Source organism: Ferrovibrio sp. (genome assembly GCF_017994015.1).
Lineage (GTDB): Bacteria > Pseudomonadota > Alphaproteobacteria > Ferrovibrionales > Ferrovibrionaceae > Ferrovibrio.
In genome coordinates, this window is the sequence record NZ_JAGOLP010000001.1 from 1 (window position 1) to 110851 (window position 110851).

General features: G+C 63.6%; 116 protein-coding genes (1 of these 116 cut by a window edge). 40 read left to right on the forward strand and 76 right to left on the reverse strand.

What is annotated here, in order from left to right; all coding sequences use genetic code 11:
* Positions 1–82: 82 nt before the first annotated feature.
* From KBB36_RS00005 to KBB36_RS00015, 3 genes are all read right to left on the reverse strand, one after another.
* Positions 83–583, reverse strand: a complete 501-nt coding sequence (locus KBB36_RS00005) for an RT0821/Lpp0805 family surface protein (protein WP_290975221.1) — start codon at positions 581–583, stop codon at positions 83–85.
* 126 nt (positions 584–709) lie between these two features.
* On the reverse strand, positions 710–1969 hold the full coding sequence (locus tag KBB36_RS00010) for a glucosaminidase domain-containing protein (protein ID WP_290975222.1): 1260 nt from the start codon (positions 1967–1969) through the stop codon (positions 710–712).
* A gap of 180 nt (positions 1970–2149) precedes the next feature.
* Positions 2150–2710, reverse strand: coding sequence for a NifU family protein (locus tag KBB36_RS00015; protein WP_290975224.1), 561 nt, complete (start codon positions 2708–2710; stop codon positions 2150–2152).
* Positions 2711–2957: 247 nt separating this feature from the next.
* Between KBB36_RS00015 and KBB36_RS00020 the strand changes: the two genes are divergently transcribed.
* Entirely contained in the window at positions 2958–4277 is a 1320-nt protein-coding gene (locus KBB36_RS00020) for an adenylate/guanylate cyclase domain-containing protein (protein ID WP_290975226.1), read from the forward strand.
* A gap of 3 nt (positions 4278–4280) precedes the next feature.
* Here the strand turns inward: KBB36_RS00020 and KBB36_RS00025 are convergent, their stop codons facing one another.
* From KBB36_RS00025 to murJ, 4 genes are all read right to left on the reverse strand, one after another.
* Positions 4281–4775 carry a universal stress protein gene (locus KBB36_RS00025; protein ID WP_290975228.1) on the reverse strand — a complete coding sequence of 165 codons (495 nt, stop codon included), beginning with the start codon at positions 4773–4775 and terminating at the stop codon, positions 4281–4283.
* A 44-nt stretch (positions 4776–4819) separates the two neighbouring features.
* A complete protein-coding gene (locus KBB36_RS00030; protein ID WP_290975230.1) occupies positions 4820–5746 on the reverse strand; it encodes a DUF2333 family protein in 927 nt (308 codons plus the stop codon).
* 48 nt (positions 5747–5794) lie between these two features.
* Positions 5795–6802 (reverse strand): tryptophan--tRNA ligase, encoded by a 1008-nt coding sequence (gene trpS / locus KBB36_RS00035; protein ID WP_290975232.1) that lies wholly within the window; start codon positions 6800–6802, stop codon positions 5795–5797.
* A 137-nt stretch (positions 6803–6939) separates the two neighbouring features.
* A complete protein-coding gene (murJ, locus tag KBB36_RS00040) occupies positions 6940–8481 on the reverse strand; it encodes a murein biosynthesis integral membrane protein MurJ (RefSeq protein WP_290975234.1) in 1542 nt (513 codons plus the stop codon).
* 145 nt (positions 8482–8626) lie between these two features.
* On the opposite strand from murJ, the gene KBB36_RS00045 reads away from it, so the two are divergent.
* On the forward strand, positions 8627–9205 hold the full coding sequence (locus tag KBB36_RS00045) for a redoxin domain-containing protein (RefSeq protein ID WP_290975236.1): 579 nt from the start codon (positions 8627–8629) through the stop codon (positions 9203–9205).
* An 8-nt stretch (positions 9206–9213) separates the two neighbouring features.
* Here KBB36_RS00045 and KBB36_RS00050 read toward each other — a convergent pair whose 3' ends face one another.
* Positions 9214–9999, reverse strand: coding sequence for a class III extradiol ring-cleavage dioxygenase (locus tag KBB36_RS00050; protein ID WP_290975238.1), 786 nt, complete (start codon positions 9997–9999; stop codon positions 9214–9216).
* 354 nt (positions 10000–10353) lie between these two features.
* On the reverse strand, positions 10354–10536 hold the full coding sequence (locus KBB36_RS00055; RefSeq protein WP_290975240.1) for an RSP_7527 family protein: 183 nt from the start codon (positions 10534–10536) through the stop codon (positions 10354–10356).
* Positions 10537–10654: 118 nt separating this feature from the next.
* Between KBB36_RS00055 and KBB36_RS00060 the strand changes: the two genes are divergently transcribed.
* Positions 10655–11569 carry a LysR family transcriptional regulator gene (locus KBB36_RS00060; protein ID WP_290975242.1) on the forward strand — a complete coding sequence of 305 codons (915 nt, stop codon included), beginning with the start codon at positions 10655–10657 and terminating at the stop codon, positions 11567–11569.
* On the opposite strand, the gene KBB36_RS00065 is transcribed toward KBB36_RS00060, so the two are convergent.
* The 3 genes from KBB36_RS00065 to KBB36_RS00075 are packed head-to-tail and all read right to left on the reverse strand — an operon-like array spanning position 11561 to position 13394.
* Positions 11561–12601 carry a low specificity L-threonine aldolase gene (locus KBB36_RS00065; RefSeq protein WP_290975244.1) on the reverse strand — a complete coding sequence of 347 codons (1041 nt, stop codon included), beginning with the start codon at positions 12599–12601 and terminating at the stop codon, positions 11561–11563. The genes KBB36_RS00060 and KBB36_RS00065 overlap by 9 nt on opposite strands.
* Before the next feature lie 11 nt (positions 12602–12612).
* Positions 12613–13032: a M67 family metallopeptidase gene (locus tag KBB36_RS00070; protein ID WP_290975246.1), complete on the reverse strand. Its 420-nt coding sequence runs from the start codon at positions 13030–13032 to the stop codon at positions 12613–12615.
* Entirely contained in the window at positions 13032–13394 is a 363-nt protein-coding gene (locus KBB36_RS00075; RefSeq protein ID WP_290975248.1) for a hypothetical protein, read from the reverse strand. The genes KBB36_RS00070 and KBB36_RS00075 overlap by 1 nt, the downstream gene beginning before the upstream one ends.
* A 3-nt stretch (positions 13395–13397) precedes the next feature.
* Between KBB36_RS00075 and KBB36_RS00080 the strand changes: the two genes are divergently transcribed.
* Entirely contained in the window at positions 13398–14417 is a 1020-nt protein-coding gene (locus tag KBB36_RS00080; RefSeq protein ID WP_290975250.1) for an RluA family pseudouridine synthase, read from the forward strand.
* Here the strand turns inward: KBB36_RS00080 and KBB36_RS00085 are convergent.
* The gene (locus tag KBB36_RS00085) at positions 14404–15381 is read right to left on the reverse strand and encodes a dienelactone hydrolase family protein (RefSeq protein ID WP_290975252.1); all 978 of its coding nucleotides are present in this window, start codon (positions 15379–15381) and stop codon (positions 14404–14406) included. The two genes, KBB36_RS00080 and KBB36_RS00085, sit on opposite strands and share 14 nt — an antisense overlap.
* A gap of 81 nt (positions 15382–15462) precedes the next feature.
* Between KBB36_RS00085 and KBB36_RS00090 the strand changes: the two genes are divergently transcribed.
* Positions 15463–15951 (forward strand): PAS domain-containing protein, encoded by a 489-nt coding sequence (locus tag KBB36_RS00090; RefSeq protein WP_290975253.1) that lies wholly within the window; start codon positions 15463–15465, stop codon positions 15949–15951.
* 181 nt (positions 15952–16132) lie between these two features.
* On the forward strand, positions 16133–17029 hold the full coding sequence (gene rpoH, locus KBB36_RS00095) for an RNA polymerase sigma factor RpoH (RefSeq protein ID WP_290975255.1): 897 nt from the start codon (positions 16133–16135) through the stop codon (positions 17027–17029).
* On the opposite strand, the gene KBB36_RS00100 is transcribed toward rpoH, so the two are convergent.
* From KBB36_RS00100 to mutM, 6 genes are all read right to left on the reverse strand, one after another.
* Positions 17030–17632, reverse strand: coding sequence for a GAF domain-containing protein (locus KBB36_RS00100; RefSeq protein ID WP_290975257.1), 603 nt, complete (start codon positions 17630–17632; stop codon positions 17030–17032). It lies immediately after the preceding gene.
* Positions 17633–17828: 196 nt separating this feature from the next.
* Entirely contained in the window at positions 17829–19124 is a 1296-nt protein-coding gene (locus KBB36_RS00105) for an adenylosuccinate synthase (protein WP_290975259.1), read from the reverse strand.
* A 10-nt stretch (positions 19125–19134) separates the two neighbouring features.
* Complete coding sequence (locus KBB36_RS00110) at positions 19135–20313, reverse strand: ATP phosphoribosyltransferase regulatory subunit (protein WP_290975261.1); 1179 nt, start codon at positions 20311–20313, stop codon at positions 19135–19137.
* Between the two features lie 12 nt (positions 20314–20325).
* Positions 20326–21102, reverse strand: coding sequence for an enoyl-CoA hydratase (locus tag KBB36_RS00115; RefSeq protein WP_290975263.1), 777 nt, complete (start codon positions 21100–21102; stop codon positions 20326–20328).
* A 24-nt stretch (positions 21103–21126) separates the two neighbouring features.
* On the reverse strand, positions 21127–21402 hold the full coding sequence (locus tag KBB36_RS00120; protein ID WP_290975265.1) for a hypothetical protein: 276 nt from the start codon (positions 21400–21402) through the stop codon (positions 21127–21129).
* A gap of 218 nt (positions 21403–21620) precedes the next feature.
* On the reverse strand, positions 21621–22445 hold the full coding sequence (gene mutM, locus KBB36_RS00125; RefSeq protein ID WP_290975267.1) for a bifunctional DNA-formamidopyrimidine glycosylase/DNA-(apurinic or apyrimidinic site) lyase: 825 nt from the start codon (positions 22443–22445) through the stop codon (positions 21621–21623).
* 50 nt (positions 22446–22495) lie between these two features.
* On the opposite strand from mutM, the gene ubiE reads away from it, so the two are divergent.
* The gene (ubiE, locus tag KBB36_RS00130; RefSeq protein ID WP_290975269.1) at positions 22496–23266 is read left to right on the forward strand and encodes a bifunctional demethylmenaquinone methyltransferase/2-methoxy-6-polyprenyl-1,4-benzoquinol methylase UbiE; all 771 of its coding nucleotides are present in this window, start codon (positions 22496–22498) and stop codon (positions 23264–23266) included.
* Positions 23266–24783: a 2-polyprenylphenol 6-hydroxylase gene (ubiB, locus tag KBB36_RS00135; RefSeq protein ID WP_290975271.1), complete on the forward strand. Its 1518-nt coding sequence runs from the start codon at positions 23266–23268 to the stop codon at positions 24781–24783. Before ubiE ends, ubiB begins: the two co-directional genes overlap by 1 nt.
* 55 nt (positions 24784–24838) lie before the next feature.
* Here the strand turns inward: ubiB and KBB36_RS00140 are convergent, their stop codons facing one another.
* The 3 genes from KBB36_RS00140 to KBB36_RS00150 form a co-directional block, all read right to left on the reverse strand.
* Positions 24839–26077: a porin gene (locus KBB36_RS00140; protein WP_290975273.1), complete on the reverse strand. Its 1239-nt coding sequence runs from the start codon at positions 26075–26077 to the stop codon at positions 24839–24841.
* Positions 26078–26318: 241 nt separating this feature from the next.
* Positions 26319–27542: a porin gene (locus KBB36_RS00145; RefSeq protein ID WP_290975275.1), complete on the reverse strand. Its 1224-nt coding sequence runs from the start codon at positions 27540–27542 to the stop codon at positions 26319–26321.
* A gap of 274 nt (positions 27543–27816) precedes the next feature.
* Entirely contained in the window at positions 27817–28731 is a 915-nt protein-coding gene (locus tag KBB36_RS00150) for a methyltransferase domain-containing protein (RefSeq protein ID WP_290975277.1), read from the reverse strand.
* Between the two features lie 139 nt (positions 28732–28870).
* Between KBB36_RS00150 and KBB36_RS00155 the strand changes: the two genes are divergently transcribed.
* From KBB36_RS00155 to holA, 4 genes are all read left to right on the forward strand, one after another.
* Positions 28871–29431 (forward strand): DUF3576 domain-containing protein, encoded by a 561-nt coding sequence (locus KBB36_RS00155; protein WP_290975279.1) that lies wholly within the window; start codon positions 28871–28873, stop codon positions 29429–29431.
* Positions 29432–29464: 33 nt separating this feature from the next.
* Positions 29465–32026, forward strand: coding sequence for a leucine--tRNA ligase (gene leuS, locus KBB36_RS00160; RefSeq protein WP_290975281.1), 2562 nt, complete (start codon positions 29465–29467; stop codon positions 32024–32026).
* Positions 32027–32317: 291 nt separating this feature from the next.
* Positions 32318–32854: a hypothetical protein gene (locus tag KBB36_RS00165; RefSeq protein ID WP_290975284.1), complete on the forward strand. Its 537-nt coding sequence runs from the start codon at positions 32318–32320 to the stop codon at positions 32852–32854.
* Between the two features lie 4 nt (positions 32855–32858).
* Positions 32859–33884 carry a DNA polymerase III subunit delta gene (gene holA / locus KBB36_RS00170; RefSeq protein WP_290975286.1) on the forward strand — a complete coding sequence of 342 codons (1026 nt, stop codon included), beginning with the start codon at positions 32859–32861 and terminating at the stop codon, positions 33882–33884.
* Positions 33885–34041: 157 nt separating this feature from the next.
* On the opposite strand, the gene mutS is transcribed toward holA, so the two are convergent.
* Entirely contained in the window at positions 34042–36708 is a 2667-nt protein-coding gene (gene mutS, locus KBB36_RS00175) for a DNA mismatch repair protein MutS (RefSeq protein ID WP_290975288.1), read from the reverse strand.
* A 111-nt stretch (positions 36709–36819) separates the two neighbouring features.
* Here mutS and KBB36_RS00180 point away from each other — a divergent pair, with 111 nt between their 5' ends.
* Positions 36820–39096 (forward strand): NADP-dependent malic enzyme, encoded by a 2277-nt coding sequence (locus tag KBB36_RS00180; RefSeq protein WP_290975290.1) that lies wholly within the window; start codon positions 36820–36822, stop codon positions 39094–39096.
* A gap of 72 nt (positions 39097–39168) precedes the next feature.
* Here KBB36_RS00180 and KBB36_RS00185 read toward each other — a convergent pair whose 3' ends face one another.
* Both KBB36_RS00185 and KBB36_RS00190 read right to left on the reverse strand, forming a co-directional pair.
* The gene (locus KBB36_RS00185) at positions 39169–40371 is read right to left on the reverse strand and encodes a M20 aminoacylase family protein (RefSeq protein ID WP_290975292.1); all 1203 of its coding nucleotides are present in this window, start codon (positions 40369–40371) and stop codon (positions 39169–39171) included.
* 104 nt (positions 40372–40475) lie between these two features.
* Positions 40476–40847 (reverse strand): DUF4189 domain-containing protein, encoded by a 372-nt coding sequence (locus KBB36_RS00190; RefSeq protein ID WP_290975294.1) that lies wholly within the window; start codon positions 40845–40847, stop codon positions 40476–40478.
* A 222-nt stretch (positions 40848–41069) separates the two neighbouring features.
* Between KBB36_RS00190 and KBB36_RS00195 the strand changes: the two genes are divergently transcribed.
* Positions 41070–42317, forward strand: coding sequence for an MFS transporter (locus KBB36_RS00195; RefSeq protein WP_290975296.1), 1248 nt, complete (start codon positions 41070–41072; stop codon positions 42315–42317).
* A 1-nt stretch (position 42318) separates the two neighbouring features.
* Here the strand turns inward: KBB36_RS00195 and KBB36_RS00200 are convergent, their stop codons facing one another.
* Complete coding sequence (locus tag KBB36_RS00200) at positions 42319–43848, reverse strand: ATP-binding protein (RefSeq protein WP_290975298.1); 1530 nt, start codon at positions 43846–43848, stop codon at positions 42319–42321.
* A 132-nt stretch (positions 43849–43980) separates the two neighbouring features.
* Here KBB36_RS00200 and KBB36_RS00205 point away from each other — a divergent pair, with 132 nt between their 5' ends.
* Entirely contained in the window at positions 43981–45018 is a 1038-nt protein-coding gene (locus KBB36_RS00205; RefSeq protein WP_290975300.1) for a methionine synthase, read from the forward strand.
* Here KBB36_RS00205 and KBB36_RS00210 read toward each other — a convergent pair.
* The gene (locus KBB36_RS00210; protein WP_290975302.1) at positions 45015–46034 is read right to left on the reverse strand and encodes a putative sulfate exporter family transporter; all 1020 of its coding nucleotides are present in this window, start codon (positions 46032–46034) and stop codon (positions 45015–45017) included. The two genes, KBB36_RS00205 and KBB36_RS00210, sit on opposite strands and share 4 nt — an antisense overlap.
* Positions 46035–46100: 66 nt before the next feature.
* Here KBB36_RS00210 and KBB36_RS00215 point away from each other — a divergent pair, with 66 nt between their 5' ends.
* A complete protein-coding gene (locus KBB36_RS00215) occupies positions 46101–47006 on the forward strand; it encodes a LysR family transcriptional regulator (protein ID WP_290975304.1) in 906 nt (301 codons plus the stop codon).
* A gap of 8 nt (positions 47007–47014) precedes the next feature.
* Here the strand turns inward: KBB36_RS00215 and KBB36_RS00220 are convergent, their stop codons facing one another.
* From KBB36_RS00220 to KBB36_RS00230, 3 genes are all read right to left on the reverse strand, one after another.
* On the reverse strand, positions 47015–47266 hold the full coding sequence (locus KBB36_RS00220; protein ID WP_290975306.1) for a LuxR C-terminal-related transcriptional regulator: 252 nt from the start codon (positions 47264–47266) through the stop codon (positions 47015–47017).
* Positions 47267–47401: 135 nt separating this feature from the next.
* Positions 47402–48025, reverse strand: a complete 624-nt coding sequence (locus tag KBB36_RS00225; RefSeq protein WP_290975308.1) for a 2-hydroxychromene-2-carboxylate isomerase — start codon at positions 48023–48025, stop codon at positions 47402–47404.
* A 21-nt stretch (positions 48026–48046) separates the two neighbouring features.
* Positions 48047–49465 (reverse strand): deoxyguanosinetriphosphate triphosphohydrolase, encoded by a 1419-nt coding sequence (locus KBB36_RS00230; protein ID WP_290975310.1) that lies wholly within the window; start codon positions 49463–49465, stop codon positions 48047–48049.
* Positions 49466–49501: 36 nt separating this feature from the next.
* On the opposite strand from KBB36_RS00230, the gene KBB36_RS00235 reads away from it, so the two are divergent.
* The 5 genes from KBB36_RS00235 to KBB36_RS00255 all read left to right on the forward strand — a co-directional run bounded on the left by KBB36_RS00235 (position 49502) and on the right by KBB36_RS00255 (position 55052).
* Entirely contained in the window at positions 49502–51268 is a 1767-nt protein-coding gene (locus KBB36_RS00235; protein WP_290975313.1) for a HAMP domain-containing sensor histidine kinase, read from the forward strand.
* Positions 51269–51334: 66 nt separating this feature from the next.
* Positions 51335–52333, forward strand: coding sequence for a tripartite tricarboxylate transporter substrate-binding protein (locus KBB36_RS00240; RefSeq protein WP_290975315.1), 999 nt, complete (start codon positions 51335–51337; stop codon positions 52331–52333).
* Positions 52334–52349: 16 nt separating this feature from the next.
* Positions 52350–52823: a tripartite tricarboxylate transporter TctB family protein gene (locus KBB36_RS00245; RefSeq protein WP_290975317.1), complete on the forward strand. Its 474-nt coding sequence runs from the start codon at positions 52350–52352 to the stop codon at positions 52821–52823.
* The gene (locus KBB36_RS00250) at positions 52823–54313 is read left to right on the forward strand and encodes a tripartite tricarboxylate transporter permease (protein ID WP_290975319.1); all 1491 of its coding nucleotides are present in this window, start codon (positions 52823–52825) and stop codon (positions 54311–54313) included. The genes KBB36_RS00245 and KBB36_RS00250 overlap by 1 nt, the downstream gene beginning before the upstream one ends.
* 310 nt (positions 54314–54623) lie before the next feature.
* Entirely contained in the window at positions 54624–55052 is a 429-nt protein-coding gene (locus KBB36_RS00255; RefSeq protein ID WP_290975321.1) for a PaaI family thioesterase, read from the forward strand.
* Here KBB36_RS00255 and KBB36_RS00260 read toward each other — a convergent pair.
* Both KBB36_RS00260 and KBB36_RS00265 read right to left on the reverse strand, forming a co-directional pair.
* Positions 55030–56685 carry an alkaline phosphatase D family protein gene (locus KBB36_RS00260; RefSeq protein WP_290975323.1) on the reverse strand — a complete coding sequence of 552 codons (1656 nt, stop codon included), beginning with the start codon at positions 56683–56685 and terminating at the stop codon, positions 55030–55032. The genes KBB36_RS00255 and KBB36_RS00260 overlap by 23 nt on opposite strands.
* A 42-nt stretch (positions 56686–56727) precedes the next feature.
* On the reverse strand, positions 56728–57651 hold the full coding sequence (locus KBB36_RS00265; protein WP_290975325.1) for a hypothetical protein: 924 nt from the start codon (positions 57649–57651) through the stop codon (positions 56728–56730).
* Between the two features lie 188 nt (positions 57652–57839).
* Between KBB36_RS00265 and KBB36_RS00270 the strand changes: the two genes are divergently transcribed.
* Both KBB36_RS00270 and KBB36_RS00275 read left to right on the forward strand, forming a co-directional pair.
* The gene (locus tag KBB36_RS00270) at positions 57840–58265 is read left to right on the forward strand and encodes a hypothetical protein (protein ID WP_290975327.1); all 426 of its coding nucleotides are present in this window, start codon (positions 57840–57842) and stop codon (positions 58263–58265) included.
* A gap of 37 nt (positions 58266–58302) precedes the next feature.
* Positions 58303–58899, forward strand: coding sequence for a nitroreductase family protein (locus KBB36_RS00275; RefSeq protein WP_290975329.1), 597 nt, complete (start codon positions 58303–58305; stop codon positions 58897–58899).
* A gap of 64 nt (positions 58900–58963) precedes the next feature.
* Here the strand turns inward: KBB36_RS00275 and KBB36_RS00280 are convergent, their stop codons facing one another.
* The 23 genes from KBB36_RS00280 to tsaB form a co-directional block, all read right to left on the reverse strand.
* Entirely contained in the window at positions 58964–59365 is a 402-nt protein-coding gene (locus KBB36_RS00280; RefSeq protein ID WP_290975331.1) for a type II toxin-antitoxin system MqsA family antitoxin, read from the reverse strand.
* Between the two features lies 1 nt (position 59366).
* The gene (locus tag KBB36_RS00285) at positions 59367–59663 is read right to left on the reverse strand and encodes a type II toxin-antitoxin system MqsR family toxin (protein ID WP_290975333.1); all 297 of its coding nucleotides are present in this window, start codon (positions 59661–59663) and stop codon (positions 59367–59369) included.
* A 114-nt stretch (positions 59664–59777) separates the two neighbouring features.
* A complete protein-coding gene (gene pnp / locus KBB36_RS00290; protein ID WP_290975335.1) occupies positions 59778–61916 on the reverse strand; it encodes a polyribonucleotide nucleotidyltransferase in 2139 nt (712 codons plus the stop codon).
* A 259-nt stretch (positions 61917–62175) separates the two neighbouring features.
* Positions 62176–62445 carry a 30S ribosomal protein S15 gene (rpsO, locus tag KBB36_RS00295; protein ID WP_290975337.1) on the reverse strand — a complete coding sequence of 90 codons (270 nt, stop codon included), beginning with the start codon at positions 62443–62445 and terminating at the stop codon, positions 62176–62178.
* Positions 62446–62463: 18 nt separating this feature from the next.
* Complete coding sequence (truB, locus tag KBB36_RS00300) at positions 62464–63375, reverse strand: tRNA pseudouridine(55) synthase TruB (RefSeq protein WP_290975339.1); 912 nt, start codon at positions 63373–63375, stop codon at positions 62464–62466.
* A gap of 10 nt (positions 63376–63385) precedes the next feature.
* Positions 63386–63850, reverse strand: coding sequence for a 30S ribosome-binding factor RbfA (gene rbfA / locus KBB36_RS00305; protein WP_290975341.1), 465 nt, complete (start codon positions 63848–63850; stop codon positions 63386–63388).
* A gap of 34 nt (positions 63851–63884) precedes the next feature.
* On the reverse strand, positions 63885–66866 hold the full coding sequence (gene infB, locus KBB36_RS00310) for a translation initiation factor IF-2 (RefSeq protein ID WP_290975343.1): 2982 nt from the start codon (positions 66864–66866) through the stop codon (positions 63885–63887).
* Positions 66867–66951: 85 nt separating this feature from the next.
* The gene (locus KBB36_RS00315) at positions 66952–67401 is read right to left on the reverse strand and encodes a DUF448 domain-containing protein (RefSeq protein ID WP_290975345.1); all 450 of its coding nucleotides are present in this window, start codon (positions 67399–67401) and stop codon (positions 66952–66954) included.
* Positions 67370–68896, reverse strand: coding sequence for a transcription termination factor NusA (gene nusA, locus KBB36_RS00320; protein ID WP_290975347.1), 1527 nt, complete (start codon positions 68894–68896; stop codon positions 67370–67372). The genes KBB36_RS00315 and nusA overlap by 32 nt, the downstream gene beginning before the upstream one ends.
* Positions 68897–68926: 30 nt before the next feature.
* Positions 68927–69502 carry a ribosome maturation factor RimP gene (gene rimP, locus KBB36_RS00325; RefSeq protein WP_290975349.1) on the reverse strand — a complete coding sequence of 192 codons (576 nt, stop codon included), beginning with the start codon at positions 69500–69502 and terminating at the stop codon, positions 68927–68929.
* A 179-nt stretch (positions 69503–69681) separates the two neighbouring features.
* A complete protein-coding gene (locus KBB36_RS00330) occupies positions 69682–70299 on the reverse strand; it encodes a CbtA family protein (protein ID WP_290975351.1) in 618 nt (205 codons plus the stop codon).
* A 21-nt stretch (positions 70300–70320) separates the two neighbouring features.
* Positions 70321–71064 (reverse strand): tRNA (guanosine(46)-N(7))-methyltransferase TrmB, encoded by a 744-nt coding sequence (locus KBB36_RS00335; RefSeq protein WP_290975353.1) that lies wholly within the window; start codon positions 71062–71064, stop codon positions 70321–70323.
* Entirely contained in the window at positions 71061–72278 is a 1218-nt protein-coding gene (gene metK, locus KBB36_RS00340) for a methionine adenosyltransferase (protein ID WP_290975355.1), read from the reverse strand. Before metK ends, KBB36_RS00335 begins: the two co-directional genes overlap by 4 nt.
* A gap of 181 nt (positions 72279–72459) precedes the next feature.
* Positions 72460–72891 carry a helix-turn-helix transcriptional regulator gene (locus tag KBB36_RS00345; RefSeq protein ID WP_290975357.1) on the reverse strand — a complete coding sequence of 144 codons (432 nt, stop codon included), beginning with the start codon at positions 72889–72891 and terminating at the stop codon, positions 72460–72462.
* Positions 72892–73046: 155 nt separating this feature from the next.
* Positions 73047–74606: an apolipoprotein N-acyltransferase gene (lnt, locus tag KBB36_RS00350; protein ID WP_290975359.1), complete on the reverse strand. Its 1560-nt coding sequence runs from the start codon at positions 74604–74606 to the stop codon at positions 73047–73049.
* Between the two features lie 5 nt (positions 74607–74611).
* Entirely contained in the window at positions 74612–75499 is an 888-nt protein-coding gene (locus KBB36_RS00355) for a hemolysin family protein (protein ID WP_290975361.1), read from the reverse strand.
* Positions 75496–76059, reverse strand: coding sequence for an rRNA maturation RNase YbeY (gene ybeY, locus KBB36_RS00360; protein WP_290975363.1), 564 nt, complete (start codon positions 76057–76059; stop codon positions 75496–75498). The genes KBB36_RS00355 and ybeY overlap by 4 nt, the downstream gene beginning before the upstream one ends.
* Positions 76060–76098: 39 nt before the next feature.
* Positions 76099–77295: a PhoH family protein gene (locus KBB36_RS00365; RefSeq protein ID WP_290975365.1), complete on the reverse strand. Its 1197-nt coding sequence runs from the start codon at positions 77293–77295 to the stop codon at positions 76099–76101.
* A gap of 55 nt (positions 77296–77350) precedes the next feature.
* A complete protein-coding gene (gene miaB / locus KBB36_RS00370; RefSeq protein WP_290975367.1) occupies positions 77351–78739 on the reverse strand; it encodes a tRNA (N6-isopentenyl adenosine(37)-C2)-methylthiotransferase MiaB in 1389 nt (462 codons plus the stop codon).
* A gap of 145 nt (positions 78740–78884) precedes the next feature.
* Positions 78885–79763, reverse strand: coding sequence for a 1-acyl-sn-glycerol-3-phosphate acyltransferase (locus KBB36_RS00375; RefSeq protein WP_290975369.1), 879 nt, complete (start codon positions 79761–79763; stop codon positions 78885–78887).
* Between the two features lie 81 nt (positions 79764–79844).
* Entirely contained in the window at positions 79845–80282 is a 438-nt protein-coding gene (locus KBB36_RS00380) for a Fur family transcriptional regulator (protein ID WP_290975371.1), read from the reverse strand.
* 90 nt (positions 80283–80372) lie between these two features.
* Entirely contained in the window at positions 80373–80804 is a 432-nt protein-coding gene (locus KBB36_RS00385) for a MucR family transcriptional regulator (RefSeq protein WP_290975373.1), read from the reverse strand.
* A gap of 77 nt (positions 80805–80881) precedes the next feature.
* Positions 80882–82066 carry a tRNA (adenosine(37)-N6)-threonylcarbamoyltransferase complex dimerization subunit type 1 TsaB gene (tsaB, locus tag KBB36_RS00390; RefSeq protein ID WP_290975974.1) on the reverse strand — a complete coding sequence of 395 codons (1185 nt, stop codon included), beginning with the start codon at positions 82064–82066 and terminating at the stop codon, positions 80882–80884.
* A 53-nt stretch (positions 82067–82119) separates the two neighbouring features.
* On the opposite strand from tsaB, the gene ddpX reads away from it, so the two are divergent.
* Positions 82120–82707 carry a D-alanyl-D-alanine dipeptidase gene (gene ddpX / locus KBB36_RS00395; protein WP_290975976.1) on the forward strand — a complete coding sequence of 196 codons (588 nt, stop codon included), beginning with the start codon at positions 82120–82122 and terminating at the stop codon, positions 82705–82707.
* Here ddpX and KBB36_RS00400 read toward each other — a convergent pair.
* The 6 genes from KBB36_RS00400 to ctrA form a co-directional block, all read right to left on the reverse strand.
* Complete coding sequence (locus tag KBB36_RS00400) at positions 82626–83849, reverse strand: FAD-dependent oxidoreductase (protein WP_290975375.1); 1224 nt, start codon at positions 83847–83849, stop codon at positions 82626–82628. The genes ddpX and KBB36_RS00400 overlap by 82 nt on opposite strands.
* Complete coding sequence (locus KBB36_RS00405) at positions 83846–84787, reverse strand: ornithine cyclodeaminase family protein (protein WP_290975377.1); 942 nt, start codon at positions 84785–84787, stop codon at positions 83846–83848. The genes KBB36_RS00400 and KBB36_RS00405 overlap by 4 nt, the downstream gene beginning before the upstream one ends.
* An 18-nt stretch (positions 84788–84805) precedes the next feature.
* The gene (locus KBB36_RS00410; RefSeq protein ID WP_290975379.1) at positions 84806–85078 is read right to left on the reverse strand and encodes a LapA family protein; all 273 of its coding nucleotides are present in this window, start codon (positions 85076–85078) and stop codon (positions 84806–84808) included.
* Positions 85079–85153: 75 nt separating this feature from the next.
* A complete protein-coding gene (gene ihfB / locus KBB36_RS00415) occupies positions 85154–85498 on the reverse strand; it encodes an integration host factor subunit beta (RefSeq protein ID WP_290975381.1) in 345 nt (114 codons plus the stop codon).
* A gap of 42 nt (positions 85499–85540) precedes the next feature.
* Positions 85541–86470: a signal peptide peptidase SppA gene (gene sppA, locus KBB36_RS00420; protein ID WP_290975383.1), complete on the reverse strand. Its 930-nt coding sequence runs from the start codon at positions 86468–86470 to the stop codon at positions 85541–85543.
* A gap of 218 nt (positions 86471–86688) precedes the next feature.
* Positions 86689–87429: a response regulator transcription factor CtrA gene (gene ctrA, locus KBB36_RS00425; protein WP_290975385.1), complete on the reverse strand. Its 741-nt coding sequence runs from the start codon at positions 87427–87429 to the stop codon at positions 86689–86691.
* A gap of 204 nt (positions 87430–87633) precedes the next feature.
* On the opposite strand from ctrA, the gene fliI reads away from it, so the two are divergent.
* The 6 genes from fliI (at position 87634) to KBB36_RS00455 (ending at position 92086) form a co-directional block, all read left to right on the forward strand.
* Positions 87634–88965, forward strand: a complete 1332-nt coding sequence (gene fliI, locus KBB36_RS00430) for a flagellar protein export ATPase FliI (protein WP_290975387.1) — start codon at positions 87634–87636, stop codon at positions 88963–88965.
* 14 nt (positions 88966–88979) lie between these two features.
* A complete protein-coding gene (locus tag KBB36_RS00435; protein ID WP_290975389.1) occupies positions 88980–89411 on the forward strand; it encodes a flagellar FliJ family protein in 432 nt (143 codons plus the stop codon).
* A 62-nt stretch (positions 89412–89473) separates the two neighbouring features.
* Positions 89474–89950, forward strand: a complete 477-nt coding sequence (locus tag KBB36_RS00440; protein WP_290975391.1) for a nuclear transport factor 2 family protein — start codon at positions 89474–89476, stop codon at positions 89948–89950.
* The gene (locus KBB36_RS00445; RefSeq protein ID WP_290975393.1) at positions 89950–90510 is read left to right on the forward strand and encodes a TetR family transcriptional regulator; all 561 of its coding nucleotides are present in this window, start codon (positions 89950–89952) and stop codon (positions 90508–90510) included. The genes KBB36_RS00440 and KBB36_RS00445 overlap by 1 nt, the downstream gene beginning before the upstream one ends.
* A 47-nt stretch (positions 90511–90557) precedes the next feature.
* A complete protein-coding gene (locus tag KBB36_RS00450) occupies positions 90558–91466 on the forward strand; it encodes a glutathione S-transferase family protein (RefSeq protein WP_290975395.1) in 909 nt (302 codons plus the stop codon).
* A 14-nt stretch (positions 91467–91480) separates the two neighbouring features.
* Complete coding sequence (locus KBB36_RS00455; protein WP_290975397.1) at positions 91481–92086, forward strand: 2-hydroxychromene-2-carboxylate isomerase; 606 nt, start codon at positions 91481–91483, stop codon at positions 92084–92086.
* Here the strand turns inward: KBB36_RS00455 and KBB36_RS00460 are convergent.
* A complete protein-coding gene (locus tag KBB36_RS00460) occupies positions 92083–92721 on the reverse strand; it encodes a LysE family translocator (RefSeq protein ID WP_290975399.1) in 639 nt (212 codons plus the stop codon). The two genes, KBB36_RS00455 and KBB36_RS00460, sit on opposite strands and share 4 nt — an antisense overlap.
* Positions 92722–92791: 70 nt before the next feature.
* Here KBB36_RS00460 and KBB36_RS00465 point away from each other — a divergent pair, with 70 nt between their 5' ends.
* Entirely contained in the window at positions 92792–93304 is a 513-nt protein-coding gene (locus KBB36_RS00465) for a 2'-5' RNA ligase family protein (protein WP_290975401.1), read from the forward strand.
* Positions 93305–93309: 5 nt separating this feature from the next.
* On the opposite strand, the gene KBB36_RS00470 is transcribed toward KBB36_RS00465, so the two are convergent.
* The 4 genes from KBB36_RS00470 to leuC all read right to left on the reverse strand — a co-directional run bounded on the left by KBB36_RS00470 (position 93310) and on the right by leuC (position 97226).
* The gene (locus KBB36_RS00470) at positions 93310–93930 is read right to left on the reverse strand and encodes a glutathione S-transferase family protein (protein ID WP_290975403.1); all 621 of its coding nucleotides are present in this window, start codon (positions 93928–93930) and stop codon (positions 93310–93312) included.
* A gap of 47 nt (positions 93931–93977) precedes the next feature.
* Complete coding sequence (leuB, locus tag KBB36_RS00475; RefSeq protein WP_290975405.1) at positions 93978–95087, reverse strand: 3-isopropylmalate dehydrogenase; 1110 nt, start codon at positions 95085–95087, stop codon at positions 93978–93980.
* A 101-nt stretch (positions 95088–95188) separates the two neighbouring features.
* A complete protein-coding gene (leuD, locus tag KBB36_RS00480; RefSeq protein WP_290975407.1) occupies positions 95189–95818 on the reverse strand; it encodes a 3-isopropylmalate dehydratase small subunit in 630 nt (209 codons plus the stop codon).
* A gap of 13 nt (positions 95819–95831) precedes the next feature.
* Positions 95832–97226 (reverse strand): 3-isopropylmalate dehydratase large subunit, encoded by a 1395-nt coding sequence (leuC, locus tag KBB36_RS00485; protein ID WP_290975409.1) that lies wholly within the window; start codon positions 97224–97226, stop codon positions 95832–95834.
* A 160-nt stretch (positions 97227–97386) separates the two neighbouring features.
* Between leuC and gcvA the strand changes: the two genes are divergently transcribed.
* From gcvA to KBB36_RS00510, 5 genes are read left to right on the forward strand one after another with little or no spacing between them, the layout of a single operon-like run.
* Positions 97387–98328, forward strand: coding sequence for a transcriptional regulator GcvA (gene gcvA / locus KBB36_RS00490; RefSeq protein ID WP_290975411.1), 942 nt, complete (start codon positions 97387–97389; stop codon positions 98326–98328).
* Positions 98325–99071 (forward strand): HAD family hydrolase, encoded by a 747-nt coding sequence (locus tag KBB36_RS00495; protein WP_290975413.1) that lies wholly within the window; start codon positions 98325–98327, stop codon positions 99069–99071. Before gcvA ends, KBB36_RS00495 begins: the two co-directional genes overlap by 4 nt.
* On the forward strand, positions 99068–99700 hold the full coding sequence (nthA, locus tag KBB36_RS00500; protein WP_290975415.1) for a nitrile hydratase subunit alpha: 633 nt from the start codon (positions 99068–99070) through the stop codon (positions 99698–99700). The genes KBB36_RS00495 and nthA overlap by 4 nt, the downstream gene beginning before the upstream one ends.
* Complete coding sequence (gene nthB / locus KBB36_RS00505; RefSeq protein ID WP_290975417.1) at positions 99697–100353, forward strand: nitrile hydratase subunit beta; 657 nt, start codon at positions 99697–99699, stop codon at positions 100351–100353. Before nthA ends, nthB begins: the two co-directional genes overlap by 4 nt.
* Complete coding sequence (locus KBB36_RS00510) at positions 100340–100708, forward strand: nitrile hydratase accessory protein (protein WP_290975419.1); 369 nt, start codon at positions 100340–100342, stop codon at positions 100706–100708. The genes nthB and KBB36_RS00510 overlap by 14 nt, the downstream gene beginning before the upstream one ends.
* Positions 100709–100727: 19 nt before the next feature.
* Here the strand turns inward: KBB36_RS00510 and KBB36_RS00515 are convergent, their stop codons facing one another.
* From KBB36_RS00515 to ffh, 8 genes are all read right to left on the reverse strand, one after another.
* Positions 100728–101135 carry a DoxX family protein gene (locus tag KBB36_RS00515; protein WP_290975421.1) on the reverse strand — a complete coding sequence of 136 codons (408 nt, stop codon included), beginning with the start codon at positions 101133–101135 and terminating at the stop codon, positions 100728–100730.
* 141 nt (positions 101136–101276) lie between these two features.
* On the reverse strand, positions 101277–101918 hold the full coding sequence (locus tag KBB36_RS00520; RefSeq protein ID WP_290975423.1) for a glutathione S-transferase N-terminal domain-containing protein: 642 nt from the start codon (positions 101916–101918) through the stop codon (positions 101277–101279).
* A 60-nt stretch (positions 101919–101978) separates the two neighbouring features.
* The gene (locus KBB36_RS00525; RefSeq protein ID WP_290975425.1) at positions 101979–102581 is read right to left on the reverse strand and encodes a PAS domain-containing protein; all 603 of its coding nucleotides are present in this window, start codon (positions 102579–102581) and stop codon (positions 101979–101981) included.
* Between the two features lie 339 nt (positions 102582–102920).
* Complete coding sequence (gene rplS, locus KBB36_RS00530; protein WP_290975427.1) at positions 102921–103304, reverse strand: 50S ribosomal protein L19; 384 nt, start codon at positions 103302–103304, stop codon at positions 102921–102923.
* 29 nt (positions 103305–103333) lie between these two features.
* Positions 103334–104068, reverse strand: a complete 735-nt coding sequence (gene trmD, locus KBB36_RS00535) for a tRNA (guanosine(37)-N1)-methyltransferase TrmD (RefSeq protein WP_290975979.1) — start codon at positions 104066–104068, stop codon at positions 103334–103336.
* Positions 104069–104070: 2 nt separating this feature from the next.
* The gene (gene rimM, locus KBB36_RS00540; protein ID WP_290975429.1) at positions 104071–104643 is read right to left on the reverse strand and encodes a ribosome maturation factor RimM; all 573 of its coding nucleotides are present in this window, start codon (positions 104641–104643) and stop codon (positions 104071–104073) included.
* 32 nt (positions 104644–104675) lie between these two features.
* Complete coding sequence (gene rpsP / locus KBB36_RS00545) at positions 104676–105047, reverse strand: 30S ribosomal protein S16 (protein WP_290975431.1); 372 nt, start codon at positions 105045–105047, stop codon at positions 104676–104678.
* A 44-nt stretch (positions 105048–105091) separates the two neighbouring features.
* Complete coding sequence (ffh, locus tag KBB36_RS00550) at positions 105092–106477, reverse strand: signal recognition particle protein (RefSeq protein ID WP_290975433.1); 1386 nt, start codon at positions 106475–106477, stop codon at positions 105092–105094.
* Between the two features lie 212 nt (positions 106478–106689).
* Between ffh and KBB36_RS00555 the strand changes: the two genes are divergently transcribed.
* On the forward strand, positions 106690–107106 hold the full coding sequence (locus KBB36_RS00555) for an antitoxin Xre/MbcA/ParS toxin-binding domain-containing protein (protein WP_290975435.1): 417 nt from the start codon (positions 106690–106692) through the stop codon (positions 107104–107106).
* Positions 107103–107555 (forward strand): RES domain-containing protein, encoded by a 453-nt coding sequence (locus tag KBB36_RS00560; protein WP_290975437.1) that lies wholly within the window; start codon positions 107103–107105, stop codon positions 107553–107555. Before KBB36_RS00555 ends, KBB36_RS00560 begins: the two co-directional genes overlap by 4 nt.
* 9 nt (positions 107556–107564) lie before the next feature.
* Here KBB36_RS00560 and KBB36_RS00565 read toward each other — a convergent pair whose 3' ends face one another.
* Together KBB36_RS00565 and KBB36_RS00570 are read right to left on the reverse strand one after the other, a co-directional pair.
* Positions 107565–108422 (reverse strand): DUF3108 domain-containing protein, encoded by an 858-nt coding sequence (locus KBB36_RS00565; RefSeq protein WP_290975439.1) that lies wholly within the window; start codon positions 108420–108422, stop codon positions 107565–107567.
* Between the two features lie 61 nt (positions 108423–108483).
* Positions 108484–108942 (reverse strand): hypothetical protein, encoded by a 459-nt coding sequence (locus KBB36_RS00570; RefSeq protein ID WP_290975441.1) that lies wholly within the window; start codon positions 108940–108942, stop codon positions 108484–108486.
* A gap of 167 nt (positions 108943–109109) precedes the next feature.
* Here KBB36_RS00570 and meaB point away from each other — a divergent pair, with 167 nt between their 5' ends.
* Together meaB and KBB36_RS00580 are read left to right on the forward strand one after the other, a co-directional pair.
* Positions 109110–110129 (forward strand): methylmalonyl Co-A mutase-associated GTPase MeaB, encoded by a 1020-nt coding sequence (meaB, locus tag KBB36_RS00575; protein ID WP_290975442.1) that lies wholly within the window; start codon positions 109110–109112, stop codon positions 110127–110129.
* Positions 110126–110851, forward strand: partial view of a PAS domain-containing sensor histidine kinase gene (locus KBB36_RS00580; RefSeq protein WP_290975444.1) — the beginning only. It continues 1194 nt past the right edge of the window; 726 of the gene's 1920 nt are visible here — the first part of the coding sequence; the start codon lies at positions 110126–110128; its stop codon lies beyond the right edge, outside the window. The genes meaB and KBB36_RS00580 overlap by 4 nt, the downstream gene beginning before the upstream one ends.

A 110851-nucleotide genomic window follows, 5' to 3' on the forward strand; every position in this document is an offset into this window, starting at 1 on the left:
AGCGCGGCCAGGGCGGCAGCGGAATACCTGCGCCCGGGCCGATATGGCCACATCCTGCTCACCCCGGCCAAATCGGCCTGGCCTATTTCACCACACGCCAGCTGCCATCGGGCTGGCGGCAGGCGGTGCCATAAGCCTGTTCGGTCTTGCCGCCCACAGTGACGCTCTGCTGGTATTCGCGGCAATATTCGCCGGCCCCCGAGGTGCCCTCGCGGGTGGGGGTGATGGTGCCGGAATTGCCGCTATCGGGGTTGCGCCAGGAAATCTGCTGGCCAATCGGCGCCGTGCTGGCGCGTGTGCTGGCCTGTTCCATCTGGGCGCGGTCAGCCTTGTCGAGCGAGGAGCCGATCTGGTTGCCGAGATAAGCGCCCGCCAGCGCACCGGCGGCAACACCGACCAACTGGCCGGCACCCTTGCCGAATTGCGCGCCAAGTACGGCGCCACCAATGCCGCCGAGCAGGGTGCCGACATTTTCCTTGTTGGCACCGCCCTGGCCACCGCCTTCGCAAGCTGCGAGCGACAGAGCCAGCACGGCCACCAGGCCGAATCGGCTGGCAGACGAAGAGACAAGACGCGAGATCATGATGCTAAATCCTCCGGCCCAGCCAGGACAGCCGTTTACACGGTACACCAGGCGGGTCACCAAGTTTGACGTTATTAATATATTGTCCGCGATCACGGCACCGCAAGGGATGCCCCGGCCTGGGCCTTAGCCCTTCTGGAAGAAATCCAGGCCGCTGAACATCGGCGCCGGCTCGTCGCCAAGGCGGGCGCTGTCAAAGATTTCCAGGTCGTTGGACCGCATGATCGAGCGCAAGGTGCGGATATAATCGTTGCCGCGCACTGAATAGCGGTGCAGATTCGCTGCCAGGCTGTAGCCATCCAGGCTCTGCTCGCGCTGCCGTAATTTGGCACGCTGCTCGCGGAATTCGCGGTAGCTGCTCTTGGAATTCAGGTTGCGCATATAAGCCGCCACCGATTGATCCAGGCTGGCAAAGCGCAGCACTTCGTATTTTTCGCCATCGGGGCGGTTTTCCGGCACGATGCCGGTGCCCGGATTCCAGGTCCATTGGCCATAGACCGCATTGCCGAGCAGGGCGAAGCGCGAGGTGCCCCAGCCCGATTCCTCAATCGACTGCGCCAGCGCCAGGGCCGGCGGAATGATATCGACGCGCAGCAGCATCTCGTCAATTTCCGGCTCGTCGAGGGCATAACGCTGCGACAGATCGGCCAGCCAGGCTTCGTCACGCGGCCGCAGCGGCAGGCCGGAATCACGCCGTTCGCGCAATTTGAACAGGCGGTCGCGGTCTTCCTGGATACGCTCATTCTCGCGCAGGATATGCGGCAGCATCACCTTGATGAAGGCGCGTTTGCGCTTTTCGGTCAGATTCACATCGGCAATATCAATCGGCAGCCGGGCCAGGAAAATACGCGGCACTTCCAGGCTGGGGCCGCCGCTGCGCGCTTCGGTCAGGTCAAAGCCTTCATTCTCGAAGCGGCGCAGCATGGCATCCACGGTGCGCTCGGCTTCGGCGCGCACCGCGCTGCGATGCGGCGACAGCGCCTTGGCTTCGGCCAGGCGGCGCTGCGCCACTTCCGGCGGCACCATGGGCAGGCTGGCCAGTTGCGGCTCGGCATCGGCGGCCACCTTGTCGGCAGCCTCGGCCTTGTCGGCCGGCTTGTCGGCCTGGCGCGCCACCACACTGGCCGGCAGGCGCCATTCCATCTGCGCCAGATGCGACAGGCGCTGCCAGGCTTCCTGCACGGTCTCGCTGAGCATCACCGGGCGCGCCTCCACCTCGGGGGCGCGCGCCTCCTCAATCTGGCTTGAAAGTACGCCGGCACCAATGCCGCCGGCCAGGCCAACGCCCAGCAGCAAACCGATACCAGCCAGTACCATGCGTACGTCCGAGCCCAGACCCAGCAGGCTACGGTCGTCTGATCGTGAGCGGTCAATATCCGCCATCATGGGCACCTCCACAGTTTCAACTCCGGCATCTGCCCGAAAAATCACGGCAAAACCGAGCCGTGATCGCGGCAAAAACATGGCCGCTCGGGTTCGACGCCAGGCGCCGCCCTTGTGTGCGATTCCCCAACAGGAACCAAAAAATGGCCGTCCGGCAAAAAAAAAATGCCGCCGGCCGCTAACTCAAACGGCCCGGACTTCCGTCACTTCCGGCACGTAATGCCGCAGCATGTTCTCAATGCCATGCTTCAGCGTGGCGGTTGAACTCGGGCAGCCGGCACAGGAACCCTGCATATGCAGAAGCACGACTCCGCGCTGGAAGCCGCGGAAGACGATATCGCCGCCATCCTGCGCCACGGCGGGACGAACCCGCGTTTCGATCAATTCCTTGATCTGCCCCACCACCTCTTGGTCGGCGGGATCATATACTTCATCATCAGCGTCTGCCGCTGCGGCGGCATCGTCCATCACCGGCAGGCCGATGATGAAATGCTCCATGATGGCGCCGAGCACCGGCGCCTTGAGCGCCGACCACTCGATCCAGTCCGCCTTGGTCACGGTGACGAAGTCGAGGCCGAGATAAACCCCGTCGACACCCTGGATGGCAAACAGGCGGGTCGCCAGCGGAGAAACTTTCGCCGCCTCCGCGTCACGGAAGTTGGCCGTACCCACAGCCAGGACATCCCGGCCGGGCAGGAACTTCAGTGTCGCCGGGTTCGGCGTGGTTTCAGTCTGGATGAACATCACCCGCTCCAATCATGTTGCGTCTCCGCCCGGCCGAGGATCAAATACACGATCAAATTTCGGCGCCGAGGCGAAACGTCCCTGGAAATTGGTCAGCGGGTTCGCAAATATCAAGTAGAGAATCGTCGAAGGGCACAGGTCGACGAAATTATCTTTCATAATATCGACCTGTTTACGAAAGATTAAAATGGCATGTGGATAGTTTTCCGGATAACCGGCCCTGTCCTGTCGAGACAAGGGGACGTGAATGTCTGAAGCCCTGGCTGTGACCCGGCTGCAAAGCTGGCCCGATTCGCGCATTGAACTGACCCCGGCGGCGCGCTGGCTGACCGATCATGGCGGCGAGAGCATGCCGATGGAGCAGCTCTTTGCCGGCTTCATCGAAAAACTGATCGAGGAAGGCATCCCGCTGCTGCGGGTAACTTCGGCTTTGCCCTCGATGCATCCGCAGGTGCTGTCGCGCGGCTTCATCTGGCGGCGCGGCGAGCCGGTTGAGGTGGCCAGTGTGGGCCATGACGTGACCACCAGCGAGGAATACCTCAATTCACCGGTCTGGGCGATCCACCAGGGCGCCGCCGCGATCCGCCGCCGGCTCGACATCCCGGATGCGCCGATGGATTTCGGCATCCTGCCCGACCTGCTTGCCATCGGCGCCACTGATTACCTGGCGCTGCCGATGCGCTTCACCCAGGGGCCGGGCTTCGGCAGCCAATCGCCCGACCGGCCGCGCAATGTCAGCTTTGCCAGCTTCACCACCGACCGGCCCGGCGGCTTCAGCCCGGCCGAACTAAGCTATCTGATGGAATTGATGCCGCTGGTGGCGCTGCGGCTGGAGATCGAGGCCAGCCGGCGCATGACCCGCGACCTGCTGATCACCTATCTCGGCCGCGCCCCGGCCAAACGGGTGCTGAAAGGCAATTTCCATCGCGGCCGGGGTTTTGAGGTGGAGGCCGCGATCTGGCTCTCTGATTTACGCGGCTTCACCGCCATGTCTGACCGCCTCGACAACCAGGAGGTTATAACTGTTCTGGATGACTACTTTGAGGCAATGGCCCGCCCGGTGCAGCAGCATGAAGGCGAGGTGCTGAAATTCATCGGCGACGGCCTGCTGGCGATTTTCCGGGTTGACCCGGAAAACACCCCGCCCGGCATCGATCCGCGCGCCCATGCCTGCCAGCGCGCCCTGGAAGCCGCCTGTGGCGCCTTCGGCGCCCTGGCTGAACTGAATGAGACGCGGGTGGCGGCCGGGCAGCAGCCTTTGCGCGCCGGCATCGGGCTGCATCTCGGCCAGGTGATGTTCGGCAATATCGGCGCCAAGGACCGGCTGGATTTCACCGTGATCGGCCGCGCCGTCAACGAAGTCGCCCGGGTCGAGGCCGCCACCAAGATGCTCAGCCGGCCGCTGGTGACATCCGACAGCTTCGCCCGCATGCTGCCCGAAGCCGGCCTCGAATCGCTCGGCTTCCATGCCTTGCGCGGCGTGCGCCAGCCACGCGAACTGCACGGCGTGCCAACAGAACGGCTGGTTTGCGAATACAGCAAGGAGCCGGCTGGCGAGAGCGCCTGAGCCTCAGGTGATGCGGTCGATCTGCTCGTCGGTGAGCGTGCCGGGCACCAGGGTGATCGGGAAACTGAGATTCCCCACCATCTGGCCGGCCAGCGCCGTGACCAGCGGGCCGGGTTCGTTGCCCGGGGCGGCGGCCAGCACCAGCATGCGGATGCCGGGGTCTTCCTCCACCAGCTTCAGCACCTCGTCCTTGGCCTTGCCTTCGCGGATCGAGACTTCCGGCAGCAGGCCGGATTCGAGATTGACCTGCTCGGCCAGTTGCCGCAGCAGGCTCTCGGCGCCCTCATAGGCTTCCTGGCGCATGATCTCAGCCACGCCGGCCCATTGATTAAAATCCACCGGCTCGACCACGCGCAGCAGCACCACGCCGCAATGGATATTGCGGGCGCGGCGCGTGGCATAGCGCAGGGCCACCCGGGATTCGGCCGTATCATCCACCACCACCAGGAATTTCTGGCGGCGCGGCGCGGCGGCGCTGTCTCGCTGGGTTTCACTCATAGGCTACAGCTTGGCATTGCAGCGGGCCAACTGGCAAGCCCGCATTACTTGAGCAGAATATTGGAGACTTCGCGGATTTGCGCCCGGGCGCGCAGGATATGGAAGCCCATTGAAGACAGGTGGTTGGGCAGCAGCAGGCCATCGGTTTTGCCATTCACCACCACCAGCGGCTTGAGCGCGGCGGCGGCGGCCAAGGATTCAAGCATCTGATCCCAGGTGCCGGACAATTCCTTGTCACGCACGATATTGGCGTAATCCTGCTTCAACTCGCGCAGGATCAGGTAATAGGCATAAGCCTGCCCCTTGATCGAATAGAACAGATCATCCGACTGGCCATCATACCACAGCAGGGAGCCCTCGATGATGCGGCGATCCAGCGCCGCCGAGGAGGAACCGAGATCGATGGCGATGCGATCCATGGCCGAAAGCAGATTATCGCTGCGGCGCTCGAAGATGGCCTGGCCCTGGGCCAGACGGGTATTGTATTTCAGCAGCGCGCGCTGCGCCTTCATATATTGCTCTTCCGATTTTGCCGTCGGCAGAAACGACGTGGAAAAATCGAAGAACCACTTGGTGCCGGAATATTGCAGCAGGCCGGCGGCTTCCTGCAGGTCGCTGTCGGTCTGGCTGGAGCCGCGGGTGCGGCCAAGCTGATCCACCAGCTCAAAGCCGAATCGGCCCAAAGCATGGATGATGCCGAGCTGGAAATTCGGCATGTTGTCGAGCATCGAGCCGGGCATGAAGAACGGGTCATTGGCGACCCAGCCATTCTGCTGCACCTCGCGCTCGATCAGCGCCGCCGACATGGCGACGGCGCGGCTGCCGCCGGCTTCCGCCGCCACGCTGGCCTCGTAATCCAGGCGGTCGTCGATCTTGTGCGTCAGCAGCATGCCGACCGGGTAATACAGCCCAAAAATCACAACCAGGGCTGCGGCACCCCAGGTCAGCCATTGCCGCGACGAGACCGTCATGGTCGATTCCTTTCCGAAAACGAACCCGACTTATATTGGGTGCGTGCCCTATGGGCGCAAGAAGCCCACCACATCATACACTTCGCGCAGCACCGGGGCGGAGAGTTCGCGCGCCCGCTCGCCGCCGCGCCTGAGCACGCCGTCGACATAGGCCGGATCGTCCATCAGCCGGCGCATCTCCTGGGTGATCGGCGCCAGATGCGCCACCGCCACCTCGGTCAGACCGCGCTTGAAATCGGCAAAGCCCTTGCCGGCGAATTCCGCCACGGCGGCGTCCAGCGCCACACCCTTGAGCGCGGCATAGATGCCCATCAGGTTGTCGGCCTCGGGCCGGCCGGCCAGTTCCTCAACCGTTTCCGGCAACGGCAGCGGATCGGTCTTGGCGCGCTTGATCTTGTCAGCAATGGCGTCGGCCGTGTCGGTCAGGTTGATGCGCGACTGGTCCGACGGATCGGATTTCGACATTTTCTTCTGGCCGTCGCGCAGGCTCATCACCCGGGTGGCGGTGCCGAAAATCTGCGGCTCGGTGAGCGGGAAAACCTCGCGCCCGTAATCGTGATTGAACTTCTGCGCGATGTCGCGCGCCAGTTCCAGATGCTGCTTCTGGTCCTCGCCCACCGGCACATGGGTGGCCTTGTAGGCCAGGATGTCGGCGGCCATCAGCGCCGGATAGGCAAACAGGCCGAGCGAAACATTCTCGCGGTCCTTGCCGGCTTTTTCCTTGAACTGCGTCATGCGGTTCATCCAGCCCATGCGGGCAACGCAGTTGAACACCCAGGCCAGGGTGGCATGATCCGGATTCTGGCTCTGGTTAAACAGCGTGTTGCGCTCGGCATCGATGCCGGAAGCGATCATGGCGGCGGCCAGTTCGCGGGTCGAACGCACCAGATCGGCCGGATCCTGCCACACCGTGATGGCATGCATGTCGACCATGCAGAAGATGCACTCAAATTCATTCTGCAACGCCACCCAATTGCGGATGGCGCCGAGGTAATTGCCGAGATGCAGGTTGCCTGAGGGCTGGATGCCCGAAAAGATGCGCCGTTGGAAGGCCATGATAAACCCTGAAATGGTGGCGCCGGTGGAACGGCGCCGGTGAGGGAAAACAATCCCGTTCGGGAAAGTGACGCCGGGTTATCGCCGCTCAACCAGCGCCAGTCAATGGGGCCAGTCAATGCCGCTGTCAGGCCGGTCTAACGTCGCCGCAGGCTGCGCCATTCTGCCGGCCGGGTGGCGCCAAAAGCCAGGGCGGCGCCGAGATAGACCAGCATGCCGCCCAGCACCAGCAGCACCAGGGCGGCGATGCGCCAGGCTTCACCCTGGCCATACCAGGGCAGCAGGGCGCGGTTCAGGCCCCACAGCGCCAGCCCCATCGCCAGGGCGGCCAGCAGAATGCGCCAGCCGCGGCGTTTCAGCCTTGCATCCATATACCATTGGCGCCGGCGCAGCAGCAGCCAGCCCAGCAAGGCGGTATTGACCCAGGCCGCCAGCGCCGTGGCCAGCGCCAGGCCGACATGGCCAAGCCAGGGCATCAGCAGCAGCGACAGCGCCAGGTTGATGGCGATGATGCCAAAGGCGATGCGCACCGGCGTGGTGGTATCCTGCCGGGCATGGAAGCCGGGGGTGAGTGTACGATTGAGGATATAGGCCGGCAGGCCAATGGCATAGGCCAGCAAGGCATCGGCGGTGGCGCGTGCGGTGGCGGCATCGAACTCTCCGCGCTCAAACAGCACCGAGATGATCGGATATGGCACCACCAGCAGAGCCACCATCGCCGGCAAAGCCAGCAGCAGGGCAAATTCCTGCGCTCGGTTCTGCTGCGTCAGTGCCGCCTCGGCCTCGCCCTGGGCGATATGGCGCGACAGCATCGGCAGCAAGGCGGTGGAAATCGCCACGCCGACCACGCCCACGGCAAGCTGGTTGATGCGGTCGGCATAGAATAGATACGACACCGCGCCGGCCGGCAGCAGCGAGGCCAGGATGACGCCGATCACCAGATTGACCTGGGTGGCGCCGGCCCCGATCGCCGCCGGCAGCACCAGCTTGAACAGCCGCAGCACCGGCGCAGAACGGCGCGGCAGCCTAAGCCGGAGCGAAAAGCCATCCCGCCCGGCCCAGCAGGCCAGCCACAGGAATTGCACCAGACCGGCAGCAAAAGTGCCCCAGGCCAGCGCCAGGCCGGCATTGCCCAACACCGGGGTTAGCAGCGGCAAAGCCAGCAGCATGGTGAGATTGAGCAGGATCGGTGTGGCGGCAAAGGCGGCGAATTTGCCCAGGCCGTTCAGCACCGCGCCATAGAGCGCCGCCAGGCTGATGAACAGCAGGTAAGGAAAGGTGATCCGGGTATATTCCACGGAAAGCGCAAAGCGCGCCGGCTCGTCCTGGAAACCCGGCGCCAGGCCCAGCATCAGCAGCGGCATGAAAAGCTGCGCCGCCACACTGAACAGCAGCAAAACCAGCAACAGCCAGGCCAAAGCCGCTTCGGCAAAGGCACGCGCCGCCGAACGCCCCCCCCTGGCCAGTATCTCTGAATAAAGCGGCAAAAAGCCGGCGGTGAAGGCGCCTTCGGCAAACAGCGAGCGGAAAAAATTCGGCAGCCTCAGCGCGACAAAAAACGCATCCGCCATGATGCCGGCACCCAGATAGCGCGCAATCATCAGATCGCGGGCAAAGCCGAATACCCGGCTCACCATGGTGAGGCCGCCAACCGTGGCAATGGCGCGATAGAGGCTCATGCCCCGCTTATGGCAGAGGCCGGGCTGAACGGGAAGTCGCGGAGTACAAGGCAACCACCCGCCGAATCCGATTGACGCAGGCGAAATCCGCGATAGCCTCCATATCCAGGGTTGTGCAAAGGCTCAGAATCCAGCGGGGGATGCCATGTCACACCGTTTCCGTCAGCAAACCACTCTTTCAGGCATCGACCGGCGCCTGCTGCTGCAAGCCTTGCCGGCTTCGCTGCTCGGCGCGACATTTATCCGGCCAGCCGCCGCCCGGGATATCGGCCTGCGTTTTGGCGACATTTTCCCCGATGTAATCTACCGCGATCCCAGCGGCGAAAAGCGCAGCATCCATCAATTGTCCGGCACGATCAGCTTTGTCTATCTCTGGGCCTCATGGTGTCCGATCTGTGCTGACGATCTGGTCAATATGGAATGGTATTACAAGAAATATAAGGACAATCCGAAATTCAGCCTGGTGCTGCTGAACCTGCTGGACGCCTATGACAAGGGAGTTGCCTGGGCCGGGCGGCGCTTCACCATGCCGTTTTCCGATTCCGGCATGGCGGCAAAACCGCCTGTGGCAGCGGTGCCGGGCGGCAGCTACGGCTTCCCGAATTTCACGCCGCAATTTTTTATCCTGAACGGCGCATGCGAGATTGTGCATGCCACCGCCAGCCGGCGGAATGGCGGCAACGATGCCTTGCAGGTGCTGGAGCGTGAGCTGAAAATCGCCTGAAAGCCGGCTCAGGCGAAGCGGTAGCTATCCATCGACAGGGCGCCGAATTCCATTGAGCTATGCAGCCGCTCGGCCGGCTGGTCCGGGCTGGCGGCGCCAAGCGCCACAAAGAGCGGCAGGAAATGCTCGTCGGTGGGATGGTTGCGCTGCGCTTCCGGCGCCAGGCGGCGATAGTCCAGCATATCCTGGTCGCGACGCTGGGTTAGGGCTTCATAGACCCAATCGGCAAAGCCGCTGGCCCAGGGCTGCACCGGGGCGGCGGCACCGCGGCGATCCAGTTCGCGCAGGTTATGGGTCAGCGAACCCGAGGCCATCACAAGCACACCCTGCTGGCGCAGCGGTCGCAACGCCTGGCCGAGCGCATAATGATGTGCCGGATCACGCGCCGACTGCACCGAAAGCTGTAGCACCGGGATATCGGCGGCGGGGAAACCGAGCAGCAAGGGTGTCCAGGCGCCATGGTCCAGACCCTGGCCGGCATCGGTGGCTGCCTGAAAGCCGGCGGCCTGGAGCAAGGCGGCGATCTCGGCCGCCAGCGCCGGATCGCCCGGCGCGGGATACTGCAATTGATAAAGCGGCGCCGGAAAACCGTAGAAATCGTGGATGGTCTGCGGCTTTTGTGCAGCGCCCAGGCGCGGCTCGGCGGTTTCCCAATGCGCCGAAACCGCCAGGATGGCGCGCGGCTTTTGCGGCACCGCCTGGCTCAGGCCCAACAGAAAACGATGCGCCGGCGAATCGACCAGGGCCGTGGTGGGGGCGCCATGGCTGATGAACAGGCTGGGCAAAGCAAACATCGGTTTTCCTCGCGGCTGATTAGAGCTTGATGACATCATATTGATGCACTACGCCGAGGTAAATTTGGTCTTCGGGAAGGAGCGCGGCGCAGCGCGTAGTGGGACTACGGGCAAGCCGCGCGACGCACCCGAAGGCCAAATTTACCCGGCCCGCAGGGTTTCGTCTGGAGGCGGCATCCACGTCGTCGAAACGCTTGCAGGTACCGCAAGGTACCTGCTTGCGCGCTTCTCCTAGTGGGCTACCGCCTCCAGACGAAACGTAGTGCATCAATATGATGTCATCACGCTCTAGCTATCAGCTAACGCGCAAGCGGGCTGGCGGCAAGCGCCGCGAGGCAACCGTGGCTTATGGATTTACTCCGGCTGCAAATGGCCGAGATTGCGGAAGCCATGCGCTGTGGCGGTTTCCGGCCTGGCGGCGAACAGGCCGACAAACCAGGCCCGCAGGCCGGCAAGCAGGTCTTGCATCGCCTCGGCGCGCAACTGGCGGGCGCGGGCGACATAACGGTCGTTGGTCTCAAAATAAATCCGGTTCATGGCTGACCTCCTTGTTGGGGTGCCTGTCTGGGGGTGGCAAGACGATTTATACCGCATTGCAACATCGGAAATAATATGGATAATTTTCAGCAATTAATGAACCACAGGACTTAATCCCATGGATAAGCTGGCCGAGATGGAGTGTTTCCTGCGCGTGGTGGATAGCGGCGGCTTTTCCGCTGCCGCCGCCAGCCTGCATATGACGCCTTCGGCGGTATCGAAACAGATCGCCCGGCTGGAAGACCGGCTTGGCGCCCGGCTGCTGCAACGCACCACAAGGCGCATCAGCCTGACCCATGAAGGGCGCGGCTATTACGATCAGGCGCGCGAGATTGTGGCCGATATCGAGGCCATGGAGGCCGGCATCGGCGGCGCCGAGCGCGAGCCGCGCGGCCTGTTGCGGGTGAATGTGGCGCATGGCTTCGGCATGGCGCAGATTGTGCCGCTGATCCCGGATTTCTGCGCCCGCTATGGCCAGGTGGAAGTGCAGCTCAAATTCTCCGACCGCATCGTTGACCTGATGGCCGAAGGCGATGATGTGGGCATCCGCCTGGGCAACCTGCGCGACGAGGGCCTGGTGGCGCGGCGGCTGGGCGCGCATACCCGCATGATCTGCGCCGCACCGGCCTATCTGGCGCGCCATGGTACGCCGCTCACCCCGGCCGATCTGGCCGAGGGCCATCGTGCCGTGCTGAGCACCAATGTGCCGTTGATCAACAATTGGCCGCTCGTGCAGCCGGATGGCAGCGTGCGCATGACCATGCTGCCGGGCGTGGTGTCATCCGATAGCGGCGATGCGCTCTACCGCCTGGTGCTGGCCGGCCTGGGCATCGGCTATACGGCGGATTTTCTGGTGCATCAGGCGATCCGCCAGGGCGAGCTGGTGCCGATCCTGCGGGAATATCTGGCGCCGCAGAGCTGGGCCATCCACGCGGTTTACCCGGCGCGCAAACACCTGGCCGCCAAGGTGCGCCGCTTTGTCGATTTCCTCGCCGAGCGCTTCACGCCGCAGGCGCCCTGGCAGCTAGGCTAGCGTATTGGCAATCTCCAGCAACCGCGCCACCTCGGCCTCGGTCTTGTCGAAGGCGCAGACAAAACGGCACAGCGAGCCATCATCGCTCCAGGGATGAAACAGGATGCCGGCGGCCTGGAAAGCCTGGCGCAATGGCTCGGGCAGCACCACAAACACCTCATTGGCCTGCACCGGATAGGCGATGCTGACCCCGGGCAGGGCGGCCAGGCCATCGGCCAGTTGCAGCGCCCGCGCATTGGCATTCCGCGCCAGCCGCAGCCAGAGATCGTTATCCAGCATGGCGGCAAGCTGCGCCGACAGGAAACGCATCTTGGAAAACAGATGCCCGGCGCGTTTGCGGCGGAACAGGAAACTATCGGCCAGGCCCTTATCCAGCGCCGGCTTGAAGAACACCACCGCCTCGGCCGCCAGCGCGCCATTCTTGGTGGCACCGAAACTGAGCACATCCACGCCGGCACGCCAGGTCAGATCGGCGGCAGACGCATTCAGCGACACGATGGCATTGGCAAAGCGCGCGCCGTCCATATGCACATGCAGGCCATGCTGCTGCGCCAGCCCGGCCAGCGCGGCCACTTCCGCCGGGCTGTAGACCGTGCCGGCCTCGGTGGCCTGGGTCAGGCTGAGCGCGCTGGGCTGCGGATGATGCTGCGTGCCGCGCCAGCCCATGCCAAGCGCACGTTCCAGCGCCTCGCTGTCGATCTTGCCATTGGCGCCCCCGAGCGCCACCAGCTTGGCGCCGCTGGTGAAAGCTTCCGGCGCGTTGCATTCATCCACCTGGATATGGCTTTCCTGGTGGCAATAGATGGCGCCATAGGGCGGGCAGAGCGCGGCCAGCGCCAGGGCATTGGCGGCAGTGCCGGTGGCAACCGGAAACACCCGGCATTCGGTTTCGAACAGGGCCGAAAACCGCGCATCCAGATCATGGCTGATCTGATCCGCACCATAAGAGGCAACATTGCCGCTATTGGCGGCCTGTAGGGCGGCAAAAATCTCCGGCGCGGCACCGGCCACATTGTCGGAACGGAAATCCATGATGCGAAGCCTCAATCGATATGCAGCGCCAGCGGCGAGAAACTCTTGCCATCGGCTTGGGGAAGGAAAGCGGCCGGCGCCGAGGCACCGGCAGTGGTGACAGCGGAAATCAGCCAGATCAGCGCCGGCTCATGGATCATCGCTGCATCGGTGGCGGAAGGTTCGGCCCAGCCATCGGGATGGCTGTGCCAATGGCCCAGCAGATATTCCTGCCCGCCTGTCTCACGCAGCGCGCGGCGCAGGCGGATCTGCGTGCCGGGATCGATCTCGAAGCTTCGCTCTGGCTGCTCGGCCACATTCGGCGCCGGCACAATGCGGGTGACGGCGGCATCCACCCCCACCAGCAGGGCGCAGGCTTCCAGCGGATAGGCCGCCTGGGCCAACGCGGCAAGCTCGGCGGCACAGGCCTGCGGCAACAGCAGCGCTTGCATCAGCGCTCGATCTGGATGGTGAGCTGGCCGATCGGGTTCAGGGTCTGGCCATGCAGGGCAAACAAGCGCTCGGTGCCATCGGCCAGCCGCACGCGCAGGATGATGCGTTCGCCGCTGGCAAAAACATCGGCCACCCGGCTGTTGCGCGGCAGGTTCAGCACCTGCTCGGCCAGCATGGCGGGTGCAGCCGGCGCCGGCACCAGCTTGGCCGCCGTGGTTTCCGCCGCCCGGCGTTGTGGCACGCCGGTCACCATCGCCACGATCACCGCCAGCAACATGGCCACGAACAGCACACTCAAGCCGATGACGAGCGGCTTCAGCCAGCGTAATCTGGGGTCAGTCTCCTGCTCATCAACTGCCATGTCGTGTCTGATCCCATTCCTATCAACACCGGGTCCATCAATGCCGCGCCGCCGGTGCCGCCCGAACGGGCAGGCGCCAGACTCGACCGCTATCTGGCCGAGGCACTGGACTTTTCCCGGTCGCGGCTGAAAGCCCTGATCGAGCAGGGCCATGTCCGGCTGGGCGATGCGACGATAGCCGACCCCTCGCACAAGATCAAACCGGGCGATGTGTATCAACTGCATGCGCCAGAAGCCGCCAGCGCCGAGCCATTGGCGCAGGACATGCCGCTCAATGTGGTGTTCGAGGATGCGCATCTGATCGTGATCGACAAGCCAGCCGGCCTGGTGGTGCATCCGGCACCGGGCAACCCGGACCACACGCTGGTGAATGCCCTGCTGCATCATTGCGGCGACAGCCTGGCCGGCATCGGCGGCGTGAAGCGCCCCGGCATCGTACACCGCATTGACAAGGACACTTCCGGCCTGCTGGTGGCGGCCAAGACCGATGCCGCGCATCATGGCCTGGCGGAGCTGTTTGCCCGCCATGACATCGAGCGCGAATACCAGGCGCTGGTCTGGGGCCTGCCCAATCCGCTGCAAGGCCGCATCGAAGGCGCCATCGGCCGCGACCCGCGCGACCGCAAACGCATGGCGGTGCGCGGCGACAACACCACCGCCCGCAATAGCAAACCAGCCGTGACACATTATGCCGTAGAGCGGACCTTCCGCGATGCTGCGGGCCAGCCCTATGCGGCGCTGATCCGCTGCCGGCTGGAAACCGGCCGCACACATCAGATCCGCGTGCACCTCACCAGCAAGGGCCATGCCCTGGTGGGTGATCCGGTTTATGGCCGGGCGCGCAGCCTGAAAGCATTGAAGCTGGGCGGCGCGGCGCGCGATGCCCTGGCGGGTTTCCAGCGCCAGGCATTGCATGCCGCCAGCTTGGGCTTTGTGCACCCGGTAACCGGCGCTGATTTACGCTTTGAAAGCCCGCTGCCGGCAGATTTCGCCGACTTGCTGGCGGCCCTCACGGCAGGCTGAATGCCTGGCGCATGGCCTGCTTCAGTGCCGCCAGAGCCTCAGCCCGCACCGCCGCATTGGCGCCACCGCTGACTCCGAGTGTGCGGCATTGCGCCAGGGCCTTGGGTGCATCGGCATTTGGCCGGCCATCGGGACCGGCAGTCTTGATGCCGGAGGTCTGCTCCACCCAACTCAGATCCGCCTGCTGGACAAAAAAGCATTTGCTCCAGTTCTCACCATTCGCCTGGCTCCAGGGCGGCGCGCTGCCATCCCAGCCATGCTGGGCACCGGGATAGATCATGGTTTCAAGCTTGGCGCCGGCGGCTTTCAGCGCTGTGGCAATAATCATGCAGTTTTCGGTGCCGACATAGGTATCCGCCGCCCCCATCAGCATCAGGATCGGCGCTCCGGTGGTGCGCGTATCATAATAATGTGTGTCGCAACCCGGATAAAATGGCACATGCAGCGCAAAGCGCGGCCCGTTTCGGGCATGGCGCTCGGCCATCAGGTGCAGCGCAGCACGCAAGGCCACGCTGCCGCCCTTGGAAAAGCCGGCAATGCCAATGCGCGCCGGATCAAGCCGCGGATGCTGTGCCGCCAGTTTCAGCGCATTGAAGGCATCATTGAGCATGTCATTGGTGCTCACCGTGCTCTGATCCGCGACGGTGCTTTTCACCCCGCGCGGGGTGAAACTATCCGGCACAATCGAGGCCACGCCCATGGCGCTGAATTCCCGCGCATAGGCATATTCCCTGGCATCGGTAACGCCGCCACTGCCATGGATCAGCAGCATGGCCGGCAGCCTTGTGCCGGCAGGCGCTTCAGGCAAAAACAATTCGGCAGTCACACTAACCGGGCCGCTGCGCGACGGGCTGGTGAAACTGAGGCTTTCCTTGCTCACCGCCACCTGCGCCTGGGCCGCACCGGCCCAAATCTGCGCCATCAGCAATACCGCGCCACCGGCGACGATATTCCTTATACGCATGGCACCCTCCCGCCGCCATCTCAACCATCCTGGCGGATTATAGCGGAAATATCGGCAATGCTACGGTAGACTAACAAAGCAATGTCAGACGATACCGCTGCCTCCCTGTCCCTGGTCGATCCGCGTCTGCGCCGCCTGCTGGCCTATTGGCTCGACCGGCGCGGCAAACGCGCCATGCCGGCACGTGGCGATATCGATCCGCTGGATTTTGCCTATCTGCTTGGTTCGATCATGCTGGTGGATGTGCTGCCGCAGCCTGGCGGCGATTTCCGGTTCCGCTACCGGGTTTATGGCGTGGATGCCGTGGCGCATAGCGGCATGGACCTGACCGGCCGCTATACCGAGGATTTTCCTGGTGCCGAATTTGCCGCCAAGCTGAAGCAAAGCTATACCAATCTGGTGCAGGGCGGCGTGCCGCGCCGGGTGCAGCGGCGGGAATATAATGATGGCCGCTATTACGAGCTGGAGGGCCTGCTGCTGCCGCTGGGCGATGCGGCGGGCATCAACATGATCCTGGTCGGCATGGCTTTCGGCCCCTGGATGATGGGTATTGCCCCGCCACAGGCCTGATTCCTGCGCCTGAATCGCCCAGGATGTGACGCGGATCAAGGTTTTGGCATTCGGGCAGGCGCAGGCTGGAGGTGCCGCAATTCCGCCGCATTCGCCCGCTCAGATATTGAATATGGCACGACCCGATACCACATCCACGACAACGCCCGGGGACAACCCGGCCGGGGGAGTTGATACCACCATGTCACGCAGCCTTGTTTTACCTTCCATATCCGCCGATGGCGGGCTGACCCGCTATCTGTCCGAAATCCGCCGCTTTCCCATGCTGGCGCCGGAAGAGGAATTCATGCTGGCAAAGGCCTGGCGTGAGCGTGAAGACGTGGAGGCGGCGCATAAGCTGGTGACCAGCCATCTGAGGCTGGTGGCCAAGATCGCCATGGGGTATCGCGGCTATGGCCTGCCGCTGGGCGAGCTGATCGCCGAGGGTAATATCGGCATGATGCAGGCGGTGAAGCGCTATGACCCGGATCGGGGTTTCCGCCTCTCCACTTATGCCATGTGGTGGATTCGCGCCTCGATCCAGGAATATATCCTGCGCTCCTGGTCGCTGGTGAAAATCGGCACCACCGCCGCGCAGAAGAAGCTGTTTTTCAACCTGCGCCGCATCCGCGGCCAGATGAAGGCGATTGATGGCGGCCAGCTTACGCCCGAGCAGGTGGAAGCCATCGCCACCCAGCTGGATGTGGCGCGCGAGGAGGTGATCTCGATGGATCGCCGCCTGGCCGGCCCGGATAGCAGCCTGAATGCGCCGTTGCGTGGCGACGAAGACGGCGATGCGCAATGGCAGGACTGGCTGGTGGATGAAACCCCGAGCCAGGAAACCCGGCTGGCTGAAGGCCAGGAATTTGCCGCCCGCAACAAGTTGCTCGGCAGCGCCATGGCCACGCTCAACGAGCGCGAACGCGATATCCTGGTCCAGCGCCGACTGATTGACGAGCCGGCGACTTTGGAAGACCTGTCAGCGCGCTACAATATCAGCCGCGAACGGGTGCGCCAGATCGAAGTACGGGCCTTCGAAAAGGTGCAGAAGGCGGTGCGCGAAGCCGCGATCCGCGACGGCATCAGCCCAACGCCGTAATCAATGCAGACGGCGCGGCATTTCCCGCGCCGCTGCGCCGAGAGCGGCATCCAGATCGGTTTCCGCCTCATCCATCCAATCGGCCTTTAGCTCGGCTGCCGCGGTGCTATCCGACGCCTGCTGTGCGGCGGCATGGTATTCGCCATGGCGGCGAATGGCGCCGCCCAATGCCTGGGCCAGATGGCGCAGCACATAGATATCACGCTCGCGCCAATCGCCGCTCTGTTCGGCACGCTCGCAGCAGAACATCGCGGTTGGCTGGTTGCTGCTATCCACCAGCAAAAGATCGAGGCGGTTTTGCAGCTTGCTGCCATCACCGGCCAAGGCCGGCGCCGCATCGGTGGCGGTGGCACCCAGACCATCTCTGGCCGCCTTGAGGTAAATCGCCGCCTCGGTTTGCGGGATCACCCGGCCCTGACTGAAGCCACCTTGCGTCGTATCAAACTGGCGCTGGCAGATCATGGCGCCATCCTCGTCAAACAGCCAGATGCCGGCGCGGGCGGCTTGCGCCGCTTCCACCGCATCAAGGCAGATGGCTTCGCACAGATCGTCGATATCCGCCATGCTGAGCTGTTCGTCCTGGGCTTGCTGAGTTCTGAGCATCGCTGCGCAACTTCCTACGGTTAAGCGGGCTGTTGCACGACAATCTAAAGGCCAGGCGACGGAACAAAAGTTAGCATCCGGTTATACGGATTAATTTAGGGTCATACCGGCAATTGCTGCGCGAAAGCCGCGCCGCTGGTTCAGCAGCGGCGGGCAATGCGACGAAATATGCGCGGCGAAACAACGCCGTATCGAATCAATCCTCGAACGGGTCTTTCATCAGGATGGTGTCATCCCGTTCCGGGCTGGTGGAGAGCAAGGCCACCGGCGCACCGATCAGTTCTTCGATGCGGCGGACATACTTCACGGCTTCGCCCGGCAATTGGGTCCAGGATCGTGCGCCGCGCGTCGAATCCTGCCAGCCTTCCATGGTTTCGTAGATCGGCCGCGCCGCCGCCTGCTCGGCCATGCCGGAGGGGAAATAATCCAGCCGCTTGCCATTCAGTTCATAGCCGATGCAGAGCTTCACTTCCTTCAAGCCATCCAGCACATCCAGCTTGGTCAGCGCGATGCCATGGATGCCATTGAGCTTCACGGTCTGGCGCACCAGCACGGCATCGAACCAGCCGCAGCGCCGCTTGCGCCCGGTGACCACGCCGAATTCATGGCCCTTCTCGCCGAGCCATTGACCAATCTCGTCGGTCAGTTCGGTGGGAAACGGGCCTTCGCCAACCCGCGTGGTATAGGCTTTGACGATGCCGAGGATGTAATTCAGCGCACCCGGGCCAAGGCCGGAACCGGCCGAAGCCTGGCCGGCCAGGGTGTTGGACGAGGTGACAAACGGATAAGTGCCGTGATCAACATCCAGCAGCGAGCCTTGCGCACCTTCAAACAGAATCCTTTTGCCGGCGCGGCGCATCTCGTCAAGCTCGGCCCAGGCCGGCACGGCATAGGGCAGCACGCCCAGCGCCACTTCCTCAAGCTGCTTGAGCAATTCGGCACGATCCACCACCGGCGCGCCCAGGCCTTTGCGCAGCGCATTGTGATGCGCCAGCAGGCCGTCCACCTTACGCTCCAGCATCGGCCTGTCAGCTAGGTCGCAAACCCGGATGGCGCGGCGGCCGATCTTGTCCTCATAGGCCGGGCCGATGCCGCGCCGTGTGGTGCCGATCTTCACCCCGGCATCCACCGCATCCTCGCGCAGACCATCCAGTTCGCGATGCAGCGGCAGGATCAGCACGGCGTTATCAGCCAGCTTGAGGGTTTCGGGCGAAATCGCCACGCCCTGGCCGCGCAGCTTCTCGATCTCGGCCAGCAGTGCCCATGGGTCCACCACCACGCCGCTGCCGATCACCGACAATTTGCCTGGCCGCACAATGCCCGAAGGCAGCAGCGACAGCTTGTAGGTGACGCCATCAATCACCAGGGTATGACCGGCATTATGGCCACCCTGAAACCGCACCACGGCATCGGCGCGCAAGGACAACCAGTCAACAATCTTGCCCTTGCCCTCGTCGCCCCACTGGGCGCCCACCACAACTACATTGCTCATCGGAAAATCCTTACGCTGAGACGGCGCAGACGGTCTGACCGTCCCACCAATGGGTGCAATTCGCCTGTTTTGCCGCCTGCTGCGGCTGGTTTTGCTCCGGTTCCAGCGCCGCCCAGGTGCTGTAACCTTCAGCACGCAGCCGCGCCGCCACGGCATGGCTGGTGCCGAATGGCAGATAAAGCAACGGCTTGGCCGGCATCGCCGGCAGGCCGCGCATCACGCTGTCCAGGTAAAGCGTGAAGCCGGTGGCGGTTTCGCCGCCCGGGGTGACATAACGCCCGCCACGCCCCAATTCGCCGCGCACATTGCGGGCAAACAGCGTGTAGCTGATGCCGGTATGATACTCGAACCCGCGGAATTCGCCGGGATCAAGCGTGAGCAGCAAATCCGGCGCTGCCGCAGCCACTTCCGCCACCAGGCGATCCAGATCGGCAACGATGGCGGCGGCGGCATCTGATAGCTGCATCGCCTTGAGACCCTGGATCGCCGCCGGGGCCGGGCCGGCCAGCGCCAGCAGGCGCAGCAGATCAGGCCCGGCCGCGCCGGCAGCGGCCTTCAATTCAGCCGCATCCTTGCGATCCAGCGCACGGCGCGCCGCCTTGGCCTGGCGCGGCTCCAGGCCATGCGCCGCCATGATGGCCGGCGCCAGCAAAGGCTGGGTGATATCCAGCGACAGATGCTTCACGCCGAGCCGGGCCACGGCTTCGGCGGCCAGCAAAGCCACTTCCACATCGGCGGCCAGGGCCGCCGCACCGATCAGTTCAAAACCGGCCTGGGCGAATTGCCGCTCGGGTCGCAATTGTGTGCCGCGCACCCGCAGCACCTGGCCGGCATAGGCCAGCCGCAGCGGGCGCGGCGCCAGTTTCAGCCGGCTGCCGGCAATACGCGCCACTTGCAGGGTGATATCGGTGCGCAGGCCCATCATGCGCTGCGATACCGGGTCCATCACCCGGAACATCTGGCCGGCCAGATCCTGGCCCGAGCCGGCCAGCAAGGTTTCCTCAAACTCGATCAGCGGCGGCTTGACCCGGGCATAGCCTTGCGCGGCAAAACTGCCCAGCAGGCTTTCCGAAGCAAATGCCTCCCAATCGGCGCGCGGCGGCAGCACATCGCGCAGGCCGGCCGGCAGCAGCGCGAGCGACTGTTCTTCCACCATCTCGGCGGCCTTGGCGCGCGTCTTGGGAGCCATCTCTCTGCCGCCTTACCGGTTCTTGAAACTGGGTTTGCGCTTCTCGGCGAAGGCGGCCATGCCTTCTTTCTGGTCCTCGAAAGCAAAGGTGGAATGGAACACCCGGCGCTCAAACCGCACACCCTCGCTGAGCGTGGTTTCATAGGCGCGGTTGACCGCTTCCTTGGCGATCATCACCACCGGGCGCGACAATTCAGCGATTCGGCTGGCCGCCTTGATCGCCTCATCCAGCAATTGCTCCTTCGGCACCACACGGCTGACCAGGCCGGCGCGCTCGGCTTCCGCCGCATCCATCATGCGGCCGGTGAGGCACATTTCCATCGCCTTGGATTTGCCGACAAAGCGGGTCAGGCGCTGGGTGCCGCCGGCGCCCGGGATGGTGCCGAGATTGATCTCAGGCTGGCCGAATTTGGCGTTATCCGCCGCCAGGATAAAATCGCACATCATGGCCAATTCGCAGCCGCCGCCCAGAGCAAAGCCGGCCACTGCAGCGATCACCGGCTTGCGGCAGCGCGTAACCCGCTCCCAGCCGGCGGTGATGAAATCGCTGCTGTAAACGTCGATATAGCTCTTGTCCTTCATCTCCTTGATATCGGCGCCGGCCGCGAAGGCCTTTTCCGACCCGGTGATGACCATGCAGCCGATGCCGTCATCGGCCTCGAACTTATCCACAGCATCCGACAATTCAGCCATCAACTGGGCACAGAGTGCGTTCAGCGCCTGCGGCCGGTTCAGGGTGATCAGGCCCACCGGGCCGCGCGTTTCCACCAGGATCATTTCGTAGCTCATCGTTCTTCCCTTATTTGACTGCTTTTATTGGCGCGGCGTCAGTTCAAAACGCACGGTCAGCGCGCCACCCGGATGACTGATCTCCAGCCGCAGGATTTCCGCCTCGCGCTGGAACCGGGTTTCCGACAGGCTCTGCCAGCCAAGCTGCGGCAGGGTCTGGGCATAAAAAGCCAGCACGGCATTGCGCGTCACATTGCCACGTGCCTCGGCGGTCAGGATACGGCCGGTCGGCTTGTCAAACACCAGCGCCGCAGCGCGGTCTTCCACCAGGCCCGGCATCACCGGCACATCCTCTGCCACCGAGAGGAAAATATCCGCCGCAAAAGCTGTGGAAACGCCGAAAATGGTTGCAAAAAAACCCGCCGGCGCGCCCCCGGACAAAGCGAGGCATACGGCCAGCGCCAGGGCGGAACGGGATGTCCGGCCGGGACACGACATGCGGCGGACCATGCCAGTTCAGCGCCGGTTTGGAAAGAGCCGGCGGGGTGGGGAATCGGCCTGAATCCGCCCTGGCTGGCCTACTTCTGGCAATGGCCGCAGAAGAAGGTGGAGCGGCCGGATTGCACAATGCGCTTGATCGGGCGCTGGCAGGCATGGCAGGGCTGGTCTTCGCGGTCATAGACCCGGAACCGGGTCTGGAAATAGCCCAGTTCGCCATTGGTCTGCACATAATCGCGCAAGGAGGAACCACCGGCCTCAACCGCTTCCAGCAGCACATCCTTGATCGCCGGCACCAGCTTTTCCAGCCGCTTTGGCGCCACCGAACCGGCCAACCGCTCGGGGTGAATCCCAGCACGATAGAGCGCTTCCGAAACATAGATATTGCCTAGGCCGGCCACCACGCGCTGATCCAGCAGGGCCGCCTTCATCGGCGTGCGTTTGCCATGCAGGGCGGCAATCAGCACTGCCGGGGTGAAGGCATCATCCAGCGGTTCCGGCCCGATATTGCCGAGCAGCTTATGGCCGGCCAGGGCCGGGGCTTCGATCAGATCCATCATGCCGAAGCGGCGGGCATCGTTGAAGGTGACCGACCAGCCATCATCGGTGCCGAAGATCACATGGTCATGCGGGCCGATATCATTCGGCCAGCCCTGGCGGATCACCATGCGGCCCGACATGCCGAGATGGATCAGCCAGACCAGGCCACCGGAAAGCCGCAACAGGATGTATTTGGCGCGGCGCTCCAGCGCCTCCACCTGCCGATCCCGGATACGAGCGGCGAAATCGGCCGGCAGCGGAAAACGCAGATCGGGCCGCCGCGCCTCGATGCGGGTGATGCGCCGGTCCTGCAATTTGAGGGCAAGGCCGCGCCGGGTGGTTTCGACTTCGGGCAATTCAGGCATGCGGCTCTGTCTATACCGCGCAGGGCCGGTTTCGGCTATGGTTTGCGGCCATGACCCAGGATCAGCAAAGCGGGCCGCAGAGCAGCGGCGAAACCCATTTCGGCTTCACCCAGGTGCCCGAGGCAGACAAGGTGCGCCTGGTGCGCCAGGTGTTTGAAAGCGTGGCGCCGCGCTACGACCTGATGAACGACCTGATGTCGGCTGGCGTGCACCGCTTGTGGAAAAACGCCATGGTGGAGTGGCTTGATCCGCGCGGCGTCCTCACCGTGCTGGACATGGCCGGCGGCACCGGCGATATCGCCTTCCGCATCCATGACCGTGCGCCGGAGGCGCAAATCCTGGTGGCCGATATCAATGCCGCCATGCTGGGCCAGGGCCGCAGCCGCGCCATCGATCAGGCACGGCTCGACCGCCTGTCCTGGGCCTGCATGAATGCTGAGAGCCTGCCGCTGCCGGATCGTTGCGTGGATGCCTATACCATCGCTTTCGGCATCCGCAATGTCACCCATATCGAGCAGGCCCTGGCCGAAGCCTGGCGCGTACTGAAGCCGGGCGGTCGTTTCCTGTGCCTGGAATTCTCGGCCGTGAGCAATCCTGCCCTGGCCAAATTCTACGATCTTTATTCCTTCCAGCTATTGCCGCGCATCGGCCAGATTGTGGCGCAAGACGGCGATTCGTATCGCTATCTGGTGGAGAGCATCCGGCGCTTCCCCAATCAGGAAAATTTCGCCGAAATGATCCGCGCTGCCGGCTTCGGCCAGGTGAAATACCGCAATCTTTCCGGCGGCATCGCCGCGATGCATTCGGGCTGGCGGCTCTGATGCCGGGCGGTTTGCGCCATCTCGGCCGGTTCTTTGAGATCGGCCGCATCCTGGCGCGGCATGATGCCCTTTTCATGCTGCGCGAGGCGCCTTTGCCGCCGATGCTGAAAGCCGGCATGGCCGTGTTCCAGGGGCTGTTCGGCCGGCGCCTGCCCGACTTGCGGCCGGGTGAAAGACTGGCCAATGCCATGGCCGAATTGGGGCCGAGTTTCATCAAGCTGGGGCAAATCCTGAGCGTGCGGCCTGATCTGGTGGGGCCGGAACTGGCGGAAGATCTTGGCCGGCTGCGCGACAAGCTGCCGCCCTTTGCCTGGAGCGAGGCCAAGGCGAGCATCGAGACCGAATTGGGCGGTCGGCTGGATGACCTGTTTGTTGGCTTCGAGCCTGAGCCGGTGGCAGCGGCCAGCGTGGCGCAGGTGCATTTTGCCGAAGCAGCGGATGGCAGCAAGTTGGCGGTGAAAGTGCTGCGGCCCGGCGTGGAAGCGGCTTTCGCCCGCGACCTGGCCTTATTCGCCTGGCTTGCCGATCTGAGCGAAGACTGCCTGCCCGGCATGCACCGGCTGCGGCCGCGCGCCGTGGTGCAGGCGATTGCCGCCCAGGTGGCGATTGAGATGGATCTGCGCCTGGAAGCCGCTGCGGCTTCTGAAATCGCCGATAATTTCCGCGACGATGCCGACCTGCTGGTGCCGCGCCCGGACTGGAACCGCACCGCGCGCCGGGTGCTGACGCTGCAACGTATTGCCGGCATTCCGATTGAAGACCGTGCCGCCCTGCTGGCTGCCGGCCATGACCTGCCGCGACTGGCCGAGCGCGTGATCCAGGTGTTTCTGCGCCAGGCCCTGCGCGACGGCTATTTCCACGCCGACATGCATCATGGCAACCTGTTTGTTGGCGAGAATGGCCGGCTGGAACTGGTTGATTTTGGCATCATGGGCCGCATCGACATGCCGACCCGTCGCTTCATGGCCGAAATGCTGGGCGCCTTCCTGGCCGGCGACTGGCGCCGCGCCGCCGAAGTGCATATCGAGGCCGGCTATGTGCCGCTTGATCCGGCCAATGGGCGCACCGTGGAGGCTTTTGCCCAGGCCTGCCGTTCCATCGGTGAACCGATCCTGGGCAAGCCGGTGACGGAAATTTCCATCGGCCGCCTGCTGGCGCAGCTGTTCCAGATCACCGAAACCTTCGGCATGCGCACCCAGCCACATCTGCTGCTGCTGCAAAAAACCATGGTGACGGTGGAAGGTGTGGCGCGCAGCCTGGATGAGACTGTGAATTTCTGGGAAGCCTCGCGCCCGGTGGTGCTGGCCTGGGCGGCCGAGCATATGGGGCCGGAAGCGCAAATCCGCGACGCCATACTAAATAGCATGGCCAGCTTGCGCCGCCTGCCCAAGCTGCTGGACCGGCTGGAGGCGGCTGACGAGCCGCGGCCGGTTATTGAGCAAGCCCCAGACCGCAAACTGCATTGGCTGCTCGGCCTCATCGCCGTGCTGCTGGCAGCAAACCTGCTGCTGGATTGAGGCAACAAAAAAGGGGCGGATTGCGCCGCCCCTTTTCGTCAGTTGTGTGGTCAGCTCAGAAGGTCAGGTTGACACCGAGCACGCCGAAATTGGCCTTTGATTCATTGGCCCGCACCGCATTGCCATCGGTGTATTCATAGGTGCCGGCGCCGCCATAAAGCTTGATGCCGGTGGCCAGCATGTAGCTGACGCCAAGCTGCAAAATCTCGGCCTTGTCGTCGGCCAGGCCGGCTTCCTCGCCCTTGGCATGCCAGTAATCGCCACCCACGCCAATCGATCCGGGCTGGCTGCCATTGGTGGTGTAGAGGAAACCAACAATATAGGAGCGGCGGTCGATGGTGCTGGTGACTTCTTCCGACTTGTAGCCGCCGCCAACGCCGACAGTGGAGCCGCCGCCCAGGGCATAGGTGACCTGGGAACCGGCCTGCCAGCCATTCAGCCGCGCCTGACCTGCGGTGCCGGCATTGGTGGCGGTGTTGATGCCAACGCTTTCAATACGGGTGCTGACATAACCGGCCGACAGCGCGACCGTGAAATCACCGAACGATTCGATATAATTGGCGGCCACATTGTAGTGGTTGCGCACCGAGCCATTCACCGTGTTGCTGAAGCCGGCATCGCAATTGGTGATGTTGCCGGCAGCCGCGAACTGGCCACCGCCATTATTGTAATCCTGGCAGCCATCCGGCACGTATGAGACGCCGAGTTGCAGGCCCTTGCCAGCCTTGGAGCCGAAATAGCGGTTCGACGAGGTGTAGATATTGATACCCTCGGCATCGTTGCCGTGATTGGCGAACCACATCGAAGTGGGGCCGGCACGGTTATTGGTCGGCACCACGAAGGGCGCATTTTCCGATGTCGCCGTGGAGATGTTGTCCTGGCCCGGCAATGTAGTGTTGGGCGAGAAATACTGCATCTTGGCCGCCACGCGGTCGGTCGAACCGACCTCGACCTTGCCCATGTCGTTTTCAAACCAGAGATAGCTCTCGTCGATCTGATCGCCGTCGCTGGCGGCTTCCAGCTCGACGCGGCCGCCAACCCGCAGGCCATTATCCAGCACGGCACGGAGGTTGAACCAGATTTCGGCATTCGGGCCGCCAAAGGTGGCGGTTGATTTGTCGGTCTGGGCCGAGCCGGTCACCTTGTCGCGGTCCTGCACCTTGAAGGTGCGGGTCATGTAACCGCCAACAGTGACGCCAAGCGGTTCGGCCTTGACCTGGGCGAAGGCGTTGTCTGCCAGCATCAGGCCGGCGGCGGCAACCAGGGCGGTTTGTAAAAGCAGGGAGGATTTCATCGGGGGCTCCGGATTTACGATACGCAGGGAAGATGGGAAAGCGTGGCGTAAAAGGGAAGCGGGCAGGTCACGGCCCTGTGATCATGAACACGCGAGCAGCAGTTTTGATCCGTGAACTGAAAAAGTGATCAGGCCAATTATCGGCCTCAAAAGGCATTCCGGCCAAAGAAGATACGGCTCTGACAAAAGAAAAGGGGCAGGTTGCCCTGCCCCTTTCCACTAACCGATCCGAAGGATCGAATTAGAACACCAGGTTCACACCCAGCAGACCGAAATTGGCCTTGGTGTCGCCAGCGCCGATCGCGGCAGCGCCGTCTTCCCACTCGTAGGTGCCCGCGCCGCCATACAGCTTGATGCCGGTGGCGAGCTGGTAGCTGACGCCAACCTGGAACAGCTTGGCGGTGTCGTCGGCCTGGCCGACTTCCTCACCCTTGGCCTTCCAGAAGTCGGCGCCGACGCCGATCGAACCCGGAGCAGCGCCGTTGGTCAGGTACATCAGGCCGACAACGTAGACGTTGCGGTCGACAGTGGCCGACACTTCTTCACGCTTCAGACCGCCACCGACGGCAACGGTCGAACCGCCACCGAGAGCATAGGTCAGCTGAGCGCCGGCGTTCCAGCCGGTGACGCGCTTCGGAACCGCAGCGGCAGCAGTGGCAGCAGTCGGCTCGGCGCGGCTGCTGATGTAGCCGGCATAGAGAGCAACGCTGACATCGCCGAACGACTCGAGGTAGTTGGCGGCGAAGGTGTGCTGGTTACGCACCGAACCATTGATGGTCGAGCTGAAACCGTTGTCGCAGTTGGTCACGGTCGCAGCGGCAGCGAACTGGCCACCGGCGTTGTTGTAGTCCTGGCAGCCATCCGGGGTGTACGAATAGCCGAGCTGCAGGCCCTTGCCAGCCTTCGAACCGAAATAGCGGTTCGAGGAGGTGTACAGGTTGATACCTTCAGCGTCGTTGGCCGCATTGGCGAACCACATCGACACGCCACCAGCCTGGTTGCCGGTGCCCGCGATGATGGCCGAGTTTTCCGACACCTGACCAGTGCCCTGGCCCGAGATGGTGGAGTTCGGGGAGAAATACTGCATCTTCGAAGCAACGCGGTCGGTCGAGCCAAGCTCGATGCGGCCCATGTCGTTTTCGAACCAGACATAGCTTTCGTCGATCTGGTCGCCGTCCGAGGCGCCTTCCAGCTCAACGCGGCCGCCGATGCGCAGGCCGTTATCCAGCACGGCGCGCAGGCTGAACCAGATTTCGGCATCCGGACCACCGAAGGTCACCGGGGCCTTGTCGGTCTGGCCCGAACCAGTGACCTTGTCACGGTCCTGGACCTTGAAGGTGCGGGTCATGTAGCCGCCGACGGTCACGCCGAGCGGTTCAGCCTTCACCTGAGCGAACGAGGCATCGGCCAGCATAACGCCAGCAGCAGCCACGAGCGCGGTTTGCAGAAGCAGAGTCTTCTTCATCTCTATTCCTCTCCCACCGGGGTCTAAAGGTTTTCAGAGCTAATAATTAGCAGAGAACAATCAGCCCGGCTGGGCTAACTGATCCTGGGCATGAAGCCACTCCGCCCCCCTCTCTGTCAATAAAAGCGGCACATTGCGCCACCTTTTTGCCGCAAGTGTTGCAGATGCGCCACATTCTATTTCAGAAAACCTGGATTTCCGGTATTTATGGTCAACGTGTTGATCCACAGCACCCGCACAAGGCGTTCAACTGGCGGGCGGCAAAAGCGCCCGATTACCGCGAATCGCCCAGCACAAGCCGAAACGCCCGCCCCGGTTCTGCCACACCCTGTTCCACCCGCAGCGGCGCGTCCAGACTATCGGCGAGCCGGAAACCATGGCTGGCGGCAAGCTCGGCAATGTAACTATCGCTCTGGCGGTATCGGCCCGTGGGCATCAACTGCACAGGAGTTGTGGCCTCGCCGCGTTCGATGGTGGCGAGGATTTCCCCGCCCGGCCGCAGCACCCGGGCCGCCTGGGCAAAAAAACGCTCCAGCCGGCCAATATAAATGAACACATCCGTGGATAGCAGCGCATCATAAACCTGGGCCGGAATCTGCTCCAGGAATTGGTGAATTTCCGCCACGGCCAGCCGGTCGTAAGCTGGTTGCCCGGCAACCTGGCGGCGCTTCGCCTGCTCAATCATGCGCGGCGCCAGATCGATGCCATCCAGCCGGCTGGCATAGGGGCGGAAAAGCGGCCCGTTCAGCCCGGTGCCACAGCCAATATCCAGCAGGGCACGGCTGGCATCCGGCAGCCAGGCTTGTTCAGCCAGACTGCGGATCATCCAGGGGCCACGGTATTTCAGCGCGGCCAGATGGCGGTCAAAAGTATCGGCATGGCCATCAAACACCCAGCGCAGATAATCATCCGGCGCCCGCTCGGTGGTGTTGCCTGCCAGGGAATCGACCAGATGCCGGATGGCGCCGGATTGTGGCGCCAGTTCCAGTGCAGCCCGCAGATGCTGCAAGGCAAGATCGGGTTGACGCTGTTCCAGAAAGCATTGCCCAAGGCCAAGCTGGGCACCGGCATGGCCCTGTGGCATTGCCGCAAGCACAGCGCGATAGAGCTGCATGGCAGCATTGATCTCGCCACCGGCTTGTTTTTGCCAGGCTTCGGCCATGCAGGCGTCGATTTCTTCAGGGCTCATCTGAACTTGTGAACTGGAGCAATAAGGTGGGCTTGTGGGCGATTCTTTTTAACGCTCCGGCGATTGGCGCGGCGGAGGGCGATATGCTAGTCAAAGAGGCACCGATGGCGGCTTTGGCGCCCTGCGGAGGATAGCATTCATGATTCGGTTCCGCCAGTTTCCGACCCACAAGGCCGTGCTGGCCGCGGCTCTTGCCCTTACATTGGGCCTTGGCGCCTGCGGCGGCGGTAGTGGCGATTACGTGCCCTATCCCGAAAAGGGGCCAGATGGCACGGTGAATCCGAACCCGACCGGGGAGCGGCAGACCCTTTTCGGCTCTGGCGGCCTGTTTTCCAGTGGCGGCAGCAAAAAGCCCGAGGAAGGCGGCGGCGCCGGCATTGGCGTCAACAGCTTCCTGTGGCGCGCCTCGCTGGACACCATCTCGTTCATGCCGCTGGCCTCGGCTGATCCGTTTGGCGGCGTGATCATCACCGACTGGTATGCGGCGCAGCAAACCCCGACCGAGCGTTTCAAGGTGACGGTTTACATCCTGGACAAGGCTTTGCGCGCCGACGGCATCCGCGTCAGCGTGTTTCGCCAGGTGCGCCAGGGCGAAAACTGGGCCGACCAGCCTACCGCACCGGAAACCGGCGTGAGCATGGAAAACGCCATCCTGCAACGCGCCCGCGAGTTGCGCGTCGAGTCGGAAGCCCGACGCTAGTTTCAGTTTCACCTGACAAGACGGTTTGAAGTGATGTCGCGTTACAACGCCAAGGTGGTGGAAGCCAAGTGGCAGCAGGAATGGGATGCCCATGGCTCCTTCCGCGCCAAGCCCGACCGCTCGCGCCCGAAATACTATGTGCTGGAGATGTTTCCCTATCCGTCGGGGCGCATCCATATGGGCCATGTGCGCAACTACACGCTGGGCGATGTGGTGGCGCGCTACAAGCGGGCGCGCGGCTTCAATGTGCTGCATCCGATGGGCTGGGATGCCTTTGGCCTGCCGGCCGAGAATGCGGCGCAGGAAAAGAAGGTGCATCCTGCCGCCTGGACCTACGACAATATCGCCAATATGCGCGCCGAGCTGAAGCGCATGGGCCTGTCGCTGGACTGGGATTGCGAATTGGCGACCTGCCATCCGGGTTATTACAAGCACCAGCAGAAACTGTTCCTGGATCTGTTCAAGGCCGGCCTGGCCTATCGCAAGGAAAGCTTCGTCAACTGGGATCCGGTGGACCACACCGTGCTGGCCAACGAGCAGGTGATTGATGGCCGCGGCTGGCGCTCCGGCGCCATTGTTGAACGCCGCAAGCTGAGCCAGTGGTTCTTCAAGATCACGCAATATGCCGATGACCTGCTGGAAGCGCTGAACGATCTCGACCGCTGGCCGGAACGGGTGCGGCTGATGCAGCAGAACTGGATCGGCAAGTCGGAAGGCGCGCGGTTCCATTTTGACCTGGCCGACCGCGCTGACAAGATCGAGGTGTATTCCACCCGGCCCGACACGCTGTATGGCGCCAGCTTTGTCGCCATCTCGGCGGATCATCCGCTGGCCGCTGAAATGGCCGCGAAAGATGCCGGCCTGGCTGCCTTCATCGAGGAATGCCGCCAGACCGGCACGGCGGAAGCCGAATTGGAAAAGGCCGAGAAAAAGGGCTATCGCCTGCCCGTCGAGGCGCTGCATCCGTTTGACCCGGCCTGGCGCCTGCCGGTCTATGTCGCCAACTTCGTGCTGATGGAATACGGCACCGGCGCGATTTTCGGCTGCCCGGCGCATGACCAGCGCGACCTGGATTTTGCCCGCAAATATGGCCTGACGGTGCAGGCTGTGGTGGCGCCCAAGGGCGCAAGCACGCTCGAGGTCGGCACCGAAGCCTTTACCGACACGGATAACACCGTGGCGATCAATTCCGGCTTTCTGGATGGCCTGGGCGTGGCGGAAGCCAAGCGCGCCGCGATTGCCCGACTGGAAGAACTGAAGGCCGGCAGCGGCACCGTGACCTATCGCCTGCGCGACTGGGGCGTCAGCCGCCAGCGCTATTGGGGTTGCCCGATCCCGATGATCCATTGCGACACGTGTGGCGTGGTGCCGGTGCCGGAGGATCAGCTGCCGGTGACGTTGCCCGAGGATGTCAGCTTTGACCGCCCGGGCAATCCGCTGGACCATCACCCGACCTGGAAACATGTGAATTGCCCAAGCTGCGGCAAGCCGGCGCGGCGCGAAACCGATACCTGCGACACCTTTGTGGATAGTTCCTGGTATTTCGCCCGCTTCTGCTCAGCGCGCCATGATGCGCCGATGGATAGCGACGCGGTGGATTACTGGCTGCCGGTGGATCAGTATATCGGCGGCATCGAGCATGCCATCCTGCATCTGCTGTATTCGCGTTTCTTCACCCGGGCCTTGCGCGATACCGGGCATGTGAAGGTGGCCGAGCCGTTTGCCGGCCTGTTCACCCAGGGCATGGTCTGCCACGAGACCTACAAGGACACTTCCGGCGCCTGGCTGTTCCCGACCGATATCCGCAAGGAAGCCGGCCAGGTGGTGCATGCCGTCACCGGCCAGCCGGTGACGGTTGGCCGCGTTGAGAAGATGTCGAAATCGAAGAAGAACGTGATCGACCCCGGCCTGATCATCGAGACCTATGGCGCCGATACCGCACGCTGGTTCATGCTGTCTGACAGCCCGCCGGAGCGCGACCTGGAATGGACCGAAGCCGGCGCCGAGGGCGCCTGGCGCTTCACCCAGCGGCTTTATCGCCTGGTGACCGAGCCGAAGGCGCCGATTGCGGCGGCCGGCGAGAGTTTGCCTGCCGAATGGAGCAGCGAAGCGCTGGAGCTGCGCCGCGCGCTGCACAAGGCCATCATTGCGCTGACCCAGGATCTGGAGCAGTTCCATTTCAACAAGGCCGTGGCGCGCGTGCATGAATTCGCCAACACGCTGGAAGCGCACCGGGCGACCGATGCCAGTTCGGCCGTGGCGCGGCGCGAGGCGCTGGAAAACCTGGCCCGCCTGATCGCGCCGATGGTGCCGCATCTGGCCGAGGAAATCTGGCAGACCCTGGGCAATAGCGGCATGGTGGTGGACCAGCCCTGGCCCGAAGCCGATGCCGATCTGGCGCGCGACGATAACGTGACCATCGCGGTGCAGGTTTCCGGCAAGCTGCGCGCGACCGTGCAGGTGGCCCGCGACATGGACAAGGCGGCGCTGGAAGCCCTGGCGCTGGCCAATGACAACGTGCTGCGCGCCATGGAAGGCAAGCCGGCGCGCAAGGTGATCGTGGTGCCGAACCGGATCGTGAATGTGGTGGTCTAGAGCGCTTCATATTCATTTGGAAGCACCTGCGTTGCGTCTGGAGGCGGTAGCCGCTAGGAGAAGCGCGCAGCAGGTACCTCGCGGTACCTGCGAGCGTTTCGACAGCCCAAGCTCGCGAGCGTCCAGTGGACGCTCGTGTGCGCAGGGCGGATGCCGCCTCCAGACGCAACCCCGGAGGGGCCGGGCGCTTTTGCGTTTTGCGCGTGTCGCCCGGCTTGGCCGTAGTCCCACTACGCCCGGCGCCGGGCTCCTCCGCAAAACGCAAAATCGCCGCGGCGAAGGTGCTTCCAAATGAATATGAAACGCTCTAGGCGAGTCATCCTGGCGCTGACGCTCCTGGCCCTGCTGCCGGGCCTTGCCGGCTGCGGTTTCAAGCCACTGTATGGCCGCCAGGATGGTGACTTGACGGTGTCGGAATTCAGCCGTGTCTCCATCGAGCAGGCCGAGAACCGCACCACGCAACTGGTGCGCAATCACCTGCTCGATATGCTGACGCCGCTCGGCGCGCCGGAAAAACCGCTCTACCGCCTGGAACTGCGTGTGATCGAGAATATCTCCAATGTGCTGGTGACGCGCTCGGATGAAGTGACGCGCAACAATCTGGCCATGCAGATTGCCTATCGGCTGCATGATTATCGCAGCGGCACCATTATCAGCCAAGGCAATGTCAGCAGCCTGGTTTCCTACAATCTGGTGCGCGCCGATTACGCCAATCTGGTCAGCGAACGTGATGCCCGCACCCGCGCCGCGCGCGATGGCGCCGAGCAATTGCGCATCGTGCTAGGCAATTTTTTCAGCCGGCGGCAGAACAGCCAGAAGCCGGGCTGAACCGATGAAACTGAAACCGGGCGAGATTGAAGGCTTCCTGCGCAAGCCGCCCGCTGCCCTGCGCGCGGCGCTGATCTTCGGCCCCGATCAGGGCCTGGTGCATGAACGCGCCAAGGCCTTGGCTGCCACTCTGGTGCCTGATCTCGACCCCACTTTCAACCTGGTCAACCTGAGCGCCGCGCAGCTTGGCGACGATCCGGCACGGCTGAATGACGAAGCCGCCGCGATGTCGCTGATGGGTGGCCGCCGCGTGGTGACGGTGAGTAATGCCGGCGACCGCCTGGGCAAGCTGTTTGCCGAATTCCTCAGTGAATTGCCGGGCGATGCCCTGGTGATCGTGGAAGCCGGCGAACTGGCCGGGCGCTCGTCGCTGCGCAGCGCTTTCGAAGCCGCGCCATTGGCGGTGGCAGTGCCGTGTTATGCCGACGACCCGCATGCCCTGGCCGGCGTGATCCGCAGCATGATCCAGGAAAGCGGCCACAAGGTGGATGACGATGCGCTGGCTTTCCTGCGCGACAATCTCGGCTCCGACCGCCTGGTGACACGCGGCGAGATCAACAAGCTGCTGCTCTACAAAGGCGACGAGGCCGGCCCGATCACCTTGCAGGATGCCGAAGCCTGCATCGGCGACAGTTCGGTGGGCAATCTGGACGATGCCGCCTTTGCCGCCTTTGGCGGCGATATCGCCAAACTGGCCGAAGCCTTGGCGCAAAGCGAAATGGCCGGCGAATCGCCGGTGGCGATCCTGCGCGTGACGCAGAAACATGCCCAGCGCCTGCATCTTGGCATCGCCCGCATGAATAGCGGCGGCGGCGATCCAAAATTCCTTGCCAAGAGCCTGGGCGTGTTCTGGAAACGCGAGGACGCCTTTGTGCGGCAATTAAAGCTGTGGTCGCCGGAACGGCTGATGCGCGCGCTGGAAATCCTGACCGATGCCGAACTTAACGCCAAAAGCACCGGCATCCCCGCAGACGCCGTGACCGGCGACGCCCTGCTGCGCATCGCACGGGCGGCGCGTGTGGCGCGCTGATCAGGATATGGGCTTTCTGCTGGCTGCGGCCAGAATTCAAACCAAAGCCGTCATGGTCGGCGCCGGCCGACCATCCACGCGTGTTTTTGCCGGTCAGTTAAATAAAAAACGTGGATGGTACGCCTTCGCGTACCATGACGATCTTGGCTGGTCCCGGCTACTCGGCCAGCTTGCCCTTTAATTCGAACAACAGGTCGAGCGCCTGGCGCGGGCTGAGGCTATCCAGATCGGCGGCCTTCAAGGCCGCCTCCACATCCGATTCGCGCGGCATCGGTGCTGCCGGCCGGGCCAGATTGAACAGCGGCAGATCATCGGCCAGGCTTTGCGCGGCACGGCCACCCTGCTGCTGTGCTTCCAGATGGCGCAGCACCTCGGCGGCGCGTTCCAGCACCGCGCCGGGCAGGCCGGCCAGCTTGGCGACCTGGATGCCATAGGAACGGTCAGCGGCGCCTTTGCCCACTTCATGCAGGAACACCAGGTCGCCCTGCCATTCACGCACCTTGAGGCTGTGATTCTCAAGCTGGCCGAGTTTGCCGGCAAGCTGGGTCAGTTCATGGTAATGGGTGGCGAACAGGCCGCGGCAGCGGCTTTTTTCATGCAGATATTCCACCACCGCCCAGGCAATCGAGAGGCCGTCAAACGTCGCCGTGCCGCGCCCGATCTCGTCCAGGATCACCAGCGCACGCGGCCCGGCCTGATGCAGGATGGCGGCGGTTTCCACCATCTCCACCATGAAGGTGCTGCGGCCGCGCGCCAGATCGTCGGCGGCGCCGACGCGGCTGAACAGGCGATCCACCACGCCGATATGCGCGCGCCCGGCCGGCACGAAGCTGCCCATCTGCGCCAGCACCGCGATCAGCGCATTCTGGCGCAGGAAGGTGCTTTTGCCGGCCATGTTGGGGCCAGTGAGCAGCCAGAGTTTGCTGCCATCGCCGAGATTGCAGTCATTGGCGACAAAAGCCTCGCCTTCGCCGCGCCGCTGCAAGGCCGCTTCCACAACCGGATGGCGCCCGGCGACAATCTGAAAATCCAGCGAGGCATCCACCAGCGGCCGCACCCAGCGCCGCTGCACAGCCAGTTCCGCCAGCGCCGCCGCCACATCCAAAGCCGCCAGCGCCTCGGCAGCCTGGGCGATGCTTGCCGCCTCAGCCAAAGCCCGCGCTGTCAGTGCTTCGAACACTTCCAGTTCCAGCGCCAGGGCGCGATCACCGGCCTGCGAGATGCGGCTTTCCAGTTCACCCAGTTCCGGCGTGGCATAGCGCACTGCATTGGCCATGGTCTGGCGATGGATGAAGCTTGGCCCCATACGATCCGCATGGCGCGGCGTGATCTCGATATAATACCCGAGCACGTTATTATGCCTGATCTTGAGGCCGGGAATGCCGGTCTCGTTGGCATAACGCTCCTGCAAGGCGGCGATATGGCGCCGGCTTTCATCGCGCAGCAGGCGCAATTCATCCAGATCGGCGCGATAGCCGGCAGCCACAAAGCCGCCATCACGGGCATTCATCGGCAATTCGGCGCCGAGCGCCGTGCGCAAGGCATCCACCAGCGCGCCATGGAACCCTAAGCCCTGGGCCAGCCCGGCCAGTTGCGGCGGCAAGGCGGCTTCACTGCGCAACCGGCGCTGCAAATTGCCGGCCTGATCCAGACCATCGCGCAGCGCCGCCAGATCTCGCGGCCCGCCACGACCGAGCGACAGGCGTGACAAGGCGCGGGCCAGATCCGGCACCTTGCGCAATACCTGGCGCAGATCGTCACGCAACCTTTCGCCATCCAGCAGATAGGCCACGGCATCAAGGCCATGATTGATCGCCGCCGCATCGGTGAGCGGCGCCTGCAACCGCATCGCCAGCAGCCGCGCCCCGGCGCCGGTCAGAGTGAGGTCGATGGTGGCGAGCAGCGAGCCATCGCGGCTGCCGGACAAGGTTTCGACCAGTTCCAGATTGCGGCGCGTGGCGGCATCAATCGCCATCAGGCTGGAGGATGCCTGACGCAAAGGCGGGCGCAGGCTGGGCAGTTTGCCGCGCTGGGTCAGTTCAACATAATCCAGCAAGGCGCCCGCTGCCGCGCATTCCGCACGTGCGAAGGCACCGAAAGCATCCAATGTTGCAACGCCGAAGGCGGCTTTCAGCCGACGCTCGCCATTGCCGGAATCAAAGCGTGCGCCGGGCAAAGGCGTCAGCGCCATCTCAATGCCATCCAGCGCAGCCCGCAAGGCCGGCTGTGCCAGCAGGCTATCCGGCAACAACAACTCACGCGGGCGCAACCGCGCCAGATCGGCTCCCAGGCCGGCAGCATTCGTTTCAGCCAGGCCAAATTCGCCGGTGGAAATATCGATCCAGGCGAGGCCAAGATTGCCGCCATCCTCGCCGCCGCTGCGCGCCAGCGCCGCCAGATAATTATTGGCGCGCGCATCCAGCAGGCTGTCTTCCGTGATGGTGCCGGGCGTGACGGTGCGGATCACATCACGCTTTACCACCGATTTGGAGCCGCGCTTCTTCGCTTCTGCGGGATCTTCCAGCTGTTCACAGACCGCGACGCGGAAACCCTGGCGTATCAGACGGGAGAGGTAAGCTTCGGCGGCATGCACCGGCACACCGCACATGGGTATGTCCTGGCCCTCATGCAGCCCGCGTTTGGTGAGTGCGATATCCAGCGCACGGGCGGCGGTCACTGCATCATCGAAAAACAATTCGTAGAAATCACCCATGCGGTAGAATAGCAACGCATCGGGATTCTGTGCCTTGATCCCCAGATACTGGGCCATCAGCGGCGAGGCAGCCGGACTGACTGGTGTGTCGGGCGAAGTGGGCTTACGCATCGCTGTGGCACATCATCTTTGGCCGGATGGCCCTTTCACGGTTGGCGCGGGTTGCCTAATATGGCGCGTTACAGGAACAATTTTCCAGAGTCTAGGGACGGATAAACCGGGATGAGCGAGAGCAAAACCAACAGCCTCTATGAGGCCGCGCTGGAATTCCACAAAATGGGCCAGCCGGGCAAACTGGAGATCGTGCCGACCAAGCCGATGGCGACGACGCGCGATCTCAGCCTGGCCTATTCGCCCGGCGTGGCGGCGCCCTGCCTTGCCATCGCCGAAAACCCTGACACCGCCTATGATTACACCACCCGCGGCAACATGGTGGCGGTGATCTCAAACGGCACCGCTGTGCTCGGCCTGGGCAATCTCGGCGCGCTGGCCGGCAAGCCGGTGATGGAAGGCAAGTCGGTGCTGTTCAAGCGCTTCGCCGATGTTGACTCGATTGATCTTGAGGTTGACACCGAGGAAGTGGAAGCCTTCGTCAACAGCGTGCGTTATCTCGGCCCCAGCTTCGGCGGCATCAACCTGGAAGACATCAAGGCGCCGGAATGTTTTGTGATCGAGCAGCGCCTGCGCGAGCTGATGGATATTCCGATCTTCCATGACGACCAGCATGGCACCGCGATCATTGCCGCTGCCGGCCTGATCAATGCACTGCATCTTACCGGCCGTGACATAAAGAACGCCAAGATGGTGGTGAATGGCGCCGGCGCCGCCGGCATCGCCTGTGCCGAACTGGTGAAGGCGATGGGCATGTCGCCGGAGAATGTCATCCTGTGCGACACCAAGGGCGTGGTCTATCAGGGCCGCACCGATGGCATGAACCAGTGGAAATCGGCACATGCCGTGAAGACCGATGCGCGCAGCCTGGCTGATGCGGTGAAGGGTTCCGACGTATTCTTCGGCCTGTCGGTGAAGGGCGCGCTGACGCCGGACATGCTGCGCAGCATGTCGGCCAATCCGATCATCTTCGCCATGGCCAATCCCGATCCGGAAATCACCCCGGAGGAAGCCGCTGCGGCACGCGGCGATGCCATCATGGCCACCGGCCGTTCGGATTATCCGAACCAGGTGAACAACGTGCTGGGCTTTCCCTATATCTTCCGCGGCGCGCTGGATGTGCGCGCGCGCACCATCAATGATGAAATGAAAATCGCTGCCGCCGAGGCGATCGCCAAGCTGGCACGCGAGGACGTGCCGGATGAAGTGGCGGCGGCCTATAAGGGCGCGCGGCCGAAATACGGCCCGAACTACATCATCCCCTCGCCGTTTGATCCACGCCTGATCGTGGAGATTCCGCTCGCCGTGGCCAAGGCGGCGGTGAAAAGCGGTGTGGCGCGCAAGCCGATCACCGATTGGGGCGCCTATCGCAACCAGCTCCGCGCCCGCATGAATCCCACCGCCGGCAGCTTGCAGATTTTCTTCGACCAGGTGAGCGCCAATCCGAAGCGCGTGGTGTTTGCCGAGGGCGAAGAGGAAACCGTGATCCGCTCGGCGCTGGCTTTCCGCGATGCCGGCTATGGCACGCCGGTGCTCATCGGCCGCAGCGAGCGCATCGCCGCCACCATGAAGGAAATCGGCCTGAACAATCTGGATGGCATCGAGATCAGCAACGCCCGCGTCTCGACCCATAACGAAGCCTATACCGATTTTCTCTACAAGCGGCACCAGCGGCGCGGCGCGCTGCATCGTGATGTGCAGCGCCTGGTCAATCTGGATCGCAACGTGTTCGGCGCCTGCATGGTGGCGATGGGCCATGCCGATGCCATGGTGACCGGTGTTACCCGCACTTACAGCGTTTCCTATGATGGTGTGCGCTGGGCCATCGATCCGGCGCGCGGCCAGCGTGTGCTTGGCATCTCGATCATCGTGGCGCGGGGCCGCACCGTGTTCATCGCTGATACCTCAGTGACCGAACTGCCCGGCTCAAAGGATCTCAGCCAGATCGCCATCCAGGCTGCCGATGTGGCGCGCAAGATGGGCCATGAGCCGCGCGTCGCCCTGCTGTCGCATTCCAATTTCGGCAATGCGCCCGGCGGCGTGGTGGATGTGGTGCGCCAGGCGGTGATGGAACTGGATCAGTTGCGCGCCGGCGGCCATGAGGTGAATTTTGAGTATGACGGCGAAATGTCGGCCGCCGTGGCACTCAATCCGGATTTGCAGAAAATCTATTCATTCTGCCGCCTGTCCGGCCCAGCCAATGTGCTGATCATGCCCGGCCTGCATTCGGCGCTGATCTCGTCGCAGCTGCTACAGGAACTGGGTGGCGGCACCGTGATCGGCCCGCTGCTGGTGGGCCTGGAAAAGCCGGTGCAGATCGCGCAGATGGGCGCTTCGGTCAGTGATATCGTCAACCTGGCGGCGCTGGCGGCCTATAACGCGCGCTGACGCTGCGGGCACGCCGTCACAAAAAAACGCCCGGGTGACATATCACCCGGGCGTTTTGCATTTCGATCCGCTTCAGCCGCGTGCGGCGCCGAGTTCCTCGGCCACCAGATTGACCCAATAGGCCGCGCCGGTGATCAGCGCCCGGTCGTTGAAATCATAATGCGGCGTATGCACGTAATGGCAGGAGCCATCCTCCACGCTGCCGCCATTGCCAAGCAGGATATAGGCGCCGGGCTTCTTTTCCAGCATGAAGGCAAAATCCTCGGCGCCGGTGAGCCGCTCGGTATCGCCATCCACATTGGCCGCGCCCACCGTGGCCGCTGCCGCGCGCAAGGCGATGCTGGTCTGTTCAGCCGCATTCACCAGCGGCGGATAACGCCGCAGGTAATGGTATTCCACGCTACAGCCATGCGCCGCCGCGATACCCTGGGCGGCTTCGCCCAGGCGGCGCTCCAGCAGGTCGCGGTCGGCCGGCGTGTAGCTGCGTGCGGTGCCGCGCACCGTCACTTCAGCCGGGATCACATTGGGCGAGCCATAGGCGCCGGCGGCGATATGGCCGACGCTGAGCACGGCGGCCTGCTGCGGCGAGACATTGCGGCCGATGATATTCTGCGTGGCGGTGACAAAGCTGGCCGCCGGCTGGGTTGGGTCGGTGCCCATATGCGGCATGGCGCCATGGCCGCCGCTGCCGCGAAACACCACCGTCCATGTGTCGGAAGCTGCCATCATCGAGCCGGGCCGGATGGCAAACTGGCCCAGTGGCAGGCCGGGAATATTATGCATGCCATACACCGCATCGCAGGGAAATTGCTCGAACAGGCCCTGCTCGATCATCACCCGGGCGCCGCCCTCGCCTTCCTCGGCCGGCTGGAAGATAAAATGCAGCGTGCCGTCAAAATCGCGGTGCTGCGACAGGTAGCGCGCCGCGCCCAGCAGCATGGCGGTGTGGCCATCATGGCCGCAGGCATGCATCTTGCCCTGATGCACCGAGGCATAATCGAAAGTGTTGTGTTCCTGTAAATTCAGCGCGTCCATATCGGCACGCAGGCCGATGCTGCGGCCACCTTTATTGCCCTTGCCTTGTAGCGTGCCGACCACGCCGGTCTTGGCCAGGCCGCGCTGCACCGGGATGCCCCATTCGGTCAGCTTGGCGGCCACCACATCGGCGGTGCGTACTTCCTGGAAGGCGGTTTCGGGGTGTTTGTGGATGTCGCGGCGGATGGCGATCAGTTCAGCCTCAAAGGGCTGCATCGCGGCAAGAATATCCTGGGTCATGGCATGTCAAATCCTGGCAAGGGAGGTTGCAGCAAGAACAGCATTGCCGGGATTTCAAAGCAAGCCTGTGGCCGACAGCATGCCGGCCACAGGTCAGGCTCAGCCTAGTCGTCGCACTCGGCCACCACCAGCTTGCAGCCAGCGCCGCAGCTTTCCATGGCATTGGCGGTGGCTGCCGCCTTGCTGCTGCCCCAGCCGGTGCCGAAATGCGATTTCGACGCGGCATAGGCGCCGCATTTATCGAACCGCACCGCCACTTTGCAGCTTTTGTTGCCAGCCTTGCGGCATTCCGCCATCGCCTCGGCAGCGGCTTCGTCACGGCTGGAACCATAGCCGATGCCATAGCCAACCTCGGCCGGATTGGCGCCTTCTTCGTCATCCACTGCAATGGCGCCGGCAGCCAGGGCCGGCATGGCGGATAGCAATGCCGTAGCAAACCATGCCGCGGCCAGCGCAACAGCAAACTTCCTGAACATTCATATTCTCCCGATGGTGTTGGCAACGGATAGTATTACTAGCTGAAGTATATTGTGTTTTGAATGGACCTAATTGCAAAAAAATCGCAGTTTTTCTTGACTATAGCCAAGCTACCCTGCGGCGCATGGGTGCAATCCTAGTACAATCCCGCACTGGACTTTGGCCGCATGGCGCGGCATTTTTCAGCCAGCCCGAGACCATAAAAAAACAGAGCCCCCGCCATGACGCAGCCATTTCACCATGCCAGCCTGAGCCGTGCGCAAAGCATCTGGATTCTGGGCGGCGCCGCCCTCATGTTGTCGCTGGCTATGGGCATGCGCCAGAGCCAGGGCCTGTTCATGCGCCCGATTGGCGAGGATCTGGGCGTCAGCGCCAGCGATTATGCCTTTGCCCTGGCGATCCAGAATATCGTCTGGGGTGTGACACAGCCGTTTACTGGCGCGCTGGTGGATCGGTATGGCACCCGCTGGGCAGCCCTGATCGGCTGCCTGCTCTATGCCGCCGGCTTCACCCTCACCGCCTTTGCCACCGGCCCGGTGCAGATCATGCTGGGCGCCGGTGTGCTGATCGGCGTGGCCCTGTCCTGCACCACATCCGGCATCGCCGCCAAGATCGCCGCCCGCGTGGTGCGGCCGGAACGCCGCAGCCTGGCTTTTGGCCTGGTTTCCGCCGCCGGCTCGATCGGCACTTTTTTCTGCGCCCCGCTGGCCCAGGGCGCCATTGCCGCCTATGGCTGGCAGATCGCCACCTTTGTTTTCATCGGCTTGACCGCCGCCATGCTGCCGGCGGCTTTCCTCGGCAGCCGCGCCGACAAGGTGCCGCTGCCCAGCCAGGGCGCCGTCAGCGAGACCCTGGGCCAGACCCTCGGTGAAGCCCGCCGCCATGGTGGCTATATCGTGATGGCCGCCGCGTTTTTTGTCTGCGGTCTGCAATTGGTGTTCATCACCACCCATCTGCCCACCTACCTGGCCGATTGCGGCATCGACCCGATGGTCGGCGCCCAGGCGCTGGCGGTGATCGGCGCCTTCAACGTGTTCGGTTCCTGGCTGTTCGGCTGGCTCGGCGACCGCTATCCGAAGCGCACCCTGCTGGGCCTGATCTACCTGCTGCGCTCCTTCATCCTGGCGGCCTATTTCATGTTTCCGGCCAGCCAGGCCACCACCTTGCTGTTCGCCGCCGCCATGGGCACGCTGTGGCTGGGCGTGATCCCGCTGGTCAACGGCCTGGTGGCGCAGATTTTCGGCATCCGCTTCCTGGCCACCCTGACCGGCATCGCGTTTTTCAGCCATCAGGTCGGCAGTTTCCTCGGCGCCTGGGCCGGCGGCGTGATCTATGATTCGCTCGGCTCCTACAGCCTGGCCTGGCAGCTTGCCGCCGGCATCGGCGTTGCCGCCGGGCTGATGCAGCTGTTCATGAATGACCGGCCGACGCCACGCATGGCGGCGTTGCAGACCCAGGCGGCGGAATAAGCTATTTCGCCAGGGCGGTCGCCAAAGCCGCCGCCAGTTGCTGCATGCGATAGGGTTTGCCCAGCACTGCCTCAGCACTGGTCACTTCGCGCCCATCGGCCAGCAGCGCACCGGGAAAACCCGAAGTGAACAACACCTTGAGGCCGGGCTGGCGCTGCTGCGCCAGGCGGGCCAGTTCCACACCATTCATGCCGCCAGGCATCACCACATCGGTGAACAGCAGGTCAAACGGCGCGGCTCCGGCTTGCAGCATTGGCCCGGCTTGCAGGATCGTCAGCGCTTCGGCGGCACTGGCGGCACCCACCGCTTCATAACCAAGCTGATCTAGCTGCATCAGCACCAGCTTACGGATCGCCTCGTTATCTTCCACCGCCAGGATGCGGGCGCGGTGCGGCGCGGTGGGTTCGGCCCGGATGGCATCTTCCGGCACAGGCAGGCCGGCGGCACGCGGCAGATACAGCCGGATCGTGGTGCCATGACCCGGTTCGCTATAGGCCTTGATATAGCCGCCGGATTGTTTGACGAAGCCAAACACCATGCTGAGGCCCAGCCCGGTGCCTTTGCCAACCTCCTTGGTGGTGAAAAACGGCTCGAAGATGCGGTCGAGAATCTCCGCCGCCATGCCGGTGCCGGTATCGCTCACCGCCAGCACCACATAATCACCCGGCTGCGCCCCGGGATTGGCCTGGGCAAAATCCGCGTCCAGCGTGGCATTCATGGTTTCAATCAGCAATCGGCCGCCATCCGGCATGGCATCGCGGGCATTCACCACCAGATTGGCCAGTGCTGCTTCCAGATTGACCGGATCGATCAGCACCGGCCATAGCCCGCTGCCGGGCAGGAAACGCAGATCGATATGCTGCTCCAGGGTGCGGCCGAGCAGCCGCGCCATGTCGTCCACCAGGCGGTTCACATCCACCACTTTCGGCGCCAGCGGCTGCTGGCGGGCAAAAGCCAGCAATTGCCGTGTCAGTTCGGCGCCGCGCTGCGCCGCCTGCAACGCCGCCTCGGCGAAACCGGCAACAGTGGCGCCGGCTTCCGGCCGTTTCAGGATCAGATCCAGATGGCCGATCACCACGGCCAGCAGATTGTTGAAATCATGCGCGATGCCGCCGGTAAGCTGGCCCACTGCCTCCAGCCTTTGGGCATGCTGCAATTTACGTTCGGCGGCAAGCTGCTCGGTGATGTCGCGGCCGATGAAGATATGCTGCGCCTCCTGCTCCAGCCACACGCCGGTCCAGTTCAGCGGCACGGCATGGCCATCCTTGTGCATGTAGCGGCAATCGAAGTTGCGCGTGCTGTTATGCAGCCGCGCCGCGCGCATCTCGGCGCGGGTCGGGTCGAGATCGTCGGGATGCACAAAATCGCCGCCAAAATGCCCCACCATCTCGTCGGGCCGACGCCCCAGGATGGTCAGGGCGCTGGGGCTGACGCGCAGGAATTCGCCGGTACGGCTGACCACCAGGATCAGGTCGAGCGAGGTCTCGAACAGGCGCTGATTGATCGCGTCGTCAATATTGCGGTTTGGCATGCCGCTCCGGTTCCTGCATTTTCCATCCCCTGGAGCAGCCATTATAGCCCGCCAGACGGCTTCGTCTGTCGTTTTTTGCTGCTGGCTGGTATGCTGCTGCCGGCAAGCAGAAAAAGAATCGCCGAGGAAACCATGTCCAACACCGAGATGCTGTTCCCCGCCACCATCGCCGGCAGCCTGCCCAAACCCGGCTGGCTGGCCGAGACGCACAAATTGTGGCCGCAATGGCGCGCCGAGGGCGCCGAGCTGGACGCCGCCAAGCGCGATGCCACGCTGGTCTGGCTCAAGCTGCAAGAGGATGCCGGGCTGGATATCATTGGCGATGGCGAGATGAGCCGGCAGCATTTTGTGCATGGCTTTGTGGAGAATGTGGCCGGCATCGACCGCGCCAACAAGGTGGAGATCGGCATCCGCGACAATCGCTACAAGGCGATGGTGCCGCGTGTGGTGGGCAAGCTGGAATTGAAGGAACGCGCCCATCCCTGGGAAGCCGGCTTCCTGCGCGCCCATACCAAGAAGAAGATCAAGTTCACCCTGCCCGGGCCGATGACCATCATGGACACGGTATCCGACCAGTATTATGGCGACCGGGTGAAAACCGCTTTCGCCTTTGCCGAATTGCTGAACCAGGAAGCCCGCGCCTTGCAGGCCGAGGGCGTGGATGTGATCCAGTTTGACGAACCGGCCTTCAATGCCTATACGCGCCAGGCCGCCGATTGGGGCATCGACGCGCTGCACCGGGCGATTGACGGCCTGACCTGCACCACGGCGGTGCATATCTGCTATGGCTATGGCATCCAGGCCAATATCGAATGGAAACGCATGCTGGGCAGTGAATGGCGCCAGTATGAGGATTTTTTCCCCGCCCTGGCCAAGAGCCGCATCGACCAGGTATCGCTGGAATGTATCAATTCGCGTGTGCCGCCCAATCTGATGGCCTTGCTGGAAGGCAAGCAGGTGATGGTGGGCGTGATCGACGTGGCGACAGACACGATCGAAACCCCGGAACAGATTCTGGCCACCATCGAAACGGCCCTGCAATTTGTGCCCAAGGACAAGTTGCTGCCGGCCAGCAATTGTGGCCTGGCGCCGCTTGACCGCGATGTGGCCTATGCCAAATTGCAGGCGCTGGGCGCCGGCGCCCGGCTGGCGCGGGAGAAGTTCGGCTAAGCATATTCCAGCCAGATCAGGCCGAGCACCAGCAGCAGCAGGAACAGGGTTTCGCCAACCAGCAGGGCGATGGCGCGCGGGCCGACCGAGGCGACCGATTTCAGCGTGGTTTTCATGCCCAGGGCGGAAATCGCGATCACCAGGCACCAGCGCGAGGTGCTTTTGGCCGCATCCAGCACCGGCTGCGGGAAGATGCCGGTGGAGGTGAGCAGCACCAGCATGGCAAAGGCGATCAGGAACCACGGCAAGGGCGGCTGGCGCCCGGCGCTGTTTTGCGCCGCGCCGGCCACGGCATCGCGGAACAGCAAGGTGAAGCAGAACACCACCGGCAGCAGCAGGGCCACCCGCAGCAGTTTGGTGAAGGTGGCGATGGTGCCGGTTTCCTGCGAGATCGAGAAGCCGGCGCCCACCACCTGGGCCACATCATGGATGGTGGCGCCGAGGAACACGCCCGCTGCCGTATGATCCAGCGCCAGCAACGGCACCAGCATCGGATACAGGATCATCGCCACGGTGGAGAGCGCGGTGACGCCGATGACGGTGAAGGCCGTGTCGCGTTCGGCATTGGGCCCGCGCGGCAGCACGGCTGAAATCGCCAAAGCCGCCGAGGCGCCGCAAATCGCTACCGCGCCGCCGGTGAGCAGGCCGAAACGCGCCTCCAGGCCAAGCGCGCGGGCCAGCAGGCGGCCGACGACAATGGTGGCCAGCACACTGACCAGCACGGTGAGGATCGGGCGCGGCCCCAGCGCCATGATCTCGCTGAGCGTGATCTGGGTGCCGAGCAAGGCAATGGCGAAACGCAGCAGGCCACGTGCGGCAAATTCGATGCCGGGCACACATTTGCCTTCCTGCGACAGGAAATACAGCGCCATACCGAGCAGCAGGGCAAACAGCATCACCGGCCCGCCATAATGCTCCGACAGGAAAGTGGCGGCAACGCCCACCACGGCGGCGGCCATCACGCCAGGAAAAACTTGCTGCACCCGCTGTACCAGGGCCAACTGCGCCAGACTCATCACCACAACCCCCTACAATTCGGCGGATCGTAGCCAAGCCGGAGCGGCAGCGCTATCGTCTGGCCCATGACGCGGGCGGATTTTGACTGGGACAATCTGCGCTATTTTCTGGCGGTGGCGCGCAGCGGCCGGCTGACGGCGGCGGCACGGGTGCTGGGCCAGGATCACACCACCGTAAGCCGCCGCATCGCGGCGCTGGAAGCCGCCTTCGGCTCGCCGCTCTTTGAGCGCCAGCCGCAGGGCTACCGGCTGACCAAGGCCGGCACACAATTGCTCAGCTTTGCCGAGAATATCGAGCGCACCACAATCCGCGCCGCCAAGGAACTTTCCGGCGCCAGCGCGGCGATTTCAGGTTCGGTGCGGATCGGGGCGCCGGATGGTTTCGGCGGCAGTTTCCTCGGGCCGCGCCTGGGCCGCATTGTGGAACGCCACCCGGATTTGCAGGTGGAACTGATCGCCATGCCGCGTGTGTTCAGCCTGTCGAAGCGCGAAGCCGATATCGCCATCGGGCTGAACTGCCCCAAGGAAGGCCGGCTTTATGCCCGCAAGCTGACCGATTACCGCCTGGTGCTGTATGCCGCGCCAAGCTATGTGGCGGCGCATGGCCTGCCGCAAAGCGTGGCCGAGTTGCAGCAGCATCGCCTGATTGGTTATGCCGATGAATATATCTTCAGCCCGGAGCTGGATTACCTGCCGCTGATCTCCCCCGGCCTGAAGGCGCGTATCCGCTCGTCCAACCTGATCGCGCAACTGCATGCCACCATTGCCGGCGCCGGCATCTGCGTGCTGCCCTGCTTCATGGCGGCGCCCTATCCTGACTTAGTGCATGTGCTGCCGGGCCAGGTGGCGCTGGATCGCACTTTCTGGCTCATCACCCATGCCGACCTGCATGATGTGGCCTGGGTGAAGGCGGCCGGTGATTTCATTGCCGAGATGGTGCAGGCCGAACGCGGCCTGTTCATGCCGGGCTGACGTTCAGATCAAATCAGACCACTGGCGCGGGCGGCCGACAAAGCCTCGCTGCGGCTGCCCACTTTCAGCTTCTGGAACAGCGACTTGTTGTACCATTTCACGGTCTGCACCGAGAGCGCCAGCCGCTCGGCAATCTCGCGGTTGCCCAGGCCATGGCCGATCAGCCGCACAATCTGGATTTCACGGATATGCAGCCGGTGGGCCAGGCTGTCACGCGCCGGATTTTCACGCTCCTGACCGGCTTCTGACGCAGACTGCATCGGCTTCCTCCTGCGGTTATTTATGATTGCCCCAGGAATAACGCGCCGAAGGCTGCCAGGATATGAGGTTTTTCGCACAACCGTGCTGCGAAAAACCTCATAAAACCCGGAGCATACTCAAATCAAATCAATAGCTTATTTTCCAGTACGGCGCGCCAGCGCACGATCGAGAAAATCCAGCCGATCCTGACCCCAGAAAATCTCGCCATCCAGCACATAGGACGGCGCACCAAATACCTGCGCCGCATTGGCCTGTTCGGTGCCTTGGGCATAGGCTTGGCTCACCGCCTCGCTCTCGGCGGCGGCGCGGCAGGCGGCGGCGTCAAAGCCGTTTTCGGCCAGGATCGCATCCAGCGTGGCATCATCGGTGATGTCGCGTTCTTCGGCCCACACGGCGCGCATCACGGCATGGGCCAGGCGGATGGCATTGGCCCCGGCATCCGGGCCGCCGGCATCGCGCAAGCCGATCACCAGCCGCGCCGGCAAGGCTTCCGGCTTGGGGAAAAATTTCGGCTGCAAGGTGAGCGGCACATCCAAAAAATCACGCCAGCGCGCCAGTTCCACCAACCGATAGGCCTGGCGCTGCGGCGCCCGCTTGGCCAGCGGCAGGCCGCCGCTGACCGAAAACACATTGGCCGCATCCATCGGGATGATACGCGCCGTGGCGCCGTGGCGCGTCAGCATGGCTTCCAGCCGACGCGAGCCGAGATAGGCCCAGGGCGAGCCAAGGAAGGTGTAATAGTCAATCGAGATCGTCATCGTGTGCTTTCCTCCGGATTGTTATTGCAGGCCGCGCAGGCGCTGAAATTGTTTCAGGGCATAGGAATCAGTCATGCCGCTGACAAAATCGGTGACATTGAGCAACCAGTCATAACGCCGTTGCGCCTGCGCCGGCTGTTGCGGCATCAGGCGCAGCAAGGCGCGGTCGCGTGGCGCCAGTTGCGCCAGATCGCCGCCGGCCCGCTCCAGCGCATAATGCGCCGCGGCAAAGGCGGAAAGCAGGCTGAGCAGGATTTCGCCGCCCATCACCTCGGTCTGGAAACGCTCGCGGGTCTCAAAGATGCGCTCGCGGGTGAAGCGGGCGATTTCCTCCAGTTGCGGCGCCGCCGGACCATGGCGCAGCAGATCGCCCTTGAAGGCGCCGCGCAGGATATCAGCCTCATGCGCCAGGAAAGCCTCCACCGCCTGGTCGATCAGCGCGCCGATGGCCTTGGCGCGCAGATAGGCGATTTTCCAGGGCTGGTCGCTGATCTCGCCATAACGCGGCGGCAGGGTGGGCAGCAGGCCGATCAGCCGCGTTTCGGCCTCGGCAAAGCTGATGCGGCCGAGCTTGAAGCCATCCTCGATATCCACCACCGAATAACAGATGTCGTCAGCAGCCTCGACCAGATGGGTCAACGGATGGCGGGCAAAACGGCCCGGCGCGATTTCGGCCAGGCCAACCACCGCCGCCATCTCGCCGAACAGCCCGGCCTCGGCCTGGAAAAAACCGAATTTCCGGCGCACCGGATCCGCCACGGGTGAACCGAACGGGTATTTCATGAAGGTGGCCAGCGTGGCGCAGGTCAGCCGCAGGCCGCCGGCATCGCGCCAGTTCTGCAACCGGGTCAGCACCCGGAAACCCTGGGCATTGCCTTCAAAATGCGTCAGGTCGGCAGCCTCAGCGGCATCCAGGCCATCGAGATAGCGTGCCCCCTCGCCATTGCGGAACCAATGCTGCACCGTGGCTTCGCCAAAATGGCCAAAGGGCGGATTGCCGATATCATGGCCCAGGCAGGCAGCGGCCACGATATGGCCGAATTCGGCCGCCGATATCCCGTCCAGCCCGGCGCCTTCGCGTCGCACCACCACTTCGCCAACCTGGGCGCCGAGCGAACGGCCAACCGACGAGACTTCCAGCGAATGGGTCAGCCGGTTACGCACATAATCGCTTTCGGGCAGCGAATGCACCTGGGTCTTGTCCTGCAAGCGGCGGAAAGCCGAGCAGAACACCACGCGGTCCCAATCCTTCTGGAACGGGTTGCGCGCGGGCGTCACCGGCTCGGCGCCACGATGGCCAAGCCGCTGCGCCGACAACAATTTCTGCCATTGCATCATCGCCGCACTGTGCCTTTCCGGCGGCTTTGCGGCAAGGCTTGCCCCGGCCAGCTCTATCGCCTGACACAGCTTGCCCTTGCCGCAACCGGCCCCGCGGCCCATACTCCTGCTGGTGGTCTGCGGAGGGGGAAGCCGGCCGTGGGGAATTTCGGCGCATTAGCCGCCTGTCTCGTCACTTTGCTGATCGCCGCCCTGTGCCTGCTGGTACAGACAAGGCTGCATGAAAAGCGTCCGCACCTGGCCTATTGGGCCGCGGCGCATGCGGCGCTGGCGGTGAATTTTGCCATTTTCGGCTATACCGACTGGGCCAACAACCCGGCTTATGCCGCCTTGGCCGTGCTGATGCAGCAGGCTTTCGCCGTGTTGCTGGCCTTTGGCATCCGGCATCATCTTGGCCTGCCGGCCAATCTCACCGCTGCCTTGTCGCTCACCCTGGCGATCAGTGCCGTGGTGGTGGGCATGATGCTGATTTTCCCGCAAAGCTATTATGCCCTGCCCGGCCTGGCGCTGATCGTGGTGCAGATTTATGGCGGCGCCCTGCTGCTGGTGCATCGCCGCAGTGTGCTCTATGTCGGCCTGGGCATCGTGCTGCTGGTGCGCGCGCTCAACACCCTGGTCTATGTTGGCCTGGCGCAGCAAAATGCCGGCGCGCCGGCGCAGGAATGGCCCTTCATCCTCACCCTGCTGCTTAACCTGGCCACCGGCATCGGCCTGGTGCTGCTGGAATTCGACGACGCGCACCGCGCCATGGCCGCCACCGCGCGCGAAAAGGAAGACACCCTCTCGCTGCTGCAAGCGGTGATCGACACGGTGCAGGCGGTGGTGCATTACAAGGATCGTGATCTGCGCTACCGGCTGGTGAATTTACGCAGCCGCGCCGTGCTGGGCTATGGCGACACCGATATCATCGGCAAGAAGCTGTCTGAAGTGGCACCGCCCGACCTGGCCTTGCCGATCGAGCGTGGCGACCGTGCCGTGCTGTATAACAAGGGCGCCATGATTGACGAGGAATGGCGCTGGCGCGATGCCGATAGCGGCAAGCAGAAAACCTACTGGCTGAGCAAATCGGTGGTGCATGACGGGAGCGGCACCGCGATGGGCGTGGTGACCGCCGCCATCGATATCACCCGGCTGAAGGAAACCGAGCAGCGCCTGATCCAGGAACGCGAGGCGGCCGACCGCGCCAACCAAGCCAAAAGCCAGTTCCTGGCCAATATGAGCCATGAATTGCGCACCCCGCTGAATGCCATCCTGGGCTTTTCGGAAATGCTGGAAGCCGGCTATCTCGGCGAATTATCGCCGCGCCAGCAGGAATACATGAATCACATCCACCGTTCCGGGCATCATTTGCTGACCCTGGTGAATGACATCCTGGATCTATCAAAGATCGATGCCGGCAAGATGCGCTTTTCGCCAGAACGGCTGGCGGTGGACGGGCTGGTGCAGGAAGCGGTGGCGATGGTGGCGCCCACGGCGCAGACCGAGGCAGTGAAGATCACGCATCTGCCCTGTGGCCTGGCCGTGTTTGCCGACCGCCGCGCGCTGATGCAGGTGTTGCTCAACCTGCTGAGCAATGCCGTCAAGTTCAACCGGCCCGGCGGCAGCGTAACCTTGCGCGGCGACCAACGCGACGGCTTTGTGGTGCTGACCGTGGCCGATACCGGACTAGGGATGAGCACCTCTGAAATCGCCCGCGCCTTCGAGCCTTTTCAGCGCGGCGATGCCTACAAGGCGCGCTACAAGGGCGGTTCCGGCCTCGGCCTGGCGATCAGCCGCAATCTGGTGGAGTTGCAGGGCGGCCGTTTCACCCTGGAAAGCAGCCCGGGCAGCGGCACCATTGTGCGGATTTCATTTCCGCTGCTGGATGACAGCACTGCGCTTGCACCCGATGGTGGCCAGGATTAGGCTGGCTGCAACGCGCCGAATCCACATAAATAAAGGATAAATGGCGCTTTCGGGAGGATAACCATAATGCGCAATTCATTGCCAATGCAGGCTACATCGCGCCGCCGCTTTCTCGGCACCTCGCTAGCGCTTGGCGCCGGCAGCATGCTGGCCGGCCTGCCCTTTGGCGCCCAGGCCCAGGTGGACAATCTCAAGCTCTTTGTGCCGGCCAATCCGGGCGGCGGCTGGGACCAGACGGCGCGCAGCATGGAACAGGCGATGAAAGCCGCCGGACTGATCAAGGGCGCACAGGTGACCAATGTGGGCGGCGCCGGCGGCGCGGTTGGCCTGCCGCAATTTGTCAATCAATGGAAAGGCCAGGGCAACGCGCTGATGGTGGCCGGCATGGTGATGGTGGGGGCGCTGATCACCAACAAATCGCCGGTGAGCATGACCCAGACCACGCCGATCGCCCGCCTGACCGGCGAATTCGAAGTGGTGGTGGTGCCGGCCAGTTCACCGCTCAAATCGATGCAGGATCTCGGTGCCGCCTTCAAGGCCGATCCGACCAAGGTTTCCTGGGCCGGCGGCTCGGCCGGCGGCACCGACCATATCCTGGCCGGCATGATCGCCAAGGCGGTGGGCGGCGATGCCAAGAAGGTGGCCTATGTCGCCTATGCCGGCGGCGGCCCGGCCCAGGCGGCTTTGCTTGGCGCCCAGGTCACCTGCGGTATCTCCGGCTATGGCGAATTCGCCGAGCAGATCAAGGCCGGCAAGCTGCGCGCACTTGGTATTTCAGCCGACAAGCGCCAGGCCGGCATCGATATCCCAACCATCAAGGAACAGGGCATCGATGTTGAATTGTTCAACTGGCGTGGGGTTTTTGCGCCGCCCGGCGTGAAGGATGCCGACCGCGCCGCAATGATCGAGCTGGTGAGCAAGATGCGCGCTTCCAAGCCCTGGCAAGAGCAACTGGTGGCGCGTGACTGGACCGACATTTTCCTGGCCGGCGACGATTACCGCAAATATATCGACAGCGAGATCACACGGATCGGCGATATCCTCAAGGAACTGGGCCTCGGCTGAGCCGGGCGCAAGCGCGATGCGCCGGCTGTGGCGGCCTGAAAGCCTGGTGGCGCTGGGGGTGCTGGCGCTGAGCCTGATCGCTTTTGACCAGACAAGGCGCATCCCGGTTTCGCCGGCCTATGCCCAGGTCGGCCCCAATGTGATGGCCTATGTTGCCAGCACATTGCTGCTGGGCCTGGGGCTGGGATTGCTGCTGCAAGCCTGGCGCGGCGATTGGAAAACACCTGAGGAAGAGAACCAGCCCTTGCAGAAACGGCCACTGGGCTGGCTGCTGCTCGGGCTGGTGCTGAATGTCGGCCTGATCCAACCACTCGGCTTCATTCCGGCCTCCACCTTGCTGTTTGGCTGTACTGCGCGCGCCTTCGGCAGCCGCCGCCCCATACGCGACATCCTGATCGGCTTAGGCTTCGCGGCTTTGGCCTATTTCGGCTTCGCCGAGGCGCTGGGCATCAATATCGGCAGCGGCGCCTTCTGGGAGGACTGGTTCTGATGGAAACCCTGACGCTGCTCGGCGACGGCTTCGCGGTGGCCTTGCAGCCGATGAACCTGCTCTGGGCGCTGGTGGGCGTCACGCTCGGCACTGCCGTGGGCGTGCTGCCCGGCCTTGGCCCGGCACTGACCATCGCCCTGCTGCTGCCGATCACCTTCCATGTGCCGGCCACCGCCGCCTTCATCCTGTTCGCCGGCATCTATTACGGCGCCATGTATGGCGGCAGCACCACCTCGATCCTGCTCAACACGCCGGGCGAAAGCGCCACGATTATCACCGCGCTGGAAGGCAACAAGATGGCGCGCAAGGGCCGTGCCGCAGCAGCGCTCGCCACTGCCGCCATCGGCAGTTTTGTGGCCGGCACCATCGGCACGCTGGGCCTCACCTTTCTGGCGCCGCCTTTGGTGGAATTTGCCCTGCGTTTTGGCCCGGCGGATTATTTCGCCCTGATGATTGTGGCCTTTGTGGCAGTTTCCGCCGTGCTCGGCGCTTCCGTGCTGCGCGGCCTGACCAGCCTGGGCCTCGGCCTGCTGCTCGGCCTGATCGGCATCGACCTGCAAACCGGCCAGCCGCGCTTCACCTTCGGCCTGCTCGAACTGCTTGATGGCGTCAATGTCATCGTGGTGGCGGTGGGCCTGTTCGCGGTTGGCGAGACGCTCTACCTCGCCGCCCGCCCGGCGCAGCCCGAGGCGCAGGCCTTGCAGCTCAAGGGCGGCGCCTGGATGACCAAGGAAGACTGGCGCCGGTCCTGGAAACCCTGGCTGCGCGGCTCGGCCATCGGCTTTCCGTTCGGCGCGCTGCCGGCCGGTGGCGCCGAGGTGCCGACTTTCCTGAGCTATTTTGTCGAAAAGAAATTCTCGCGCCATCCGGAAGAATTCGGCCATGGCGCCATCGAGGGTGTGGCCGGGCCGGAAGCCGCCAATAATGCCTCGGCGGCCGGCGTGCTGGTGCCGATGCTGGCGCTCGGCCTGCCCACTTCCGCCACCGCCGCCATCATGCTGTCGGCCTTTACCAGCTATGGCATCAATCCCGGGCCGCTGCTGTTGCAAAGCCAGCCCGAACTGGTCTGGGGCCTGATCGCCTCGCTTTATGTCGGCAATGTCATCCTGCTGGTGCTGAATCTGCCGCTGGTTGGGTTATGGGCCAAGATTCTCACCATCCCGACGCCCTGGCTTTATGGCGGCATCCTGGTTTTCGCCACCATCGGCACCTATGGTATCAGCCAGTCGCCCATCGACCTGATCCTGCTCTATATCATCGGCGGCATCGGCTATCTGATGCGGCGTTTCGATTTTCCCGCCGCGCCCACCATCATCGGCATGATCCTGGGCCCCTTCGCCGAACAGGAATTCCGCCGCGCCATGACAATTTCCGGCGGCGATATGAGCGTGTTTCTGACCCGGCCCTTAAGCGCCAGCCTGCTGATTATTGCGCTGCTGCTGCTGCTCGGCCCGCTGCTGGCCCGGTTCTGGCGGCGTAAACCCGCGTAAAATATGGATTTCCTGAAAATCCAAGTATTTTAGCCACGCTGTTACGATTCGTGATGACCATCACGGCAATAAAGACAGCGGCATCCTATATTCACATCATCAAGAGATTGGCGGGAGCGCCGAAGCGTTCCCCCCCCCTGCCTCAGCCCCGTCCCCCCCGGCTCGCTGAGGTTCCCGGCGCCTCCCGCCAATCGTCTTGACCGAGTTTATTCCTCCCCAACTGGAAAGGGCGGCGCTAGCAGAGACGCCGCCCTTTTTCTTTTCACAGCCCGCGACTTTACAAGCGGCGCCGGGCTGGCCAGAACAGGGCATGACCCGCCGCATCGTCACTGCCCCCATACCCCCCGGCTTCATCCGCGCCGAACCGGTTTCCCGTTTTTTTGGCCGCCTTGGCAAATTCTATATTCGGCGCATCGATGGCGAGCCGCCGGTCTGGGGCATCCATCTGCGGCCCAAGCACGGCAATCGCCACGGCACCGGCCATGGCGGCTTTCTGGCCACGCTGGCCGATACCCATATGGCCGGCTTCATTCATTACAATTTTCCCGATGTGCGCGTGGTCACCACCGATCTTAAGCTGAAATACCTGCGCCCAGCGCGCATGGGCGACTGGCTGGAAGCGCATCAGGCTTCGGTGGAGCGCGAGGGCGATTACGCCACCGTGGTTTGCGATTTGAAAGTGGCCGGGCAGATTGTGGTGCGCGCCACGGCGCGCTTCAAGCTGATGCCGAAAGCGTAAGGCTATCCGCAGTCGCCCGTGCGGTGAGTTTGTGCTCCAGCGCCAGGCCGGTATTCCTTTGCCGGATATCAGCCAGCAGATGCCAGGTCGCCTCGGCGCTATCGGCCGTGATGCGCAGGCTGAGATAACCGCGCCGCGCCGTGTCGCACCACAGCATGTCCGGGCTGGCCTGGCGCATACCGGCGGCAAGCCTTTCCGGCGCCAGCGGCACAAAACTTTCCAGACCCGGCGAACACACCCCCGGCGTGGCGAATTCCGCCACCATGCGGCCATCTGCGCCGCGATGCCCATAAGCCCAGGCATTATGCGTATCGCCGGCCAGCAGCAGCACACGCCGGCCCGCTATTGTTGCCTGATCCAGCAGGCGCTGGCGCGCGGCATGATAACCGGGCCAGGAATCCGGCGTGGTGGTGATGCCCTGCTGCGCCAGCTCGGCGCGACGCTGAAGCGACTGACGCAGATTGGCCGAGGCCGTATCAGGCAAAGCCGTGCCAATATCGGCGGGGAAAAAACGCTGCCCCAGCACCACTTGCTGCGCCACAATCTGCCAGCTTGCGCCGCGTTGCTGCGAAGCCGCCAAGGCGCGGTCGAGCCAGGCTTCCTGCTCCGGCCCGAGCAATTGGCGGCGCGGATCGGCCAGTTGGCCGCGATAACGCGCCAGTGCCTTGGCATAAGCCTCTGACTCCGACGCGGCGGTATAAAGCTCTCGCGGCACCGCCGCCTGGCGATCCCGCCCAACCAGCCTGGTATCAAGCAGGATCAGATCGGCCAGGCCACCCAAAGCCACCTGGCGGTAAAGCTGCGCCGCATCGCGGATCGGCAGCCATTCATAATATGCCTGGCGGGCCGCCGCGCGCCGCGCCGGCCAGGGGCCTTCCTGGTCCGGCTGGTGATTCTGCGCCCCGTCGCGCCAGGCATCATTGGCGAATTCATGGTCATCCCACACCGCCATCATGCTGTGGCGCGCATGCAAAGCCTGTAGATCGGGATCGGCACGGTAGAAGGCATAACGCCGGCGGTAATCCGCCAGCGCCACGATTTCATGTGGCGGCTCGAGTCCTTCGCGCCCCGGCGCGCGCTGCGCCGGACTGGGATAAACCTGATCGCCCAGTTCGTAGATGTAATCACCGAGATGCAGCAGCAGATCAAGATCGTCTCGCGCGGCAGCATGGGCATAAGCGTTGAAATGGCCAAAGCCGATATTGGCGCAGGAAAACACCGGCAGAGTGAGCGGGCGCTGGCCATCTGCCGGTAAAGTGCGGCCGCGGCCCGGCGGCGAGACCGCGCCATCCCCGGCGCGAAAGCGGTAATGCACTGGCATATCCGGCGGCAGCCCTGCAGCTATCGCCTTGACACAATAATCCCGCGCCGGCTCGGCCCAGGCCTCGCCTTCCGCCAGCAGGCGGCTGAACCCGGCATCGGCGGCAACCTGCCAGGTCAATCGCGCCCGGGCACCATCGACCGGCAGGTAACGGGTCCAGAGCAGCAGGCTGGATTGATCGGGATCGCCGCTGGCCACGCCATGGCTGAACCGGCCGGCCTGTGGCGCCATGGCGCAGGCGGCCAGGCCAAGCGGCGCGGCGCCAGCAAGTTGCAGGAAACGGCGGCGCGAAGCGGCAGGAGCGGCAGGCATGGCGCAATGATGCGTCAGGCGCCGGCGGAAGTCTAATCCAGCCTAGCGCAATGCGCCCGGCGCGTTGCCCGGCGGCACCGCGTCACTGGGCGGCACAGCGGCCACCACGGCGCAGGACCAAGCCTGGCCGGAAGCCGATTCGAGCTGGATATTCTCGCCAAAGCGCGTCGCCGCCCAGCCCCGGCCGAGATATTCATAGCGGCCATCGGGCGGCTGGCGCAGCAGCGGCACCGCCGGCTTGCCGGGCTGCTCCAGGAACAGCGTATCCGGCTGGCGACTGAAGGCGCTGGCGGCGCCCAGCACCAGGCGCAGATCATCGGCGCAGCGAAAGGCGATTTCACCCGGCCGGATCGGCCCGAAACGGGGAGAGGGCGGCGGCGGCGCAAAGCCATAGCTGGTGCTGCCGGGCTGGGTTTGCCGGCCGCGCTCGCTCCAATCGCCCAAACCCAAAATGCCCTGGCCCAGCAAACCCTGGCCGATGCCGCCGCGCACGCGCGTGCCGGCCAGCCGTTCCATGGCGCTGCGCGCCTGGGCCAGGGCGGCCTGGATTTCCGGCTCGTCCGGCTCGGTATCAATACCATCCACCTGCTTGCGGCCCGAGGTGAAGCGGCCCTGGCTGAAATTGAGATTGAGGCTGATGCGGCGATAGCCATCGGCAACCCCTGCCTGGCCGGCCACGCGGCGGCTGCGCTCGCCATAATGCATCAGGTCGCCGCGATGGAAATCAAACACCACTGTGGCATCGCCATGTTCGCCATAGCGGCGCCATTCCGTGATCCGCACCGGGCGGCCCTGTTCCAGCATGGCCTCCCAATCGGCGCTTAACTCGCCCTGATTGTAGCGCCCACGCACCACCTGCGCCGGCTCGGCATTCTCGGCTTCCGAATCCTCCGGCACCTGGCTCCAGGCCGGCGCCAGCGGTGCAGCCAGCACCAGGGCAAACAAAATGACCCGAAACGGCACCATACGCAGAAGACTCCTCAACAAAAAATCCGCCAGCCAGCATCCAACCAGAAGAAATAGGCAGGAATAGGGCAGGCAATTTTCGCCGATTTCCACCCGCGGGCAAGTGACGGCAACAACTTAGATGCTGCTATCCTGCCGGCCGGCTGCGGCGATTCGTCCCACGGCTGTTGTAAGGCCATGGGGGTGGCATGGAGACTGAACCGGACGTGCCGGCGGCGCTGACACGGCAAAAGTATGACGGCGCAATCAACATCCGCCGCGATGACGGCCTGCTGCATATCACCATCAGCGGCGACCTGGATTGCCGGGTTGTCTACGAAAGTATCCGCGACGGCCATGCCAGCGGCCTGATCGGCCTCAACATCCCCACCCTGGTGGATATGCGCAACTATACCGGCAGTATCGAATGGCGCGAGATCATGCGCATCGCCGCGCTGGCGCCCTGGGGCGCACCAGCCGGCGAGGCCGCCGGCCGGGTGGCCTATGTTTCGCAGGCGCGGCTTTTTGCCAGCATCGTCAAGGTGGTGGAAATCCTGTTCCAGCGCAGCCGGCATCGCCACTTCAACGAGCCGGACCCCGCCTTGCTCTGGCTGCGCGAAGCGCTATCTGCTTAAATCGCCGTTCTTTTTCCCAACTCCTTCGAGGCAGTAGATGACCGAAGCCAATGGCCGCAAGGCCGACCATCCGATTGATCCGATTTTCCTCAAGCGCTTCTCGCCCCGCGCCTTCACCGGCGAAGCCATCCCGCAGGGTGAATTGCTGACCATCTTCGAAGCCGCGCGCTGGGCGCCTTCGGCCTATAATTCGCAGCCCTGGCGCCTGTTTTATGGCTGCCGGGACACTGCGCAATGGCCGCTTTTCCTCGGCCTGCTCAACGAGCCGAACCAGCTCTGGGCCAAGAATGCCGCCGCCATCGTGGTGCTGGCTTCGAAGCCGAATTTCCTCCAGCCCGGCACCAATAACGAGATGATCTCGAAAACGCCGAGCTATGATACCGGCGCCGCCTGGGCCAATCTGGCGCTGCAATCCGCCATGCTGGGCTGGGTGGCGCATGGCATCATCGGTTTTGACACCGCCCGCGCTGCCACTGAATTGAAGCTGCCGGGAGATTGGCGCGTGGAAGCCGGCGTGGTGATCGGCCGCCTTGGCGACAAGTCGATCCTGCCGGAAGCCCTGGCCGCCCGCGAGGCGCCGAACAGCCGCCGCCCGCTCGCCGAGACCATCTTCGAAGGCGGCTATACCGGCTGATTACGCCGGCCGCTCCAGCTAGTCAAAACCCGCCAAGCCTTGCCTGGCGGGTTTTTTCTGGCCGTTACGCTGCGGTTATTTCCTTGAGCAAATCCGGGTGGCGATCAAGCAATTGCAGCAGCTTGACCAAAGCCAGCGGCGGCTTGGTCTTGCCGGTTTCATACCGCGAGAAGGCGTTCACACCGCCGCCAAAAAGCTCCGCCGCCCTGCGCTGATCGAGCGCCAGCTTTTTACGCACCCGGATAATAAACGCAGGGTCAACAATACTGGCATTCACCTGCTTGTTGAAGGCCAGCATTTCAGCCATCACCCGCTCGGATGTTGCCGCATCGAGAATGCTCTCGGCGCAGGCCGGGCAGAAATCTCCGGTGACGGCGGGAATCGTGGTGGTTTCACCTTTGTAGCTGTAGGGCAGGTCGCGGGTGTCATGCACCAGCGCCGCCGCGCCGCAGACCGGACATTGCATTTCACAGCTCCTTGAACGATACGATCAGCAGGTCGTCGACCAGCGTCAGTTTCAGATAGATATCTGCGGCAGCGCTGCGGGGACGATACACGTCCTGCCAGATGGTGTGGTCGGCATGCGTGGTCATCGACTTGTAGAAATCGTTCATTGTGAGCGCCGCAATGATTGCCAGCATGCCTTGAAAATCAAGGCCCAGCGCCACCGCCCCGCTGCGGGCGGCCTGCGTGGTTCGCACCCGTCCTGCCGCAACCCTCGCATGGATATCGGCAAGACGGTAATGCGGTTTCCGCTTTTCCATGTCCCAAAATAACCCAATTGGTTATATTTGGCAAATAGGTTAATAATGCCATGCCTGGATACAAAAAGGGCCGGGATCGCTCCCGGCCCTTCCTGATTCTGCAAAAGCAGAAAGTTATTCGCCGTCTACGTCGCCTTCGGCGCGCGGCTTGTTGGTCAGGTCTTCGCCAGTGGCCTGGTCAACCACCTTCATGGACAGGCGGACCTTGCCGCGCTCGTCGATGCCGAGCACCTTGACCCGCACTTCCTGGCCTTCCTGCACCACATCGCTGGGCTTGTTGACCCGGCGCGGCGCCATTTCCGAGACATGCACCAGGCCGTCGCGGGCACCGAAGAAGTTCACGAAGGCGCCGAAATCGACGATCTTCACGACCTTGCCCTTGTAGATCACGCCGACTTCCGGCTCGGAAGCGATCGACTTGATCCAGTTGATCGCGGCTTCCGAGGCGGTTTCGTCGGTGGAGGCCACCTTGATCGTGCCATCATCCTCGATGTCGATCTTGCAGCCGGTCTTCTCCACGATCTCGCGGATCACCTTGCCGCCGGAACCGATCACTTCGCGGATCTTGTCCTTCGGGATGGTGAAGGTGGTGATGCGCGGCGCGGTGGCCTTCACGCCGGTACGGTTCTCGGTGATGGCCTTGGCCATCTCGCCGAGGATATGCAGGCGGCCGCCCTTGGCCTGGTCGAGGGCGACCTTCATGATCTCCTCGGTGATGCCGGCGATCTTGATATCCATCTGCAACGAGGTGACGCCCTGATCGGTGCCGGCAACCTTGAAATCCATGTCGCCGAGATGATCTTCGTCGCCCAGGATGTCGGAAAGCACGGCAAAGCGCTCACCTTCCAGGATCAGGCCCATGGCGATGCCCGCCACCGGCGCCTTCATCGGCACGCCGGCATCCATCAGCGCCAGCGAGGTGCCGCAGACGGTGGCCATCGAGGAGGAGCCGTTCGACTCGGTGATTTCCGACACCACGCGGATGGTGTAGGGGAAATCCGCCTTGGCCGGCAGCAGCGGCCGCACGGCGCGCCAGGCCAGCTTGCCATGGCCGATTTCGCGGCGGCCCGGCGAACCCATGCGGCCGGCTTCACCCACCGAATAGGGAGGGAAGTTGTAATGCAGCATGAAGGCTTCGCGGTATTCACCATCCAGCGCATCGATGATCTGCTCGTCCGAGCCGGTGCCCAGCGTGGTGACCACCAGCGCCTGGGTTTCGCCGCGGGTAAATAATGCAGCGCCGTGAGCGCGGGGAAGAATCCCGATTTCGGCCACGATCGGGCGCACGGTCTTGGTATCGCGGCCATCAATACGCAGGCCGGTATCCAGGATGTTGAAACGCACCACCTTGGCTTCCAGGTCCTTGAAGGCGTCGCTCACATCCACCGGATTGGCTTCACCCTCGGCGAACAAAGCCTTGGCCTTCTTCTTCACCTCGCCAACCTTGGCGTAGCGCGCCTGCTTCACCTTCTCTTCATAGGCGACACGCAGCTCGGCTTCGATGCCCGATTCTTCCAGCTTCTTCAGCGCGGCTTCGTAACCGGTGCGCTCAGACAGCGCCATCGGTTCCTTGGCAGCGCGCTCGGCCAGGCCGATGATCGCCTCGATCACCGGCTGGAAATGCGTGTGACCAAACATCACGGCGTTGAGCATGATGTCTTCCGGCAGCTGCTGTGCTTCCGATTCCACCATCAGCACGGCCTTGCCGGTGCCGGCGACCACCAGGTCAAGCTGGCTGTCTGCCATCTGCTTGGTGGTGGGATTGAGCACATACTGACCATCGATATAGCCAACGCGGGCGGCGCCGACCGGGCCCATGAACGGAATGCCGGAAATGGTCAAAGCGGCCGAGGCGCCAACCAGGGCGACGATATCCGGATCGTTCTCCAGATCATGCGACAACACGGTGCAAACCACCTGGGTTTCATTGCGGAAACCATCGGCGAAAAGCGGGCGGATCGGGCGGTCGATGAGGCGGGAAACCAGGGTTTCCTTCTCGCTCGGGCGGCCTTCACGCTTGAAAAAGCCGCCCGGAATCTTGCCGGCGGCGAAGGTCTTTTCCTGGTAATTCACGGTGAGCGGGAAAAAATCCACGCCCGGCTTCGGCGATTTCGCTGCCACGGCGGTGCACAGCACGGTGGTTTCGCCATAAGTCACCAGCACGGCGCCATCGGCCTGACGGGCGATCTTGCCGGTTTCGATGGTGAGCTTGCGCCCACCCCACATCAGTTCAGTCTTGTGGATATTGAACATAGCAGTCTTCCTTGCCTGAAGGCCTGCCCACCCCCCTTGACGGCCTTGGGTGAGAGCCTTGGCGCGGCGGCGACCATCGCCCCGCGCTCGTTTGCCTCAGGCGGGGCCCATCCCCACCCTCGGCCGCCCCGAAAGCCTAAACGGAAAACGCCCGCTGCCGCCCAGATGCTTTACCTGGGTGGAAACGGGCGTCGTCGAAAGGTTCCGAGGCTGGGCCGCCGGAGCGCGCAGTAGCGATAGCGGCGGCGGCCATTCCTGATTACTTGCGCAGACCCAGACGCTGGATCAGGCTGTCGTAGCGCGGGGCTTCGACACGCTTGAGATAGTCCAGCAGGCTGCGGCGCTTGGAAACCATCATCAGCAGGCCGCGACGGGAATGCACATCCTTGCCGTGGCTCTTGAAGTGGCTGGAAAGATTGTTGATACGCTCGGTGAGCAAGGCCACCTGGATTTCCGGCGAACCGGTATCGCCCGGCTTGGTGGCATATTCGGCAACCAGCGCCTTCTTGCGTTCTGCGGTAATGGTCATGACTTCAACTCCTCGACATCATTGGTTGAACAGACGCACGGGCCGCACCTCATCGGCAACGCGCTGGCCGATACCGACGGCTTTGCCATCGGCCTTGACCAGCAGCTCACCTTCTGGGGGAAGCGGTAAGCCCGTGCAGATCACCCGTATGCTCTGGCCGTGCCTGAGGCGTTCGGCTTGAGGGCCGGTCACGACCAGGGCCGGGATGTCGTCCAGCGCGGTCTCGATCGGCAACAGGTATTCTGACGCGGCGTCCTTTTGGCATAGTTCGCCGAGTGAATCCAGTGAAAAAGCCGTTTCGGCGCTGAATCGGCCAACCCGCGTGCGGCGAAGCATCACCACATGGCCGAAACAACCCAGGGCTTCGCCCAGATCACGCGCCAAGGCCCGGATATAGGTTCCCTTGCCGCAGGCCACCTCAAACAGCGCCTGATCCGGCGCCGGCATGTCGAGCAGCTCAAACCGATCAATGCGCACCGGGCGCGGCGCCAGATCAACTACTTCACCCTGGCGCGCCAGGGCATAGGCGCGGCGGCCATCCACCTTCAAGGCTGAAAAGGCCGGCGGGCGCTGCAAAATCTCGCCGCTGAATTGCGGCAGCAGGGCACGGATCGCGGCTTCGGTCGGGCGGTTTTCGGATTGCGCCACCACCTCGCCCTCGGCATCGTCGGTGCTGGTGGCAGCGCCCCATTGCGCCATGAAACGATAAACCTTGGCGGCGCCCATGGCATAGGCCACCGTCTTGGTGGCTTCGCCCAGCGCAATCGGCAACACGCCACTGGCCAGCGGATCAAGCGTGCCGCCATGGCCGGCCTTGGCCGCGCCGGTCAGCCGGCGCACCGCGCCAACCGCCTGGGTTGAGGTCATGCCGAGCGGCTTGTCGAGAATAACCCAACCGCTGATCGGCAGGCCTTTGCGCTGCCGGCTCACAGAAAATATCTCACTGGGCTTCGTCTTCGCCGGCCGGCTTTTCGATATCGGCACGCACCTCGGGGCGATGCAGCACCTGCTCGATCCGCTGTGCGGTATCGAAGCTGTGGTCGAGCTTGAACGACAGGCTGGGAGCATGGCGCAGGTTTAGCGGCTGCGCCACCAGGGTGCGGATATAGGCCTGGGCGCGATTTAGCCCGGCCACCACCTTGGCCGATTCCGGGCCGGCACCGGCCAGCGGGATCACAAAGGCGGTGGCATTCTTGAGGTCGGGACTGACCCGCACCTCGGTGACGGTGACAATCATGCCATCCAGATCGGGATCGCGGAAATGCGCCTGGCGCAGCACATCCGAGAGGACATGGCGGATTTCCTCGCCCACCCGCAGCTGGCGCTGGCTGCGGCCACCGGGCAGCGTATCCTGCTGGCCCCGGCCCTGTTGGCCGGCGCCATGGCCTTTTGCGCGTCGCGTCATGCTTCGCTCCTGCTACCGAACGATAGCACCAGCCCTAGAGCTGGCGCGCCACCGTTTCAAGCTCGAAACACTCGATCATGTCGCCCTGCTTGATGTCGTCGTAATTCTCGAACGACATGCCGCAATCCATACCCTGCTTGACCTCACGGACATCGTCCTTGAAGCGCTTGAGCGTGGAAAGCTGGCCCTCATGCACCACCACATTGTCGCGCAGCAGGCGCACCTTGGCGCCACGCTTGACCATGCCTTCGGTGATCATGCAGCCCGCCACCTTGCCAACCTTGGTGATGTTGAACACTTCGCGGATCTGCGCGTAACCGAGGAAGTTCTCGCGCACTGTCGGCGCCAGCATGCCCGAAAGCAGTGCCTTCAGATCGTCCAGCACGTTGTAGATGATCGAGTAGTAGCGGATATCGACGCCATCGCGCTCGGCCATGTCGCGCGCCTGCTTGGAAGCGCGCACATTGAAGCCGATGATGATGCCGCCCGAGGCACCGGCCAGGGCGATGTCGCTTTCGCTGATGGCGCCCACGGCACCATGCAGCACACGCACCGCCACCTCTTCGGTAGCCAGTTTCTGCGCTGAACCCAGGATCGCTTCCAGCGAGCCCTGCACGTCGGCCTTGATCACCACCGGCAGTTCCTTGGCTTCGCCGGCCTTGATCTTGGAGAACATCTGTTCAAGCGTGCCGCGCGCACCCTGCACGGCGCGGGCATCACGCTGCTTGCGCTGGCGGAATTCGGCCACTTCGCGGGCGCGGGCTTCGTTCTCCACCACCATGAACTCGTCGCCGGCTTCCGGCGTGCCTTGCAGGCCGAGCACTTCCACCGGCACGGACGGGCCGGCTTCAACCACATTCTTGCCCTTGTCGTCGATCAGGGCGCGAACACGGCCATAGGCATTGCCGGCCACGAATACATCGCCGACATGCAGCGTGCCACGCTGCACCAGCACAGTGGCAACCGAACCACGGCCCCGCTCCAGCTTGGCTTCGATCACCACGCCATCGGCGCGACGATCCGGATTGGCCTTGAGATCAAGGATTTCGGCTTGCAGCAGGATCAGCTCTTCAAGCTGATCCAGGTTGGTCTTGGCCTTGGCCGAGACTTCCACCGACTGCACTTCGCCGCCAAGCTGTTCAACCACGATGCCATGTTGCAGCAATTCGCGGCGCACCTTGTCCGGATTGGCCTGCGGCTTGTCGCATTTGTTGATCGCCACCACCACCGGCACTTCGGCGGCCTTGGCATGATGGATCGCTTCCACGGTCTGCGGCATCACGCTGTCATCGGCCGCCACCACCAGCACCACGATATCGGTGGCCTTGGCGCCGCGCGCACGCATCTGCGTGAAGGCTTCATGGCCTGGCGTATCCAGGAAGGTGATCGCCTTGCCGGATTTGAGATGCACCTGATAGGCGCCGATATGCTGGGTGATGCCACCGGCTTCACCGCCGGCCACATCGGTCTGGCGCAGCGCATCCAGCAGCGAGGTCTTGCCGTGATCGACATGGCCCATGATGGTGACCACCGGCGGACGCGGCAGCAGCACCGCATCCTCATCCTTCTCGGCCACCAGGCCGATTTCGATATCGGATTCGGCGACACGCTGGATGCGATGGCCAAATTCGGTGACCAGCAATTCGGCGGTATCGGCGTCGATCACCTGATTCATCGTTGCCATCACGCCCATCTTCATCAGGGCCTTGATCACATCGACGGCACGTTCGGCCATACGGTTGGCCAGTTCCTGCACGGTGATGGTTTCCGGCACCACCACATCGCGCAACACCTTCTGCGGCGCATCCTGCATCTGCTGCATCATGCGCTTTTCGCGCTCGACGCGGCGGCGGAAGGACGCAACCGAGCGCACGCGCTCGTTGTCGTCCAGCGCAGCGGTGATGGTCAGCTTGCCACGGCGGCGGTCATCGCCCGTACGCGCCTTGCTTGGCGCCGGACGCGCCGGTGCAGCCTTGGCGCCAGCACCCACCTTGCGGCGCGCACTGCCCTCTTCTTCTTCTTCGGCATGCGGCGCACGGCCACCCGGCAGCGGCGCTGCGGCGGCAGGGGCGGCGGCGGCATTATCCTTGCTGGCGGCTTCCTTGGCCGGGCTGGTCTTGGCCTGATCGGCAACCAGACGGCGGGCGGCTTCGGCTTCAGCCTTCTTGCGGGCTTCTTCCTCGGCCTTCTTGCGCGCATCTTCCTCGGCAGCGCGGCGCGAGGCAGCCTCGCGTTCGGCAACGGCGCGGGAGAGATGGTCCTGGCGCTTGCGCGCCTCTTCCTCAACCGCGCGGCGCATTTCGGCCACACGGCGCAGATCGTCAATATTGCGGGCGCGCTGCTGCTTCTCTTCTTCGCTCAGCGATTTCAGCACCATGCCGGTGGGGCGCGGCGCCACGGGCGCGCCACGCTGCGGGCCAGCGCGGCCGGAACGCGGATTCTCGCCGGTTGCCGGCGCCGACATGCGCGGGCCGCTGGTTGGCACGGTGCCGGTGGCCGGGGCAGACATGCGCGGCCCGGCAGACATGCGCGGGCCGGTGCTGGGCGCCGGCGCAGCGGCGGCGGCTGGCGCGGGCGTGGCTGCCAGCGCGACTGGCGCAGCAGCCACCGGCGCAGCAGCCGGCATCGCGGCTTCAACCGGTGCCGATTCGGCAGCAACTTCGACCTGCTCAACCTCACCGTCATGCTCGGCGGCCTTGGCAGCTTCATGGGCGGCGATGGTGGCCGCCAGCGACGGCCGGGTCTGCACCAGCGGGCCGGAGCCGACCGGGCGGTTGCCCTGCTGAGGGGCAGCGGCAGCAGGCGCGGAGGCGGCTGCGGCGGGCGCAGCTTCGGCAGGCTTGGCAGCCCCTGGCGGGGTGATGGTGCGCTTCTTGCGCACCTCCACCGTCACCGCCTTGGTCCGGCCATGGCTGAAGCTTTGGCGCACCTGTCCGGTCTCGACCGTCTTCTTCAACTCAAGACGCCTCGACCGACCCGCCAGCTTGTCCTTATCCTGCTCGTTAATATCGCTCATACCTGTTCCGCTTCCGCCGCCGACGACACCTGCCGCCAGCCTTCCGAGTTGGCGCAACGACCGCCATGGCCGCTACGCTTACGCATCACAATTCACTACCCGCCCCGCTCAACTGGGGCTCCCCGCGCAACCTGGCGAGGCACTCCAAATCCCGCGCCAGGCGCCGGCGCAGCGGCGTATCCGCCGCCAGGCCCGGCCCGGCCCGCTCAACCCGCTGCGCCAACAGGGCGCAATGGGCCTGAAACACCGCCAGTGTGCGCGCCGGCAGATCAGCCGGCACCCGCACTGCACGCCGCGCGGCGCGCGCAAACAATTTGCGCTCCGCCGCCGAACCAGCCACCAGCCGGGTCAGCAAACCCGCATCCGGCGCCAGCCATAAACCCCGGCCACCCAACTTGCGGCCCGGATCCGGCATCACCTCGCCCGTCGCATCGATCACAAAGCGGATCAGATGCGTGGGCGCCCTACGCTCGCCGCTGCCAAGGCAGCGGCGCGCCCTGTCCTTACGCCCCTTCGGCGCCGGCTTCATCGGCATACCAATGCTGCCGCGCCGCCATGATGATGGCATTGGCATCGTCATTCGACAGCACGCCGTCACCAACAATCTCCTGCAACTCGTCGCCGGCCAGATCGGCCAGGTCGTCGAGCGTCTTGACGCCCTTCTCGCCGAGCGCAGCCAGCATCGGCGGCGTCAGCCCCTCGATGGCAGCGATCTCGTCGGTAACGCCAAGCGCCTTGCGCTTGTCTTCAAATTCCTCGTTGCGCCTCTCGATATATTCAAGCGCGCGATCGTGCAGTTCCTGCGCCAGATCGCCATCAAAGCCTTCGATTTCCATCAATTCTTCAACCGGCAGATAGGCCAGTTCCTCAACCTTGGCGAAGCCTTCAGTGACCAGCAGCTGGGCAATCACCTCGTCCACATCCAGCGCATCGATGAAGAGCTGGCTGCGCTCGCGGAATTCCTTCTGGCGGCGCTCGCTCTCTTCTTCCTCGGTCAGGATGTCGATGTCGTAGCCGGTGAGCTGCGACGCCAGCCGCACATTCTGGCCGCGACGGCCGATGGCCAGCGAAAGCTGATCGGTCGGCACCACCACTTCAACCCGGTTGGTTTCTTCATCCAGCACCACCTTGGCCACTTCGGCCGGGGCCAGCGCATTGACGATGAAGGTGGCCGGATCGGGCGACCATTTGATGATGTCGATCTTTTCGCCCTGCAATTCGTTCACCACCGCCTGCACGCGGCTGCCGCGCATGCCGACGCAGGCGCCGACCGGATCGATGGAATTGTCATTCGACAACACGGCGATCTTGGCGCGGCTGCCCGGATCGCGCGCCACGGCGCGGATTTCGATGATGCCGTCATAAACTTCCGGCACTTCCTGGGCAAACAGCTTGGCCATGAATTGCGGATGCGAGCGCGACAGGAAAATCTGCGGGCCGCGCGGTTCGCGGCGCACATCGTAGATATAGGCGCGCGCCCGATCGCCCTGGCGGAAGGTCTCGCGCGGCAGCAATTCGTCGCGGCGCACAATCGCCTCGGCGCGGCCGAGATCGATGGTGACATTGCCATATTCAACACGCTTGACCAGGCCGTTGACGATCTCGCCGATGCGATCCTTGTATTCGTCATACTGCCGCTCGCGCTCGGCTTCGCGCACCTTCTGCACGATGACCTGCTTGGCGGTCTGTGCCTGGATGCGGCCAAAATCAATCGGCGGCAGCGGTTCGGCGATCACATCGCCAACCTGGGCATCGGGATTGCGGCGCTGCGCTTCCACCAGGCCGATCTCGATGGCGTCATTCTCCACCTTCTCGACCACCTGCAAATGGCGCTCCAGGCGGATTTCGCCGCTCTTGCGGTCGATATCGGCATGGATGTCATTCTCCAGGCCGTAGCGTGCCCGCGCGGCTTTCTGGATGGCATCTTCCATCGCCATCAGCACCACATCGCGGTCGATGGTTTTTTCACGAGCGACCGCATCGGCCACTTGCAGCAATTCGATGCGGTTATAACTGGTCACGGGTTCCATGGTCGGGTCCTCGAACGCGTCCTAGATCGTTTACGCAATGGCGGTTTCAGTGCCGGCACCGGCACCGGTTTCCGCCAGGGCAGCCTTCAGGCTGGCCCCATGGCGGAGCAATTCATCAGTCAGCACCAGCTTGGCACTGGCGATATCGGCATGTGGCAGCACCCAGCGCTGAACCTGCCCGTCCTTGCCGGCTTCCTCATCTTCCAGCATCACGCCGGCAGCGCCTTCCAGGCCGAGCAAGCGGCCACGGAAACGCTTGCGGCCCTGATGCGGCGCGCCCAGCTCGATACGGGCAACGAAGCCCTTGAAACGCTCAAAATCCACCGGCTTGACCAGCGGGCGATCCAGCCCGGGCGAGGAGACTTCCAGGTTGTAGGCTTCCTTGATCGGGTCTTCGACATCCAGAATAGCCGACACGGCGCGGCTGATCTCGGTGCAATCCTCGATGGTGAAGCCGCCATCATGCGCTGCCCCGCCGCTGTCGCGTTCAGCCATGATCTGCAACACCGGACGCTGACCGCCTTGCAGTCGCACACGCACCAGCAAATAGCCCATTGCGCTGAGCGTGGGCTCGATAAGCTGCTCGATCTTGGCAACCGCGGTCATGCCTCGGGGCTACACTCCATGTAAAGGTCGGATACGGCCTGTCCCCCGGAAACGGAACCGAAGTTCCGAAACGAAAAATGGGCCGTCTGGCCCATTTCCTCATCCTTCTGATCCAACCCAGGACCAGGCCAGCAATGTGGCGCCTTTATACCCGCAAATTCCCAGGATGCAAGGCTTTTCTAGCTGGAAACGGCCTGGCTCATGCGCCGCAGCACCCAGGCAGTGCCCAAGCCCAGCGCCAGCCAGAATAGCAGGTCAAGGCCAAGATCAACCAGCATAAAGCCGGGCGGCAGCATCGAGTCTTCAGCTTCGATGGCGGATTCCGGCGCTAAAACCGGCGGTAGCAGCGCCGGCACCAGGCCAAACCAACGCCAGCGCCGGCCAAAGGCAAGCAGCGCAAGGCCAAACACGGCACCGCCTGCCGCCACCAGCCACCAGAATGAGCGGCCTTCGGGGCTGATTTCACTCAGGCTGGGCGGCGTGCTGAGCGCCGGCAGCAGTGCCAGGGCGACAAAGCCGGCCAGGCCCCACAAGGCCGCCTCACGCCAGCGCACATGGCCCGGCGGCGGCACGCGCTGCACATAAATTGCTGCCAGCAGCATCGAGACCACCACGCCAAAGGCAATGTTGCGCAGGATCAGGGCATCCATCTGCTTGTTGGGCGGCGGCAAATCCAGCCCGGCCAGTTCCAGCGCCGCACGTCGCAGCGGCAATTCAAGGATATGCTGGCCCAGCGTAAGCAGCAGGGCTGCAATCAGGCCACCGGCAATGCCGGCCAGGATGAGCCGCAGTGTCATGGGCGAACCCCGAATATCGGATCAGAGGCGCTGAAACCGAAAATACAGGCAGGCTCGGCCGGCGGCCACTGCTTTTCGCTCATACTTGCTGCTGGGCCAATCCGCCGGTCGCCGGCGCCAATCGGCGGCACACTCGGCCAGCCAGCGGAAGCGCGGCTCGGCCAGGGCATGCAGCAGCATGGCGCGGCCGTAATCCGGCACATCGGTGCCCAGGCGCAACTCACCGCCCGGGCGGATCACACGCGCCAGATCAGCCAGCGTATCCGGGTTGACGATGCGGCGCCATTGATGGCGCTTCTTCGGCCAGGGATCGGGAAACAGCACAAAGGCGCACTCTATGCTGGCTGTGGGCAAAGCCTTGAGCAGCAGGCGCGCATCATCGGTGAACAGCCGGATACGGTGCGCCAGATCCTCGTCACCGGCCTCGGCCTTGTCGGCCACCACACCAACCAGTTTGGCCACGCCGTTGAGAAACGGCTCCACGCCGACGATGCCAACAGCCGGATGCGCCTCAGCCTGGGCCAGCAGATGATCGCCAACGCCAAAGCCGATTTCCAGCCAAGTGGCTACCACCGGCTTGCCGAACTGCACCGGGCTATCGGCGCGCGGCAATTCCAGACGCGGCAGCAGCGCGTCCATGCGCTCGGCGCTCAGCGGCGTCAGCTTGCGGCCACGGCGACGGCCAAAAATGAGACGGCGCGGCATCTCTGCCACGCCGTCCATTTCAGTATCGGCCACCGTTTCCTTGTCGGAAGCGGTCGTCACTTCACGTTGAAAGCCGACTTCAGGTCCTTGACCAGATCGGTCTTTTCCCATGAGAAGCCGCCATCCTTCTCCGGCTTGCGGCCAAAATGGCCGTAGGCCGCAGTGCGGGCATAGATCGGGCGGTTGAGCTTGAGATGCTCGCGGATGCCACGCGGGCTGAGCGACACCAGTTCCTGGAGCACCTTGGAAATCTTGGCCTCGTCAGCCTTGCCGGTGCCGAAGGTGGAAACATAGACCGACAGCGGATGCGCCACGCCGATGGCGTAGGAAAGCTGGATCAGGCAGCGCGAAGCCAGGCCGGCAGCCACCACATTCTTGGCCAAATACCGCGCGGCATAAGCCGCCGAGCGATCCACCTTGGTCGGGTCCTTGCCGGAGAAAGCACCGCCGCCATGCGGCGCGGCGCCACCGTAAGTATCCACGATGATCTTGCGGCCGGTCAGGCCGGCATCGCCATCCGGGCCGCCGATGACAAAACGGCCAGTCGGGTTGACGTAGAACTGATCGTCATCGCACATCCAGCCCTTGGGCAGCGCCTTGAGCACATAGGGACGCACGATCTTCTTGATATCGCCCGATTCCAGTTCACGGCCCTTGGCATCCTTGGCGGCATGCTGGGTCGAAACCACGATGGCGGTGGCGCCGGTCGGCTTGCCATCCTTATACAGCAGCGTGACCTGGCTCTTGGCATCGGGGCCAAGCAGCGGCTCCTTGCCGGAATGGCGCGCATCGGCCATCAGCTTGAGGATGTTATGCGACAGCTGGATCGGCGCCGGCATCAATTCCGGCGTCTCGTCGCAGGCAAAGCCGAACATGATGCCCTGGTCGCCGGCACCTTCATCCTTGTTGCCGGCGGCATCAACGCCCACCGCGATATCGGCCGACTGGCCATGCAGCAGCACGTCAACCTTGGCGGTCTTCCAATGGAAGCCGTCCTGCTCGTAGCCGATCTTCTTCACGGCGGCGCGGGCAACATCCTCGATCCGCTTCTTGTTCACCTTGCCCGATTTCGACACCAGGCTGGCGGGACCACGCACTTCACCCGCCAGCACAATGCGGTTGGTGGTGGTGAGGGTTTCGCAGGCGACGCGGGCATAGGGGTCTTCGCTCAGGAAGAGGTCCAGCACCGCATCAGAAATCTGATCGCAAACCTTGTCCGGATGGCCTTCGGAAACCGATTCGCTGGTGAAGAGATAGGAGGATTTACGCGCCACGTCGGTAGTCTCCAGTCGACCGCGCCAACCCGGTCGGGATTTTTTGTCTCAAGCTGACAGCGCATGGCGCGCGCCGCAGATTCGGCGATTCGGTGTCGCCGGGCGAAAAAAGGCACCGTTATGTCGCAGAGCCAGCGCGATGGGTCAAGTTAGATCGTTTGAAATCGGGCAATAACGCGCCTCAGGCGGCCGGTTCCGGCCCCTGTTCCAGCGCCATCGAGCGCACCAGATCGAGCACCCGGCGGCGCAGGGCGGTGTTGCGGATAGTCTCGAAAGCCCGCAGCAACTCTATGTTTTCGCGTGTCATCTGGGGTTCCGGGGGCATCGGCTGGCCCTCGATCTCGGCCGCTGGCGGCTCGGCCAGGCCCGGCACCTGATCAATGCCGGGATGGCCCTCGATGCCTTCAAAAAAATATGCCGGCGGCACTTTGAGCAGCCGGGCAAACTGGTAAAGCCGGCTGGCGCCGATGCGGTTGGCGCCTTTTTCGTATTTCTGAATCTGCTGGAAAGTGAGGCCGACAAACTGCCCCAGCCGCTCCTGACTCATGCCGACATAGGTGCGCCTGACCTTGAGTCGTCCGCCGACGAACACGTCCACTGGATTCTTCGCCACGCCGCCAGCCCCTCACATGTCGCTCCATCCAGTTGAAGCGACCCCCGCCGCCCTGACCAACTAGATGGTTTCAAATGACATACATTCGTATGGGTTACGTTTGTATGCTCGTTGGACGCGCAGGGTCAACCATCCGCATAACGGCTATAGCGAGTTCAGCGGTTCAATTTGCGAAACAACCAGGCCAGCAGCAGAAATAGACCGGCCAATAAGTGCACCGGCAAATCACCGATACGACTATAGGGCGTGCGTTCCGATAATGGGGCCGGCAATGGCCCTTCAACAAAGCCAACCGCATCAAGGCCAAGCGCGGCAACAACACGGCCCCAGGGATCAACAATGGCCGAGATGCCATTATTGGCGGCGCGCACCAACGGCACGCCCTGCTCGACACTGCGCATGCGCGCCGAGGCAAAATGCTGATACGGCCCGCTGGAGCGACCGAACCAGGCATCGTTGGTGACATTGAGCAGCATGGCGGCAGGGGGCGGCTCATGCGCCATCACTTCGGCCGGAAAAATCGCTTCGTAGCAGATCAAGACGCGGATCAGCGGCAGCTCGCCGGGCAGGATCAGCGGCTCGGCATCGCGGCCCGGCGAGAAATCGACACTGCCGACCGCCAGCTTGTCGAGGCCGATATTGCCCAGCAGACCCCGCAGCGGCAGGTATTCGCCAAACGGCACCAGATGCAGCTTGTCATAGCGCGCATCAAGGCCGCCTTTTTCATTGATCACAAACAGGCTGTTATAAAGTGTCAGCCGGCCAGCGGGGAATTCACGGCGCGGCGCGCCGGCAAATAGCTGGCCACCGGGCGGCAGCAGGCTGGCCAGCGCCTTGAGCAATTCCGGATTCTCATCCACCAGATAGGGGATCGCGGTTTCCGGCCAGATCACATGGGTGAACGGCTTCTGCCCGGGCTGCCGCGTCAGCTCAGCATGCTGGCGCAGATGTTGTTGGCGCAGGTCATCCTGCCATTTCAGGGTCTGCGGGATGCTGGGCTGCACCAGCCGCAGCCACACATCGGGCATCATCTCGCCCTGCGCGTTATGCAGGCGCCAGGCGCCGCCGCCAATCGACAAGGCCAGCAGCAGCGGCGGGGCAATGGCGACCAGCCTGGCCCGATGCGAGGCCGGCAGCAGCATGGGCAATGCCAGTGCCGCCGCAGCCAGCAGTGTCAGCAGGCCCAGTCCATGGCTGCCGATATAGGCCACAATCTGCATGGCAGCGGGCGTATCGGCCCAGACATAGCCGATCAGGTTCCACGGAAAACCGGTCAGCACATAACCGCGCAGGGCTTCGCCCAGGGTCCAGCCGGCCGGCAGCAGCAGCACGCGCCAATAGACCGCATCGCCGCAGATGCGCTGCGCCAGCCAGATGCCGGCGGCGGGAAACACGGCCAGCAAGGCCGGCAGGCCCAGCACCGGCACCGGCAGCAGCCAGGCAAAGCGCGCCGCATCAACAAAAAACGCGATGCCGATCCAATAGAGCCCGGCAACAAAATAGCCATAGGCAAAGGCAAAGCCGGGCCAGAAAGCCGCCCAGCCGGTTGCCGCATTACGGCTCAACAGCAGCCATAGCGGCACAACCACAAAAACCAGCGGCCAGGCGTAAAGCGGCGCCTGTGCCGCTGCCAGCACGGCGCCGAGCAGCCAGACCAGGGCGAGCCGGCGCCAGCCGGCCAGCCCGTCAAACAATACGACCAATTTTGCGAGCATGACGCTCAGCTGTTATGGCTGGCAGCCGGCAGTTCGGCCACCGGCACACGGATACGGACGCGCTTGACCCGGCGCGGATCAGCATCCACCACTTCAAAAGCCAGCCCCGACGCATGCTCAACCAGCTCGCCACGCTGCGGCACACGGCCCAATTCAGCCACGATCAGGCCACCCAATGTATCCACCGCTTCATCCTCTTCCGGATCAATCAGGCGGCGGCCAAAACGCTCTTCCAAATCCTCAATCGGGCAACGGCCCTGGGCGTCGAACAGGCCCGGACCACGCTCCACCAGCAATGGCCCTTCCACTTCGTCATGCTCGTCGTCGATCTCGCCGACAATCTGCTCGACCAGATCTTCAATCGTCACCAGGCCATCAATGCCGCCATATTCATCCACCACCACGGCCATATGGGTGCGTGTGCTGCGCATCTCACGCAGCAGGTCGAGCACAATCTTGGACGGCGGCACCACCAGCACGCGGCGCAGAATCTTGGCCAGCGAGAAATCCTCGCGCCCGGCCAGATACGGCATCACATCCTTGATATGCACCATGCCGATGACATCATCGAGGGTTTCGCGATAGACCGGCAGGCGCGAATGCTCGGCTTCGATCAGCACGCGCACCAACTGGTCAAAAGCAATATCCTCGGCCACGGCAATGATATCGGCACGCGGCACACGGATTTCGCCCACCCGCAGATCGCCGATATCCAACACATTGCGCAACAAGGCGCGCTCGGCCGAGCCGGTCGGCCCCTCGGATTCGGGATGCTCCTGTAGCAACTCCTCGATACTCTCGCGCAGCGTCTCCTCGCTGTCGCGGCCGCGCAACACCTGCAACAGCCTGGTCCAGAAGCCAGTACTGCCGGCCTCGGGGCGATTCTCACTCATCGTAGTTTCCTTGCCGGCGATTTTGTCCGGGCTTTGGTTTTGGTTTTAATGGTTCCGGCATAGGGATCGGCAATCTTCAGCCCGGCCAGGATTTCCACTTCCAGCGGCTCCATCGCCATCGCCTGTTCCTTGCTCTCGTGATCATAGCCGAGCAGATGCAGCGTGCCATGCACCACCAGATGCGTCACATGATCGGCTAATGACTTACCCTGGTCCCTGGCTTCAATGGCGCAGATTTCCAAGCCCAAGGCCACATCGCCGAGATAGTCCGGCGGCGCGGCGGGATCAATCGCCGCCTCGGCCGGGAAGGACAGCACATTGGTCGGCTTCGGCTTGCCGCGCCAGGCACCGTTCAACTGCCGCATCTCGGCATCATTGGTCAGCAGCAATGCCAGGCCGGTGCTGCCTTGCGGTACTTCGCGCCGCAGGGCTGCCCGGCAGGCACGCCGCACCAGGGCGGCAACACCCGGCAAAGCCTGGCGCCAGGCCGGATCGGCAATGCGCAGGTCAATGGCGAAGCGGCTGCTGCCGGCGCCGGTTTTACGGGATGTAACGGGCATTCCTCTGCTCTGTTGACTGCACTTCAATCGATTTGTGGTTCAGCGGCTGCGCCGGCCAGCGGCATCCGGTCGCGCCAGGCCCAGATCCTGCTCACGCTGGGCATAGGCGCGCACCACCTTGGTGACCAGCGGATGACGCACCACATCCTGATCGGAAAAGCGCACGAAGGAAATTCCCTCGATCCCTTCCAGGATATCCAGTGCATCACGCAGGCCGGAAGGCACGCCGAGCGGCAGGTCGATCTGCGACAGATCGCCGGTGACGGCAAGGCGCGAATTCTCGCCCAGGCGGGTGAGCAGCATCTTCATCTGCACCGGCGAGGTATTCTGCGCCTCGTCCAGAATCACATAGGCATTGGCCAGCGTGCGGCCGCGCATGAAGGCGAGTGGCGCCACTTCGATCTCGCCGCTGGCGAGGCCCTTTTCCACCCGGTCGGGCGGCAGCATGTCGTAAAGCGCATCGTAAAGCGGGCGCAGATAGGGATCGATCTTCTCGCGCATGTCGCCGGGCAGGAAGCCGAGCCGTTCACCGGCTTCTACGGCGGGGCGCGACAGGATGATGCGGTCAACCCGGCCATCCAGCAGCATCTGCACCGCCACCGCCACCGCCATATAGGTCTTGCCGGTGCCGGCCGGGCCAAGGCCAAAAACCAGTTCATGGCGCAGCAATTCGGCGATGTAGCGCGCCTGGGTGGGTGAACGCGGCAGGATGATGCGTTTTTTGGTGCGGATCGCACCTTCCGGCAGCCGGCTTTCCGTATTGGCCGCAGCGCGCTCGGCAGCGCGTTCGGCAGCTTCGCGGGCCGCGCGTGTGGATGGCACGGCCTGGGTGACAACGGACTTTCCAACTGCCTGCATTTCGCCTCCGGTTTTGTTGAACTCCTGCTGCGACACATCACTGGAATTATTTGGACTGGAAGTGTTTGGGCTGGCATTGGCGGCGTCCGCGATGCGGCCCCGCGCCATGCGGATGGCGCCTTCCACATCGCCCATCTCGATCAGCGCGCCATGTTCAAGCCGGCTATACAGCCCGGTCAGCACGGCTCGGGCGGCATCGCGGGCATCCTGCGGGCCATTGATGGCAACGCGGTTGCCGCGTGTGGAAACCTGCACACCGAGCTGCTGCTCAATCCGCGCCAGATGGCGGTCATGCTCGCCGAACAGCGATGCCAGCAGCCGGTTATCGGCGAAATCGAGCACCGTATGCGTATTGGCTGGGTTTGGCGGCGCATTCATCGGCTGCCCCCGAATGGCAAACTGGGCTGGATTGGGCTGCGCCTGCGCCGCGCCGTCATGCCGCCTCAAGCCCTGGCGTCGCCAGGGTGCTGAGCGAATTGAGATAGCCGGCGACAATTGCCACATCCAGCATGTCGCCGATGCGGGCTTCAGGCGCCTCAACCACCACCGACTGCATATAGGGGCTGCGGCCCAGCAACTGGCCCGGCCTTTTGCCGACACGATCCAGCAGCACCTGCATGCGGCGGCCGGCCATCGCGGCATTGTAGGCCAGCTGCTGCTCGCGCAGCAGCGTCTGCAAAACCGCCAGCCGCTCGTCCTTCACGGCTTCCGGCACCTGATTGGGCAAGGCCGCTGCCGGCGTGCCGGGCCGGGCGGAATATTTGAAACTGTAGGCCTGGGCAAAGCCGGTCTCGCGCACCAATTGCAGCGTGGCCTCAAAATCCTTGTCGCTTTCGCCCGGAAAGCCGACGATGAAATCACTCGACAGCGCAATATCCGAGCGCGCCGCGCGCAGCCGCGCCAGGATATCCCGGTACAGCGCAACATCATGGCCGCGATTCATTGCCTTCAGGATGGCATCCGAACCCGATTGCACCGGCAGATGCAGGAACGGCATCAGGTTGGGCAGATCCCGATGCGCCGCGATCAGGGCGTCATCCATCTCGCGTGGATGCGAGGTTGTGTAACGCCAGCGCGGGCTATCGGCCCGGCCGCCAAGGCGCCGCTCCAGTTCAGTCAGCAGGCCGGCCAGCGACCAGACGCGGCCGGCGGCATCCTCGCCGTGATAGGCATTCACATTCTGGCCCAGCAGCACAATTTCGCGCGCGCCGGCCAGCACCAGCCGTTCGGCTTCGGCCAGGATGGCTTCCGGCCCGCGCGAATATTCGGCGCCGCGGGTATAGGGCACCACGCAGAAGGTGCAGAATTTATCGCAGCCTTCCTGGATTGCCAGGAAAGCCACCGGGCCGGGCGGCGTGGCCAGGGCTTCGGGCAGATGATCGAATTTTGATTCAGGCGGGAATTCGGTATCCAGCACGCCCAGTTTGGGCGCCTTCGCCCCGGCGCTCTGCTTGCGGGCGCGCTGGCGCTCGGCCTGGGCAAGCAATTCCGGCAGCCGATGATAGGCCTGCGGCCCCACCACCATATCGACAAACGGCGCCCGGTTGAGGATTTCGGCGCCTTCGGCCTGGGCGACGCAGCCGGCCACCGCGATGGTCAGGTCAGCGCCGGCTTCCTTGCGCTTGCGCCAATGGCCCAGTTCGGAAAAGACCTTTTCGGCGGCTTTCTCACGGATATGGCAGGTATTGAGGATCACCATATCGGCATCCTCGGGCGAATCGGTCTTGGCGTATCCGAGCGGTGCCAGCACGTCCGCCATGCGGGCGGAATCGTACACATTCATCTGGCAACCATATGTTTTAATGTAGAGTTTTCTGGCCAAGTGCTTCGATGAGCCGGGCTTAGATCACCCGGCTGGGACTCCCCAAAGGGTTGAAACTGATCAACAGACTAGCACCGGCCCCGGCAAGGTCAAGCGATCAAGCGGGCTAGGCCGGAATGTCATAGATAATTCAAAAGCTTATTTTTTAGCGCAGCGCAACGGCGGTGCCGGCGTCATCACCGGCGGCATCTTCCACCGCCGGCTCCTCGATCGGCTGGAGCTGGGATTTTGGCAGGCTGCGCGGCCCCGGCTCGCGCCCGGCATTGATATCCGACAGGCCCTCGATCACCACCTGATGGCAGAAGGCGGCCATTTCCTTACGCGATTTGAAATCGCTGATGCTGACCGGCTTGTGGAATTCGATCACCGCCTCACACGGCCCGGCCTTGAGGAAGCGCCACAGATGCGGCAGCAGATCCTCGTCGCCTACCCAGGCAAAAAGCTGCATCCAGCGCCGCCCCACCGGCATGTGGTTGAGGCGCGCATAACCCAGGCTGACCGGCTGCACCATCAGCGGCTGGCCACGCACCGGCTGTTCGGCCAGGGCGAAGAAGGCCGATTTGAACGGCAGGATGCGCAGGCCATCCGACGAGGTGCCTTCCGGGAACAGGATCAGGCTGTCGCCGGCCTGTAGCCGATCAAACATCTCGTCGCGATGCTGGGCGGTTTTCTGGCGCGCATTCCGTTCCACAAACACGGTGCGTTGCAGCCGCGCCAGCAGGCCGAAAAACGGCCAGCCATCCACCTCCTTCTTGGCCACAAAACTGACCGGCACCACGGTGGACAACACCACGATATCGAGCCAGGAGATGTGGTTGCAGACAAACAGCACCGGGCCGCCAACATGTGGCCGGCCTTCCACCCGCACCTGGGCGCGGATCAGCCAGGCCAGGCTACGGTGATAGATCAGCGGCAGCAGGCGCTGGAACGGATGGTTGAAACGCACCAGCAGGTATTGCAGCGGGATCAGCGGCAATGTCCAGCACAGGAACAGCAGCAATGTGATATAGGCGCGCAGGGCCATGCAGCAGCTTCAAACGAAAGGGCTTCGGAATAGATTGGGCGGCGCACGGCAATTGCCGCGCCCGCCTGAAGTGCAACCAGCCTACTTGCGACCGGCCTTGTCGGCATCGCCGCCTTCCAGCGGCACACCGTAAAGTTCCAGGCGATGATCCACCAGGCGATAACCAAGCTTGGCGGCGATTTTTTCCTGCAAGGCTTCAAGTTCAGGATCGTTGAACTCGATGATATTGCCGGTGCGGGTATCGATCAGATGATCGTGATGCGCTTCCGGCATCTCCTCGTAGCGCGCCCGGCCATCGCCGAAATCGAGCCGGCTGAGGATGTCCGCCTCCTCGAACAGGCGCACCGTGCGATACACGGTGGCAATCGAGATGCGCGGGTCGATGGCATGGCTGCGGCGATGCAACTCCTCCACATCCGGATGATCGGAGGATTGGCTGAGCACGCGGGCAATCACCCGGCGCTGCTCGGTCATGCGCATGCCCTTCGACATGCACAATTGCTCCAGTCGGCTGGTCATGCCGTGATCCACTCCCTGCTAGTGGGGCGCCGGCCAAGCCAAGCGCCCATTAGCCTCACTGGCTGCCGCGACGGAGCAGCCCGCTAGAACTTAGCGGCCTGCCTTGCGGCGCGACGTGCCAAGCCCGATTTTCTTCGCCAGCGCCTGCCGTTGCAAGGCATAGTTGGGTGCCACCATCGGATAATCGCTCGCCAGGCCCCAACGCTCGCGATACTGATCCGGCGTCATGTTGTAATGACTCATCAGGTGCCGCTTCAGCATCTTCAGCTTCTTACCATCTTCCAGGCAGATAATGAAATCCGGGGAGATGGATTTCTTGATCGACACCGCAGGTTGCGGCTTTTCCGCCGGGACCGCCACCGGCGCCACCGGCGCCACCGTATCCAGCGCGGAAAGTGTGCCAAAAACCTGACGGATCAGGGCCGGCAGATCATTGGCTTCAACGCGGTTATTGGAAACATGCGCCGCCACGATATCGGCGGTAAGCGACAACAATTCAGATTTATCTGGCGTATCAGCCATTTTTTTCTATCCCGGTTATGTATAGTAATTCTGCGCTTACTATATGGGCAGACCGCGATTAATTCCAGATATATAAGTTATTCAGTGGTATTTTTCGCTACAATATCTGCTCGCATCACCAATGCCGCCTCGCGCATGGGTGGCTGTTCAGGACTATTTCTTGGCTTATCGTAGTAATCCTTACGCCGCCCGACCTGCTTGAAACCGCAGGCATGATAAAGCGCTTGGGCGGCCAGGTTGCCTTCTGCAACTTCCAGGAACAGGCTGCCGGCCCCCAGCCGCGCCGCCTCTGCCGCCAGGCCGCGCAGCAGCACGCCGCCGATGCCAAGCTGGCGCAGCCGTGGCCGTACCGCGATGGAGATCACCTCGGCCTCGTCGGCAGCAATACGGCCGAGCGCAAAGCCGGCCGGCTGTTCGGCACCATCCAGCGCCAGCAGGGCAAAAGCGCCCGGCATCGCCAGCAAGGCCACAAAAGCCGCCTCGTCCCACGCCTCGTGGAAACCCTCGGCATGCAGGCGGCTGAGCAAGGCGGCCTGCATGGCGTCAACCGGCACCAGCCGCACCATCAGGCTGGCCGCCGGCTGCGCCACTTTGGGCAGGGCGGCATCCGGCGCACGGATATAAAGCGGCTTGGGGGGTGCCGGCATTTTATCACCAATCTGCCAATCACTTGCGGCCAGCCGGGCGAGATGCAGCAGGCTGCCGGCCAGCGGCGCCGGGGCGGCCGGCGAGACCTGCCAGGCTTCATGCGCCGGCAACAAGGCAGCCCCAGAACCAACCAGACAAAGCCGACCCGGCGGCAAAGCGGCAATGGCCTGCTCCAGCGGCAGCAAGGCAGGCGGCCCGAATGCAGGGCCCAGGCCCTGATCTGCGGCGGCAAAAGCCTGCATATAGACCTCGCCGCGCCGCGCATCGATCAGCGCCACGGTGGCGCGGCCGGCTTCGGCGCCCTGCAAAGCCAAAGCCTGGGTGGTGGACAATCCCCAGAGCGGCCGGCGCAAAGCCAGGCTGAGGCCACGCGCCACGCTCAGCGCGGTGCGGATGCCGGTGAACGAGCCGGGGCCGGTGGTGACCGCCAGCGCATCAAGATCGGCCAGCGTAATGCCGGCCGCCAGCCGCGCCGCCTCGATCGCCGGCAGCAATTTTTCGGCATGGCCGCGGCCGGGAAAATCCTGGCCGTCCTGCACAGCCAGGATGCGCGCATCCTCGGCGATGGCCGCCAGGCAGCCATCCAGCGCGGTATCCAGCAGCAGCCACTTCATCGCCACGCCCGCTTCGTATAGGAAGGAAGCGGCCCCAGCCTGGAGACATGCCAATGCCGCTTGTGGCGATAACCCCGCCTGATTTCCCCGTGCTGATCGACCTGCGTTATGCGACCAGCGACAACATCACCGGCCAGCCGGTTTATGCGCGCCAAGCCGCTTTCCTCAATGCCGAGGCCGCGGAGCTGCTGGCCCGCGCCATTGCCCTGGCCGGCGCGCTGGGCTACCGGCTGCGTATCTTCGATGCCTATCGCCCCACCGAGGCGCAATGGGTGTTGTGGAATCACACGCCCGATCCCAATTTCCTGGCCGATCCGCGCCGCGGTTCGCCGCATTCGCGCGGCGCAGCGGTGGACCTGACCCTGGTTGACGCCGATGGCCATGACCTTGATATGGGCACTGCCTTCGACGCCTTCACGCCGCTGTCGCATCATGGCCGGCTGGATATCAGTGTGACGGCACAGCGCAACCGCGCCCTGCTGCTGGGGCTGATGACCGCCGCCGGCTGGGATTTCTATCGCAATGAATGGTGGCATTATCAACTGTTTGATCCGCGCCGTCATGCGCTGCTATCGGATGCCGAAGCCGGCAGCGCGTTGATGCCGCCGAATACACCACCAAACACGCCGAATGCCGGCTGATCGGCAGGCGCCAGCAAGGCGCCGCCGATCCAATCCGCCACGGCGGCAAAATCGGCCTGACCGGTCAGCGCCAATGCCATGGCTTCGCCCAGGCAGGAAGCGAATTTGAAGCCATGGCCGGATGAGCCGCAGAAAGCCGCGCAGCGCGGCCCGAGGCGGTGGAACTGAAAACGTTCCTCCGGCGCCACGTCGTAGAAGCAGGTGCGCGCCTCCACCACGCGATATTCATCAAACCGCACCAGACGCTGCCGCGCCGGCGCCAGGATTGCCTCGATCTCGTCTGGCCGCGCCTGGCGCTCGCCGGCAAACGGCGCGCCGGGATCGCCGGTGGGGCCAAAACGATGATCGCTGATCTTCAGGCCCAGCCGCATGCCATCGCCGGAAATGCGCGGCGGCACGGCATAGAATCCGGTCTGCTGGCCGATATCGAGCAGCATCGGCGCATGATACCAGGCCACGGCCAGATCGGGCGGCGGCGCCAGATACACCGCCACCTGGCGGCTTGGCCGCGCCATCTCGGCCAGATCGGGCAGCAGCGCGGCGGTCCATGGCCCGGCGGCCACCAGCACCTGATCGGCTTGCAGGCGGCGGCCATCGGCCAGCCGCACCGCACCGGCCTCGGCATCTACCGACTCCACCCGCATACGGCTGAGCAGACGCAGGCCACGATCCAGCAGATGATGTTTCAGGCTGCCGACAATTGCTTCGGCGCGCAGGATGCCGCCATGCTCACACTGAAACGCCTCGGCGATGCCGGCGCCATCAAGCAGCGGAAACCGCGCCGCCAGCGCCGCCGCATCCAGGCTTTCATGCTGAATACCCTCGGCAGCCAGCATGGTGCGGCTCTGCGCCGCCCAGTCATCACCCGGACCCGAGAGCACCAGCGTGCCGGTTTCGACATAGAGCGTGACGCCAAGATCACGCCACAGCCTTTCCCAGGAATCATAGGCGGCATGCACCATGCGGGCATAGCCGCGCGCGGCGCCATAGGGATACCGGATCAGCCGGTGCTGATCCACCGAACTGCCCAGCGGATTGGGCAGGCTGGCCTGTTCGATCAGCGTCACCTCGGCGCCAAGCCGGCGCAAAGCCCAGGCGGCGCAGAGCCCCATGATGCCGCCGCCGACAATAATGGTTTTCATGGCGTGCTTTCCGCCACCAATTCGGCGGCGACCAGATCCTCCAGCGCATAGCCGACGGATTTGAACAAGGTCACTGCCTGCGGCCCGGAACGGCCCGGGCAGGCATCGCGCACCAGATCAAACAGATCGCCACGCACCGCCTCTGGCGTGATGGTGCCGTTGGCCAAGGGCTGGGTCAGGTCGCCGGCCTCATGCAAGGCGCCGCTGCGGGTATCAACGTAGATTTCCGCCCGCGCCACCGCCGCATCATCGGCCTCACGCATTTTCGGCGTGAAACCGCCCACCAGATCAAGATGCGCGCCGGGCTTGAGCCAGGCGCCCTGCACCAGCGGCTCATGGCTCAGCGTGGCGCAGGATATTGTGTCGGCAGCGGCCACGGCGGCTTCCAGATCGCCCACCGCGCGCACCGCCGCATTGACCTGGCCGCGCAGGCTGGCGGCCAGCGCTTCAGCCCGTGCCGGATCGCGATTCCATATGCTGACCTTGAGATACCGCCGTACCGCGCAATGGGCGCGTGCCAGATGCGGCGCCAGTGCACCGGCGCCCACCAGCAATAAATGCCCGGCATCGCGCCGCGCCAGATAGCCGGCGGCCAAGGCCGAGGCGCAGGCGGTGCGCCGCAAGGTCAGCGCCACACCGTCGATCACCGCCTTGGGCGCGCCGGTCTGGGCGTCAAACAGCAGATAGGCGCCGATCACCGAAGGCAGCCCCTGGCGCGGATTATCGGGATAAACACTGACCGCCTTGATACCCATATGGCGCCCGGCCTGCCAGGCCGGCATCACCAGCAGCATACCATCCTGGCCGGCCGGATTGGGGATGCTGTAATGCTGGCGCAGCGGCACTTCGCCGCCAACCCGGAAAGCCTCGCGCAGGGCTTCGATCAATTCAGGGTAAGGCAGCGCGGCATGCACCGCATCGGCTTCGATCACACGCATCGGCTTGGCCTCAAAATATCAAACCACCGCCGGCGGCAGTTTGTCATCCGGCCCGGCAGTTTTGCTGGTTTCCGCCGGCTTGTGCCGGCGGCCAAAACCACCAAGCCATTGCAGCAGCGCCCCCAGGCACAGCCCGGCCAGGAAAATGATAAAAACCAGCAGGTAAAGCGGCAGCGTGATGGCAAATGGCAGCGGGTCGAGCGACACCGTGATGCCCTGGCGGTTGGCGATGGCAAACACCACCAGCAGCAGTAGCAGAATGGCGCCGATCACGACGCGGATGAAACGCATGGCCCTTATCCTCCGCTTGCCCCGTTTCGGCTTGCCGGGGCGCTTGGCTCAGGAAACGGCCAGACCGGGGCGACTTCAGGCCTCGCCCGCAGCCGCCTTGGCCGCAGCGGCGGCGGCCTGGGCTTGCGCCTGGGCCTTGGCCGCCAGATTGAGTTTCTGGCGCAATTCCTTGCCGGTTTTAAAAAACGGCACATATTTCTCTGCCACATCGACAGCACTGCCGGTGCGTGGATTGCGACCAGTGCGGGCGGGGCGGCATTTCACTGAAAAGGCGCCAAAACCGCGCAATTCCACTCTGTCGCCACGGGCCAGCGCATTCGCGATCTCGTCAAAGATCGTGCCGACGATGCGCTCGATATCACGCTGCGTCAGATGCTGATTGCCATCGGCCAAACGATTGATCAATTCGGATTTTATCATCGGCTTTTCCCTGCGCGCTTAGGCGGGGTGCCCCCCTCTTGCCTAGTCAGGGTGCCAAACCGAAACCAGTCCGTCAAGCCTAAGCCGTTCGGCTAAAAGGGTTTTTCCAAAAAGGCCGGAAGCCATGCCGCCCAGCAGGTCGGCCATCAGCGAGGTTGGCGGTGTGGCGGATATCTCGCGCACCGGCAGGTTGCGTGAAATCCCGTGCGCACCCGCCAGCCAGTCGCGCGCCTCGGCTTCAGCGCCCAGGCCGTCAATCAGCCCCAATGTCAGCGCGGCGCGGCCGGAATAAACCCGGCCATCGGCCAGCTTGGCCACGACGGCGCGATCAAGCTTGCGCCGCTCGGCCACCAGGCCAACAAACCAGTCATGGGTTTCCTGCACCATGCGGCGGATCTGCTCGCGCCCGGCCGGCGATAACGGCTTGATCGGCGAGGGCTCGTCCTTGAGTGCGCCGGACGCAATGCTTTCGGCACCAACGCCAATCTTTTCCAATAATTTGGAGAATTCGGCGGTCTGGAACAACACGCCGATCGAGCCGGTGAGCGAGGTTTCACGCGCCACCACATGATCCGCCGCCACCGCTGCCATATAGCCAGCGGATGCGCCCAGCGTGCCAATCACCGCCACCACCGGCTTTTCCGCCGCCACGCCACGGATCGCAGCAAACAGCGCTTCGCCGCCATAGGTGGAACCGCCCGGCGAATTGATCTGCACAATCAGCGCCCGGGCCTGATCGTTGCGCGCCACTTTCTCAAGCTGCTCGGCCCAATAGGCATTCTGCGCAATCACGCCGTTGATTTCGATACGCGCAACATGGGCGCGGTTGCGCTCCAGCAGATTGCCGGGATCAAGGCGGTAGAACAGCCCCAGGCAAAGCGCCAGCACGGCCAGCACGGCAACCAGGCGCCACCAGAAAACCTTGCGGCTCAGGCGGCGGCGTTCAACCAGGGCATCCATATCCAGTGACATGGGATGATTTTACGCGAGCTTGCCGCCGAGGGCTAGACGCGGGCCGGTTTAGGTTTTGATCGTTGGCTAATCACAATAAAGCCGTCATGGTCGGCGCAGGCCGACCATCCACGAATGCCTTGTTTCTCAGCCAGTTAAAAAACGTGGATGGTACGCCTTCGCGTACCATGACGGTCTGTGTTGTGGGATGGTTGAGGCGGCGCGCTTGGGCGCGGCGCCTATCGACCCATCGCGGCGCGTTTCGGCGCACCGGGGGCATTGGCGGCCTGCGGCGGCGATGCTGCATCGGGATCGCGCAGCACATAGCCGCGGCCCCATACCGTTTCGATATAATTGTCGCCGCTGGTGGCCGAAGCGATCTTCTTGCGCAGTTTGCAGATGAATACGTCGATAATCTTCAATTCCGGCTCATCCATGCCGCCATAGAGATGATTGAGGAACATCTCCTTGGTCAGCGTGGTGCCTTTGCGCAAGGAAAGCAGTTCCAGCATGGAATATTCCTTGCCGGTGAGATGCAGCCGCTGGCCGCCCACTTCCACCGACTTGGCATCCAGGTTGACCAGCAGCTTGCCGGTCTGGATCGCGCTTTGCGCATGGCCCTTGGCGCGGCGCACGATGGCGTTGATACGCGCCACCAGCTCATCCTTGTTGAATGGCTTGGTGAGATAATCGTCAGCACCGAAGCCTAAGCCCTTCACCTTCTTATCCGGCTCGCCCATGCCCGAAAGGATCAGGATCGGCGTCGAGACCTTGGCGGCGCGCAGTTTGCGCAGCACGTCATAGCCATGCATGTCGGGCAGGTTCAGGTCGAGAATGATGATGTCGTAATCATAGAGTTTGCCGAGATCGAGGCCTTCTTCGCCATACTCGGTCTTGTAGACATTGAAGCCCTCATGCCCGAGCATCAATTCGATGCTCTTGGCGGTAGCGGCATCGTCTTCGATCAGCAATACGCGCATGGCAGCCCCCTCTGGCTTTATCCGCTAGACCGACTTCCCCGGCCGCCGCGAAGCCCGGTTTTTAGCTATAACCCGGCGATTCGCGGTAGTTTACCATTCTTAATAAATAAAGTTAACGAATTCTTGCCGCCACGTCATCCACGTTAACCTTTTACCGCCGCTTAAGCCTTTCGGTGCTAGGCTTGTCGCCTGAAGGAGCCGCCGATGCAAAGCCTGTTGATGGATCTTGAGCGTATCAAGGATATGAGCTTCACCGGCCGGGTGGTCTCGATCCAGGGCCTGCTGGTTGAGGTGGCCGGGGTGGAACGCTACCTGTCGATCGGCTCGCGGGTGCGCCTGCTGGCACGCGACAACCGCGTGGTGGAAGGCGAAGTGGTGGGTTTCCGGCAAAATCGCGCCCTGCTGATGCCCTATGGCTCGCTGGAAGGCGTCGGCCTTGGCACCCGCGCCGTGGTGGCCGAGGAACAGCCGGTGGTCTATCCGGATGTGAGCTGGCTCGGTCGCGTTATCGACGGCCAGGGCAAGCCGCTGGATGGCGGCCCGCCGCTGACCAATGGTCTGCGCCCCTATCCTTTGCGCAACAATCCGCCGCCGGCCAATTCGCGCCGCCGCGTCGGCCCCAAGATCGACCTTGGCATTCGCGCCATCAACACCTTCATTTCCTGCTGCCGGGGCCAGCGTATGGGCATCTTCGCCGGCTCGGGCGTGGGTAAATCCGTGCTGCTGTCGATGATGGCGCGCTACACCGAGGCCGATGTGAACGTGGTGGGCCTGATCGGCGAACGTGGCCGCGAGGTGCAGGAATTCATCGAGGACGATCTTGGCCCGGCCGGCCTGGCGCGCACCGTGGTGGTGGTGGCGACTTCGGATGAAAGCGCCCTGGTGCGGCGCCAGGCGGCCTACATGACCCTGACGCTGGCGGAGTTTTTCCGTGATCTGGGGCTACAGGTGCTGTGCCTGATGGATTCGGTCACCCGCTTTGCCATGGCACAGCGCGAGATCGGGCTTTCCGGCGGCGAACCGCCCACCACCAAGGGCTATCCGCCGACCGCCTTTGCCGAATTGCCGCGCCTGCTGGAACGCGCCGGCCCCGGCATCGGCGAAGGCAGCATCACCGGCCTGTTCACCGTGCTGGTGGATGGCGACGACCATAATGAGCCGATTGCCGACGCAGTGCGCGGCATTCTTGACGGCCATATCGTGATGGAACGCCGCATCGCCGAACGCGGCCGCTATCCGGCGATCAATATCCTGCGGTCGATCTCTCGCACCATGCCGGGCTGCAACAGCGTGACCGAGAATGAACTGGTGAACCGCGCCCGGCAATTGATGGCGGCTTATGAGGACATGGCCGAACTGATCCGGCTTGGCGCCTATCGCATGGGCTCTGATCCGCGCGTGGATGAAGCGATTCGCTACCAGCCGGCGCTGGATGCCTTCCTCAAGCAGCAGAAGAGCGAACGCGCCGATCTGGGTTCCTGCTATGTCGGCCTGGCCGATATCTTTGCCACCGGCGATGCGCAGATGGCGCGCTGAGAAAGGCTTGAACCATGCGTGGCCTGGATGGATTGATCCGCCTGTCGAAATGGCGCCTGGATGACAAGCGCCGGGTGATCGTGGACCTGGAAGTGCTGCGCGCCGAACTGGAGCGCCAGATTGCGGCCCTGGATGACGAACTGGAGCGCGAGCGCCGCTTTGCCGCCACCTCGCTGGAAGCCGGCTATGCCTTCACCGGCTATCGCCGGGTGAATCGCGAGAAGGTGGACCGCCTGATGGCGTCACGCGAGGAGGTGCTGGACAAGATCGCCGCCGCCCAGGAGGAAGTGAACGAGGCTTTCCGCGAATTGAAGAAATACGAATTGGTGAAGGAAAACCGCCTGGCGCAATTGGCCCGTGAACAGGCAGCGCGTGAACAGGCCGAACTGGACGAGGCCGGCCTGCAAGGCTTCCTGCGCCAGAACCAGCCCGAGCCGGGGCGCTGAAAGACTTGCGCGGAGCAGGCCAGGCGCTATTGTACCGATAGGTACAATAGCGGAGACCAGCCATGAGCCGCCCACCCCTGCCGCCCTTCAGCGCCGAGAGCGCCGCACAGAAAGCCCGCCTGGCCGAAGATGCCTGGAACAGCCGCGACCCGGCCCGCGTGGCTTTGGCCTATACCGAGGATAGCTGGTGGCGCAATCGCGCCGAATTTGTGCAGGGCCGCGCCGCCATTGAGGCCTTCCTGCAGCGTAAATGGCAGCGCGAACTGGATTACCGGCTGATCAAGGAGGTATGGGCCTTCACCGGCAACCGCATCGCCGCGCGCTTCGCCTATGAATGGCATGACGATAGCGGCCAATGGTATCGCAGCCATGGCAACGAGCAGTGGGAATTCGACGAATATGGCCTGATGCGGCGCCGCGAGGCCAGCATCAACGATCTGCGTATCAGCGCTGCCGAGCGCAAATTCCTGTGGCCGCGCGGCACGGATAACGACCGGCGGCCGGATGATTATCCAGGTCTTTCCGCCCTGGGCCTGTGATGCCGGCAGCATTGATCAGCCGCGACGACGCCCTGGCGCGCATCGCCGAGGTGTTTCGCAGTCGTGGCTATGAAGGCGCCTCGCTGAGCGCCTTGAGCGCGGCCAGCGGCCTGGGCAAAGGCAGCCTCTATCACTACTTCCCCGGCGGCAAGGAGCAGATGGCGGCCGAAGTACTGGCGCATATCGATGCCTGGTTCGAGGCCGCAATCTATGCCCCGCTGCACAGCGCCCAGGATGCGCCGGCCGCCATCGCCGCCATGTTCGGCGCCACCGAGCGTTATTTCCATGGCGGCGGCCGTGTCTGCCTGATGGGCGCCTTTGCCCTGGATGCCACGCGCGACCGTTTCGCCGCCGCCCTGCAAAGCTATTTCGCCCGCTGGGTGGCAGCCCTGGCCGCCGCCCTGCGCCGCGCCGGCATGCAACAGGCGCAAAGCCAGGCCGAAGCCGTGGTGGCCGGCATCCAGGGCGCACTTACCTTGGCCCGGGCGCTGGATGATGCGGCGCTGTTCCGCCGCCGGCTGCACGAGATGCAGCAGGATTTGCTGGCGGGCCTTGCCTAACGCTGCGTAAGCGCGCTTAGATTCTCTCCAATCATGGGGAGGAAATCATGCCAGAGCTGATTCTGCATCATTACGGCACGTCGCCATTTTCCGAAAAGGTGCGTATCGCCTTTGGCATCAAGCAGCTGGCCTGGCATTCCGTCACCATCCCGGTGATCATGCCGAAACCGGACCTGATGCCGCTGACCGGCGGCTATCGCAAAACACCGGTCTTGCAGATCGGCGCCGATATCTATTGTGACAGCCAGGTGATCCTGCGCGAACTGGATCGCCGCTATCCAAATCCGCCGCTCGGCACTGGCACATTGGCCGAAGGTTTTGCCTTCTGGTCCGATCATCCGCTGTTCAGCGCCGCCGTGGCCACCGCCTTTGGCATCATGGGCGAACATCTGCCCGATGCCTTCTTTGCTGACCGCGCCGCGTTTTCCGGCCGCAGCCTGGATCGCAGCAAACTGAAAATGCAGGCCGCCGTGATGCAGGGGCCGTTACGCGCCCATCTCGGCTGGGCCGAAAACTCCTTGCGCGACGGCCGCGCCTTCCTGTTGGGCGACGCTCCGGGCCTGGCCGATCTGGCGCTGTATCATCCGGTGTGGTTCGTGCGCGACCGTGCCAAGAGCGATGCCCTGGCTGACCTGCCGCTGCTGAATGCCTGGGCCGACCGCATCGCCGCCTTCGGCCATGGCACGCGCCATGACATGACAGGCAGCGCCGCCCTGGCGGTGGCGCTGGCGGCACAGCCCGCTGCCGATACACGCGGCGTGGCGCCGAATGCGCTTGGCCTCAAGCCCGGCCAGCGGGTGAGCGTGACACCCGACGATACCGGCCGCGATGCAACCATCGGCGAGCTGGTGGCGCTGGACCAGCAAAGCGTGACCATCCGCCGCGAAGCGCCGGAATGCGGCCTGGTGCATGTGCATTTCCCGCGCGCCGGCTTCATCCTTGCGCCTGCCGCCTGAACCGGAGCAAAACCATGGCCCGCCTGGAAGTTTTCTACGACGTTTCAAGCCCCTGGACCTATCTGGCCTTTCACAATCTGCAACCGATGGCGCAGCGCTTGGGCGAGCCAATCGAATGGAAGCCGATCCTGGTTGGCGGCGTGTTCAACGCGGTCAATCCCAGCGTTTATGCCATGCGCGAGAATCCGGTGCCGGCCAAAGCCAGTTACATGCAGAAGGATTTGCAGGATTGGGCGCGACAGGCCGGGCTGAAGATCAAGTTTCCGCCCAGCGTGTTTCCGGTCAACAGCGTGAAGGCGATGCGCGCCTGCATCTGGGCCGAATCGATGGGCAAGCAGGCCGCACTGGCGCGCGCCTGTTTTGAACTCTATTGGGGCGAGGACAAGGATATCAGCCAGGAAATTGTGCTGGCCGAGGCCTGTGCCCGCGCCGGGCTGGACAAGGCCGGCTTGCAGCAGGCGGTGAATGATGCCGAGATCAAGGCCGAATTGAAGGCCAATACCGATGAAGTGATCTCACGCGGCGGCTTCGGCTCACCCACCATTTTCGTCGATGGCCACGACATGTATTTCGGCAATGATAGGCTGGCGCTGATCGAGGCGGCGCTGAAAGCCGGCTAGTTTCGCCGCAGCAGCAACCCGCCGCCGGATTGCCACAAAGCCTGCAATGAAAAGCCGATGAACATCAGCCCGGTGGCGCGGGTGATCAGCAGGGCATGGCGGCGATAGAGCCGGCGCACCGGCGGCAGGCCGATAATGGCAATCAGCAGCAGGTCGGCGGCGATGAAGCCGATAAAGGCGGCGCCGAGCAGGGGCGGCAGGTTGGCCCAGGTGAGCTGCGCCGATTGGCTGGCGAGCAAGGCCGTGAACATCGCCACACTGACCGGATAACCTTTTGGATTGGTGAGGCCGAAGGCAACGCCGCGCAGCACCGGGCGATCAACGCGCTGGTCGGTGCCGCCATCTTCGGTGGCCTTGGCACGCAAGGCTTTCCAGCCGAGCCAGAACAGATAGATGCCGCAGACCAGACCGAGCAGGTCAAAAGCCAGCCGGCCAAGCGAGGCCGAGCCGACAATGGCGGTGAGCGCCAGGCTGGCCCAGACAATATCGCCAGCCAGATGGCCGCCGACAAAATTCAGGCCGGCGCGGCGGCCCTGGCCGGCGACGATGCCAAGCAGGGCGAGGAAAGCCGGGCCGGGCATCAGCACATAGGCGGCGCCGGCAAGAAAAGTGGCAAGCAGCAGGGTGTATTCCATCAGGTAAAGCTAACGGATGACAGCCCGGCGGTGGAAGGCTTAGATTTGGCATCATGCATGATGGCCGGCCATGAGCATTGCCCTGATCGCCATCCCGAATTGGGAGGAAGGCGCCGCCAGCTGGATTGACGCGATCCGCCGCACGCATGACCCGCAACATGGCATGGTGCCGGCGCATGTGACGCTGGTTTTTCCCACCGAAAGCCTGAGCGAAGCCACGGTGAGTGCCGCCGCCGCCATCCTGGCCGCCAGCTTTGCGCCGTTTGACATCGCCTGCGACCGACTGAGCTGGTATAGCGACCCGCGCGGCGGCAAATATCCCAATCTGGTCTACCTGCATCCCGATGCCAGCAGCGCCTGGGTGCTGAACGAGATGCGCGAACAATTGCCGCAGGAAGGCGAGTTTGATCCGCATGTGACGCTATCGCGTTTCGGCGCGGTCTATTCCGCCAAGGCCTTTTTGCGCCAGTTTGGCGAGGATGTGATGCCGCCGGCGCGCGGCCGCATAGACGCCTTGCATCTGCTGGCAATCCGGAATGGCCAGGTCAGCATGCTGCGGCACTTCGCCCTGACGGGCGAATAAAATTCTCAGGGCGTTTCGAGTGGATGCGCCTTGAAGGCCGGCAGCGCCTCGCAGGCGGTGGTGAGCGCTTCCAGATTGGGATAGACGCCCGGCGGCAGCAATTCCGGCAGCATCACGCGCAGGAAACTGACCGTGACGGCGGCGGTGATATCGGCCATGGAAAAATGCTCGCCCTGCAGCCAGGGCTGCGGCGACACGGCTTCCAGCGCCACCAAGCCGCCGGTGGCCTGGCTTAGCAGCATCTGGCGCCAGGGTTCATGCACCTTCTCGGCCGGCCGGCGCCGCACTTCGTAGATCGCCGCCACCGCCTTGTCGAGCACGCCGCAGGCTACCGCCATCAGGCGCAAACAATCGCGCCGCGCCTTGCCGCGGGGCGGCACCAGGCTTTTTGGCCCGGCCAGTTCCATCAGGTAATCCAGGATGGCGCCGGATTCGACCAGGGTTTCGCTATCTGAAAGCTGCAAGGCCGGCACGCGGCCGACCGGGTTGATTTCCAGGCCACGCTGCGGATTGGCGGTGACCGAGAGATATTCCCGCTCATGCGGGATATCCAGCAGGGTAAGCGCAATGGCAATGCGGCGGGTATAGGGTGAGAGATTGCGGCCAATCAGTTTCATCGTGGTCATCAATCCCTCCACCTATCAATGCTGGAGCGAGTATAGCCGTTTCGGCGTTACGCCGCCAGCTTGTCCAGCTCCCTCAACAGCGCATCGCCCATGCCGGTGGTGCCAACCTTGGCCGAGCCACCACCCAGATCAGCGGTGCGCACACCGCTGCCCAGCACCTTCTCTGCCGCCTGATCGATCAGGTCGGCATCCTGGCCGAGATCGAAGGCATAGCGCAGGGCCATCGAGAAACTCTGGATCGTGGCGAGCGGATTGGCAATGCCCTTGCCGGCAATATCCGGCGCCGAACCATGCACCGGCTCGAACAAAGCCATGCGGCGGCCGGTTACCGGGTCAGCCGCACCGAGGGAAGCAGACGGCAGCATGCCGAGCGAGCCCGTGAGCATCGCGGCAGCATCCGACAGGATATCGCCGAACAGGTTGTCGGTCACCATCACGTCGAACTGCTTCGGCGCCCGCACCAACTGCATGGCGCCATTATCGGCATACATATGCTCCAGCTTCACATCCTGGTATTTTTCCTGATGCAGCTTGGTGACTTCCTCGCGCCACAGCACGCCGGATTCCATCACATTGGCCTTTTCCAGCGAGGTCAGCTTGCCATTGCGCTTCTGTGCCAATTCGAACGCCACGGCGGCGACACGGCGGATTTCGCTGGTGGTGTAAACCTGGGTATTGATGCCGCGGCGCTCGCCATTGGGCAGGGTCTCGATACCGCGCGGCTGGCCGAAATACACACCGCCGGTCAATTCGCGCACGATCATGATATCCAGGCCCTGGACGATCTCGGGCTTCAGCGTGCTGGCTTCCACCAGTGCATCGAAGCACTTGGCCGGGCGCAGATTGGCGAACAGGTCCATTTCCTTGCGCAGCCGCAGCAGGCCGCGTTCCGGCTTCTTGTCGAAGGACAGGTTATCCCATTGCGGGCCGCCCACGGCGCCGAGCAGCACCACGCCGCAATCCAGCGCGGTTTCCATGGTCTTGTCGGCCAGCGGCGTACCATGCTTCTCATAGGCCGAACCGCCGACCAGATCTTCCTTCACGTTGAACGAGACATGGCGGCGCTTGTCCATCCATTCGATGACGCGGCGCACTTCACCCATCACCTCGGGGCCGATCCCGTCACCGGGCAGCATCAGCATGGTACGATTGGACATGGTGTTTCCTTTTCTTGAAGTTCAGCACTCGTCACCCCCGGGCTTGACCCGGGGGTCTCAGAGATGCGCGGATCAAGTCCGCGCATGACGAGGGTGGCAGATCAGGCGGTGCGGCCGGCCTGGGCATAGCGCCAGGGCTGGCTGGCACGCTGGCGGGTCTCGTAATCGTCGATACTGGTTTTCTTCTCCAGCGTCAGGCCGATATTGTCGAGGCCGTTGAGCAGGCAATGCTTCTTGAAGGCATCGATCTCAAACTTGATCACGCCGCCATCCGGGCCGGTGATTTCCTGGCGATCCAGGTCAACCGTGACGCGGGCATTCTGGCCGCGCTTGGCATCATCCATCAGCTTGTCCACATCTTCCTGCGGCAGCTTGATCGGCAGAATGCCGTTCTGGAAGCAGTTATTGTAGAAGATATCGGCAAAGCTGGTGGAGATGACGCAGCGGATGCCGTAATCGAGCAAGGCCCAGGGGGCATGTTCGCGGCTGGAACCGCAGCCGAAATTGTCGCCGGCCACCAGAATCTGCGCGCCCTGGTATTGCGGCTGATTCATGAAGAAATCGGGATTCTTCTTGCCTTCGGCATCTTCGCGTAATTCAAAAAACAGGCCGCGCGCCAGGCCGGTGCGCTCCACTGTCTTGAGGAACTGCTTCGGGATGATCATGTCGGTATCGACATTGAGCATCGGCAGCGGTGCTGCCACGGCGGTCAGAGTGGTGAACTTGTCCATGATGTTCTCTCCCTCAGAGGCTGCGCACGTCGGCAAGCTTGCCGGTGACGGCCGCCGCCACGGCCATTGCCGGGCTCATCAGATGGGTGCGGCCACGCGGACCCTGGCGGCCTTCGAAATTGCGGTTCGAGGTTGAGGCGCAGCGTTCGCCCGGATTGAGCCGGTCGGCATTCATCGCCAGGCACATCGAGCAACCCGGCTCGCGCCATTCAAAGCCGGCTTCCAGAAACACCTTGTCCAGACCCTCTTCCTCAGCCTGGTGCTTCACCAGGCCGGAACCCGGCACCACCATGGCCTGCACACCCTGGGCCACCTTGCGGCCCTTGGCGACGGCGGCGGCGGCACGCAGATCCTCGATGCGGCCATTAGTGCAGGAGCCGATGAAAACCCGCTGCACCGGCAGGCTATCCAGCTTTTCACCCGGCTTCAGGCCCATGTAATCCAGCGCCCGCACCAGGGCGGCGCGCTTGGCTTCATCGGCCACCTCGGCCGGGTTTGGCACCACGCCGGTGATTGGCGCCACATCCTGCGGGCTGGTGCCCCAGGTGACATGCGGCACAATATCCTCGGCCTTGAGGAACACCTCGGTGTCATACTTGGCGCCGTCGTCGGAAGGCAGCGTCTTCCACCAGGCCAGGGCCTGTTCCCAGGCAGCGCCCTTCGGCGCATGCGGGCGGCCCTTGAGGTATTCGAAAGTGGTTTCATCCGGCGCGATCAGGCCGGCGCGGGCGCCTGCCTCGATCGACATGTTGCACACCGTCATGCGGCCTTCCATGGACAGGCCACGGATCGCGCTGCCGGTATATTCCATCACATAGCCGGTGCCGCCGGCAGTGCCGATGCGGCCGATCACGGCGAGGATGATATCCTTCGCGGTCACGCCCGGGCCAAGCTGGCCATCCACATCGATGCGCATGTTCTTGGCGCGCTTCTGCTGCAAGGTCTGTGTCGCCAGCACATGCTCCACTTCCGAGGTGCCGATGCCGAAAGCCAGGCTGCCGAAGGCGCCATGGGTGGCGGTGTGGCTGTCGCCGCATACGATGGTCATGCCCGGCTGGGTGAAACCCTGCTCGGGGCCGACAATATGCACGATGCCCTGGTTGATATCGTTCATCGGGTAATAGACGACACCGAATTCCTTGGCATTCTTGTCCAGTGTCTCGACCTGGATGCGTGATTCCTCGTCGGCAATGATGCCTTTGAGGCGATCCGGCGTGGTCGGCACATTATGATCCGGCACCGCCACGGTGGCATCCGGGCGCCGCACCTTGCGGCCGGCGGCGCGCAGTCCGGCGAAAGCCTGCGGGCTGGTCACTTCATGCACCAGATGCAGATCGATATAGATCAGCTCTTCGGCAACCAGGTGGCTATCCCAGATTTTATCGTAAAGCGTGCGGGGCGCGGTCATGACTTTCCGTCCGTTTTGTGGGGCGTACGTTTCCTCAAGGGCCGGGCCTGTGCCCGCTCCCTGTGATGGCCGGGGATTGAACTGGAGGAAAGCCCGCGCCGCAAGGGCTTTCCGCGCCGATTGGGTCGAATTAAGATCAAGCTGGAAACGAGGAAAACTCATGCCCGCCGCAAACCCAGCCAGCAGCCCCAAGGATACGCCTGCGCCGCCCTCGGCCGGCGTGGCCAGCCGGCGCCTGCTGCCGCTCAATGCGCTGAAGGCCTTTGAGGCTGCCGGCCGCCACCTGAATTTCACTGCCGCCGCCGAGGAATTGTCGGTCACGCTGTCGGCCATCAGCCACCAGATCCGCCAATTGGAGGAATTGCTGGGTGTGCCGCTGTTCAACCGCACCCGCAAAGGCCTGGTGCTATCACCCGAAGGCCAGCTGATCCTGCCCGATGTGCAGCAGGGCTTTGACCATCTGGCGCATGCCCTGGCCCGGCTGGAAGCGCGGCGCGGCGAAGGCCCGCTCACCATCAGCATGTTCTCCACCGTGGCGATGCGCTGGTTCATCCCACGCCTGCCGCGTTTCCAGGCCCGCCATCCGGATATCGATGTGCGCATCACCACCTCGATGAAACCGGTGGACCTGGAGCGCGAGGGCCTGGATTGCGCCATCCGCTATGGCAATGGCGACTGGCCCGGCCTGCATGCCACAAGGCTGTTTGCCGAGGAGCTGACCGTGGTGTGCCACCCGGACCTGGCCCGCAGCATCCACAAGCCGGCCGATCTGGTGGGCCACAAGCTGCTGCATTCGCAGAACCGCTTTGAACATTGGCGCATCTGGCTGATCGCCATGGGCGTGACCGAGGTGGACCCGACGGTGGGCACGGTTTTTGAGACCCGCAGCTTCACCATCCAGGCCGCCGTGCAGGGCATGGGCGTGGCGGTGATGGACCCGGCCTTTGTGGCCGAGGAGATAAAGGCCGGGCGGCTGGTGCAATTGTTTGACAAGACCCTGCCGGTGCGCGGCGCCTATTGGCTGGTCTGCCTGGAGCATATGGCCGAGGCGGCCCGGATCAAGCTGCTGCGCGAATGGCTGATCGAGGAAGTGAGCCAGTGAGTCTGCATCGTTTACCGGAAGCCATCCTGCTGGATATGGACGACACCATCCTCTCGGCCTATGGCGAGCCGGAGAAAGCCTGGAAAGTGGTGGCAGCGGAATTCGATGCCGCCTTGAGCGGCCTGCCAGCCGCCGCCCTGGCTGATGCGGTAAGCAGTTTTGGCCGCCGTTTCTGGAGCGACCGCGACATGCACAAGCATTGGCGGCTCAATCTGGAGGAAGCGCGCCGCCGCATCGTGGCCGGCGCGCTGGCCGAACTGGCCGAGGCCGGCCATGCCGTGCCTGATGCCAGCCTGGCCACCGCCATCGCCGACCGTTACACCAGCTATCGCCGCGAGCAGATGCACCTGTTTCCCGGCACGGTGGAGACGCTGGAACACTTGCGCCAGGCCGGCGTGAAGCTGGCCCTGATCACCAATGGCGCCGCCCATACCCAGCGCGCCAAGGTGGAGCGGTTTGAATTGCTGCGCTGGTTCCACCATATCCAGATCGAGGGCGAAGCCGGCTTCGGCAAGCCCGAGGAACGCGCCTATCGCCATGCGCTGGAAAGCCTGGACGTAGCGGCGGCGCAAACGTGGATGATCGGCGACAATCTGGAATGGGAAGTGGAAGTGCCGCAGCGGCTGGGCATGCGCGGCATCTGGTGCGATGCCTATGGACAGGGCCTGCCGCCAGATAGCACGATACGACCTGACAAGATCATTCACCGCCTGCCCGATTTGCTGAGCGAGATTGCCGCATGAGCCACGACCACGATCATCACCATGACCATAGCGATGTGCCATCCGATCCCGCGCTGCGGGTGAAGGCGCTGGAAACCTTGCTGACCCGCAAGGGCCTGGTCGATCCGGCGGCGCTGGATGTGTATATCGACACCTACGAGACCAAGGTGGGGCCGCGCAACGGCGCCCATGTGGTGGCCAAGGCCTGGAGCGACCCGGCCTATCTGGCCCGGCTGCGCCAGGATGCCACCAAGGCGATCGCCGAACTGGGTTATACCGGCCGCCAGGGCGAGCATATGGTGATCGTGGAGAATACGCCGGACAAACATAACCTGGTGGTCTGCACACTCTGCTCCTGTTATCCGTGGAGTGTGCTGGGGCTGCCGCCGGTCTGGTACAAATCAGATTCCTACCGCGCCCGCGCCGTGCTTGATCCGCGCGCCGTGCTGGCCGAGTTTGACCTGACATTGCCAGCGGACAAGCAGATTGCCGTGTGGGATTCCACCGCTGAAATCCGCTATCTGGTGATCCCGGAACGGCCGGCCGGCACCGAGGGCTGGAGCGAAGCACAACTGGCCGAATTGGTGACGCGCGACAGCATGATCGGCACCGGTCTGGCCCGGCCGGCTGGCAAGGAGAATCCGGCATGAATAGTGTGCATGACATGGGTGGCATGGAAGGCTTTGGCCCGCTGCCGCTGGAGCCGAATGAGCCGATCTTTCATGGCGCCTGGGAAAAGCGCGCCCTGGCCATCACGCTCGCCACTGGCAGCCTGGGGCAATGGAATATCGACGCCTCGCGCCATGCCCGCGAAGCCAGCCCGGCGCGCACCTATATCCGCGAGACTTATTACGAACGCTGGCTGACCGGGCTGGAAAAGCTGCTGGTGCAGCGCGGCCTGCTGAGCGCCGAGGAACTGGCCAGCGGCATCCCGAATGGCGCGCCGGCCAAGGTGGCGGCGGTACGGGCCGAACAGGTGCCGGGCATCCTGGCGCGCGGCGGCCCGACCGAACGGCCGAACGGCAAGCCCGGGCGGTTCCAGATCGGCCAGCGTGTGCGGGCGCTGAACCATCATCCGGCCGGTCATACCCGGCTGCCGCGCTATCTGCGCGGCAAGATCGGCATTATCAGCCTGGACCATGGCCTGCATGTCTTTGCCGACAGCAACGCGCATTTCAACGGCGAAGACCCGCAGCACCTCTACAATGTGGTGTTCGATGTGGCCGAGGTGTGGGGGCCGGCGGCGCGTTATGCCGGCGAAATCCGCGCCGATCTGTGGGATGCGCATCTTGAAGCCGCATGACTTGAAGCTGGGCCAGCTCGGGCCGCTGCCGCGCGATGCCGAAGGCGGCCCGGTCTTTGCCGAACCCTGGCAGGCCGAGGCTTTTGCCATGGTGCTGCGGCTGCATGAGGCCGGCGCCTTTGCCTGGAGCGAATGGGCCGAGGCTTTGGGTGGCGAATTAAGCGCACAGCGCGCCGATTGCGGCCCGAATGACGGCGGCGCCTATTACGAACGCTGGCTGGCAGCGCTGCAAAACCTGCTGGCACGGAAAGGCCTGGTGACGCCTGAGGAATTAAGCGCCATGCGCGATGCCTGGGCCGAGGCTTACGCCCATACGCCGCATGGTCAGCCGGTGCGTCTTGACGGCATCGGCTGACCCCTAGTTTTTTGCGGCTTCAATCCTTGGTGCGGTTATCCAGCGCAAACGGCCCGGCGCCATAGGCGGCGATGAACAGCAGGCCGCCGGCAATGGACAGGTTCTTGAAGAACTGGATGCGGTTGATCATCACCTTGGCTTCTTCCATGGCCCAGAAATTATGGAAGCCGATGGCGGCAGCCACGGTGAATAGCGCCAGCACCAGCGCGGCATAGCGCGCCTTGTAACCGACCAGCAGGGCCAAGCCGACGCCAAGCTCGACAATCACGGCAATAGCGGCACCGACTTCCGGCAGCGGCAGGCCGACCGACTTGATATAGCCGACCGTGCCGGCAAAGCCGGTCAGCTTGCTGACCCCGGCGGGGACAAACAGCAGTGCCATCAGCACGCGACCCAGCAGCGGGCCGAATTTTTCAACAATAGCCATAAGACATCCTTTTCATTGGTTTAGCGACAAGTTGGGGCGGCCTGTTTACGCTACCCCAACCCGGCTTACTGCTGAAAAGAATTTGCGGTGGATAAGAACTCGCCGCCCATCACGCTCGCGTGAGCGAAAGCTGCCGGTCGTTCAGGCTATGGCAGCCTGGGCCTCCTGCTCGCGCGCCAGCACGCGCTGCACGGCCGGGCGCTGCAACACGCGCTCAACCAGGGCGGCATAATTCGGAAAAGCCGTCAGATCGAGCTTGTGGAACTGCGCCCAGCGCCAGAAGACCAGCAGATAACCATCCACGGCGGAATACGCGCCGAGGATGAAGTCCTTACCCGCAAGCATCTTGTCGACGATGGCAAAATTCTTGGCATTGGCCTCGCTGGCCAGCTTCACCACATTGGGTGTGGCATCGGGCAGGTCGCAGAAACGCTGCGGGCCAAAAAAGCGGCTCATCACCGGATGCAGGCCAGCAGTGCAATAGGATAGCAGCGACAAGGCTTCGGCCTCGGCCAGCGCATCATTGGCGGGCAGCAGGCCGGCAGCCGGATACAGCTTGGCAAGGTAGCTGATGATAGCGAGATTCTCTGTCAGCGGTTTGCCATCCACCAGCAAAAGCGGCACCTTGCCCTTTGGATTGAGCGCCAGATATTCCGGCTTCATCTGCTCGCCCTTACGCAGCGCGACCGGCTTCGGCTCAAAAACTACGCCGGCTTCCTCCAGCGCGATATGACTGGCCAGCGAACAGGCGCCGGGAGCGAAATAGAAGGTGAATTGCGGCATGGCTTCCTCTCCAGTAGAGCAGGCCGCCATAGATACCGGAGCAGGGGTGGTTTACAAGCGCTACAGCCGCTCACTATCAAATGCCGCCCCATCCTGGCGGTCGGGGTAACTGAGCGCGATGATAATGCGACTGGGGGTGCTATCGCCAAACGGCAGCAGCAGGGCGGCATAATCCACGATCTCGCCTTCCAGCAGGCGATGCCGCTGCATCAGCAAAGGTTGCATGCCGAACAAAACCCGCGCCGCTGCCTGTTCGGTGGCACGGCGGGTTTCAACATCGGGGATATCGCGCAACATCTTGCCGGTCAGATCATAGCCGTTGCGATAGGCCAGTTTGCTGCCATAGAGACGCACCGCAAATTCGATGCTGTCGCCACTTGGCTCCACAACCACCATATTACCCAACGCAAAACGCAGCGCGAAGGGATCGATGGCCGAAACCGGCGGCAATGCCTTGCCCTGCCGTGCCTGGCGCCAATAACACGCCAGCCGGTCCAGCATCGGGTCACCCAGCGCAGTCCGCTCGTCCACCCAATGCAGGCGGGCGGCGCTGGCCAGATCGGCCTCGCCGCGACGACGCAACTGCAACGGATTCAGCCTGGAACCGATCTCAGACCAGAAAGCCAGATTCATCGCTGCGATATGCTTGAACATGAAGCTCATAACCGCTCCTCAACCTCACCTTGCTCAATCATCGCGGCCAACTCACCTACAGGACAGTTATTTATAACTAACGGCTGTGAATTTTCGCTAACGGGAACAACCTGAGATTATGCACCCTTGCAAGTGCAAACTACGCCATGGCACGAAGCCGGGCTTGCCGATAGTGTAACCGGGTTATGCACCCATGCTGTTGAGAAGACGTAGCGGTAAACCGCTCGGATCCGCCCTGCCGGAATCACGGCAAAGCTGCCGCGTGCAGGCACAGCGGCAGATCAAGACAAAACGTCAGCAGGCACGGTCAGGCCCATCCGGGCCTGACCGACCAGCAAGACAGAAAAATTAGGCCTTGGCGGCTTCCGGCGCTTCGTAGCGCTTTTCGGTGATACGCGCCGACTTGCCGGTGCGGCCACGCAGGTAATACAGCTTGGCGCGGCGCACATCGCCACGGCGCACCACCACGATCGATTCGATGCGCGGCGAATAGAGCGGGAAGATACGCTCAACGCCTTCGCCATACGAAATCTTGCGCACGGTGAAGCTGGAATTCACGCCGCGATTGGAGCGGGCGATGCAAACGCCTTCATAGGCCTGCACACGCTCGCGACCACCTTCGGAAACCTTCACATTGATGCGAAGCGTGTCGCCCGGGCCGAATTCCGGCACCGCGCGCGCCGCTGCCAAGGCGTCGGCCTGCTCTTTTTCAAGCTGCTGCAAAATGTTCATGGCAAAAGCCTTTCTTCTCTACCTGTCGTTCAACTGTCACCGCCACGGCCTTTGGAGCGGCCCTGGCGATAGCTCTCCCACAGATCCGGGCGGCGCTGGGCGGTGATCTGTTCCGCCATCGCACGCCGCCAGGCTGCGATCTTCTCGTGGTGGCCCGACAGCAGCACATCCGGCACGCTGCGGCCCTCCCACTCCACCGGCCGTGTATACTGGGGATATTCCAGCAGACCGGCCGAAAAACTCTCCTCGGTGGCCGAAGCCAGCTCGCCCATCACACCGGGCAGCAGCCGCACCACCGCATCCATCACCGCCAAGGCGGCCACTTCGCCGCCTGACAGCACAAAATCGCCGAGGCTGACCTCGGTCACCGGCCGGGCTTCGAGCAGACGCTCGTCGATACCCTCAAACCGGCCGCAAAGCAGAATGGCACCGCCGGCCTGCCGCAAATCCTGCACCAAAGCCTGATCCAGCCTTCGCCCACGCGGCGAAAAATAGATCACCGGCTTGCCGGGCAGCATCTGCATCGCATCATCCACCGCCGCCGCCAGCACGTCGGCCCGCATCACCATGCCAGGCCCGCCACCACAGGGGGTGTCATCCACGGAGCGGTGTTTATCGCGTGCGAAATCGCGAATGTCCACCGCCTGCAAACGCCACAAACCACGCTCCAAAGCCCGCCCGGCCAGACTTTGGCCCAGCGGCCCCGGAAACATCGCCGGGAACAGGGTCAGCACCCGCGCCGTCCAGGCCAGGTCTGCCGCCATGCTCACGACGCGCTCCCGCTCTCCTCTTCCTCCAGCCCGTCATCCGGCTTTGCGCCATCGGCATCGCCGAGCCAGAAGCCCGGCGCCACAACCAGACGGCCGCCCGGGATATCCACCTCCGGCACCGAATCGGAACTGAAAGACACAAACACGATGTCTCGGTTGGCCGACTTGCCCACCGGCATCACTTCCAGCAGGTCGCCGGCACCAAAATTCTGCAAACCCACCACGACGCCAAGCACCACCGCTTCGGGTGTCTCGGCGCGCAGGCCGATCAGATCGGCATGGTAGAATTCACTCTCATTCGGCATCGGCAAAGCAGCGCGGTCAACAAAGAGCCGGGTGTTGCGCATCGCCTCGGCGGCATTGCGGTCGGCAATGCCCTCGATGGCGGCAACCATCATCTCGCCCTTCGGCTGCCCGCGCAGCTTCAGCTTCAGCACGCGGCCACGCTCGTCGGTCAGCGGACCATAATCACACAACGCGCGTGGATCAGCTGTGAAGGCTCGCACCCTCACTTCGCCCTTGATGCCATGCGCGGTGGTGATCATGCCGAGACAGACCTTGTCAGCCATGCTTGCTGGTCAACCTGCTGCCGATTCAAACCTTAGCCGGCATTCTCGGCGGCGGCAGCGGCAGCAGCCTCAGCGGCCTTCTGCGCTTCAGCCTTGATACGCTCCTGCGCCTTGGCCTTCGGCTTCGCCTTGGCCGGGTTGTTGCCATGCTCCCACTGCATCAGGCCGGCCTGGGCGAAGAAACGCGCCACGCGGTCAGACGGCTGGGCGCCCTGGCTGAGCCAATGCTTGCAACGCTCAACATCGAGCTGCACGCGCTCGCGGTCCTTCGGCAGCATCGGATCGTAGGAGCCGATCTTCTCAATGAAACGGCCATCGCGCGGGCTGCGCGAATCGGCCACCACAATGCGGAAATAGGGGCGCTTCTTGGCACCACCGCGGGTCATGCGGATCTTGACGGACATGGTCTTCCTTTCTTCGAACCAGTGATAACGCGAAACTGAAAAATCTACTTCGGCATGCCGGGCAGGCCGCCCATGGCACCCATCATCGACCGCATGAAGCCCTTCTGCCCCAGCTTCGACATGCGTTTCATCATGTCGGCCATTTGCAGATGCTGCTTCAGCAGCTTGTTCACATCCTGCACCGAGGTGCCGGAACCGGCAGCAATCCGCTTCTTGCGCGAAGCATGGATCACCTTGGGATTCTTGCGCTCTTCGCGGGTCATGGAGGAGATGATCGCCTCCTGCCGCTTGAGCACGCGCTCGTCAATATTGGCGCCAGCCATCTGCTGCTTGATCTTGCCAACGCCCGGCAGCATGTCCATCACGCTCGACATGCCGCCCATCTTGCGCAGCTGCTTGAGCTGCGAGGCCATGTCGTTGAGATCAAACTGGCCCTTCTGCACCCGGGCCGCCAGGCGCTCGGCCTCTTCCTTCTCAATCGTCTCAGCGGCCTTCTCGACCAGCGATACGATGTCGCCCATGCCGAGGATACGCTGCGCGATACGCTGCGGATGGAACGGCTCGATGGCATCCAGCTTTTCGCCGACACCGATCAACTTGATCGGCTTGCCGGTGACCGCGCGCATCGAAAGCGCGGCACCACCACGGCCATCGCCGTCCACCCGGGTCAGCACGATGCCGGTGACACCCAGGCGGTCATTGAAGCTCTTGGCGACATTGACCGCATCCTGGCCGGTCAGGCTGTCGGCCACCAGCAGCACTTCATGCGGCTGCGTCGCATCGCGCACCGCCGCCACTTCCAGCATCAGTGCTTCATCAACATGCAGGCGGCCGGCAGTATCCAGCATCAGCACGTCATAGCCGCCGAGCTTGGCGGCTTGCAGCGCCCGCTTGGCGATCTCCACCGGCATCTGGCCGGGCACGATCGGCAGGCAGGCCACGCCGGTCTGCTCGCCAAGAATCTTGAGCTGCTCCTGCGCCGCCGGGCGATGCACGTCCAACGACGCCATCAGCACCTTCTTGCGGTCTTTCTGCGTCAGGCGCAGCGCGATCTTGGCCGTGCTGGTGGTTTTGCCCGAGCCCTGCAAACCGACCATCAGGATCGGCACCGGGGCCACGGCGGCAAGGTCGATCTCGCTGGTTTCGGCGCCCGGGGCATCGCTGCGCCCGCCCAGCATTTCGATCAGGTTGTCATGGACAATCTTGATGACCATCTGGCCCGGGGTCACCGAGCGCAGCACTTCCTGGCCAACCGCCTTCGACTTCACATTGTCGATAAAATTCTTCACCACCGGCAGCGCCACGTCGGCTTCGAGCAAGGCCACGCGCACTTCGCGCATCGCCTCATTCACGTCAGCCTCGCTCAACGCACCGCGCTTGCGCAGACGGTCGAAGACCTGGCCGAGTTTGCCGCTCAAATTCTCGAACATGTGTCCGATAGCTCCTGTGATGTTCCGATCAGGCTGCAGCCAAACGAAAAACGCGCCCGTGCGCGACACTCGCGGACGGACGGCGATCCTCGGACCGGGGCAGTTTCCCTAACCGGAAAGCGGGCGGAATAAACCGCCTTGGGCCGGCATTGTCAAGCCGCCTTGCAATACAAACCATATGGACCTATTTTATGGACCATATGGAGGCGAGCATGGAATTCCTGCGCGAGACCGTGGAAGTGCTGGGCGGTGCGGCGGTATTTCGCCACAGTATCAACACCGCGCAGCAGCTTGATGCGGCCGCCCGCCTGGGCCTGCCGACCGGCAGCATCACTGCGCTCGGCACCGGCTTTGGCATCCAGCCACAGCGGATTCTGCCGGCCACAACCTGGAAACGCCGCCTCAAGGCCGGGCGCCTGAGCCCGGATGAAAGTGACAAGGCGGTGCGCATCGCCCATGTGCTGGCCGTGGCACGCCATGTGCTCGGCCCGGCCATGGTGCCGGATTTCCTGAGCGCCGCGCTGCCGGAACTGGGCGGCAGCAAACCGGCCGATGCCATCCTGAGCGAAATCGGCGCCCGTGAAGTGGAAGCCATCCTCTGGCGCATCTTCTATGGCCTGCCGGCGTGAAAGCCTACCGAATCGCTGACCGCCGGCATCCTTTGCTGGATGGTTTCGGCGCCTATCTGCATGGCGGGCGCTGGAATAGCCGTGGCCGGCGCGTTGTTTATGCCGCCGCCTCGCTGGCAGTGGCGCGGCTGGAATTGCTGGTGCATCTGCCTTTTGGCGCCGTGCCGTCTAGCCATGCCTGGATCGAGATCACCCTGCCCGGCCATGCCGGCATCGAGCGGCTGGACGAAGCCGCCCTACCGGGCTGGCATGATATGGATTGCCGTGTGGCGCGCAGCTTCGGCGATGCCTGGCATGAAAGCCGGCGCAGCCTGGCGCTTTGTGTGCCGTCGCTGGCGGCGCAGGGTGACTATAATATCCTGCTCAATCAAGACCATGCGGATTTTGCCCAGGTCGAAGCCGGCCCGCCTCAGAGTCTGAACTGGGATGAACGGCTGTTCAAACGCTGATAGCCCGGCTCAGGGCGCGATTTCCGGTGGCGCTGGCGGCGGCGCCTCTTGCAGTGGATTCAGCACCATGCGGTCATTGATCCGCGCTGCCGTGACATGGCCAGCAACATCGCCCAGCATCCAGGTGGTGCGCAGCCGTACCGGCAGCCAGACCGGATGGCCCGGCAGCCGGGTGAGCCACATTTCCGTGACTTCATTTTCCAGCTTGCGGGTATTTTCCATGTGTTTGCGGGTATAACCGGCAATCGGCTCGAAGCGGAGCTGGCATTTCAATGCCGGCCCGGCATAGGCTGAGCGTTCGCTGGCCGGCAGGGTTTCCATGCCAACCGCTTCGTAATGCAGGTTGAAGCGCCGCCGGCCATCAAAAATCTGGTCAGTGCCGGCGCAGGGTGCAGCGCTATCCCGCGCCAGCACCCGTGCCAACAAGGCGGTGGTGGGATCAAAAGTATTGCGAATCTGCTCGGGCAGCACGGGATCGCGGTCGTCATTCTCCGCCGGCGGATCAATAACCGTACTGGGCAAGCCATCCTCACCCCACACCATCACAACGCTGCGCCGGGAAAAGCTGCCGTCGCTCTGGCTGGCATAACGCAGCGGACTAAGCCGGCCAGCCGGATCAAGCCGCAGCCGCAAATCACTTTCCATACGGAAACGCAGCAGCAGATTGGCGGTGCCGGTGCTGCGCACAGCCGACATCACTTTCATGCCCTCGGCATTGCCGCGAGCATCCAGTTCAATATCGAAGGCACGGCCACCCAGCGCATAGACCCCATAGCTAAGCTGAGCCGAGCGCAGCCCGGAATCGCTCGCCAAGGCCGAAAGCGGCAGCAACAGGGCAGCCAGGAAAACCGGCAGGCGTATTGGCATACCACTAACATCGGGCATCCCGGCCAGATTTCAAGCCGATTCTATGCCTGGTCAGATGGCCTCAATCACTTTCGAATTGCTGCCGCGCCGCAAGCCTTAGCGTGCGCAGCAATTCCTCGGCATGGGCAGCCAATGGGCGCGGATCCAGCCGGAACAGCGCCCGCACCGCCTCTAGCTCCAGTTGCAGCAGGTCCATATGCACCGGATTGAGCAATTCCGCCCGGCGCAGGCTGGCGCCAAGCAGGCCCAGCGCTTCGGCGGCATGGCTCAGGCCGAGCCGCAAACAGCCATCCTTGAGCTCCCGCGCCACCCGTTCGGCATCGCCCAGGATCAGTACTGCTTCCAATGGCACCGAGCGGGCGAGATCAAAGCGGCGACGCAGATCGTCAAGCCGCGCCGACATTTCGGCCGGGTCTGGCGGTGTGGCGACAACAGTTTCGGCAACCGGATCAGCGGCGTCTTGTACAACATCCTGAGCCGCCTGCCCGCGCCGGTCGCGCTGCAAAGGGAACATGGTCAACAAAGGTCGATCTTTTTTTATGCTGGGGGAGTTCGGTCTGATTCTTAACTTCAACCTTAGGATTAGGCAACCCGGCAAAAGACAAGTCGATGAATTAACCCGCTGTACAGCCTATTTACGCGCCGCGCCCTGGCAGGCGGGCGGGGATTTCAGCTACAATTCCGGCAATGTCGGCTCCCTTCCCCCTTCCCCGCCGCTCGAAAGACCCGGACAGCCTGGCCGGCAGCCTGGCACAGGCTTTGCTGGCCGGCGAACGCCGCGCCCTGGCCCGCGCCATCACGCTGATCGAATCGAGCCATCCAGACGACCAGCGCACCGCCGAAGCCTTGCTGGGGCTGATCCTGCCGGCCACCGGCAAAGCCATCCGGCTGGGCATCAGCGGTACGCCGGGCGTGGGCAAATCCAGCTTCATCGAACGTTTTGGCGGCTTCATCACCAGTCAGGGCCTGCAAGTGGCGGTGCTGGCGATTGATCCGTCGTCACAACTTTCCGGCGGTTCGATCCTGGGTGACAAGACCCGCATGGAGACGCTGGCGCGCGATCCGCGCGCCTTTATCCGGCCCTCGCCCTCTTCCGGCTCGCTGGGCGGCGTGGCGCGGCGCACCCGCGAAGCCATGCTGCTGGCCGAGGCCGCCGGCTTTGACGTGGTGCTGATCGAAACCGTGGGGGTTGGCCAATCGGAAACCACAGTGGCCAGCATGGTGGACATGTTCCTGCTGCTGCTGGCGCCTGGCGGCGGCGATGACCTGCAAGGGATCAAACGCGGCATCATGGAACTGGCCGATCTGGTGATTGTGAACAAGGCCGATGGCGACCTGCTGAAACCGGCGCATCTGGCCCAGGCGGATTACCGCGCTGCCTTGCACCTGATGCGACCACGCCATGCCGCCTGGCGGCCGCAGGTGCTGCTGGCTTCCGCCTTGCTCAATCAGGGCGTCGACGGCGTTTGGCAGGCAATCCAGGATTATCGCGCCGCGCTACAGGCCGATGGCAGCTTGTTGCGGCAGCGTGCCAATCAGGCACGCGGCTGGCTGCGGCGCGAATTGCAGGATGGCCTGTGGGACTGGCTGCGCAGCGATGCTGCCGTGGCCGCCGCCCTGCCGGCGCTGGAAACCGATGTCGGCGAGGGCCGCCTGACCCCGGCAGCGGCGGCACGCCGCCTGCTCGCCTTGTTGCGCCGGCCATGATCGAACCATACCTGCAATTATTCCTCCGCGCCGGCACGCTGGGCTTCCTGCTCTGCCTGATGCTCTGGAAACGGCACCGCTTCGGCAAGGATATCGGCTATGCCGTGTTGGCGGCCGGGCTTGGCGTGATCGTGCTGGCCAACGCACTGGAAGGGCTGGTGGCGCTTTACGGCCCTGCCGGTAGCCGGCCCTTACCGATCATACTGCTCTATCCGCTTGGGGTTATCCTGGTTGGCTTCGGCATCCTACGCTGGTCAGGATGGCTGGAGCGGGTGCAGCGCGAAGCCGAAGAGGCCAAGACTCTCCAGGCGCAGCTTGAGGGCCAACGCCTGCAGTTGCTTGAAAGCCATCGGGTTGGGCGCCTGGGCTATTGGGTGGCTGATCCCGGGATCGGCAGCATCACTTGGTCCGGCGTGATGGCAGACACGCTCGGCCTCGACCCGGCGCGCCGACTGCTGTTCCGAGAAGCCGAGGCTCTGCTGCATCCGGAAGACACAGCCCTGGTGCAGGAAGCCCTGCGCCAGACCTATCGCAGCGGCCAGCGCTTCGATTTACAGGTGCGGCTGCGGGACCAGGCCGGCAATTTTCACTGGTTTGCCCTGGCCGGGGTGCCGCAGCGCGATGCGGAAGGTAAACGCTGGCTGTTCGGCGTGGTGCAGGATATCGATGCTGCAAAACGCGCCGAACTGGAACGCGCCGGCCTATCGACTTTGCTACAGGGT

Coding starts and splice junctions, on each gene's coding strand:
- KBB36_RS00005 (WP_290975221.1), bottom strand. CDS start 583: ATGATCTCGCGTCTTGTCTCTTCGTCTGCCAGCCGATTCGGCCTGGTG.
- KBB36_RS00010 (WP_290975222.1), bottom strand. CDS start 1,969: ATGATGGCGGATATTGACCGCTCACGATCAGACGACCGTAGCCTGCTG.
- KBB36_RS00015 (WP_290975224.1), bottom strand. CDS start 2,710: ATGTTCATCCAGACTGAAACCACGCCGAACCCGGCGACACTGAAGTTC.
- KBB36_RS00020 (WP_290975226.1), top strand. CDS start 2,958: ATGTCTGAAGCCCTGGCTGTGACCCGGCTGCAAAGCTGGCCCGATTCG.
- KBB36_RS00025 (WP_290975228.1), bottom strand. CDS start 4,775: ATGAGTGAAACCCAGCGAGACAGCGCCGCCGCGCCGCGCCGCCAGAAA.
- KBB36_RS00030 (WP_290975230.1), bottom strand. CDS start 5,746: ATGACGGTCTCGTCGCGGCAATGGCTGACCTGGGGTGCCGCAGCCCTG.
- trpS (WP_290975232.1), bottom strand. CDS start 6,802: ATGGCCTTCCAACGGCGCATCTTTTCGGGCATCCAGCCCTCAGGCAAC.
- murJ (WP_290975234.1), bottom strand. CDS start 8,481: ATGAGCCTCTATCGCGCCATTGCCACGGTTGGCGGCCTCACCATGGTG.
- KBB36_RS00045 (WP_290975236.1), top strand. CDS start 8,627: ATGTCACACCGTTTCCGTCAGCAAACCACTCTTTCAGGCATCGACCGG.
- KBB36_RS00050 (WP_290975238.1), bottom strand. CDS start 9,999: ATGTTTGCTTTGCCCAGCCTGTTCATCAGCCATGGCGCCCCCACCACG.
- KBB36_RS00055 (WP_290975240.1), bottom strand. CDS start 10,536: ATGAACCGGATTTATTTTGAGACCAACGACCGTTATGTCGCCCGCGCC.
- KBB36_RS00060 (WP_290975242.1), top strand. CDS start 10,655: ATGGATAAGCTGGCCGAGATGGAGTGTTTCCTGCGCGTGGTGGATAGC.
- KBB36_RS00065 (WP_290975244.1), bottom strand. CDS start 12,601: ATGGATTTCCGTTCCGACAATGTGGCCGGTGCCGCGCCGGAGATTTTT.
- KBB36_RS00070 (WP_290975246.1), bottom strand. CDS start 13,032: ATGCAAGCGCTGCTGTTGCCGCAGGCCTGTGCCGCCGAGCTTGCCGCG.
- KBB36_RS00075 (WP_290975248.1), bottom strand. CDS start 13,394: ATGGCAGTTGATGAGCAGGAGACTGACCCCAGATTACGCTGGCTGAAG.
- KBB36_RS00085 (WP_290975252.1), bottom strand. CDS start 15,381: ATGCGTATAAGGAATATCGTCGCCGGTGGCGCGGTATTGCTGATGGCG.
- KBB36_RS00090 (WP_290975253.1), top strand. CDS start 15,463: ATGTCAGACGATACCGCTGCCTCCCTGTCCCTGGTCGATCCGCGTCTG.
- rpoH (WP_290975255.1), top strand. CDS start 16,133: ATGTCACGCAGCCTTGTTTTACCTTCCATATCCGCCGATGGCGGGCTG.
- KBB36_RS00100 (WP_290975257.1), bottom strand. CDS start 17,632: ATGCTCAGAACTCAGCAAGCCCAGGACGAACAGCTCAGCATGGCGGAT.
- KBB36_RS00105 (WP_290975259.1), bottom strand. CDS start 19,124: ATGAGCAATGTAGTTGTGGTGGGCGCCCAGTGGGGCGACGAGGGCAAG.
- KBB36_RS00110 (WP_290975261.1), bottom strand. CDS start 20,313: ATGGCTCCCAAGACGCGCGCCAAGGCCGCCGAGATGGTGGAAGAACAG.
- KBB36_RS00115 (WP_290975263.1), bottom strand. CDS start 21,102: ATGAGCTACGAAATGATCCTGGTGGAAACGCGCGGCCCGGTGGGCCTG.
- mutM (WP_290975267.1), bottom strand. CDS start 22,445: ATGCCTGAATTGCCCGAAGTCGAAACCACCCGGCGCGGCCTTGCCCTC.
- ubiE (WP_290975269.1), top strand. CDS start 22,496: ATGACCCAGGATCAGCAAAGCGGGCCGCAGAGCAGCGGCGAAACCCAT.
- ubiB (WP_290975271.1), top strand. CDS start 23,266: ATGCCGGGCGGTTTGCGCCATCTCGGCCGGTTCTTTGAGATCGGCCGC.
- KBB36_RS00140 (WP_290975273.1), bottom strand. CDS start 26,077: ATGAAATCCTCCCTGCTTTTACAAACCGCCCTGGTTGCCGCCGCCGGC.
- KBB36_RS00145 (WP_290975275.1), bottom strand. CDS start 27,542: ATGAAGAAGACTCTGCTTCTGCAAACCGCGCTCGTGGCTGCTGCTGGC.
- KBB36_RS00150 (WP_290975277.1), bottom strand. CDS start 28,731: ATGAGCCCTGAAGAAATCGACGCCTGCATGGCCGAAGCCTGGCAAAAA.
- KBB36_RS00155 (WP_290975279.1), top strand. CDS start 28,871: ATGATTCGGTTCCGCCAGTTTCCGACCCACAAGGCCGTGCTGGCCGCG.
- leuS (WP_290975281.1), top strand. CDS start 29,465: ATGTCGCGTTACAACGCCAAGGTGGTGGAAGCCAAGTGGCAGCAGGAA.
- KBB36_RS00165 (WP_290975284.1), top strand. CDS start 32,318: ATGAATATGAAACGCTCTAGGCGAGTCATCCTGGCGCTGACGCTCCTG.
- holA (WP_290975286.1), top strand. CDS start 32,859: ATGAAACTGAAACCGGGCGAGATTGAAGGCTTCCTGCGCAAGCCGCCC.
- mutS (WP_290975288.1), bottom strand. CDS start 36,708: ATGCGTAAGCCCACTTCGCCCGACACACCAGTCAGTCCGGCTGCCTCG.
- KBB36_RS00180 (WP_290975290.1), top strand. CDS start 36,820: ATGAGCGAGAGCAAAACCAACAGCCTCTATGAGGCCGCGCTGGAATTC.
- KBB36_RS00185 (WP_290975292.1), bottom strand. CDS start 40,371: ATGACCCAGGATATTCTTGCCGCGATGCAGCCCTTTGAGGCTGAACTG.
- KBB36_RS00190 (WP_290975294.1), bottom strand. CDS start 40,847: ATGTTCAGGAAGTTTGCTGTTGCGCTGGCCGCGGCATGGTTTGCTACG.
- KBB36_RS00195 (WP_290975296.1), top strand. CDS start 41,070: ATGACGCAGCCATTTCACCATGCCAGCCTGAGCCGTGCGCAAAGCATC.
- KBB36_RS00200 (WP_290975298.1), bottom strand. CDS start 43,848: ATGCCAAACCGCAATATTGACGACGCGATCAATCAGCGCCTGTTCGAG.
- KBB36_RS00205 (WP_290975300.1), top strand. CDS start 43,981: ATGTCCAACACCGAGATGCTGTTCCCCGCCACCATCGCCGGCAGCCTG.
- KBB36_RS00210 (WP_290975302.1), bottom strand. CDS start 46,034: ATGAGTCTGGCGCAGTTGGCCCTGGTACAGCGGGTGCAGCAAGTTTTT.
- KBB36_RS00215 (WP_290975304.1), top strand. CDS start 46,101: ATGACGCGGGCGGATTTTGACTGGGACAATCTGCGCTATTTTCTGGCG.
- KBB36_RS00220 (WP_290975306.1), bottom strand. CDS start 47,266: ATGCAGTCTGCGTCAGAAGCCGGTCAGGAGCGTGAAAATCCGGCGCGT.
- KBB36_RS00225 (WP_290975308.1), bottom strand. CDS start 48,025: ATGACGATCTCGATTGACTATTACACCTTCCTTGGCTCGCCCTGGGCC.
- KBB36_RS00230 (WP_290975310.1), bottom strand. CDS start 49,465: ATGGGCCGCGGGGCCGGTTGCGGCAAGGGCAAGCTGTGTCAGGCGATA.
- KBB36_RS00240 (WP_290975315.1), top strand. CDS start 51,335: ATGCGCAATTCATTGCCAATGCAGGCTACATCGCGCCGCCGCTTTCTC.
- KBB36_RS00245 (WP_290975317.1), top strand. CDS start 52,350: ATGCGCCGGCTGTGGCGGCCTGAAAGCCTGGTGGCGCTGGGGGTGCTG.
- KBB36_RS00250 (WP_290975319.1), top strand. CDS start 52,823: ATGGAAACCCTGACGCTGCTCGGCGACGGCTTCGCGGTGGCCTTGCAG.
- KBB36_RS00255 (WP_290975321.1), top strand. CDS start 54,624: ATGACCCGCCGCATCGTCACTGCCCCCATACCCCCCGGCTTCATCCGC.
- KBB36_RS00260 (WP_290975323.1), bottom strand. CDS start 56,685: ATGCCTGCCGCTCCTGCCGCTTCGCGCCGCCGTTTCCTGCAACTTGCT.
- KBB36_RS00265 (WP_290975325.1), bottom strand. CDS start 57,651: ATGGTGCCGTTTCGGGTCATTTTGTTTGCCCTGGTGCTGGCTGCACCG.
- KBB36_RS00270 (WP_290975327.1), top strand. CDS start 57,840: ATGGAGACTGAACCGGACGTGCCGGCGGCGCTGACACGGCAAAAGTAT.
- KBB36_RS00275 (WP_290975329.1), top strand. CDS start 58,303: ATGACCGAAGCCAATGGCCGCAAGGCCGACCATCCGATTGATCCGATT.
- KBB36_RS00280 (WP_290975331.1), bottom strand. CDS start 59,365: ATGCAATGTCCGGTCTGCGGCGCGGCGGCGCTGGTGCATGACACCCGC.
- KBB36_RS00285 (WP_290975333.1), bottom strand. CDS start 59,663: ATGGAAAAGCGGAAACCGCATTACCGTCTTGCCGATATCCATGCGAGG.
- pnp (WP_290975335.1), bottom strand. CDS start 61,916: ATGTTCAATATCCACAAGACTGAACTGATGTGGGGTGGGCGCAAGCTC.
- rpsO (WP_290975337.1), bottom strand. CDS start 62,445: ATGACCATTACCGCAGAACGCAAGAAGGCGCTGGTTGCCGAATATGCC.
- rbfA (WP_290975341.1), bottom strand. CDS start 63,850: ATGACGCGACGCGCAAAAGGCCATGGCGCCGGCCAACAGGGCCGGGGC.
- infB (WP_290975343.1), bottom strand. CDS start 66,866: ATGAGCGATATTAACGAGCAGGATAAGGACAAGCTGGCGGGTCGGTCG.
- KBB36_RS00315 (WP_290975345.1), bottom strand. CDS start 67,401: ATGCCGATGAAGCCGGCGCCGAAGGGGCGTAAGGACAGGGCGCGCCGC.
- nusA (WP_290975347.1), bottom strand. CDS start 68,896: ATGGAACCCGTGACCAGTTATAACCGCATCGAATTGCTGCAAGTGGCC.
- rimP (WP_290975349.1), bottom strand. CDS start 69,502: ATGACCGCGGTTGCCAAGATCGAGCAGCTTATCGAGCCCACGCTCAGC.
- KBB36_RS00330 (WP_290975351.1), bottom strand. CDS start 70,299: ATGACACTGCGGCTCATCCTGGCCGGCATTGCCGGTGGCCTGATTGCA.
- lnt (WP_290975359.1), bottom strand. CDS start 74,606: ATGCTCGCAAAATTGGTCGTATTGTTTGACGGGCTGGCCGGCTGGCGC.
- KBB36_RS00355 (WP_290975361.1), bottom strand. CDS start 75,499: ATGAGTGAGAATCGCCCCGAGGCCGGCAGTACTGGCTTCTGGACCAGG.
- ybeY (WP_290975363.1), bottom strand. CDS start 76,059: ATGCCCGTTACATCCCGTAAAACCGGCGCCGGCAGCAGCCGCTTCGCC.
- KBB36_RS00365 (WP_290975365.1), bottom strand. CDS start 77,295: ATGAATGCGCCGCCAAACCCAGCCAATACGCATACGGTGCTCGATTTC.
- KBB36_RS00375 (WP_290975369.1), bottom strand. CDS start 79,763: ATGGCCCTGCGCGCCTATATCACATTGCTGCTGTTCCTGTGCTGGACA.
- KBB36_RS00380 (WP_290975371.1), bottom strand. CDS start 80,282: ATGACCAGCCGACTGGAGCAATTGTGCATGTCGAAGGGCATGCGCATG.
- KBB36_RS00385 (WP_290975373.1), bottom strand. CDS start 80,804: ATGGCTGATACGCCAGATAAATCTGAATTGTTGTCGCTTACCGCCGAT.
- tsaB (WP_290975974.1), bottom strand. CDS start 82,066: ATGAAGTGGCTGCTGCTGGATACCGCGCTGGATGGCTGCCTGGCGGCC.
- ddpX (WP_290975976.1), top strand. CDS start 82,120: ATGCCGCTTGTGGCGATAACCCCGCCTGATTTCCCCGTGCTGATCGAC.
- KBB36_RS00400 (WP_290975375.1), bottom strand. CDS start 83,849: ATGAAAACCATTATTGTCGGCGGCGGCATCATGGGGCTCTGCGCCGCC.
- KBB36_RS00405 (WP_290975377.1), bottom strand. CDS start 84,787: ATGCGTGTGATCGAAGCCGATGCGGTGCATGCCGCGCTGCCTTACCCT.
- KBB36_RS00410 (WP_290975379.1), bottom strand. CDS start 85,078: ATGCGTTTCATCCGCGTCGTGATCGGCGCCATTCTGCTACTGCTGCTG.
- ihfB (WP_290975381.1), bottom strand. CDS start 85,498: ATGATAAAATCCGAATTGATCAATCGTTTGGCCGATGGCAATCAGCAT.
- sppA (WP_290975383.1), bottom strand. CDS start 86,470: ATGTCACTGGATATGGATGCCCTGGTTGAACGCCGCCGCCTGAGCCGC.
- ctrA (WP_290975385.1), bottom strand. CDS start 87,429: ATGCGCGTATTGCTGATCGAAGACGATGCCGCTACCGCCAAGAGCATC.
- fliI (WP_290975387.1), top strand. CDS start 87,634: ATGCAAAGCCTGTTGATGGATCTTGAGCGTATCAAGGATATGAGCTTC.
- KBB36_RS00435 (WP_290975389.1), top strand. CDS start 88,980: ATGCGTGGCCTGGATGGATTGATCCGCCTGTCGAAATGGCGCCTGGAT.
- KBB36_RS00440 (WP_290975391.1), top strand. CDS start 89,474: ATGAGCCGCCCACCCCTGCCGCCCTTCAGCGCCGAGAGCGCCGCACAG.
- KBB36_RS00445 (WP_290975393.1), top strand. CDS start 89,950: ATGCCGGCAGCATTGATCAGCCGCGACGACGCCCTGGCGCGCATCGCC.
- KBB36_RS00450 (WP_290975395.1), top strand. CDS start 90,558: ATGCCAGAGCTGATTCTGCATCATTACGGCACGTCGCCATTTTCCGAA.
- KBB36_RS00455 (WP_290975397.1), top strand. CDS start 91,481: ATGGCCCGCCTGGAAGTTTTCTACGACGTTTCAAGCCCCTGGACCTAT.
- KBB36_RS00460 (WP_290975399.1), bottom strand. CDS start 92,721: ATGGAATACACCCTGCTGCTTGCCACTTTTCTTGCCGGCGCCGCCTAT.
- KBB36_RS00465 (WP_290975401.1), top strand. CDS start 92,792: ATGAGCATTGCCCTGATCGCCATCCCGAATTGGGAGGAAGGCGCCGCC.
- KBB36_RS00470 (WP_290975403.1), bottom strand. CDS start 93,930: ATGACCACGATGAAACTGATTGGCCGCAATCTCTCACCCTATACCCGC.
- leuB (WP_290975405.1), bottom strand. CDS start 95,087: ATGTCCAATCGTACCATGCTGATGCTGCCCGGTGACGGGATCGGCCCC.
- leuD (WP_290975407.1), bottom strand. CDS start 95,818: ATGGACAAGTTCACCACTCTGACCGCCGTGGCAGCACCGCTGCCGATG.
- leuC (WP_290975409.1), bottom strand. CDS start 97,226: ATGACCGCGCCCCGCACGCTTTACGATAAAATCTGGGATAGCCACCTG.
- gcvA (WP_290975411.1), top strand. CDS start 97,387: ATGCCCGCCGCAAACCCAGCCAGCAGCCCCAAGGATACGCCTGCGCCG.
- nthA (WP_290975415.1), top strand. CDS start 99,068: ATGAGCCACGACCACGATCATCACCATGACCATAGCGATGTGCCATCC.
- nthB (WP_290975417.1), top strand. CDS start 99,697: ATGAATAGTGTGCATGACATGGGTGGCATGGAAGGCTTTGGCCCGCTG.
- KBB36_RS00515 (WP_290975421.1), bottom strand. CDS start 101,135: ATGGCTATTGTTGAAAAATTCGGCCCGCTGCTGGGTCGCGTGCTGATG.
- KBB36_RS00520 (WP_290975423.1), bottom strand. CDS start 101,918: ATGCCGCAATTCACCTTCTATTTCGCTCCCGGCGCCTGTTCGCTGGCC.
- KBB36_RS00525 (WP_290975425.1), bottom strand. CDS start 102,581: ATGAGCTTCATGTTCAAGCATATCGCAGCGATGAATCTGGCTTTCTGG.
- rplS (WP_290975427.1), bottom strand. CDS start 103,304: ATGAACATTTTGCAGCAGCTTGAAAAAGAGCAGGCCGACGCCTTGGCA.
- trmD (WP_290975979.1), bottom strand. CDS start 104,068: ATGGCGGCAGACCTGGCCTGGACGGCGCGGGTGCTGACCCTGTTCCCG.
- rimM (WP_290975429.1), bottom strand. CDS start 104,643: ATGGCTGACAAGGTCTGTCTCGGCATGATCACCACCGCGCATGGCATC.
- rpsP (WP_290975431.1), bottom strand. CDS start 105,047: ATGTCCGTCAAGATCCGCATGACCCGCGGTGGTGCCAAGAAGCGCCCC.
- ffh (WP_290975433.1), bottom strand. CDS start 106,477: ATGTTCGAGAATTTGAGCGGCAAACTCGGCCAGGTCTTCGACCGTCTG.
- KBB36_RS00555 (WP_290975435.1), top strand. CDS start 106,690: ATGGAATTCCTGCGCGAGACCGTGGAAGTGCTGGGCGGTGCGGCGGTA.
- KBB36_RS00565 (WP_290975439.1), bottom strand. CDS start 108,422: ATGCCAATACGCCTGCCGGTTTTCCTGGCTGCCCTGTTGCTGCCGCTT.
- meaB (WP_290975442.1), top strand. CDS start 109,110: ATGTCGGCTCCCTTCCCCCTTCCCCGCCGCTCGAAAGACCCGGACAGC.